Annotated in this window: 96 protein-coding genes, 1 other RNA gene and 1 other annotated feature (1 of these 98 running past the window's edge); of the genes, 13 read left to right on the forward strand and 84 right to left on the reverse strand. The window is 27.7% G+C overall.

All coding sequences use genetic code 11. The annotated features are described in order from the left end of the window. From CHF27_RS03180 to rnr, 15 genes are all read right to left on the reverse strand, one after another. Positions 1-376: the 5' portion of a response regulator transcription factor gene (locus CHF27_RS03180; RefSeq protein ID WP_095405589.1), read on the reverse strand. Its footprint begins 317 nt before the window's first position; 376 of the gene's 693 nt are visible here — the first part of the coding sequence; the start codon lies at positions 374-376; its stop codon lies beyond the left edge, outside the window. A gap of 79 nt (positions 377-455) precedes the next feature. Then, entirely contained in the window at positions 456-1,301 is an 846-nt protein-coding gene (locus tag CHF27_RS03185) for a C39 family peptidase (protein WP_243444933.1), read from the reverse strand. Positions 1,302-1,538: 237 nt separating this feature from the next. Next, a complete protein-coding gene (locus CHF27_RS03190) occupies positions 1,539-3,965 on the reverse strand; it encodes an ABC transporter permease (protein ID WP_095405590.1) in 2,427 nt (808 codons plus the stop codon). Between the two features lie 21 nt (positions 3,966-3,986). Beyond that, positions 3,987-4,670: an ABC transporter ATP-binding protein gene (locus CHF27_RS03195; RefSeq protein ID WP_095405591.1), complete on the reverse strand. Its 684-nt coding sequence runs from the start codon at positions 4,668-4,670 to the stop codon at positions 3,987-3,989. 12 nt (positions 4,671-4,682) lie between these two features. Continuing rightward, a complete protein-coding gene (locus CHF27_RS03200) occupies positions 4,683-5,402 on the reverse strand; it encodes a lipoprotein BA_5634 family protein (protein WP_095405592.1) in 720 nt (239 codons plus the stop codon). 182 nt (positions 5,403-5,584) lie between these two features. Then, positions 5,585-5,812, reverse strand: a complete 228-nt coding sequence (locus CHF27_RS03205; protein WP_095405593.1) for a hypothetical protein — start codon at positions 5,810-5,812, stop codon at positions 5,585-5,587. A gap of 101 nt (positions 5,813-5,913) precedes the next feature. Then, on the reverse strand, positions 5,914-6,129 hold the full coding sequence (locus tag CHF27_RS14105) for a hypothetical protein (RefSeq protein WP_147294068.1): 216 nt from the start codon (positions 6,127-6,129) through the stop codon (positions 5,914-5,916). Between the two features lie 27 nt (positions 6,130-6,156). Next, the gene (locus tag CHF27_RS14720) at positions 6,157-6,321 is read right to left on the reverse strand and encodes a transposase (protein ID WP_456300092.1); all 165 of its coding nucleotides are present in this window, start codon (positions 6,319-6,321) and stop codon (positions 6,157-6,159) included. A 47-nt stretch (positions 6,322-6,368) separates the two neighbouring features. Beyond that, the gene (locus tag CHF27_RS14565; protein WP_095405595.1) at positions 6,369-6,788 is read right to left on the reverse strand and encodes a transposase; all 420 of its coding nucleotides are present in this window, start codon (positions 6,786-6,788) and stop codon (positions 6,369-6,371) included. 45 nt (positions 6,789-6,833) lie between these two features. Then, positions 6,834-7,187 carry a transposase zinc-binding domain-containing protein gene (locus CHF27_RS03220; protein WP_095405596.1) on the reverse strand — a complete coding sequence of 118 codons (354 nt, stop codon included), beginning with the start codon at positions 7,185-7,187 and terminating at the stop codon, positions 6,834-6,836. A 250-nt stretch (positions 7,188-7,437) separates the two neighbouring features. Further along, positions 7,438-7,890, reverse strand: coding sequence for a hypothetical protein (locus tag CHF27_RS03225; RefSeq protein ID WP_095405597.1), 453 nt, complete (start codon positions 7,888-7,890; stop codon positions 7,438-7,440). A gap of 5 nt (positions 7,891-7,895) precedes the next feature. Continuing rightward, on the reverse strand, positions 7,896-8,336 hold the full coding sequence (locus tag CHF27_RS03230; RefSeq protein WP_095405598.1) for a LytTR family DNA-binding domain-containing protein: 441 nt from the start codon (positions 8,334-8,336) through the stop codon (positions 7,896-7,898). 198 nt (positions 8,337-8,534) lie between these two features. Further along, positions 8,535-8,882, reverse strand: a transfer-messenger RNA (tmRNA) gene (gene ssrA / locus CHF27_RS03235). 154 nt (positions 8,883-9,036) lie between these two features. Then, on the reverse strand, positions 9,037-9,492 hold the full coding sequence (gene smpB / locus CHF27_RS03240; RefSeq protein ID WP_095405599.1) for an SsrA-binding protein SmpB: 456 nt from the start codon (positions 9,490-9,492) through the stop codon (positions 9,037-9,039). 275 nt (positions 9,493-9,767) lie between these two features. Continuing rightward, positions 9,768-11,903, reverse strand: coding sequence for a ribonuclease R (gene rnr / locus CHF27_RS03245; protein ID WP_095405600.1), 2,136 nt, complete (start codon positions 11,901-11,903; stop codon positions 9,768-9,770). Between the two features lie 695 nt (positions 11,904-12,598). Here rnr and CHF27_RS03250 point away from each other — a divergent pair. Continuing rightward, positions 12,599-13,537, forward strand: coding sequence for an AEC family transporter (locus CHF27_RS03250; protein WP_095405601.1), 939 nt, complete (start codon positions 12,599-12,601; stop codon positions 13,535-13,537). Positions 13,538-13,719: 182 nt separating this feature from the next. Here the strand turns inward: CHF27_RS03250 and secG are convergent, their stop codons facing one another. From secG to CHF27_RS03315, 13 genes are all read right to left on the reverse strand, one after another. Continuing rightward, the gene (gene secG / locus CHF27_RS03255) at positions 13,720-13,938 is read right to left on the reverse strand and encodes a preprotein translocase subunit SecG (protein ID WP_095405602.1); all 219 of its coding nucleotides are present in this window, start codon (positions 13,936-13,938) and stop codon (positions 13,720-13,722) included. A 249-nt stretch (positions 13,939-14,187) separates the two neighbouring features. Then, positions 14,188-15,483, reverse strand: a complete 1,296-nt coding sequence (gene eno, locus CHF27_RS03260; RefSeq protein ID WP_095405603.1) for a phosphopyruvate hydratase — start codon at positions 15,481-15,483, stop codon at positions 14,188-14,190. A gap of 91 nt (positions 15,484-15,574) precedes the next feature. Further along, positions 15,575-17,104, reverse strand: coding sequence for a 2,3-bisphosphoglycerate-independent phosphoglycerate mutase (gpmI, locus tag CHF27_RS03265; protein WP_095405604.1), 1,530 nt, complete (start codon positions 17,102-17,104; stop codon positions 15,575-15,577). Positions 17,105-17,116: 12 nt separating this feature from the next. Further along, positions 17,117-17,863: a triose-phosphate isomerase gene (gene tpiA / locus CHF27_RS03270; protein ID WP_095405605.1), complete on the reverse strand. Its 747-nt coding sequence runs from the start codon at positions 17,861-17,863 to the stop codon at positions 17,117-17,119. Positions 17,864-17,925: 62 nt separating this feature from the next. Next, complete coding sequence (locus CHF27_RS03275) at positions 17,926-19,128, reverse strand: phosphoglycerate kinase (protein WP_095405606.1); 1,203 nt, start codon at positions 19,126-19,128, stop codon at positions 17,926-17,928. Between the two features lie 197 nt (positions 19,129-19,325). After that, complete coding sequence (gene gap / locus CHF27_RS03280; RefSeq protein ID WP_095405607.1) at positions 19,326-20,333, reverse strand: type I glyceraldehyde-3-phosphate dehydrogenase; 1,008 nt, start codon at positions 20,331-20,333, stop codon at positions 19,326-19,328. 68 nt (positions 20,334-20,401) lie between these two features. Continuing rightward, positions 20,402-21,424, reverse strand: a complete 1,023-nt coding sequence (locus tag CHF27_RS03285; protein ID WP_095405608.1) for a sugar-binding transcriptional regulator — start codon at positions 21,422-21,424, stop codon at positions 20,402-20,404. A gap of 137 nt (positions 21,425-21,561) precedes the next feature. Further along, positions 21,562-22,908: an RNA polymerase factor sigma-54 gene (gene rpoN / locus CHF27_RS03290; protein ID WP_095405609.1), complete on the reverse strand. Its 1,347-nt coding sequence runs from the start codon at positions 22,906-22,908 to the stop codon at positions 21,562-21,564. Positions 22,909-23,027: 119 nt separating this feature from the next. After that, a complete protein-coding gene (hslO, locus tag CHF27_RS03295; protein WP_095405610.1) occupies positions 23,028-23,903 on the reverse strand; it encodes an Hsp33 family molecular chaperone HslO in 876 nt (291 codons plus the stop codon). A gap of 23 nt (positions 23,904-23,926) precedes the next feature. Continuing rightward, entirely contained in the window at positions 23,927-24,673 is a 747-nt protein-coding gene (locus CHF27_RS03300; protein WP_095405611.1) for a class I SAM-dependent DNA methyltransferase, read from the reverse strand. Continuing rightward, positions 24,660-24,929 carry a small, acid-soluble spore protein, alpha/beta type gene (locus tag CHF27_RS03305; RefSeq protein ID WP_095405612.1) on the reverse strand — a complete coding sequence of 90 codons (270 nt, stop codon included), beginning with the start codon at positions 24,927-24,929 and terminating at the stop codon, positions 24,660-24,662. The genes CHF27_RS03300 and CHF27_RS03305 overlap by 14 nt, the downstream gene beginning before the upstream one ends. An 80-nt stretch (positions 24,930-25,009) precedes the next feature. Next, positions 25,010-26,128 (reverse strand): N-acetyldiaminopimelate deacetylase, encoded by a 1,119-nt coding sequence (locus CHF27_RS03310; RefSeq protein ID WP_095405678.1) that lies wholly within the window; start codon positions 26,126-26,128, stop codon positions 25,010-25,012. Positions 26,129-26,271: 143 nt separating this feature from the next. Beyond that, positions 26,272-27,465 carry an L-serine ammonia-lyase gene (locus CHF27_RS03315; protein WP_095405613.1) on the reverse strand — a complete coding sequence of 398 codons (1,194 nt, stop codon included), beginning with the start codon at positions 27,463-27,465 and terminating at the stop codon, positions 26,272-26,274. Positions 27,466-27,780: 315 nt separating this feature from the next. Here CHF27_RS03315 and CHF27_RS03320 point away from each other — a divergent pair, with 315 nt between their 5' ends. The 4 genes from CHF27_RS03320 (at position 27,781) to dapD (ending at position 31,242) form a co-directional block, all read left to right on the forward strand. Further along, entirely contained in the window at positions 27,781-28,779 is a 999-nt protein-coding gene (locus CHF27_RS03320; RefSeq protein ID WP_095405614.1) for an aspartate-semialdehyde dehydrogenase, read from the forward strand. Positions 28,780-28,875: 96 nt separating this feature from the next. Then, positions 28,876-29,754 (forward strand): 4-hydroxy-tetrahydrodipicolinate synthase, encoded by an 879-nt coding sequence (dapA, locus tag CHF27_RS03325; protein WP_095405615.1) that lies wholly within the window; start codon positions 28,876-28,878, stop codon positions 29,752-29,754. Between the two features lie 8 nt (positions 29,755-29,762). Beyond that, entirely contained in the window at positions 29,763-30,509 is a 747-nt protein-coding gene (gene dapB, locus CHF27_RS03330; protein ID WP_095405616.1) for a 4-hydroxy-tetrahydrodipicolinate reductase, read from the forward strand. A 16-nt stretch (positions 30,510-30,525) separates the two neighbouring features. Next, on the forward strand, positions 30,526-31,242 hold the full coding sequence (gene dapD, locus CHF27_RS03335) for a 2,3,4,5-tetrahydropyridine-2,6-dicarboxylate N-acetyltransferase (protein WP_095405617.1): 717 nt from the start codon (positions 30,526-30,528) through the stop codon (positions 31,240-31,242). 76 nt (positions 31,243-31,318) lie between these two features. Here the strand turns inward: dapD and CHF27_RS03340 are convergent, their stop codons facing one another. The 8 genes from CHF27_RS03340 to CHF27_RS03370 all read right to left on the reverse strand — a co-directional run bounded on the left by CHF27_RS03340 (position 31,319) and on the right by CHF27_RS03370 (position 38,265). Continuing rightward, on the reverse strand, positions 31,319-31,723 hold the full coding sequence (locus tag CHF27_RS03340; protein ID WP_095405618.1) for a VOC family protein: 405 nt from the start codon (positions 31,721-31,723) through the stop codon (positions 31,319-31,321). A 101-nt stretch (positions 31,724-31,824) separates the two neighbouring features. Then, a complete protein-coding gene (gene hpt, locus CHF27_RS03345) occupies positions 31,825-32,364 on the reverse strand; it encodes a hypoxanthine phosphoribosyltransferase (protein WP_095405619.1) in 540 nt (179 codons plus the stop codon). Between the two features lie 91 nt (positions 32,365-32,455). After that, a complete protein-coding gene (locus CHF27_RS03350) occupies positions 32,456-33,757 on the reverse strand; it encodes an L-cysteine desulfidase family protein (RefSeq protein WP_095405620.1) in 1,302 nt (433 codons plus the stop codon). A 215-nt stretch (positions 33,758-33,972) separates the two neighbouring features. Next, a complete protein-coding gene (locus CHF27_RS03355; protein ID WP_095405621.1) occupies positions 33,973-35,751 on the reverse strand; it encodes a sigma-54 interaction domain-containing protein in 1,779 nt (592 codons plus the stop codon). After that, complete coding sequence (locus tag CHF27_RS14360; RefSeq protein ID WP_199533601.1) at positions 35,748-35,885, reverse strand: hypothetical protein; 138 nt, start codon at positions 35,883-35,885, stop codon at positions 35,748-35,750. Before CHF27_RS14360 ends, CHF27_RS03355 begins: the two co-directional genes overlap by 4 nt. Before the next feature lie 80 nt (positions 35,886-35,965). Continuing rightward, complete coding sequence (locus CHF27_RS03360) at positions 35,966-36,535, reverse strand: class I SAM-dependent methyltransferase (RefSeq protein ID WP_095405622.1); 570 nt, start codon at positions 36,533-36,535, stop codon at positions 35,966-35,968. 114 nt (positions 36,536-36,649) lie between these two features. Beyond that, positions 36,650-37,285: a single-stranded DNA-binding protein gene (locus CHF27_RS03365; RefSeq protein WP_095405623.1), complete on the reverse strand. Its 636-nt coding sequence runs from the start codon at positions 37,283-37,285 to the stop codon at positions 36,650-36,652. Positions 37,286-37,497: 212 nt separating this feature from the next. Beyond that, positions 37,498-38,265 (reverse strand): polysaccharide deacetylase family protein, encoded by a 768-nt coding sequence (locus CHF27_RS03370; protein ID WP_095405624.1) that lies wholly within the window; start codon positions 38,263-38,265, stop codon positions 37,498-37,500. Positions 38,266-38,393: 128 nt separating this feature from the next. Between CHF27_RS03370 and CHF27_RS14160 the strand changes: the two genes are divergently transcribed. The 3 genes from CHF27_RS14160 (at position 38,394) to CHF27_RS03380 (ending at position 39,577) form a co-directional block, all read left to right on the forward strand. Then, positions 38,394-38,561, forward strand: a complete 168-nt coding sequence (locus CHF27_RS14160; RefSeq protein ID WP_158534722.1) for a hypothetical protein — start codon at positions 38,394-38,396, stop codon at positions 38,559-38,561. A 122-nt stretch (positions 38,562-38,683) separates the two neighbouring features. Beyond that, a complete protein-coding gene (locus tag CHF27_RS03375) occupies positions 38,684-38,887 on the forward strand; it encodes an alpha/beta-type small acid-soluble spore protein (protein WP_095405625.1) in 204 nt (67 codons plus the stop codon). Between the two features lie 153 nt (positions 38,888-39,040). After that, positions 39,041-39,577 (forward strand): DUF4364 family protein, encoded by a 537-nt coding sequence (locus CHF27_RS03380; protein ID WP_095405626.1) that lies wholly within the window; start codon positions 39,041-39,043, stop codon positions 39,575-39,577. Between the two features lie 2 nt (positions 39,578-39,579). Here the strand turns inward: CHF27_RS03380 and CHF27_RS03385 are convergent, their stop codons facing one another. Beyond that, positions 39,580-40,446, reverse strand: a complete 867-nt coding sequence (locus CHF27_RS03385) for a YncE family protein (RefSeq protein ID WP_095405627.1) — start codon at positions 40,444-40,446, stop codon at positions 39,580-39,582. Between the two features lie 152 nt (positions 40,447-40,598). Here CHF27_RS03385 and CHF27_RS03390 point away from each other — a divergent pair, with 152 nt between their 5' ends. Further along, the gene (locus CHF27_RS03390) at positions 40,599-40,844 is read left to right on the forward strand and encodes a TIGR03905 family TSCPD domain-containing protein (protein WP_095405628.1); all 246 of its coding nucleotides are present in this window, start codon (positions 40,599-40,601) and stop codon (positions 40,842-40,844) included. 100 nt (positions 40,845-40,944) lie between these two features. On the opposite strand, the gene CHF27_RS03395 is transcribed toward CHF27_RS03390, so the two are convergent. Further along, complete coding sequence (locus tag CHF27_RS03395; RefSeq protein ID WP_095405629.1) at positions 40,945-42,240, reverse strand: bifunctional folylpolyglutamate synthase/dihydrofolate synthase; 1,296 nt, start codon at positions 42,238-42,240, stop codon at positions 40,945-40,947. 241 nt (positions 42,241-42,481) lie between these two features. Between CHF27_RS03395 and CHF27_RS03400 the strand changes: the two genes are divergently transcribed. Further along, on the forward strand, positions 42,482-43,138 hold the full coding sequence (locus tag CHF27_RS03400; protein WP_095405630.1) for a YczE/YyaS/YitT family protein: 657 nt from the start codon (positions 42,482-42,484) through the stop codon (positions 43,136-43,138). A 63-nt stretch (positions 43,139-43,201) separates the two neighbouring features. On the opposite strand, the gene CHF27_RS03405 is transcribed toward CHF27_RS03400, so the two are convergent. The 16 genes from CHF27_RS03405 to CHF27_RS03480 form a co-directional block, all read right to left on the reverse strand. Further along, on the reverse strand, positions 43,202-45,868 hold the full coding sequence (locus CHF27_RS03405; protein WP_095405631.1) for a valine--tRNA ligase: 2,667 nt from the start codon (positions 45,866-45,868) through the stop codon (positions 43,202-43,204). 80 nt (positions 45,869-45,948) lie between these two features. Next, positions 45,949-46,173: a binding site (T-box leader), on the reverse strand. 81 nt (positions 46,174-46,254) lie between these two features. Further along, positions 46,255-47,079 carry a polysaccharide deacetylase family protein gene (locus CHF27_RS03410; RefSeq protein ID WP_095405632.1) on the reverse strand — a complete coding sequence of 275 codons (825 nt, stop codon included), beginning with the start codon at positions 47,077-47,079 and terminating at the stop codon, positions 46,255-46,257. Between the two features lie 384 nt (positions 47,080-47,463). After that, complete coding sequence (locus CHF27_RS03415) at positions 47,464-48,336, reverse strand: FUSC family protein (protein WP_095405633.1); 873 nt, start codon at positions 48,334-48,336, stop codon at positions 47,464-47,466. 76 nt (positions 48,337-48,412) lie between these two features. Beyond that, positions 48,413-48,754, reverse strand: a complete 342-nt coding sequence (locus tag CHF27_RS03420) for a hypothetical protein (RefSeq protein ID WP_095405634.1) — start codon at positions 48,752-48,754, stop codon at positions 48,413-48,415. A gap of 152 nt (positions 48,755-48,906) precedes the next feature. Continuing rightward, positions 48,907-50,259, reverse strand: coding sequence for an NADP-specific glutamate dehydrogenase (gdhA, locus tag CHF27_RS03425; RefSeq protein ID WP_095405635.1), 1,353 nt, complete (start codon positions 50,257-50,259; stop codon positions 48,907-48,909). Positions 50,260-50,445: 186 nt separating this feature from the next. After that, on the reverse strand, positions 50,446-51,099 hold the full coding sequence (phoU, locus tag CHF27_RS03430) for a phosphate signaling complex protein PhoU (RefSeq protein ID WP_095405636.1): 654 nt from the start codon (positions 51,097-51,099) through the stop codon (positions 50,446-50,448). A gap of 25 nt (positions 51,100-51,124) precedes the next feature. Beyond that, a complete protein-coding gene (pstB, locus tag CHF27_RS03435) occupies positions 51,125-51,889 on the reverse strand; it encodes a phosphate ABC transporter ATP-binding protein PstB (RefSeq protein ID WP_095405637.1) in 765 nt (254 codons plus the stop codon). A gap of 63 nt (positions 51,890-51,952) precedes the next feature. Then, on the reverse strand, positions 51,953-52,777 hold the full coding sequence (gene pstA, locus CHF27_RS03440) for a phosphate ABC transporter permease PstA (RefSeq protein ID WP_095405638.1): 825 nt from the start codon (positions 52,775-52,777) through the stop codon (positions 51,953-51,955). Position 52,778: 1 nt separating this feature from the next. Continuing rightward, positions 52,779-53,699, reverse strand: a complete 921-nt coding sequence (gene pstC, locus CHF27_RS03445; protein WP_095405639.1) for a phosphate ABC transporter permease subunit PstC — start codon at positions 53,697-53,699, stop codon at positions 52,779-52,781. A 330-nt stretch (positions 53,700-54,029) separates the two neighbouring features. After that, positions 54,030-54,860, reverse strand: coding sequence for a phosphate ABC transporter substrate-binding protein (locus CHF27_RS03450; RefSeq protein ID WP_095405640.1), 831 nt, complete (start codon positions 54,858-54,860; stop codon positions 54,030-54,032). Positions 54,861-55,078: 218 nt separating this feature from the next. Continuing rightward, positions 55,079-56,863, reverse strand: coding sequence for an oligoendopeptidase F (gene pepF / locus CHF27_RS03455; protein WP_095405641.1), 1,785 nt, complete (start codon positions 56,861-56,863; stop codon positions 55,079-55,081). A gap of 28 nt (positions 56,864-56,891) precedes the next feature. Next, positions 56,892-57,737, reverse strand: coding sequence for a DegV family protein (locus tag CHF27_RS03460; RefSeq protein ID WP_095405642.1), 846 nt, complete (start codon positions 57,735-57,737; stop codon positions 56,892-56,894). Between the two features lie 46 nt (positions 57,738-57,783). Continuing rightward, on the reverse strand, positions 57,784-58,455 hold the full coding sequence (locus tag CHF27_RS03465) for an MgtC/SapB family protein (RefSeq protein WP_095405643.1): 672 nt from the start codon (positions 58,453-58,455) through the stop codon (positions 57,784-57,786). A gap of 86 nt (positions 58,456-58,541) precedes the next feature. Further along, the gene (locus tag CHF27_RS03470; RefSeq protein ID WP_095405644.1) at positions 58,542-59,390 is read right to left on the reverse strand and encodes a mechanosensitive ion channel family protein; all 849 of its coding nucleotides are present in this window, start codon (positions 59,388-59,390) and stop codon (positions 58,542-58,544) included. 125 nt (positions 59,391-59,515) lie between these two features. Beyond that, complete coding sequence (locus CHF27_RS03475) at positions 59,516-59,677, reverse strand: aspartyl-phosphate phosphatase Spo0E family protein (protein ID WP_199533602.1); 162 nt, start codon at positions 59,675-59,677, stop codon at positions 59,516-59,518. Between the two features lie 59 nt (positions 59,678-59,736). Beyond that, complete coding sequence (locus CHF27_RS03480) at positions 59,737-60,252, reverse strand: Gx transporter family protein (protein ID WP_095405646.1); 516 nt, start codon at positions 60,250-60,252, stop codon at positions 59,737-59,739. A 186-nt stretch (positions 60,253-60,438) separates the two neighbouring features. On the opposite strand from CHF27_RS03480, the gene CHF27_RS03485 reads away from it, so the two are divergent. Further along, positions 60,439-60,657 carry a FeoA family protein gene (locus tag CHF27_RS03485; protein WP_095405647.1) on the forward strand — a complete coding sequence of 73 codons (219 nt, stop codon included), beginning with the start codon at positions 60,439-60,441 and terminating at the stop codon, positions 60,655-60,657. Positions 60,658-60,671: 14 nt separating this feature from the next. Next, positions 60,672-62,615 (forward strand): ferrous iron transport protein B, encoded by a 1,944-nt coding sequence (gene feoB / locus CHF27_RS03490; protein ID WP_095405648.1) that lies wholly within the window; start codon positions 60,672-60,674, stop codon positions 62,613-62,615. Positions 62,616-62,695: 80 nt separating this feature from the next. On the opposite strand, the gene htrA is transcribed toward feoB, so the two are convergent. From htrA to fdhF, 30 genes are all read right to left on the reverse strand, one after another. After that, a complete protein-coding gene (gene htrA, locus CHF27_RS03495; RefSeq protein WP_095405679.1) occupies positions 62,696-63,748 on the reverse strand; it encodes a serine protease HtrA in 1,053 nt (350 codons plus the stop codon). A 209-nt stretch (positions 63,749-63,957) separates the two neighbouring features. Then, positions 63,958-65,307, reverse strand: coding sequence for a glucose-6-phosphate isomerase (locus CHF27_RS03500; RefSeq protein ID WP_095405649.1), 1,350 nt, complete (start codon positions 65,305-65,307; stop codon positions 63,958-63,960). A 181-nt stretch (positions 65,308-65,488) separates the two neighbouring features. Beyond that, complete coding sequence (locus tag CHF27_RS03505) at positions 65,489-67,117, reverse strand: Na/Pi cotransporter family protein (RefSeq protein ID WP_095405650.1); 1,629 nt, start codon at positions 67,115-67,117, stop codon at positions 65,489-65,491. 143 nt (positions 67,118-67,260) lie between these two features. After that, positions 67,261-68,859, reverse strand: a complete 1,599-nt coding sequence (locus tag CHF27_RS03510; protein WP_095405651.1) for an NAD(P)/FAD-dependent oxidoreductase — start codon at positions 68,857-68,859, stop codon at positions 67,261-67,263. Between the two features lie 44 nt (positions 68,860-68,903). Continuing rightward, the gene (locus CHF27_RS03515) at positions 68,904-69,230 is read right to left on the reverse strand and encodes a hypothetical protein (protein ID WP_095405652.1); all 327 of its coding nucleotides are present in this window, start codon (positions 69,228-69,230) and stop codon (positions 68,904-68,906) included. A gap of 5 nt (positions 69,231-69,235) precedes the next feature. Continuing rightward, positions 69,236-69,613, reverse strand: coding sequence for a hypothetical protein (locus CHF27_RS03520; RefSeq protein WP_095405653.1), 378 nt, complete (start codon positions 69,611-69,613; stop codon positions 69,236-69,238). 224 nt (positions 69,614-69,837) lie between these two features. Continuing rightward, positions 69,838-70,872: a YecA family protein gene (locus CHF27_RS03525; protein ID WP_199533603.1), complete on the reverse strand. Its 1,035-nt coding sequence runs from the start codon at positions 70,870-70,872 to the stop codon at positions 69,838-69,840. A gap of 263 nt (positions 70,873-71,135) precedes the next feature. After that, positions 71,136-71,609, reverse strand: a complete 474-nt coding sequence (locus CHF27_RS03530; protein ID WP_095405655.1) for a hypothetical protein — start codon at positions 71,607-71,609, stop codon at positions 71,136-71,138. Position 71,610: 1 nt separating this feature from the next. Next, positions 71,611-72,045 carry a hypothetical protein gene (locus CHF27_RS03535; RefSeq protein ID WP_095405656.1) on the reverse strand — a complete coding sequence of 145 codons (435 nt, stop codon included), beginning with the start codon at positions 72,043-72,045 and terminating at the stop codon, positions 71,611-71,613. Beyond that, positions 72,046-72,777, reverse strand: coding sequence for a type IV pilus biogenesis protein PilM (locus CHF27_RS03540; RefSeq protein WP_095405657.1), 732 nt, complete (start codon positions 72,775-72,777; stop codon positions 72,046-72,048). 161 nt (positions 72,778-72,938) lie between these two features. After that, positions 72,939-73,352 (reverse strand): type II secretion system protein, encoded by a 414-nt coding sequence (locus CHF27_RS03545; RefSeq protein ID WP_095405658.1) that lies wholly within the window; start codon positions 73,350-73,352, stop codon positions 72,939-72,941. A 14-nt stretch (positions 73,353-73,366) separates the two neighbouring features. Then, positions 73,367-74,551, reverse strand: coding sequence for a type II secretion system F family protein (locus CHF27_RS03550; RefSeq protein WP_095405659.1), 1,185 nt, complete (start codon positions 74,549-74,551; stop codon positions 73,367-73,369). Further along, complete coding sequence (locus CHF27_RS03555; protein ID WP_095405660.1) at positions 74,538-75,920, reverse strand: GspE/PulE family protein; 1,383 nt, start codon at positions 75,918-75,920, stop codon at positions 74,538-74,540. Before CHF27_RS03555 ends, CHF27_RS03550 begins: the two co-directional genes overlap by 14 nt. Next, positions 75,892-76,593, reverse strand: a complete 702-nt coding sequence (locus CHF27_RS03560) for a DUF881 domain-containing protein (protein ID WP_095405661.1) — start codon at positions 76,591-76,593, stop codon at positions 75,892-75,894. The genes CHF27_RS03555 and CHF27_RS03560 overlap by 29 nt, the downstream gene beginning before the upstream one ends. Positions 76,594-76,761: 168 nt before the next feature. Then, a complete protein-coding gene (locus CHF27_RS03565; RefSeq protein ID WP_095405662.1) occupies positions 76,762-77,835 on the reverse strand; it encodes a PRK06851 family protein in 1,074 nt (357 codons plus the stop codon). Between the two features lie 231 nt (positions 77,836-78,066). Beyond that, positions 78,067-79,425 carry an APC family permease gene (locus CHF27_RS03570; RefSeq protein WP_095405663.1) on the reverse strand — a complete coding sequence of 453 codons (1,359 nt, stop codon included), beginning with the start codon at positions 79,423-79,425 and terminating at the stop codon, positions 78,067-78,069. Between the two features lie 169 nt (positions 79,426-79,594). Further along, on the reverse strand, positions 79,595-80,206 hold the full coding sequence (gene yihA, locus CHF27_RS03575) for a ribosome biogenesis GTP-binding protein YihA/YsxC (RefSeq protein ID WP_095405664.1): 612 nt from the start codon (positions 80,204-80,206) through the stop codon (positions 79,595-79,597). Then, positions 80,196-82,553: an endopeptidase La gene (gene lon / locus CHF27_RS03580; protein WP_095405665.1), complete on the reverse strand. Its 2,358-nt coding sequence runs from the start codon at positions 82,551-82,553 to the stop codon at positions 80,196-80,198. The genes yihA and lon overlap by 11 nt, the downstream gene beginning before the upstream one ends. A 250-nt stretch (positions 82,554-82,803) precedes the next feature. Next, entirely contained in the window at positions 82,804-84,051 is a 1,248-nt protein-coding gene (clpX, locus tag CHF27_RS03585; RefSeq protein ID WP_095405666.1) for an ATP-dependent Clp protease ATP-binding subunit ClpX, read from the reverse strand. A 19-nt stretch (positions 84,052-84,070) separates the two neighbouring features. After that, the gene (clpP, locus tag CHF27_RS03590) at positions 84,071-84,655 is read right to left on the reverse strand and encodes an ATP-dependent Clp endopeptidase proteolytic subunit ClpP (protein ID WP_095405667.1); all 585 of its coding nucleotides are present in this window, start codon (positions 84,653-84,655) and stop codon (positions 84,071-84,073) included. A gap of 73 nt (positions 84,656-84,728) precedes the next feature. Continuing rightward, entirely contained in the window at positions 84,729-86,015 is a 1,287-nt protein-coding gene (gene tig, locus CHF27_RS03595; protein ID WP_095405668.1) for a trigger factor, read from the reverse strand. 260 nt (positions 86,016-86,275) lie between these two features. Further along, positions 86,276-86,746: a metallophosphoesterase family protein gene (locus tag CHF27_RS03600; RefSeq protein ID WP_095405669.1), complete on the reverse strand. Its 471-nt coding sequence runs from the start codon at positions 86,744-86,746 to the stop codon at positions 86,276-86,278. Beyond that, positions 86,746-88,095, reverse strand: a complete 1,350-nt coding sequence (gene rph / locus CHF27_RS03605; RefSeq protein WP_095405670.1) for a ribonuclease PH — start codon at positions 88,093-88,095, stop codon at positions 86,746-86,748. The genes CHF27_RS03600 and rph overlap by 1 nt, the downstream gene beginning before the upstream one ends. A gap of 144 nt (positions 88,096-88,239) precedes the next feature. Next, positions 88,240-90,258 carry an NAD-dependent DNA ligase LigA gene (ligA, locus tag CHF27_RS03610; protein ID WP_095405671.1) on the reverse strand — a complete coding sequence of 673 codons (2,019 nt, stop codon included), beginning with the start codon at positions 90,256-90,258 and terminating at the stop codon, positions 88,240-88,242. Between the two features lie 315 nt (positions 90,259-90,573). Beyond that, the gene (locus CHF27_RS03615) at positions 90,574-90,996 is read right to left on the reverse strand and encodes a DUF3783 domain-containing protein (RefSeq protein WP_095405672.1); all 423 of its coding nucleotides are present in this window, start codon (positions 90,994-90,996) and stop codon (positions 90,574-90,576) included. 162 nt (positions 90,997-91,158) lie between these two features. Next, a complete protein-coding gene (locus tag CHF27_RS03620; protein WP_095405673.1) occupies positions 91,159-91,683 on the reverse strand; it encodes a 4Fe-4S dicluster domain-containing protein in 525 nt (174 codons plus the stop codon). Further along, positions 91,683-93,059 carry a [FeFe] hydrogenase, group A gene (locus CHF27_RS03625; RefSeq protein WP_095405674.1) on the reverse strand — a complete coding sequence of 459 codons (1,377 nt, stop codon included), beginning with the start codon at positions 93,057-93,059 and terminating at the stop codon, positions 91,683-91,685. The genes CHF27_RS03620 and CHF27_RS03625 overlap by 1 nt, the downstream gene beginning before the upstream one ends. A 24-nt stretch (positions 93,060-93,083) precedes the next feature. Then, a complete protein-coding gene (locus CHF27_RS03630; protein ID WP_095405675.1) occupies positions 93,084-93,635 on the reverse strand; it encodes a 4Fe-4S dicluster domain-containing protein in 552 nt (183 codons plus the stop codon). A gap of 38 nt (positions 93,636-93,673) precedes the next feature. Further along, on the reverse strand, positions 93,674-94,498 hold the full coding sequence (fdhD, locus tag CHF27_RS03635; RefSeq protein WP_199533604.1) for a formate dehydrogenase accessory sulfurtransferase FdhD: 825 nt from the start codon (positions 94,496-94,498) through the stop codon (positions 93,674-93,676). Positions 94,499-94,521: 23 nt separating this feature from the next. Continuing rightward, a complete protein-coding gene (fdhF, locus tag CHF27_RS03640; RefSeq protein WP_095405676.1) occupies positions 94,522-96,666 on the reverse strand; it encodes a formate dehydrogenase subunit alpha in 2,145 nt (714 codons plus the stop codon). A 435-nt stretch (positions 96,667-97,101) separates the two neighbouring features. Here fdhF and CHF27_RS03645 point away from each other — a divergent pair. After that, a partial coding sequence (locus tag CHF27_RS03645; RefSeq protein ID WP_115975894.1) for an HTH domain-containing protein occupies positions 97,102-98,044 on the forward strand: 943 nt, incomplete at its 3' end.

The raw sequence follows: 98,044 nt of genomic DNA on the forward strand, positions 1-98,044 counted from the left end.
TCTTTAATTCTTTAGCTTTATTTGAACGTAACTGCACTTTAATTCTAGCTAGTAATTCTCCTACTCCAAATGGCTTTGTTAAATAATCATTACCACCTAATTCTAGTCCTAAAACAATATTTACTTCATCATCTAGTGCTGTTAGAAATATAATTGGTATACTTGATGCTTCTCTAACATATTTACAAAAATCATATCCGTTTCCATCTGGTAGATTTACATCTAATAGTATTAAATTAAAGTCTTCTTTAGAAAAGTAGTTTTTAGCTTCACTAATAGTGCACGCTCTTGTTATATTGTATCCCTCATCAATTAAAGAAAATTCTAGAGCATAACCTAATGCAACATCATCTTCTACAAATAGTATTTTAACCATAAAAAATCATCCTCTCTTTTATTATATTACTCTGATAATCTCAATTATAAGTAAAGGTGTTATAGATTTGTATGTTTAACTATATTCTATCAAAAGCCCATAGATTTTTACTCTCTTTCATAAATACATCTATATCCCATGTTTTTTCACTTTTAATTTTACTATTAGAATCATTAACAATTATCTTTCCATCATTGCTAATACCTGATAACACAATAAAGTGACCTTCACTCGTAAATTCACCTGAGCCCATACTAGCTATTATAGGGTGTCCATTTTGTAGATTTGATATAATAATGCTTTCACTTAAGCTTATTTCTCTTCCCATTATACCAAAATGTTTTGCACCTTCAATCATAATACTCCATTTTGTTCCTACTTTATTTACTAAGTATCCATTTTTTCTGCTATAATTTGCGACAGCCTTAGGGTTAATATCTGTATTACCTGTAAGTCCCACAGCTACCATTGCTAAAGAAGTAGGTCCACATCCATTGACAGCAATAAATTCATCTCCATATTTATCATATCCCCATCTTTTATCCCATTGTAAAAATAAAGGAATTTCACCTTTTTTATAATCTTCTTTTACAGATATATCACCTCTGACTATTTTCTTAGTATATTTAGGATAATCTGCCACAAAATCTATTGCCTCTATGTTGTTAGATGCAAGATTTACTAATGATATTGGATATAAATTTATATTATTTAAGATTTGCTTAATTTTTGGATATTCTTTTGAATTTTCTACCAATATTTTTTTATTTATATCATTGGTGTTTAATATATTAGATTTTAATTTTTCATAATTGTATTCTACCAACATACTATATGCTATAAAAGCCATAACAGTTATCAATATAAATAATATTGCATATTTTAATTTATATTTATTTTGCATCGATCTTATTTTGTACGTCATTTTAGCCTCCTGCTGTATTTTATTGCAATCTAAATTTATATATTTTCTTAATTAATCATTACTACAATCTATATTTTATCTTATATTTATAATTAAAACCATAGCGCCAAACTTACAATATAGATATTAATCTTACTTGTTAGTAATATTTATATAAAGCGAAAAAGCCGTACTGATTACTTAATCAATACGGCTTTCATCTAAAGTTTTTGTAGACACTACCCTTAACTGTTGCTGTTAACCTTCCCTTATTGCTTCGATTACATTATCTTTTTCAATTTTTCTCATAGGTATTAAAGTTGATAAGAAACTTATTATTATTGACACAACAATAGTTATAATACATAGTTTTAAAGGTAATCTCCATGCAAGCCCTACTATATCTTCTAAAACATCATATATGATATAAGTAAACCCACATCCAGCTATAGAACCTATAATTCCACCAACTAAACCATAGAATACTCCTTCGTACATTATCATTTTCTTTAAGTCTTTTTGAGACATACCTATAGATTTTAGTACTGACGATTCTTTTCTTCTTAGTGTTATATTCATTGTGATTGTATTTATAATGTTTATACTACTTATTAAAGTAATTACAGTCATAAACCCATATACTAGTACTTGTATTAATAAAACACCACTTTTTTGAGTAGCATTAGCATCTACCCAGTCTACCATACTATAATCTTGATTATCTTCTATCATGTTATAAATTTCTTCATAATTTTTTAGATGTAATTCTGAGTCTTCTAAATCAATTGCTATATTAGCTATTTCAACCTCTTTATTTGTTAAATTCTTTCTAACTGTATCTGTTGTTATCAAAGATAAAGCATTTTTAGAAACTTCTCTTTCAAATATATTTTTTTCAATAATTCCCATTACTTTTACCTTATGTTCTTTACTATATTCATCAATTATAGTTATTTCATCATTTACTTTGTAGTTAGTTAATTTTCCTGTATATCTTTTCTTAGTAGTGTTATCTGTTGCAACTCCGTTAGATACTAGTATTACACCATTTTGAGAGTTTATATCATTAATATTAATGTCTCCACTTATTAAATATTTCTTTAAAGCATCTAGCGTCACTTTATTATACACATTAATCCTAGTATGCATAAATTCCTTCAGGCTACCATTAAGATTTTCTATTTCATATATATCTCCAGCTTCTTTAGCCTTTTTATCTGCACTAATTTCTAGGTCCCCAGATATTGTTGGATATTTTAAATAAACTTTATTAACATTATCTAAGTTACTAATTCTAGGTATTAAATCTTTATCAACTTTGCTGTTATCAAATTCTGAGTTAGTTCCAATTTCTAACTCTATATTTTGATACTCATAGTTTGTACCTTTTAGCATTATTGCATCCTGTACTAATGTTGTAAATGTAATAAATAAAGTTGCACTTACTACAACCGACAATATCATTACAGTACATCTTTTAGGATTACGTCCTATATTTTTAAGAGCCATTAATACCTTAAAATTAAGTATTTTATTTAGTGTTTTATTTTTTATCTTTTTTATAGACTCCTTTTTTATTGCCACTCTACTACTAATAGCAACTAATGGTGATATGTTACCTACATATCTAGCTGGTAAAAAACTCGATATATACACTGCTATTATAGTTATAATAGCACTAACAGCTAGTGTCTTTATATCAATACTTACAATTGAAATAGGAGTATTTTCCTTCATTAATAACTCTAAGACTCTCTGTAGTGCATATATAGTACCTATACTTATAACAATACCAATAGGAATTGCTATTATTAATAATATTGTGGCTTCTCTAAATACAATAGCTCTAATTTGTTTTTTAGTTGCCCCTATACTTCTAAGCAATCCGAATTTCTTCATTCTCTCTGCTACATTTATTTGGAAAGAATTATATATAACTATAATCGTTGCTATGACTACTATAGAAATTACAATTCCTGTAAGAGCTACCATAGACTTATTTGAGTCTTCTTGATATATCCTTGTTAAAGAATGGTTTTCTTCTATATTTTCTTTTTCACTCAAAGATTTTAATGTTTTAAGTGTTTGGTCAAATTCACCTTTAGGATTTATTTCTGCTATTAATTGACCATCTTTTTTATTTTGATCAAATATAATAGCTCTACTTGTTTTTTTGCGTTGCATAGATTCATACGTTTTTAAGAAACCTACAATTTTATATTCCTTTTTATCTATAGTTATTTTATCACCAAGTTTTAAATTAAAATTAATATGTGGCTTAGTCCATTCATCTATACATACTTCATCACTTTTAGTCGGCATCCTACCTTCTTTTAATACGTATTTTAATATTTCACTAGCTCCACTATCAACAAATTGTTCTTGTAGAGTAATATTTTTGTATTTTATTTCATCTCCCATCGATACATTTCCATAATGCAATATATTAGGATTGTTTTTTACTTTACTTAATATATCATCATTATATGTTTTATACATTAGGTGAAAGGATGTACCTTGCTCTTGTTTAGTTTGTTCAATTTGAGATTTTTCTGTCCCTTTCATAAATAGCCCCATTGTTGAAATAAGAGCTAAAGATAGTATAATTCCTATAAGTGTTAATATTGTACGTTTTTTATTTTGCTTAATATATCTATTACTCACTGTTTTATAATTTTTTATCAACTATGCACACCTCCTTGCGTCTTAGTTATCTATTTTCGTGTCTTTTATTATTTCACCATCATCTATAGTAATAACTCTATCTGCCATAGTAGCTATATTTGTATCATGAGTTATTAATATCAGTGTTTGATTAAACTTTTTAGCTGTAAACTTTAAAAGTTCAATAACTTCTCTAGTGTTCTTAGAATCTAAATTACCCGTTGGCTCATCTGCAAGTACTATACTTGGTTTATTTACAAGAGCTCGTCCTATTGATACTCTTTGTTGCTGTCCTCCTGATAGTTCTGATGGTAGATGGTTTCTTCTATCATTAAGATTCAGTATGTTTATTATTTCGTCTAAATAATTTTTATCTACCTTTTCATTGTCTAATACAACTGGTAACTCAATATTTTCTTCTACATCAAGTACTGGTATTAGGTTAAAGAACTGGAATACAAACCCTATTTTTCTTCTTCTAAATATTGATAATTCATCATCGTTGTAATCATATATGCTTTTTTCATCTATAACAACTTTTCCGCTGGTTGGTCTATCTAGTCCCCCAAGTAAGTGAAGTAATGTACTCTTCCCAGAACCCGATGCTCCTATTATAGCTACGAATTCACCTTCGTTTATTGATAAATTTATATTTTTTAGTGCTTCAACCTTATTATCGCCTTCACCATAAGTTTTTGTTAGGTTTTCAATTCTTAGAATTTCCATAGTTTATCTCCTCTACTTTTCTATATTTGCATAATTTATCTCTATAATTTGTGTGCTTATTAATTTCTTGTTGATTTCTTCTTTGTCTTTTGCATTTCTTAGGTCTTTTTTTCCTTTAGCAAATCTTATTAAGCTCATATCCTTTTCTTTATCTTCTATAGATTTATAAGTTTCATCATCTGTTACTATTAATCCACCTTGTTCTGACGGGTAATATCCTATCCATGAATAACTCCCATATTCTAATGATATATTTTTTCCATTTATCTCTAATTTCGCATCTTTATTTTCCATTCCAAAGTATATAGTTTTATCTGTCTCTATATTTGGTATACTTTCAAGAATCGTTGTCTGTATACTTCCATCCTCTGTGCCTTTCTTAACACGTAATACTTGATCTTTTAGCATTTCTTTCGCTGTATCTTTTGTTATTAATAAAAATTTACTTTCACCTGTTAATTCTTTTCCATCTTTACTAATAAACGGTTCTCCTTTTTCATCTAACATTTTCACTTTATTTGTAACTGTTTTATATTTATAATCTTTTGCATATTTTGTATTATCTTTATAGATTTCTTTTGCCTTGTCTACATTTTCTTTTTCTCCACTTACTAATAATGCATTAAATGGTCTAGCTGGACCTTGTAAATGATATTTAAGTCCTTGTTGTACTCCTACTCCTAATAACAAAATTGCTACAATTCCTATAATTAATTTACCTGTTTTTTTCATAAGTAAAATCTCCTTTTTTATTTTCTTATATATAATATACTCTATATATGCTTTGCATACCATGACGTTAAACTTACATTAACTATATAAATCTTACTTGTTAGTAAGATTTATATAGTTAATTCCTAAATTTTTATCTTAACTAAAAAAATGACCTATAAATAGGTCACCTTAACTGACACCTAACGGTTGTCAGTTTTTTTGTATTCAAACTTAGCTCTACAGTTAGGGCATACTAGTTCTGGCATAGATTCATCTTCTAGCGCAGCTATCACTCCTTCATTAAAGAATATATCTTGTCTAAACTCTTGTATTAGAAATTCTGGAACTCCTTTTTCAAATCCGCAGGATTTACATCCATAGTTATATAGTTTCTGTCCTATACTCATTTCATCTAATTCTTTTAACATTTTCATATCTCCTAAACACTATTTCATTATTAGTAATTATACACTATTTGTATATTTGAGTATAGCAAAGCTAGGCTATCGCCTATTTTTTAATAGCCATTTTAAAACAATTCTAATTGTTCAAATATATATTCTTCAATTTCTTTTTTTCCTATGCCATCATCTACTACTATTGCATAATTTGATTTATCTAATGTATCATATATAATTCCATATTTATGATGCCAAACTTCCCATAAAACCATATAATTTCCACAATTTGTACACTTAAACAGATTCGCTCCAAATGTTTCTATTAATCGTTCTTTAAAGCTCATTTTTCTTACGTTATTTTTTTCAATTATCTAATATATATTCCTTTGTTTAATGAAATTATATAATTTTATTATTTCTATACTTAGTTTCTTTTTAACTCTAGCATACAATCCATATCGCCTTACGACTCTAAATCCCTTCGCGTATATGTGTTGTGTTAATTTCCCTATAAATTCTAAAACATCTATTGTTATAGTTACTCTCTTTTTAGGTTTCTTATTTTCATACCAAAATGTAACTGTTAGTTAGTTATTCTATATTCAGCGATAGCTGGTCTTGCTAAATATCTTCCTATATACTTTGAAGCCTGTTTTATATTAATTATGTCTCTTTCTGCATTCACATAAAATCCTTCATTATGTGTTTTATATAGTTTATTAATTAATCTTTTAGTTCTTATATCTGTAAAATTCTTTTTTATTATATCTAAAAGTAATTTTTGCCAAGACTTCCTCAAATACTTATATGGTATATGAGATATTTTCTTAAACCACTTATTATTTTTATCTATTTCACCTTCAGTAAACAATGCATGTATATGTGGATTCCATTTCAAATCTGAGCCAAAAGTATGAACTACTGCAATTAATCCTACTTCATGATTTCCTTTCACTTTATTTTGATAGTAATTCGATACTACTCCATATACTGCATCTTGCAAATCCTTTAATAGCTCTCGCTTTTGATAGAAGTAATTCCTTAATTCTTAAGGTATTGTAAATACGGCATGTCTATAAGTTACACTTAACATATTATTCACTTGTTTATCTGACCATTTCAAAGAATACATCCTTCCACATTTACTACAAAATTTACTTTTACATGTGAATCCATGAATATACTCTTCATTACATTCAAGACATTTATGCTTAATATATCCCTTTTCTATATTTCCACAATTTAAAGTTCTTTCTACTATATCTATTATATGTTCACGCATTTCTTTTCTAACTCGATTCCACTTCCTTTTTCTAAATTCTTCGAAGTGATTTTTAAGTATTTTATTTATGATTTTGTCACTTTTATATTTTCTACACCTATTCATATCACTATTATACACAAGTTTTCCACATATTTTGAAGTATTATAATCCCCTTGTAATTAAAAAACTCATATCCAAATGGATATGAGTTTTCGTGGATTTCAATGATGGAGACGAATCACAGGAATCATACCCACAATTTCTCTAGCTAGCCTTTATTATTTATTATCTTACCTTCATTATTTGTATCCTCTATTCATTTTTCATTTATTATTAAATCATATGATATAGTTTCCCATTACCCTACTTCCAAATACTATTATATTTTCTACTTCTTAAAATTCTGATATTCCTTAAGATATTTGTTATACTTATTTGAAGTTATAGTCCCATATATATACCACGCTACTATTACACAGCCTACGATAAAGAAGTACCACACTGTACATACTATAAAACGCTCAATACTTCCCATTGGATTTATAGTATTATGGCTCAATGAATTCATAATTAAAATATAAAAAGCAATAATTGTTACTATTGATTTTATTCTTTGCGATATATTTATATGAATTATATCAGTAAAACATATAGTTATTGCTAAAGCAAAAAATGCTACATATACAATTACTTGCCTTAAGAATGCCATCTGCATAACATCAAATCCATGAGTATCCTTATAAATGTACGCAAGTACTACAATCACTCCTATAACTGAAAAAGCAAATAGTATTACATTCATTAATTCATTTAATTTACTTGAACTGTCATTATTATTCAACCATATCACTCCCAGCCAATTAACTTTCTAAAATCTTTTACATTTCGCCTTGATATTGTAATTTTCTCTTTATTTTCAAGTGTCACAAGTAAATTTCTATTTAACAGTATGTTTATATCTTTTATATACATTACATTAACTATAGTATTTTTACTTGCACGAAAAAAAGAAAATTCCTTAAATCTCTCTTCTATCTCATACAACCTTAGTGAACATTCCAAAACCTTATCTTTTACATATACAAAAGTTCTTTTATCTACACTTTCTATATAATAAATTTCATCAGGTGTAATCATTATTTTCTTAAAATCTAAGGATGCACATAGTTTCGTATTTATATTTTTTATAAATCCTTTTATACTTCTTATTTCTTGACTTTCTTCCCTACAATATATAACAACTTTATCTTCAATTAAATCTTCTTGTTTCTCAACTATAACATTCATTTTTCACCTCCTATTTATTTCATAATAATTAAATTTTTAGGATAACACAACCATTCTTAACTATCTGGTCATATATTAATACCATACGGACAAAATGTCATAGGCATAAACTATCATTTTTGTCGTAATGCTTCTTTTGATTCATTTATATAAAAAAACACATTGACAAAATTATCAATGTGTTTTCGTGGATTTCAATGGTGGAGACGAGGGGAGTCGAACCCCTGTCCGCAAGTCTTTTCCTTGTTGCATCTACGTGTGTAGCCAACTGATTTAGAATCTCATCAATCATATCGCCCAGTGGCAGGCTTTATGATTGACCAGCCCCAATTAATCCACTTTTAGTCGAGACACCCATAAAAGTAGTTCCCTGCATAAATGACGACCAGGCCTAACCGGCAGGAGGGCTCGGCGGGTCGAGCAGCATTAAGCTGCTAAAGCGTAATTATCGTTTGCGTTTATTGTTTTCCCCAGTTTTTACGTGACCCAGAGTAACACGACACGCAGCCTCAAGTGCCAAACCCACGTCGAAACCTTTACGCCCCCGTGGTAGTTTTATAGTCATGAGACTTTCTTACTTTCGCAAACTTTTTTTGTTTCACCATCAATATTAAGTTTTTACTGTATCTATAATATAATACTTTTGATTAGAAAAATCAATGTTAGTAAATAGATTGTAAGGAATTATTTACTACAAGTATTAGTATTTACCTGTCATTTCTCTTTCAATACGTCTTTGAGCATCTTTCTTAGCCAAATCTTGACGTTTATCATATAATTTTTTACCTTTAGCCAAAGCTATTTCCACCTTAACCTTACCATTTTTTAAATACATGCTAAGAGGTATCAAAGCATAACCCTTAATAGTAGTAGCACCGATAAGTTTTCTTATCTCATGCTTATGAAGTAATAACTTTCTAGTTCTTAAAGGATCAACATTGAAGATATTTCCTTGCTCATAAGGACTAATATGAACTTGTTTTAAATAAACCTCAGCATTATCAACAGAAGCAAAACCATCACTTAAATTAACTTTTCCCTGTCTAATAGACTTAACCTCAGTACCCTTTAACTCAACACCGCACTCATAAGTCTCTTCTATAAAGTACTCATGTCTAGCTTTTCTATTAGTTGCCAAAATCTTCTTACCTACCATCTACAAGTTCACCTTCTTAACAAAAAATTTTATCACTCAAAAATCATCTTTAAAACTAACTATTAATAAGTAAAAATATACCATATTAAACCTCAATAGTCAATATTTTAAACGCTCTTATTCTCTTTATTATTTCACCTTTCTCCACAAAGATATAGATGAAATCTAGACTAGCCAGCGAAATATCAAATCGCAATGCAGCATCCATTTTCAAGCCGAACTTTGACTTGATTGGATGCAAATGTGATTTGATATTTCGCGGCGTCCCAATTTACCTATTCTTCAATCTTACCTAGGAGTTCAAAATCTATTTCACGGAAATCAACATTCACATTATCAACTTTAATACGAACAGGATCTCCTATTTTATAAGTCTTTCTAGTTCTTTCACCAATTATAGTATAACTCATTTCATCATAAATATAATAATCATCATTTATATTAGCAAGTCTAATCAGACCTTCAACAGTATTATCTAACTCAACAAACATACCAAATGAAGTTACACTAGATATAATACCATCATATTCTTCACCTATCTTATCTTTCATATACATACATTTATAGAAGTCATGTACATCTCTTTCTGCAAGTTCTGCTGCTCTTTCTCTTTCTGAAGATTGAGTAGATGCATAATCAACGATATTAGTAAGTTGATCTTGTCTTTTCTTATTTATCTTATTATTTAAATGTTCTTTTATAATTCTATGAATTTGTAAGTCAGGATATCTTCTTATTGGAGAAGTAAAATGACTATAATATTGTGCCGCAAGACCAAAGTGACCTGCACAATCTGGTGAATATCTTGCTTGTTTTAATGAACGAAGCATTATTGTACTTATAGCTTCTTCTTCTCTTTTACCTTTTATTTGTGCAATTATTGCTTGTAATGCTTTTGGATGAACTTCTTCCATGTCACCTTTTATTGTATATCCAAATGTAGCTATAAACTTACTTAATGTTTCCATTTTTTCAGCTGACGGAGTCTCATGTATTCTATAAACAAAAGGAATTCCTAACCAGAAATAATGTTCTGCTATTGTTTCATTACTTACTAGCATAAATTCTTCTATCATCTTGTTAGATATTCTTCTTTCATAATGCTTAATATCTACAACTTCGCCTTCTTTATTTAAAATTATTTTAGCTTCTGGGAAATCAAAATCTAATGCCCCTCTTTTTGTTCTTCTATTCATAAGAATTCTAGCTAGAGTTTCTGCATCTTTAAATTCTTCTACTAAATTAGAGAATGTTTCTTTTAATTTTTCATCATCTTTTTCTAATATGTCAGATACTTCTGTATAAGTCATTCTAGCTTTTGAATTTATTATAGTTTCTTTTATATCGTATTTAACTACCTTACCATTATGATCTATTTCCATAAATACTGATAATGTAAGCTTATCTTCAAACGGATTTAAACTACATACTCCATTAGAAAGTTTTTTTGGTAACATCGGTATTACCTTATCAACTAAATAAACTGATGTTGCTCTTTTTAGAGCTTCTTTATCTAATTTACTTTTTTCTTTTACATAGTGAGTTACGTCAGCTATATGAACACCTAAATTGAAGTTTCCATTAGGTAACTTTTCTATTGATACAGCATCATCTAAGTCTTTAGCGTCGTCTCCATCTATTGTAAATGTTTTTAAATTCCTTATATCTAATCTTCTTTCTATTTCTTCTTCTGGAATAGGTTGAGCTACAAATTCTGCTTCATCTAGTACCTTTTTAGGGAATTCTTCTGGAAGTCCATGTGCTCTTATTATAGAGTCTATTTCAACTCCTCTTTCACCTTTTTGCCCTAATATTTCTATTATTTTACCTTCTGGCTTTCTATCTTCTTGAGGCCATACAGTTATTTCACAAACTACTTTATCATTTTCACTAGCTCCTGAGAAAAATTTCTTTGGTATATAAATATCTTTATTGAATTTTTTATCATCAGGAATTACAAATCCAAAACTCTTACTTGGTTTAAATAATCCAACTACTGTTGTAATTTCTCTAGTAATTACTTTTATAATGTTTCCTTCTGCTCTTTTATCTTCTGTTGCTGGTACTACTATTTCCGCCATAACTCTATCATTATGCATAGCACCATTTATACTATCTGATGGTATAAATAAGTCTTGAGTATATTCTTTATCTGACTCAACAAATCCAAATCCCTTTCTATGAGATATGAATTTACCTACATAATATCCCATTTGATTTGGTGATAATATTTTTCCTTTTTTTGTTCTACATATATATCCGTCTTCTTCTAGTTCATCTAAAAAATTATAAAACATTGGCATCTCACTTGAGTGTATGTCAAATATAACTGCCAACTCTTCTTTTTTTAGAGGATTATATGCATCTTCATTTATCAATCCTAATAAACTTTCTTTAAGTCCTGGTACCATTTAGAATCCTCCTTCTAAAATTTATATTTATATATTCAAAAATCACTTATAATAATTTTTTCATTATTTATTATGAATTTTATATAATTAAAATTAATTTCTACTATATATCTATGTTAAATTCAATTAAAAACTTACTATTTATTATTATCATTTTAACTCAATAAAAAATAGTGAGTTCTTTATTATTATTACCATTTTTACTATTATACACTATTAATATATTTTGGTAAAATTAGTTATTTATTGTAAATTCAATAATAAGAGAAGTTATCTTAAAATTTTATTAATTAATTTCATCAAATAGTATTGTATTTTTTGTAATTAATTAATATAATAGTAGATGTTGTTTTTTCCGACAAAATACGATAAAACTTTACAATTGAAACGTTATACACAGATATGGATTAATTCAGTATGAATTGTGTATAAGTTTTAAAATTTATTTTTATTTCTCTTCAACTTATCCACATAATCCAAAGATCTCTGTAGATTAAATACAGACAAACCTTAAAGATATACTTTTCATAATATTCTCTATACTATTTTTACGGTATTACTTTAACATTTTATATTATTACTTTATTGATTTTAACCTTATATTTTTCTATACTTAATACATGTTAATTTCAACAAAATAAGACGATATGAGTAAATCACTTGTATTTATAAGAAGGGCTTAAGGGTGAGCAGGTATGGAAAATCTAATTTTATCTTTTAATGTTGTCCTTCCATTGTTTTTTACAATGGCTTTAGGATATTTTATGAAAAGAATTGGCATGTATGATGATAAAGTTTTAAAAGTTATGAACAGTGTAACATTTAAAACATTCTTACCATTGCTATTATTTTATAATGTTTATAAAACCGATATGGATGGTTCATTTAATCCTAAATTAATGATTTTTGCTACACTTAGTATAATAATACTCTTCATTGTATTATGTTTTATAATTCCTTTTATCGAAAATGACAATAAAAAACGTGGTGTGTTAATCCAAGGAATTTTTCGTAGTAACTTTGTAATCTTCGGACTTCCTGTTACAGCTTCGATTTTTGGAGATGATAAAGTCGGAGTTGCTGCTATCTTAATCTCAGTTATAGTGCCTCTTTTCAATTTTTTATCTGTATTTGCACTTGAAATTTTCAGAGGTGGAAAAATAGATTTAAAAAAAATAATAAAAGGTGTTATCACAAATCCACTTATAATTGCATCTGCAATAGGTTTAACTTTTATATACTTAGGAATTAAACTACCTTATGTTATAGAAAAAACTGTTAGTGATATTTCTAAAGTAGCTACTCCACTTTCACTTATTTTATTAGGTGGGTCGTTTGAGTTTAGTGAAGTTAAAAATCACTTAAAACAAATGATAATAGGTGTATTTTCTAAATTAATATTAGTGCCATGTATTTTTATACCTATTAGTATTTATGTTGGTTTTAGAGGTATTGAGCTTTTATGCTTGATGATAATTTTTGCTGCACCTACTGCTGTTTCATCATTTACAATGGCTCAGCAAATGGATGCTGATAGCGAACTTGCAGGTCAGATAGTTGTATTCAGTTCAGCATTTTGTGTACTTACAGTATTTATATGGATATTTATTTTAAAGCAACTTGTACTTATTTAAAATAACTCTATAAAATAAGATAATAAAAACCAAAACTTGATTATATCAATTAATTAATATACAAAAGGAGCTATCTTTAAATAGAAAATTTTTCTATTCTCGATAGCTCCTTTACTTAAAAACTAAATTCAATTTTTAAACTTGATGCTTATACACTATGTTAAATAATGGCCAATTATTTACTACATCATAAGTAATGCTAGTGCGTTTAAGAAGAATAATACTGCTGTTATCTTTGTTACTCTACCAAGAAAGGCTTCTTTTCCTTTTGGTTTAAAATAACTTTGATTGCCTTCTCCACCATATTGTGAAGGAAGAGCACTTTTAGTATCTTGAGGCATTATACTAGCTACAAGTATTATAGATAATACCATTTGCAGTCCCATTAAAAAGTTATTCATGATAACCCTCCTAAATTTATATGCATATTAAAATTTTATCCATCCTTTAGTCTATCATAATCACCATTCAAATTCAAGTTTTCACCCTTTATTTGTATGTTTTATCATTTCCCCTAAATTTGTAAATTAACCTAGCCAAGGGATGAGATATAAGTTCCGCCGACATTTGCAGGTATGGTTTTGACCTGCATGGAGGAGAACTTATATTCATCCCTAAGGTTTTAGGTTAATCACAAAATCTTTATGTTTTTATTTGTTTTTTAAGTTGTAGAAAGATTTTAATCCACAGTATCTAGCTGGTTCTCCTACTACATCTTCTATTCTTAATAATTGGTTGTATTTAGCTACTCTATCTGTTCTTGATGGAGCACCTGTTTTTATTTGCCCTGCATTTACTGCTACTGCTAAATCTGCTATTGTTGAATCTTCAGATTCTCCTGATCTATGAGATATTACTGCTGTGTATCCAGCTCTCTTAGCCATTTCTATAGCATCTAAAGTTTCTGTTAATGTTCCTATTTGGTTAACTTTTATTAATATAGAGTTAGCTACGCCTTCTTCTATTCCTCTTTCTAATCTTTCAGTATTAGTTACAAATAAGTCATCTCCAACTAATTGTAATTTTTCACCTAATCTTTCAGTTAATATCTTCCAACCTTCCCAGTCTTCTTCATCTAATCCATCTTCTATAGTTATTATTGGGAAGTTGTTTGACCAATCTTCATATAATTCAACCATTTCTACAGCTGTTAATTCTTTTCCTTCTCCAGCTAAAACGTATTTTTTAGTTTCTTTATTGTACATTTCTGATGCAGCAACGTCTAATCCTAATCTTACATCTTGTCCTGGTTCATATCCAGCTTTTTGTATTGCTTCAACTATTAATTCTAAAGCTTCTCTATTTGATCCTAGGTTTGGAGCAAACCCACCTTCATCACCTACACCACAAGCTAATCCTTTTGATCCTAAAACAGCTTTTAATGCATGGAATACTTCTGCTCCCATTCTTAATGCTTCTTTGAATGATTTAGCTCCTACTGGTAATATCATGAACTCTTGAACGTCTACATTGTTATCAGCATGTTCTCCACCGTTTATTATGTTCATCATTGGAACTGGTAATTGTTTTGCATTTATTCCACCTATGTATTGGAATAATGGTAAACCAACTTCGTCAGCTGCAGCTTTTGCTACTGCTATAGAAACTGCAAGTATTGCATTAGCTCCTAATTTTCCTTTGTTTGGTGTTCCATCTAATTCTATCATTAATTCATCTATTCCTGGTTGATCAAAAGCATCCATTCCTTCTAATTCAGGTGCTATTATATCATTAACATTGTTAACTGCATTTTCTACACCTTTACCTAAGTATCTTTCTTTAACTCCATCTCTTAATTCAACTGCTTCAAAAGCCCCTGTAGATGCCCCTGATGGTACTATTGCACTTCCCATTGATCCACTTTCTAATGTAACTTCAACTTCAACAGTTGGATTTCCTCTTGAATCTAAAACTTCTCTTGCATATACGAATTCTATAGCTGACATTTGTATATCTCCCTTCAAATTTATATATAGTGTATTTTTATTATATTACATACAGATTTATATTAAATATAAATTTGTAAATTTTGGCATATTATTTTCTTATTAATGAATGACCAGTCATTTCTTCTGGTTTATCTAAATTCATCATGTCAAGTACTGTTGGTGCTATATCAGATAATTTCCCATCATCTAATAAAGTTGAATTTTTATATTCTTCTCCAACAACTATAAATGGTACTGGATTAGTAGAATGTGCTGTTATAGTTTTTCCTGTCTCAAGATTCTGCATATATTCAGCATTTCCATGGTCCGCAGTTATTATTGTACTTCCGCCCACTTCTAATAGTTTATCTACTAACTTTCCTACACAATTATCTACAGTCTCAACTGCCTTAGTTGCAGCTTCTATGTTTCCTGTATGACCTACCATATCAGGATTTGCAAAGTTTACAACTATAAAGTCATATTTATCTTCATCTATTTTAGATATTATTTTATCTAACAATTCTGGAGCAGACATTTCTGGCTGTAAATCATAAGTAGCAACCTTTGGTGACGGTATTAATAACCTATCTTCACCTTTATTTGGTTCTTCTACCCCTCCATTAAAGAAGAAAGTAACATGAGCATATTTTTCTGTTTCAGCTGCTCTTAATTGAGATTTTCCATTTTTAGCTAAATATTCTCCTAATGTATTAGTTAATGATTGAGGTTTAAACGCTATATGAACATTTTTTATGGTTATATCATATTCTGTTAAACCTACAAAGAATGTCTTAATACAAGGTCTCTCAAATCCAACAAATTCATCACATATTAATGCTCTAGTTATTTGTCTTGCCCTATCTGGTCTAAAGTTACCAAATACTATAGTGCAATTTTCCTTTATAGTAGCTATAGGTTTTCCATCTTTAACTATAACAGTAGGTAATACAAACTCATCATTTTTTCCATTATCATAAGATTTTTGAACAGCTTCAATTGCTGAAGACGCAATTTCGCCTTTTCCTTGCGCTATTGCATTATATGCTAATTCTATTCTGTCCCATCTTTTATCTCTATCCATAGCATAGTATCTACCAGAAATACTAGCAAATTCACCTACACCAAATTCATCCATAGTTTTTTGAATGTCTTTAATATATGTTATTGCACTTTGAGGATCTGTATCTCTACCATCTGTAAATGCATGAACATAAACATTTTGAACATCCTTTTCTTTTGCCATCTTAATTAATGCTTTAAGATGTTCTATATGGGAGTGTACTCCACCATCAGACAATAACCCCATTAAGTGAAGTTCATGTTTTTTTGCATTATCCATAGCTTGGCATAATACTTCATTTTCAAAAAATTCTCCATCTTTTATTGCTTTTGAAACTCTAGTTAAATCTTGATATACTATTCTTCCTGCCCCTATATTAGTATGTCCTACTTCTGAGTTTCCCATTTGTCCTTCAGGTAAACCTACATCAAGTCCACTAGCTTTTATTAAAGTATTTGGATATTCCTTAGTTATCTTATCTAAGTTGGGAGTTTTTGCATTAGCAATTGCATTGCCTTTTTTCTCCTTAGTGTATCCAAAACCGTCCATGATGATTAAAGAAACTGGTTTTTTCATATACTTCACTCCTTAGAAATTAACAAGCTCTATAAAGTCACTAGATTTTAGACTAGCTCCTCCAACTAAAGCTCCATCTATATCACTTTGATTCATTATTTCTGATACGTTTGAAGGCTTAACACTTCCACCGTATTGTATTCTAACTTTATCAGCTAACTCTTTACCATATACTCCAGTTACAACTTCTCTTATGTATGATATAACTTCATTTGCTTGTTGTGCCGTTGCAGTTTTTCCAGTTCCTATAGCCCAGATTGGTTCATAAGCTATAACAACCTTATGTAAATCTTCATTAGCTACATTTTTTAATCCTTCTTCAACTTGAACTTTGCAAATATCCTTAGTTTGATTTGCTTCTCTTTGCTCTAAAGTTTCACCAACACAAACTATTGGGTCTATTTTTACTTCTAAAGCTTTTAAAACTTTTTTATTTACAGCTTCATTAGTTTCATTGAAGTATTGTCTTCTTTCTGAGTGACCTATTACAACATAGTCCATATCTAATTCTTTTAACATAAGAGGTGATATTTCTCCTGTAAATGCCCCTTTTTCTTCAAAATGCATATTTTGAGCGCCTATTTTTATATTAGTTCCTTGAGTTGCTTCTTTTAAGTCTTTTAATAATGTAAAAGGTGCACATATAACTGCTTCTACATCAGTATTATTAACTTTTCCTTTAACATCATTCACAAATTCTAAAGCTTCTTTTATTGTTTTATGCATTTTCCAATTTCCTGCTATTATAGGTTTTCTCATCTTATATTCCTCCACCAACAATATTTTCTATCTATATATATTGATTCTGTTTTATTTTTAAATTATTTATTATCTAAAGCTACTATTCCTGGTAATTCTTTACCTTCTAAAAATTCTAATGATGCTCCTCCACCTGTAGATACATGAGTCATCTTATCTCCAAATCCTAATTGGTTAACAGCTGCAGCACTGTCTCCTCCACCGATTACAGTAGTTGCATCATTTAAATTAGCCATAGCTTTTGCTACTGCTAATGTACCTTTTGCAAAGTTTTCAAATTCAAATACTCCCATTGGTCCGTTCCACACTATTGTTTTTGAATTATTTACTGTATTTACATATCTTTCAGTAGTCTTTGGTCCTATATCAAGTCCCATATATCCATCTTGTATATTTTCATCTTCAGTTATCACTGGAGTTGCCTCAGCTGAAAATTTATCACTAACAATATTATCTATTGGTAATAGTAAATTAACACCTTTAGATTTTGCTTTTTGAATCATTTCTTTAGCATATTCTACTTTATCTTCTTCTACTAATGAAGTTCCTATGCTATATCCCTGTGCTTTTAAAAATGTATATGCCATTCCTCCACCTATTATTAAGTTATCAACTTTTTCTAATAATTCATTTATAACTGCTATTTTATCAGAAACTTTAGCTCCTCCTAATATTGCAGTGAAAGGTCTAACTGGTTTTGCAACTGCTTCTCCTAAAAATTTTAATTCTTTTTGAATTAAGTATCCACAAGCTCTTTCTTCTAAAAACTGTCCCGCACCTACTGTTGAACAATGTGCTCTATGAGCAGTTCCAAACGCATCATTTACAAATATATCTGCTAAAGAAGCTAATTCTTTAGAATAATTTTCTTCATTTTTAGTTTCTTCTTTTCTATATCTAGTATTTTGTAATAATACTACGTCTTTATTTTTCATGTTATCAACTGCAGCTTTTGCATTTTCACCAACAACGTTATCATCAGATGCAAATACAACTTCTTTATTTAGCATTTCAGATAATCTTTTAGCTACTGGAGCTAATGATAATTCTGCTTTTGCTTCTCCTTTTGGTTTTCCTAAATGAGAACATAATATAACTTTTGCTCCATTTTCAATTAAATATTTTATAGTTGGAAGTGCTCCGTTTAATCTATTTTCATCAGTTATAATTCCATCTTTTAATGGAACATTAAAATCGCATCTTAATAATACTTTTTTCCCACATACATTTATATCTTCTATAGTTTTTTTATTAAGCATTGACATGGTTATATCTCCTTTATAAAAAATAACTTTAATCTTTTTTATTAATAGTATAACATATTTCTTTATTTGTACATATTTCGTATGTTATTTTTTTTATTTTTTTATATTTAGTGTATCACATTGTTGATTTTAAGATTTTATTATGCAAAAAAGTCCGAGCCCGTAGTATAAAACTACAAACCCGGACTGGTATCAAATTACTTAGCTAAACTAGCAAAGTATCCTAATGTTCTTATTAATTGAGATGTATAAGACATTTCATTATCATACCAAGAAACAACCTTAACTAATTGCTCTTTATTTACTTCCATAACTTTTGTTTGTGTAGCATCAAATAATGATCCATAGTTTATTCCTATTATATCAGAAGATACTAATGGTTCTTCAGTATATCCAAACGATTCATTTGAAGCAGCTTTCATAGCTTCATTTATTTCTTCTACTGTAACTTTTTTATCTAAAGTACAAACTAACTCAGTTAAAGAGCCAGTTATAACAGGAACCCTTTGAGCTCCACCATCTAATTTACCTTTTAATTCAGGTATTACTAATCCTATAGCTTTTGCTGCACCAGTAGTATTAGGAACTATATTAGAAGCAGCTGCTCTAGCTCTTCTTAAATCTCCTTTAGCATGAGGTCCATCTAATGTATTTTGGTCATTAGTATAAGCATGTATAGTAGTCATAAATCCTTTTTGTAATCCAAATTTATCATTTAATACTTTAGCCATTGGTGCTAAACAGTTAGTTGTACAAGAAGCTCCTGATATAACCGTCTCACTTCCATCTAATATATCATTATTTACATTAAATACTACAGTTTTTATATCTCCTGTTGCAGGTGCAGATATAACAACTTTTTTAGCTCCAGCTTCTAAGTGAAGTCCTGCTTTTTCTTGAGAAGTAAAGAATCCAGTACATTCTAATACTATATCTACCTCTAATTCTTTCCAAGGTAAATCTGCTGGATTTCTTTCTGCTGTTACTTTTATTTCGTTTTTGTTAACAACAAAAGCTCCTTCTTTAACTTCTATTTCTCCATTAAATCTTCCTTGAGCTGAATCATATTTAAATAAATGTGCTAATGTTTTAGCATCTGTTAAATCATTTATTGCTACTACTTCAAATTTATCAGTTTGCTCCATTAATTTTCTTAAAGCTAATCTTCCTATTCTACCGAAACCATTTATCGCTACTTTAACCATGTTGCTACCTCCTATAAAGTAAAAAATGTGTGTGTTTATGTTATTACTAGCCTAGCTAGTTAGTTACTCTATAATAGTTCTAATATCCTATAAGCACTTTCTTCATCTGTTACAAGTGCTATATTTTTATTTATTTTTGATATGGCAATAAAAGCTTCTGCCTTTCTAGCTCCTGCAAATATGGCAATAGTTTCTCTTCCATTTCTAAAAGCATCTAAGTCAATACCTACTGTATTTAACTTATAAACTATATCTCCATTTTTATTGAAGTAATAACCAAAGGCTTCTCCTACTGCTCCTTTTGAATTTATCTCTTTTATTCTTTCACTAGGAAGTTTTCTTCTTTTAGCCATTTCATCTGCTCTACCTATTCCAAAAACTAATACATTTGTTTTTTCTATATAATCTAATGTTCTCTTAATTTCTGGCTCTTGAATTAAGGTTTTCATTGCTTTTTCACCTAATTCGTCTGGTATATTTAATAATTTATATTGTGAATTTAGTTTATTGCTAACTATAGATACTATATTATTGGATTGCATTTGAACATCTTTTCCCATACTTCCTCTCGCTGGAACTACTGTAATTGAATTATACTTTTTATCAGATTTGATACAATTTGCAAATTCTAGCATTGTACTTCCACCTGTTAAAGAAACTGTATCTCCATCTTTTAGTGTATTTAAAAAATATTCTGCTCCATATTTAGCTACATCCGTTAGCAGACTATTATTTTTTTCAAAACTTCCAGGTACTAAGATAACTTTTTTTATACCTAGCTTTTCTTTAACTTTATCTTGTAATTGAGATAATCCCATAAGATCTTTCATAATGTCTTTAAGTTCATCTAATAGTAGCTCTCCTTCATCAGTTATTGTCATACCTGATATAGCTACATATATAAGCCCTTGTTCTTTTAGAAACTCCGTTTCAGACCTTACTATTCGTTCACTTATTTCTAATATACTTGATAGTGTTCTTCTTCCTATTGGCTCACTTAAAGATATTTGTCTTAAAATAGAGTATCTTCTTTCCATAAGTTCAATTGCTTGTGGAATCAATTTTTTTTGAATTTTTAATAAGTTCTCCATTGCCTAACTCCTTATTATCATTTACTACGGGTCATTTATTGTCCCTTGTATGTTTTTTAGTCCCACAAGATAATTTTATTTTAAATCATATATAGATATATTTCAATACTTTTTCCAATTTTTACAAATACTTAAATTTAATATTCCTTTCGTCTACTAGAAGATAATATACCTAATTCCTCACGATATTTTGCTACTGTCCTTCTAGCAATATTAAAACCTTCTTCTTTTAAAATCTTTGAAATTTGTTCGTCACTTAAAGGTTTCTTTTTATTTTCGTCTTTTATTATTTCCTTAATTATCTTTTTTATGCTTGTACTAGATGCCATCCCCGAATCTTGAGTTTCAATGGCACTGCTGAAAAAGTATCTAAATTCATATAATCCAAAAGGTGTTAACATATATTTTCCATTTACTCCTCTACTTATAGTAGATTCATGAAATTCTAACTTTTCTGCTATATCTTTCATTTTTAATGGTTTTATATACATAGTTCCTCTTCTAAAGAAATCATCTTGTGTATTTACTATCTCTTGTGCAATTTTTAAAACTGTACTTTTTCTACTTTCTATGTTCTTTACTAGCTCTGCTGCTGAATTCAATTTTTCTTTTATAAATTCTTTAGCATTCTTATCAGATTGTGAATTTTTTAATATTTCTTTATAAAAATTATTTATTTTTATATTACACCCATCTTTTTCATTTATATATGTAATAAACTCATTATCAAATTTTTCTACAATTACATCTGGCTGTATATATACACTTTTTTCTGTTGAACATAATCTTCCTGGCTTTGGATTTAGATTTTTTATTATATTTATCAAGCTTACACATCTTTGCAAAGGTATATTATATTTTTTAGTTATCTCCTTGTACTTATTTTTAGCAATTAAATTTAAATCATTGACAACGATTTCCCCTAATATTTCATTATATATTCCTAAGTTTTTCATCTGTATTATTAAACATTCCGAGATATCTCTAGCTCCTACACCTATTGGTTCTAATTGTTGTATATTTTCTAGACATTCAGTAAAAGTTTTCTTATCAGTACTTAACTCTTTTATTAACTCATTTTCATCTATTCTCAAATATCCATCTTCATCAAGACTATCAATTATATAGTCACATACACGCTTTTTTTCATTGCTCATCTTATATAAGCTTATTTGAAACTTTAAATCTTCATATAAATTTGATGAATACTTTATCATATTCTCTAAATTAAAATCACTATCAGGATTATAATTCGTTTTATTTTGATATGTATATTTTAGATTTTCAATATCCTTTATGTAATCTTCCCAATTTATCTCACTTCTTTTTTCTACTTCTATAAGTGGATTATCTTCTGCTTCTTTTTTTATTTCTTCATCTAATTCTAACTTACTCATATTTAATATAGTTAATGATTGTTTAAGTTGTGTAGTAATTATTAATTTTTGAGACTGAGTTAGTTCTAAGCTCTGATTGAAATTCATAATCCCTCACCTCATATCTTTATATAAATTTTCTAAATTTTAAAACCCTTTTGTATAATATATTCTACCATTTAGAATACTATTTGTACAAAAGGGTTTATTGTAAATCACTTATTTTTCTACATTTCTTTTAAAATATCAACTAATTCATCTTCTGTATATTTATACTTTCTATTGCAGAATTGACATCCAACTTCGGCTTCTTTATCTTCTTCTATTATTTCCGATAAAGAGTTTTTACCTATCGCTATTAAAACTTTCTTAACTTTTTCTTTTGAACATTCACATTCAAATTTAATTTCACATTTATCCAGTATCTTTGGACTTAATCCTTCTAGAACTATGTCTAATATTTCTTCTGGAGTGTTTCCCTCTTTTAACATAGTTGTAACTGATTGTAATTTTCCTACGTTTTCTTCTAACTTATCTATAGTTTCTTCTGTTGCATCTGGCATAAGTTGAACTATAAATCCTCCAGCATACTCTACTTCAGTTTCTTTTGTAAGTACTCCTAATGCCACTACTGAAGGTGTTTGTTCTGATAATGCAAAATAATGAGTAAAATCTTGTGCTATTTCTCCACTTACTAATGGATATGCTCCATTATAAGGTTCTCTAAGCCCTAAATCTTTTATAACCTTAACTGCACCATTAGTTCCTACAGCTGCAGCTACGTTTAATTTTCCATTCTCATAGTCAGGAACTTGTACATTTGGATTCGATACATATCCCTTCACAGTTCCTTTTGAATCTGATGTTGTAAGAATAGTCCCAATAGGACCTCCACCTTTTATTATAACTGTTAATTTATCATTTTCATTTTTCATCATTAGCCCCATCATAGATGTTGCTGTTAGTGTTCTTCCTAAAGCAGCAGTTGCTACCTTTGTAGTTTCATGTACTGCTCTCGCTTCTTCTACTATATTTTTAGTTGTTGATACAAATGCTCTTATTTGTCCATCACCAGCAGTTGCTCTTACTACATAATCTTTCATTGCATTCCTCCAATAAATCTATCTTATTTTTTGCATACAAAGAATATTCTTTGGCTTTCTTCTTTTGGACTTTCAAATGTAAAATCACCATATGTTTTTATATAATTAAATCCTGATTTTTTTAACATGCTAACTATTTCTTCTTCTGTATATGCTCTTTGTTGATGAACTTCTTCAAATCTATCAAACCTACCATCTTCATCTTTAATAAAGAAAGCAAGTTCCATTTCTACTAAGTTTTCTTCTTCATCAAAATAATTTTGCCACATATATGATATATCTTCTCTATTTTCTCCATACATATTATTTCCTAATATATTAGATAATTTATAAAATGAGCTTATATCAAATATAAAAATTCCATCTTCTTTTAATAATTCATGTGTCTTAGTAAATACATTTTCTAAATCATCATCATATGTTATATAATTAAATCCATCGCAAGCACATAAAACACAGTCTAAATTAGTTATTTCAAAATCTAATTCTGCTATATCTTGTTGAAGTAATACTAATTCTACACCTTCTTTTTCTGCTTTCTCTCTAGCTACACTAAGCATTTCATCTGATATGTCAATTCCAGCTATATCATAATTTTTTTTAGTAAGTGGTATCGTCATATTTCCTGTACCACACGCTAATTCTAATATATTTTGTACTTTTACATTTTCATTTTTTATTATATCTTCTATATATTTAACCCATCCGTCATAGTCAACTTCGTCCATAAGTTCGTCATAAACAAATGCAAAATCTTTATATTGATCCATCCTCTTTATTTTGCTCCTCTATCATTTTTTTCTTTTTCTTTTTACGTGATGTCAGTATTCCACCAATTCTTCCAGCTTCTTTAGCTGTAAGTCCTGCCCATCCAGTTTCACTCACTTTATCTAATAGCCCTAATTCTGAGGCTATCTCATATTTCATTATATCATTATCTGTCAATATTTTAGGCTTCTTGCTATTACCTTTCTTAGTAGCCTCACATTTATTTATAAGTTCTTTATTTAAAGTTTCTTTATTCATTAAAAACACCCCTTCTTCTTTGTATTTTTGTCATCTACTTAGAATTTATACAAAGATTTAAGGGGTAAAATAATTTCACCTTAATTTATAGATTTTTTTTGTTTTAATAGATTTATATAAGTTTCTAATCCATTCATTAATATTTCTTCATTAAAATTAAAATTTATATTATGAAGACTATGCACAAATCCTTTATCTTCATTTCTAGCTCCTAGCATAAAAAATAATCCTGGAACTTCCTTTTGATAATATGAAAAATCTTCTGCTATCATTAAGGGTTCTAATTCTATTAATTTTTCTTCTTTTATAGTTTTGATAAACTCTTTATACAATTTTTTATCATTATTTACTGCTGGATAACAGTCTTTTATGTTAATTTTAATTTTACAATCATATGCTAACTCAAATCCTCGCGCTATTTCTTTTATTCTTTTTTTCATATTAATATATGTTGTTGGTTTAAAAGTTCTCATAGTTCCTTCTAATCTTACATTATCAGCTACAATGTTCCTAATTGTTCCACCTTCAATTTTTCCTATTGTTATTACTGCGTTATCTATTGGACTTATATTTCTAGATACTATTGTTTGTAAGTTATTTATAAAATTAGATGCTATTACCACACTATCTATAGTATTTTGTGGCATAGCTCCATGACCGCTTTTTCCTATAATATCGATATCAATTTCTCCTGATTGTGCTAAAAAATAACCTTCTCTTATTCCTATATATCCTTCTAGAATTTCTGGATATATATGAAGCCCATATATTTCATTTATATTATATTTTTCTATTATTCCTTCATTTATTAAATCTTGTGCTCCTCCAGGACCTTCTTCTGCTGGTTGAAATATGAAAACTATATTATCATTTAAGTTTGATTTATTATTTATTAAGAACTCAATTAATCCAAGTAATATAGATGTATGACCATCATGACCGCATAAATGTTTCACTCCATTATCTGTACTTAAGCCATCTATATCTGCTCTAAATGCTATATTTTTTTTAGGATTTTTTCCTTTTATCATTCCAACTACACCTGTTTCTAAATATATTTCATATTCTACTCCTATATTTTTTAAATATGTTCTTATATATTTTGATGTTTTATATTCCATCCTTCCTAATTCAGCTATAGGATTCAATATTTTTCTATGATTATAAATTTTTTCTTTTAAATATGATACTTCACTAATTGTAATCACCCCTAATTTATATTTCATAAGTAATTTAATATTATATTCCTAAGCTACTTGTTATATGAATAAATTGGTACATAAAAAGGTGGCATTATATTTTATTAATAATGCCACCTTACTACATATTTATATATACATTTTTAGCACGAGAAGAAGTGTTTTGCTAATCCTCCTTTAGCAGTTTCTTTATATTTATCCATCATATCTATGCCAGTCTCTTTCATAGTTTCAATGACCTGATCTAATGTTATAAAATGTGTTCCATCTGTTAATAGTGCATAATTAGCAGAGTCCATTGCTCTTTGTGCTGCCATTGCATTTCTTTCTATACAAGGTATTTGTACATAGCCATGTACTGGGTCACAAGTCATTCCTAAATGATGTTCTAAGCCTATCTCTGCTGCATATTCTATCTGCTCTATTGTTCCATCTTTTAAATATGCTACAGCTGCTGCTGCCATTGCACAAGCAGCTCCAACCTCACCTTGACATCCAACTTCTGCACCTGAAATTGATGCATTATTTTTTATGATATTTCCTATGATACCAGCTACTAGTAATGACTTTTCAATTTGTTCATCTTTATATCCATAATAATCCTGCAAACTAAACAATATACCAGGTAACACACCTGCTGATCCACAAGTTGGTGCTGTAACAATTTTATTTCCTGATGCATTTTGTTCCGATACAGCAAGCGCATATGCATATACAAGAGTTGATAGTTTTTTAGTTTCTAAATAATTTTCATAGAAATTTGATGCTCTTCTCTTTAATTTTAATTTTCCTGGTATTATCTCTGTTGTATTAAGCCCTTCTTCAACAGATTTTCTCATAGCATCTTTTATAACTTTTATGTATTCTAGTATATCTTCATCTTCATGGTATAATACATACTCTACCAATGTTTTATTATTTTCTTTGCACCATTTTATTATATCGTCCATAGTACTTAATTTATATGTACCTTTATTTTTTTTATTTTTTTCATTTTCCTGTGCTATTGTCCCTCCACCTATGGAATACACAGTCCAATTATCTATTACATTTTTAGATTTATCTAATGCTTCAAAACACATTCCGTTGGGATGAAATTCTTTTATTATATCAGCTTTCCATATAATTTCTACATTTTTGGGTGATAGCGTTTTCTCTATTATATAATCAGTTAAATGACCTTTGCCTGTGGCTGCTAAACTTCCATATAATGTTACTCTGTAACTATCAGCATTATTATTTTTACTTTTAAAACATTCTGCAGCTCTTTGAGGTCCCATAGTATGAGAACTTGAAGGCCCACTTCCTGCTTTAAATAATTCTTTTAATGTATCCATCATATTTCCCCCTTAATTTAGATATTCATTATCTTAATTATGCATCTACTATTTATTATAACTATTAACGTTACGTAATGTGTAGATTTTTATGCAAAATAAATCAAATAATAAGCAAAGTCTTTTAATTTGAAATCTTATTATTTTTCAAATTCTTATAAATTTTCTTAATTCTATCCTTAATCTATATATAACTCAACTTACTACCTATTCCTTTGTACCTTTTTGGGAATATATTCATATATATAAATATATTTTTAATAACACATTAATATATTTATTTAGAAAGATATTTTATTAATTGGGGGGATTTTAATGAAATCAGTAAATGTGGCCATAGTTGGCGCTACAGGTATGGTTGGAAGAACTTTCTTAAAAATACTAGAGGAACGAAAATTTCCAATAAAAAATTTATACTTATTCTCGTCTCCTAAATCAGCAGGTACTACTGTTATCTTTAACGGTCGTGAATATACTGTTGAAGAATTAAATAAAAATGTATTTGATAGAGATATTCAAATTGCACTCTTTTCTGCTGGAGGAGAAATCAGTAAAGAATATGCTCCTATTGCAGCTGCAAAAGGTGTGTTAGTCGTTGATAATTCTAGTTATTGGAGAATGGATCCTGATGTTCCTCTTGTAGTACCTGAAGTTAATCCTGATGATGTAAAAAAACATAAAGGTATAATATCTAATCCTAACTGCTCTACTATTCAAGCAATGTTACCTCTTAAGCCACTTAATGACAACTATAAAATAAAAAGGGTAATTTATTCTACTTACCAAGCTGTTTCTGGTTCTGGAGTAAGAGGAATACAAGATTTAGAAAATGGAATAAAAGGTAACCCTAATAAATTTTATCCTCATCCTATAGCTTATAATTGCCTTCCTCATATTGATGATTTTACTGATAATGGATATACAAAAGAAGAACTAAAAATGATAAATGAAACTATGAAAATATTTAATAACTATGATATGAAAGTCACTGCTACAACTGTAAGAGTACCTGTAAAAAATGGTCATAGTGAATCTATAAATATTGAGTTTGAAAAACCTTTTGAGTTAGATGAGTTAGTAAACCACCTTAAAAATATGCCTGGCATAGTCGTAATAGATGACCCTAATAATTTACAATATCCTACTGCATTTGAATTGAGTGGTAGAGATGAAGTTTTTTTAGGAAGAATTAGAAGAGATTTTAGTATTGAAAATGGGGTTAATATCTGGGTTGTAGCTGATAATATCAGAAAAGGTGCTGCTACAAATACTGTTCAAATAGCAGAATTATTATTAAAATATAATTTAGTATAAATTTATATTAAACATACACTATCTAAAATGCTAATCATAAAATAAAACTATATGGACACTTAATTTAAAGTGATTTTAAAAAGGGGGATTAATTTTATGTTATTTAAAGGTTCTGGGGTTGCTTTAGTTACACCTTTCAATGAAAGTGGTGTTGATTTTGAAACTTTAGGTAAATTGGTTGAGTATCATATTACTAATAATACTGATGCTTTAATTGTATGTGGAACTACAGGGGAATCAACTACAATGAGTGATGATGAGCAATTATCCGTTATAAAATATGTTGTTGATAAAGTAAATAAAAGAATACCAGTTATTGCAGGTACTGGCTCTAATGATACAATGCACTCTGTTCATTTAAGCCAACAAGCTGAGAGACTTGGAGCTGATGGTCTTTTAGTTATTACTCCTTATTATAACAAAGCAAATCAAAGAGGTCTAAAACTTCATTTTGAAACAATTGCTAAAAGTGTCAATTTACCTATCATAATGTACAACGTACCAGGAAGAACTTGTATGAATATGAAGCCTAGTCTTGTTGCTGAACTTGCTAAAATAGATAATATTGTTGCTGTAAAAGAAGCTAGTGGAGATTTAGCTCAAGTTGCTGAAGTAGCTAGATTAGTTCCTGATGATTTTGCTATCTATTCTGGAAATGATGATTCTATTCTTCAATTATTGTCAGTCGGTGGAAGTGGAGTTATATCGGTGCTTGCTAATGTTTGTCCTAAAGAGACTCATGAATTAGTTTATAAATTTTTTGAAGGAGATTTAAAAGGTGCAAAGAAATTACAACTTGGTATGAAACCTTTAATAGATGCTTTATTTATAGAAGTTAATCCAATTCCAGTTAAAACTGCAATGAATTTATTAGGATTTAATGTTGGAAAATTAAGACTTCCTTTAGCTGAAATGGATAATAATAATCTTCAAGTACTAAAGCAAGAATTAATTAATTTTGGTTTTAAATTATAGGAGGAGTTATGTTAAAAATTATAGTAAATGGATGTAACGGTAAAATGGGATCGGTTTTGACTAAATGTATTTTGTCTGAAGATGATTTAGAATTAGTTTGCGGAGTATCACCTGATGATAAAATTAATGTAAAATATAAAACTTATCAAAAAATGAATTATATAAATGAAAATGCAGATGTGATAATAGACTTTTCTCATCACTCCACTTTAGATGATGTATTATCTTTTGCCTTGAAAACAAAAACTCCTTTAGTTATTGCTACGACTGGATATAATCAAGATGAATTAAATAAAATATATGATGCTTCTAAAAAAATCCCTATATTCCACTCTTCTAATATGTCATTGGGTGTAAATGTTCTTGTTAAATTGGTTAAAGAAGCCGCTAATATGTTAGATGGATTTGATATAGAAATTATAGAAAAACATCATAATAAAAAAGTTGACGCTCCTAGTGGTACTGCTGTAATGATTGCAAACTCTATAAAAGAAATTCTTCCTAAGATAGAAAATAACTATGGAAGATATGGTCGTGAAGCTAAAAGAACAGAAAATGAAGTTGGCATACATGCTATAAGAGGCGGAACTATCGTTGGGGAACATAATGTTATATTTGCTGGACATGATGAAGTTATTGAAATAAAACATAGTGCTCAATCAAAAGATATATTTGCAAAAGGTTCTATAGCTGCTGCTAAGTATTTAGTTAATCAAATTGAGGGATACTATAATATGAATAACATGTTAAGCTAATATAGGAGGTCGACTAATGATAAATTTAAATGATGCTTATGAAATCGCTAAATATATAAAAGAATCTGAAAAGATGACACCCGTAAAGGTATACGTATCTGGTACAAATTTGCATTTTAAAAAAAATAATAAATTTAAAGTATTCGGAAGTAATGAATCTTATATTTTAATCGGAGACTACGAAGAAATAAAAAAAACATTAGATGCTAATAAATCTAATATTTGTGATTTTCATATAGAATACGATCGTAGGAACTCAGCTATACCTATTTATAACTATCTACACGAACATGCAAGAATAGAGCCTGGTGCTATTATAAGAGATCTAGTCTCAATAGGAAAAAACTCTATTATAATGATGGGAGCAGTTATAAATATAGGTGCTATTATAGACGAAAATTCTATGATAGATATGAACGCAGTCATCGGTGCTCGTGGTATTATCGGAAAAAATGTTCATGTCGGCGCTGGGGCTGTTATAGCAGGCGTATTAGAACCCCCCTCTGCTACTCCAGTAATAATTGAAGATGATGTTTTAATAGGTGCTAATTCAGTTATATTAGAAGGAGTTAAGGTAGGAAAAGGTTCTATTGTTGCTGCCGGTTCTGTTGTGACAAAGGATGTTGAACCAAATAGTGTTGTTGCAGGTTCTCCTGCTAAACTTATTAAATATAAAGATGAAAAAACATCAGATAAAACTAAACTTATGAATGATTTAAGAGATTTAGATTAACTCAATAAAATCAACTAAAAATCCTATGAAGTTAGAATTCAAATATCTAATTTCATAGGATTTTTTGCAATAAATTTTATATATTACTATCCCTCATCTCAATTTCTGTACCTTCAGGAGCTTTAACTTTAAATAAACTCCCACCTTCAACATCATAAATTACTTTTCCATTTTTTGTTTTAAAATTATTGTATCCTAATTCTTTTATCCTTCTATACTCTTCATTAACATCTTCAATTAAGAAACACATATGAACTATTCCTTCATTCAAGGAACTCCAATTATTAAGTTTATCACCTTTTTTAGCTGTTTGAAGTTCAATCATAAAATCACATAACTTTAACCATGTATTAAACTCTCTGCCATGAAAATTAGGTGTTTCACTAACTAATTCAAATCCTAATATTTCTTTATAAAACTTAATTGATTCCTCATACTTTTCAGTTTGAATACAAACATGATGGATACTTCTATTAATCATATCTTTTCTCCTTATTTTAATACAACAATTTAACTTCGAATTATATCTTATTATTTATAATTTAATAATAAAAAAGCTGCCCTTTAAAGGACAACTTTTTGTTATCTGTCTTCATTTGTTACATTAAATACATATGGTATATTTCTATAATAATCTCCGAAGTTTAATCCATATCCAACAACAAATTTATCTTCTATAGTGAATCCGCAATAATCAGGAACTAATTCAACTTTTCTTCTACTTGGTTTATCAAGTAATACACAACATTTTATGCTAGATGGATTTTTTCCTTTTAAGTGACTCATAACATGACTCATAGTAAGTGCTGTATCTGTTATATCATCTACTATTAAAACGTCGTATCCTTCTAAATCAGTATTTATGTCTGCTACTACGTTTATTTTTCCAGTACTTTCTTCTCCATGACCATAGCTTGAAGTAGTCATAAATTCAATTTTAACTGGTACAGTTATGTTTCTTACTAAATCCGCACAGAATATAAAACTTCCTTTTAATAAAGATACAACCATAAGATTTTTATCTTTATAGTCTTCAGAAATCTTTGCTCCTAATTCTTTTAATCTTTCAGATATTTGTTCCTCTGAACATAGTACTTCCCATTTTTTAGTTTCTATATCCATAATATAACCTCCACTATATAATGATGATACTTTCCATTTTATAAGAGATTAGACTGTTTTGCAAGGTTATTGATTTAAATTAGTATTCTAATTAATCTACCTTATTCATTCCATCCATTACATTTATTATAACCTCATCAGTTACGGACATACCCTTATCACTTATTTTGCCTAAATTTTGTATACTTTGCTCAACTTTAGATCCAACTATACCGTTCATTGGTGGTACATAACACTCTTGTTTAGCTATTATTGCACTTTGAACTGCTGCTGATGCTGCTGATGCTAATTTTAAAGCACATCCAGCTTTTGCTCCATCACATATCATTCCACTTAAATTTGCCACCATGTTTTCTATTGAACCTTCTATTTGTCTTATATCTCCACTCATTAACCAAGATAAACCTGCTGTTGCCCCTGTTGATGCTGCCACACCGCATCCACATACAGCCGATAATCTACCAGTAAAGTTTTTAATATACGCTGTTACTAAATGAGATATCGCTAATGCTTTAGCTAATTTTTCATCAGTTTGTGGGAATTTTCTGTTGTAAGCAACAATTGGAAGTATTGCTGTTAAACCATGATTTCCACTTCCATTAGAACTCATAACAGGTAATTTTACTCCTGCCATTCTAGCATCTGATGCTGCTGCTGTTATCATCATTGCTTGATTCATTAAATCGTCACCTAAAAGACCGTCTTCCATAGATTTTTTAATACCGTATCCAACACCTATACCTGTTTTTTGGCTTAAACCGTAATTAGCCATTTCTTCATTCATTTTTATTCCTTCTAATAAAAATTCAATATCCTTAAAGTCTATCTTTTCTACATTCTCAACTAATTCTTTTATAGTTACATTATCCATTATATTTTCTTCTTTTATCGCTTCATTATTTTGATCTTGAGGTTCCTCATCTAATAAAACTTCTCCATCTTTTTCTAAGTAAACAAAGTTATCATGTTTAGTTCTTATAACTGCTTTTGATTTATGATTAATACCTTCTAAAACTACTTCTATATAAACTTTTTCTTTTGTATTTGCTGGCGATATATCTAATGGGGAATTATCCATGTATCTCTCTGATTCTTTAACTTGAGCTTCATCTAAAGTTTCTAAAACTCTTAAGCCATTTTCTGAATGTCCACCTACAAACCCCATCGCAGCTGCTATTTTTAAACCTAATCTTTCTGTCCCTGGTATTCCTACGCACATACCATTTTTATAAACATTAGGGCTTACTAATATTTTATTTTTAACAATATCTTCTCCTAATAATTCTTTTGCCTTTGCACAAGCTAATGCTAGTGCTACTGGTTCAGTACATCCTAATGCTGGTTTAACTTCTGCTTTTAGTATCTCTACTAAATTATTTCTTATATCTCTCATGTTGAAAACCTCCCAATGAATTTAATACTTTTTATTTTTAGCAATAACCATGCCAAATTTTTAGTTATTAATTATATTTGTTAAAAAAGCTTAAATTCCTTAGCTATAGTATGTTAATTTTTTATTATTTATATATGTATAAAATAGATTATCTTCTAAATACTTTCTCTATAATCTCATTTTGACATAAAAAAATCTCAAAATGAGATTCCGTTTCATTTTGAGATTATATTATACTTTTCTAATTTTCTATATAAAGTAGCTCTAGATATTCCTAGTGCTTTGGCTGCTAACTCTTTGTCTTTCTTATACTCTTTATATTTATTTAAAGCTTTTAAAATTTCTTTTTTCTCTAATTGTTCTAGCGTACTTATGATTCCATCATTTGATATAATTTCTTCACACTCTATATTTTTTAATTTGTTTGGTATTAAATTTAAAGTAATTACTGAAGATGGAGCCATATTTATACTATATTCAATAATATTTTGTAACTCCCTTATATTGCCTGGCCATTTGTAATCGACCATAGTTTTTACAACCTTATCATCTATACTTACTACTTTCTTACCAAGCTTTTCAGAGTATTCTTTCATCATATAATTTATTAATAATGAAATATCATCTTTTCTTTCTCTTAAACTTGGCAATCGTAAAGGTATAACATTTAATCTATAATATAAATCTTCTCTAAATGTTCCCTTACATACCATATCTTCTAAATTTTTATTAGTTGCTGCAACAATCCTAACATCAATAAGTATATTTGACTTACTTCCTATTTTATTTAATTCTCGTTCTTGAAGTACTCTCAGTAATTTCGCTTGCAAGTGCAAACTCATATCTCCTATTTCGTCTAAGAAAATAGTTCCCTTATGAGCTAATTCAAACTTACCTAATTTTCCTCCTTTTTTGGCCCCAGTAAATGCACCTTCTTCATATCCAAATAATTCACTCTCTAACAAATTATCTGGTATAGCTGCACAATTCACTGTTACAAAAGGATTTTCTGACCTATCACTATGATTATGTATCGCTCTTGCAAATAGCTCTTTTCCTGTTCCACTTTCACCTGTTATTAATACAGTCGAATTTGATTTCGATGCCATAAGAGCATCTCTCTTAGAATTATTTATAGCATTACTTTCGCCAATTATATTATCTAAAGTTATAATATAATCTTTATTTATCTTATTATAGTTTTTTATGGTCTCTCTTTTATCAATAAAATCTATTACATATCCTTTTAAATCATTATTTAATATTATTTTATTAATATTATATACACCCTTTAATGTATAATTTCCTTTTCTATAAATAAAGCTTGAAGATTTATATTTATTAAATTCTTCATAAAACGGTTTATTTATAAATTCTAATATACTAAATATATTTTTATCTACTACGTTATCTTCTATGTTAAATATATCTTTAAATTTACAATTATATTTATCTATATGTCCATTTATATCTATTGAAACTATTGCCTTATCCATACTATTTACAAGTATTTCTAATTTCTTTTTTTCTAATTCAAGTTCATAAGTTTTTATTTGAGCTTTTAATTTACTAGAAATTAAATCTGCCATCTTACCTAAAAAATTCATTAAACCTTCTATATTATTATTTATTATATTTGCTTGTTCTTTTGTAAATGCAATAAGACCTACTACTCCATATGAACGCTCATCACAAATAATTGGACAACATACCTCAGCAAATTCTTTACACTTTTTTTTACTAAAACATTCACTACATATATCATTACAGCTAGGATCATCAATAAATATAACTATTTTTTCTGTAAGAGATTTTTTAAATGCTGAATAACCTTCAACCTTATACCCTACCTTATCTACATAAGTGCCTGTTCCTGCTATTCTAATCATGTTCTCATCTACTATAGTTACATCTATATTAAGTACAGCTCTTATTGCTTCTGCTATGTTCTGTATATCTGATTTTATATATTCTAGACTTATCATCTTTATCATTCCTTAGTTTTTCTTAAATTCAATATGTTTTTTATATCTTTTAAAACCATATATATTTTATTCAATGTTAATTGAATTGACATTAATATTACAAATAACATTACCACTACGACTACGCTATAATTTATATTCATAAATATCTTCTCCCTACAATAAAAGACTAGGCATAACCTAGTCTAATATATTTTATCTTTACAATTATATTTTAGCGTATTTATTTTCTTTTTCCTATATAAATGTATCGTTCATTTTGTAATTCTTTTAGAGATCCCTCAAAATTAAGTTTTGAAAATATGTTAACTATTTCTTGAGGATATTTATAACTTACATTTTCTCCACAAAGTTTATATTTTAAGCATTTTAGTTTAACTTTTAAATTTTTTAAATTTAAGTCTTCTAATACAAGTTCTCCTCTTTTTTTTAGAACTCTGTTTATTTCCGATGAAGCTTTATCACAATTATTTGTATGATTAAAATGATCTAATATTATTACTTTGTCAAAATAACTATCTTCAAATGGTAGATACTCTAATGACCCTTTTACAACTGTACAATTTTCATTATATATTAAAGAATAACATACATCTTGGTAACTACTATTTTCTAGTATTGTCACGTAAACTCCAAGCATTCTCAGTCTCTTACCTAAATTTCCTATATTACCTACAAGTAATATTTTATTCCCTATATCATACTTAATAGTATCTAAAAAACATCTTACATCATTAGATGTATCTATTAAATCTGCATTAGGTTCATATTCATGATATAATACGCTTTTCACAGTGCGCCCCCTCTTTATTTATTACATTCTAAAATTGCATCATAGAATAGATTATAATAAATCGTGAGCAACTATTCAATACATAAATTTAATATATTATATATTAACGATTTCCTATTCATTATTGTTCTCTGGCAACTTTTTTATTTTGGATATAGATACCTCATATGCGACTTTTTTCATGGCTTCTCCGTTTTCAAGTTTTTTCTCATACTCTCTACTTTGAACCCTACCCCACATTTGTATTCTATCTCCTATTTTAAGACTTTTAGCAAATTTCGCATTTCTCCCCCATACAATAGATGGTATATAGTCTGATTTATTATATGGTCTATTTATAGCTACTAATAAGTCTGTTATTTCCCTTCCTAGAGGTGTCTTCCTATAAATAGGGTCTTTACATATATATCCGTCTAAAAAGATGTTATTTGGATCTTTATTATCTTCTTCTACAGATTTTATTTCTCTAACAAATACAGTTAATACTAATTTGTTTTTATTATCAACATTCTTGTTATAAGATCTAAGTTGTCCTGTAACACTTACATTTTTATTTTCTTGTATGTCTATTTCTTGTAATAATCTTTCTGATATAGTCATTGGTAATATATCATAAGAGTTACTTAATCTATTTATTTTTATTCTAGTATTAAAAAACTTTTCTCCAAATATTTCATGACTTAATTCTAAATTATCGTCAATTTCTCCTCTTAAGTTTACTACATTAGTATCATCCCTCATAGCAATCATTACTTTATCCCTCCACAATTGTTAATTCTTATGTTTTTATCTTTTCTTATACAATAATATATATTTATGGAAGGAATACTTTATTACAATTAATTGTTTGTATTATAAATAAATCAGTTAAATTTAATATTTCTTGAACATAGTTTTTATATATAATAAGACAAAAAGGGACTGTCACAAAATTATTATAGTTTTGAGACACCCCTTTTTACTTAATTTTCTTTAAGTTTTTGAACACCAGATGAATTTATCATATAGTTATCTTTATAAATTAAATCTGAAACTTTAACCATTTTATATCCATCTTTTTCAAATTGACTTATTATAGATTCTAAATAATTTTTCACATTACTTACATTTGCATGAAATAAAATTATAGAACCTGGTTGAGTATTTTTTACAACTCTCTCAATAACATGATTTGGCCCTATATCTTTCCAATCTAGTGAGTCTACATCCCATTTAATTACCTTATAATCTAATGCTTGACATATTTCCATAGACGTATTGTCTATCTCTCCAAAAGGTGGTCTATATAGATTAATTTTTTCGCCTATTATATTTGATATCTTTTCTGATGTTGTTTGTATTTCATTTGTTATATCTTCATCTGAAAGCTTTGTCATATTAGCGTGGGTATTTGAATGATTTCCTATCTCATGTCCTGCATCATGTATCTTTTTGACTAATTCTTTATTATCATCTACCCAACTCCCTACTAAAAAGAATGTAGCTTTTATATTATGCTTTTCTAAAATCCCCATTATATCATTTATATTTTCAGTCCCCCAAGCAACATCAAACGTAAGTGCTATTTTTTTCTCATCGGTATCTACCTTGTGTATAGGCATTTTAGTATCATCTTGTATAGAGCATATGTACTTTATTCCATAAACTAATCCAAATACTAAAACTAATGTTAGCATAAAAAACAATATGCTAGAAATTAATGCCTTAGTATTTTTTATCTTTCTATTCATATTAAACCTCCTAACTATAAATAGTCATATATTAAAAACTTATTTTTTTTAATTTCAAAAAATTACTATAAAAATAAATTATTTATTTGGGTAACTTAAAATTAATACTAATAAAAGGTGGTGTAATTATGTCAGACATAAAAAATAATTTTGAAAATATCAAAGGCGATCAAATTAATCACAACAAAATAGTTATGAAAGCTGATGCTAGATTTTATCAAAGAGAACCACATGGTATTCAGGAAGGAATACGTAAAGATAAAAAAATCAAAATGAACAGAAAACTTTATAACTAGATTTTTTCTTACATTTCTTCCTATTTTTTTCTGTATATAATCTTTTTAATTTGGTTACATTAATAGTAACAACACAAACAGTAGTGTTGTAAAAGACATCAACTTTAGAGGAGGAATTTACTATGGCAAGTTCAAACAAGCAAGTCGTTCCAGCAGCTAAGGCTGCATTAAACCAAATGAAGTTAGAAATAGCTAACGAAATAGGTTTAGCTAATTACGACAATGTTGACAAAGGTAACTTAACAGCTAGACAAAATGGTTATGTTGGTGGATATATGACTAAAAAATTAGTTGAAATGGCCGAAAACCAAATGGCTGGCAAATAAATAGTAAATTTTGACACCTAGGTAAGAAAGGGCTACCATTTTGGTAGCCTTTTTCTGTCTTATTCTATTTTAATATTAATTAAATTGTACTTTTATTTTTATATGTTTTGGTTTAATATAATATATAGAAATAGTTTTACGGAGGATGATATCATGTTTGAAAACTCATATGAAGAATTAGCTTATCATAAACTTTTGATTTTATATATTTTAAATAAAATTAATATGGATTTAACTAATTCTCAAATAACTCAAGTTGTTTTAGAAACTGAAATGATGAATTATTTTTCACTTCAACAACTTCTATCTCAACTTATGGAATCTAAGTTTTTAACTACATATAAAAACTCTGACAGAGAATATTGTTCTCTTACTCAAAAAGGTCTCGAAACTTTAGAATATTTTCTATCTAGGATACCTGTAGGTGTAACTAAAAAAATTGATGAGTACATAGTTTTAAATAAAGAAAATTTACTAGCTGATACTCAAGTTAAGTCTAGTTTTGTAAAGCAAAGCGATACTGAATTTATAGTTAACTTAAGAGTCATTGAAAATCAATCTAACTTAATAGATTTGAATTTAAATGTTTCATCAGAGAAACAAGCTAAGCTTATTTGTAATAACTGGAAAAATAACGCATCCTATATGTATGCAGAAGTTATAGATTTACTAATACGCGATAGCCATTAAGCCTACATACAGATTATAGTTGTAGGCTCTTTTCCTACTCTAATTTCTTTTATTAGTTTATTACTTTTAACATCATATACTTTAAAAGAATTTCTTTGAGTATCAGATACAAATAACAAATCTTCATTTTTAGAAATTTCTAATCCTTGCGGAATTCCATCTACTTCAATATTTCCTAAATATTTAAGTGTATTATAATCTAGTATCCTTATATTTTTATATCCCAAGTCTGTTATATAGATTTTCCTATACTTGTAGTTAAAACAAATTTCTACAGGTAATAAAAACTCCTCTATTATCCTTTTAATATCCATCGTTTCTTCGTCTAGTATAACTAATTTTCCATCTAAGGTTGATGTATATATTTCTTTTTTCATCTTATCAATTTTTATATGCCATGCTTTAAAGTTTGTATCTATTTTTTTATCTATACATTTACTTATCACGTCTATACATACTATTGAATTTATGCACGGTACATACAACTTATTGACATTTTCATCAAAATCAAATCCATGTGGCATATTATCTACGCTTATAATTCCAATTGGACATAAATTAATCTTATCTAATATATATATACTATTTGAATCTTCATTAGATATGAATAACTCATTATTACATAATACTATTTGACTTAAATTTCCACCTATAGATACATTATCAATTATTTTATTCTTTTCTAAATCTAACACATAAAGAATTCCATTGCTCGAGCTAGGTATGTAAATCATTTTACTTTCTTTGTCTATACAAAAGTGATGTGGATATATATTATCACCTAGCTGAATTTCTTTTTCTAGTTTAAAAGTTGAATAATCTACTATACTAATACTTTTAGATAAATAATTAGAAATATATACCTTCAAACATTAGCCTCCTTTCTATAAATCATATACCTTAAAAATATATTCTATCTTTAGCTTGTACTATTCATTTTGTTTGATTATTGCATTCTTAGTTTTATATTGATATTATTAATATAATGTTTTAATACAAATTATTATAGGAGCTGACATTTATGAAAATAACATTTAAACCTAGTGGTGTTTGTTGTAGAGAAATGAATTTTGAAGTAGATGATAATAATATCATTACTAATATTGACTTTATAGGTGGATGTCCTGGAAATTTAATAGGGATAAAAACTTTAGTAGTAGGTCAAAATGCTTTTGACGTTGCTCAAAAACTAGAAAATATAACTTGTGGTGGGAAAAATACATCTTGTCCAGATCAGTTATCTAAAGCTATAAAAAACTCTTTATAATTGATATAAAATATAACTTAACTTTAATCAAAAAGAGAACTAAAAAATAATTTTAGTTCTCTTTTTGATTGCTTATATTAATTATGTATAAAAATTTTAACTATTTATTTTTCATTAAAGTTCTTACTTTTCCTATCATATATAAAGATCCAGCACTTATTATAATATCATTTTTGTTTGATGTTTCTAATGTATAATTAAGTGCTTCTTTTATATCTGGTTTAGATGTTACATCTCCTATATACTTAGATATCTTTTCTTTTAATTTATCTGCATTCATCGCTCTATCACTGTCTGGTGTAGTTGTTATTACCTTATTAAATCTTGGCATAAGTATTTCTAATACAGAGTTAATGTCTTTATCTTCTAACATTCCTATTAAAAGAGTTAATTTTTCACCTTTAAAGTTCTTATCTAATGCTTTTGCTAATGATCTTGCTCCATCTTCATTATGTGCTCCATCTATTATAAATAAAGGGTTATCTTTTATTTTTTCAATTCTACCTGGCCATTTTGTATTTATAAGACCTTTTCTGATTGATTCTTCACTTATTTTTAAATTTTTATTATCTCTTAAAAATTGAATTACATTTAATGCTAAAATTGAATTGTTTACTTGATGATCTCCTATTAATTTAATTTGTAAATCTTCATATTTTTTTCCCATTACACTGCAATCATATACTTGAGATTGTATATCTGACTTTTTAATGTTTACATCATCAAAATTCACTTCTATATACTCTGATTTTTTTTCTTTGCATACCTCTTTAATAACTTCTTCTGCTTCTTTAAGTTGCTTGTACACAATTGTAGTTGAATTTTCTTTTATTATTCCTGCTTTTTCATATGCTATTTTTCCAATTGTATCTCCAAGTACGCCTATATGATCTAGACTTATTGAAACTAACACACTTACTAATGGATTTTTTATTATGTTTGTAGAGTCATATCTTCCACCTAAACCTACTTCTAAAACTAAGTAATCCACTTTTTGTTGATGATAATAGTAAAATGCCATCGCAGTAACTATCTCAAACTCGGTAGGATATGAATAGCCCTCTTTAACCATTATTTCAATTTTTTCTTTTATAATACTAACTATTTTAGCTACTTCTTCTTCTGGAATATTTTTTCCATCTATTCTTATTCTCTCTGTAAATGTTTCTAAAAATGGCGATGTATAAAGTCCGACTCTATATCCTTCTTCTTGTAATATTTTAGCTATAAACGAACAAACTGAACCCTTTCCATTTGTCCCTGCTACATGAACTATATTTAAATTTTCTTGGGGATTACCTAATAGTTCTAATAATTTAGATGTATTATCTAACCCTAATCTAATTCCAAATTTATGAGTTTCTGCTATATATTTTAATGATTCTTTATAATTCATAATCTTTTCCTCCCTTGTCAAAATTGCTTTCTCAATGAATTAAATTTTTGTTTAATTTTTAGGTTTATTTTATATACATTAATTATAGTATATTTTATAGCCCTTAACAAAAACTTTAAGTTTCTAAATTTAATTTTTTTAATTATATATATATTCCTTTTAGTTTATGGTATAATTTTTAACTTAAACTGATTTTAATTTATAATTATAAATATAGACAATATAATTTAAGGAGGTCTTTATGGTCAATAGTTTAAATTTTAATAAAAAAGATACTTTCATCAGAATTATTTTCTTTTTAGTAGGTTTACTTATTATGGGTCTTGGAATTTCTCTGCTTATTGTATCTAATTTCGGATCAGGACCTTGGGATGCTGTAAATATAGGATTGAGTAACATATTAGATATATCAATAGGAGCTTGTATGAATTTAGTTGCAGTTATTCAACTAATTATAGGTGGTATTCTTAACAAAAAAATACCTAATTTTTATACACTAATAACTTCCGTATTTTTAGGACTATTTATTGATTTTTGGATGTTATTTCTTGGGTCTATAATTGTTACTACGCTTATCTATAAATTTTTAATGTTCATGTTGGCATTAGTTGTTGTTAGTTTAGGTATTTCAATTTACTTAGTATCTAATTTACCTAATACCCCTCTTGATTACTTCATGTTAGCAATAAAATCTAAATTAAATCTTTCTTTAATGATTGGTAAAATAACATCTGAATCTATTGGTTTTTTATTAGCTATACTTTTAGGTGGAAATGTTGGAGTTGGAAGCATAATAGTTATATTAGCCATCGGACCTATGATGCAAGTACTTCAAAAACCTTGTATTAATCTTTATGATAAGATTTTAAATTTTGATATAAAAGAAAACCTTGCATAAAACTTAAATTTTAATATAATTAGTAAAGGTGTGATAGATCACGATCTATCACACCTTTATTTATTATTTTAGTTTAGACTCTAAATTTTCTAATCTTTCTAATACTGATTTCATCATTTCTTCAAATTTTTCTTTTTTAGCTTCTTCTTCTTTAACTAAGCTTTCTGGAGCTTTAGCTAAAAATCCTTGGTTAGATAACTTTCCATTAACTCTCTTTATTTCGCCTTCTAATTTAGCTTTTTCCTTGCTTAATCTTTCTATTTCTTTAGCAAAGTCTACTAATTCATCAAGTGGTATAAATATTTTAACTCCATCTATAACAACACTCACTGCATCTTCTGGTACATTAGTTTCATCTTCAACTATTTCAACTATAGATGCAGATGCTAAAGTTACAAAATAATCTTGTCCAGCTTCCATAGCTTCTCTTTTTTCAGCTGTTGGAACTATTATAACTTTTGCTTTCTTTGAAGGTGGTACATTCATTTCTGCTCTTACATTTCTTATATTTCTTATACCATCCATTGTTAAGTTCATCATTTCTTCATCACTAGCCATATTATCAACTTCTGTATAATGAGGCCACTGAGCTATTACTATACTTCCTTCTACTGTTGGAAGATGTGTATATATTTCTTCTGTTATAAATGGCATATATGGATGAAGAAGTTTTAATATCTTTTCTAAAACATATGTTAATGTATATAAAGCTGTTTGCTTAGCTTCTTTGTCATCAGAGTATAATCTTGGTTTAACTATTTCTATATACCAGTCACAATACTCAGACCATGCAAAGTCATATATCTTTTGAGCTGCTATACCTAAATCAAATTTATCCATATTTTCTGTAACATCTTTAACTACATTATTCGCTCTTGAAATTATCCATTTATCTGCTAAAGTAAAGTTCTTTTCAACAGATTCTCTAGTAACTCCATTCATTATTTCTTCATCTATATTCATGAAAACAAATCTTGAAGCATTCCATAATTTATTAGCGAAGTTTCTTGATGCTTCAACTCTTTCCATGTAGAATCTCATGTCATTTCCTGGGGAATTTCCAGTAGCTAACATGAATCTTAATGCATCTGCACCATATTGGTCTATTACTTCTAATGGGTCTATTCCATTCCCTAATGATTTACTCATTTTTCTACCTTCTGAATCTCTAACAAGACCATGTATTAATACATGTTCAAAAGGTTTTTCATCCATACAGAACATACCTGCAAATGCCATTCTTACTACCCAGAAGAATATTATATCGTATCCTGTAACAAGTACATTAGTTGGATAGTAGTAATTTAATTCTTCTGTATTATGTGGCCATCCTAATGTTGAGAAAGGCCATAATGCAGAACTGAACCAAGTATCTAATACATCTTCATCTTGTTTAAAATGAGTTGCTCCACACTTAGGACATTTTTCTGGCATTGATTTTGCTACCACTACTTCATCACATTCTTGACAGTAGTAAGCTGGTATTTGGTGACCCCACCATAATTGTCTTGATATACACCAATCTCTTATGTTTTCTAACCATTGTAAATAAGTTTTATCAAACTTATCTGGAACAAATTTAAGATCTTGTTTTTTAAGTATATCAATCGCTGGTTTAGCTAATTCGTCCATCTTAACAAACCATTGATCTGATAATCTTGGCTCTATTACTGTATGACATCTATAACAAGAACCTACATTATGATTATGATCTTTTATTGCTATTAAGTAACCTTCTTTATCTAAATCAGCTAAAAGTTGCTTTCTGCATTCATATCTATCCATACCTTCGTATTTTCCAGCTAACTTATTCATAGTTCCGTCTTCATTCATAACATTTATCTTCTCAAGATTATGTCTTAAACCTACTTCGAAATCATTAGGGTCATGTGCTGGAGTCATCTTAACTGCACCTGTTCCGAACTCTAAATCTACATAGTCATCAGCAACTATTATAAGTTCTCTTCCTATCATTGGAAGTATAGCATGCTTTCCTACTAAGTGTTTATATCTTTCATCTTCTGGATTTACTGCTATCCCTGTATCTCCTAACATAGTTTCAGGTCTAGTTGTTGCTATTTCTAAAAATTCATCACTATCTTTTATTTGATATTTTATATGATAGAATTTTCCATCATGTTCTTCATGTTCTACTTCTGCATCAGATAGCGTCGTCTTACAATCTGGACACCAGTTTATTATTCTGTTTCCTCTATATATTTGACCCTTTTCATGTAATTTTACAAAGAATTCAGTAACTGATTCGTTACAACCTTCATCCATTGTAAATCTTTCTCTATCCCAATCACAAGAATCTCCTAACTGTTGCATTTGGTGTACTATCTTTCTACCAAATTCATTTCTCCAGTCCATAGCTCTCTTTAAGAATTCTTCTCTTCCTAATTCGTACTTAGTCTTTCCTTCTTGTTCTTTTATTCTTTCAACTACTTTAACCTCAGTTGCTATAGATGCATGGTCAGTTCCTGGTTGCCATAGTGCTTCGTAACCATCCATACGCTTCCATCTTATAAGTATATCTTGTAATGTATGGTCTAGGGCATGTCCCATATGTAATTGACCTGTTATATTAGGTGGTGGCAGCATTATTGTAAATGGCTTTTTATTTGGATCTGGCTTAGACTTAAAGTATCCATTTTCTAACCACTCTGAATAAAGTCTTGATTCGAAATCTTTAGGATTGTACGTTTTTGATAAATTTGTATTTTCCATTTTTATTTCCTCCTTTGTAGATAAGATTATTTTATTGTTAATTATCTTAAATTTAAAATAAAAAGAGCCTTTCGTCCTATACAAAGGACGAAAAGCTCGCGTTACCACCTTAATTCCAAGATAATTAAATATGCTCTCTTGGCTCTTATATAATTTAACGATTCTCACCGTCTAAACTTACTCTTATTTCAGTTTAGAAACTCCAAAGCTACCTTCTGTAAACCTATACTTAGAAAATTTTTCAGCCAATGAATTTTCTTCTCTGCTAGTAGTATTTACATACTCCTCTTTATCATAGTCTTTTATTATTAACTTATCAATTAATTATATCCAATTAATATTATTATTGTCAATTGTTTATAATTTTATATATAATTTTTATAATTTTATTTTGAAGCTAAATTTTGTTCCCAGAAATTTTTTGGTTTATTAGTATTTGTTATTGGTAAAATTGTATATCCTCTTTCTTTTAAAATTTTTATAATGTTATTTAATGCATTTACACTCTGTTCCTTTTCATGCATTAATACAACTACTTCATCTCTATCTCTTGCATAATACAATATATTGCTTAAAATCTGATCTGTAGATGATTTCCAATCTAATGTATCTAAGTTCCAATCCCATATAAGATATCCATTTGTTGTTAATTTATCATAAGATCCTTCTGGCATATACGGTTTACTTCCATATGGAAGTCTTATTAATTTTGAGTTTTCTCCTGATACCTTGTACAACGTCTGATTACAAGTATCAAATTCCTTTAAAGTAACATCTGGACTAACATATAATTTATGTATATCATGACTTACACTATGAAATCCTAATCCATGTTTACCACTTGCAACTCTTTTAACTTCATCTTTATGAGATTTCATATTGCCATCTATCATAAAAAAAGTAGCCTTAACTCCATTATTATCAAGTATATCTAAAATTTGATTAGTATATTTAGATGGTCCATCATCGATAGTTATATAAGCTATTTTTTCTGGACTAACATCTGGTCCTTTATAAATTTCAGCAGATGCTTTATTTATTAACCCAGTTAAAGTTTCACCACTTACTATTTGTTTTTCTTTATTTATATGTTCATTTTTATAAACCTCATCTGTACGGTTATTTATAAATTTGCCAATACTCACTATAGATGATACTAAAAGTAAAACCAAAGTTACTCCTAAAATACTTTTCTTATACTTATTGTTCATTCCCAAATCCCCTTTTAATATAAATACTACATTTAATAGTTATAACCCCTGATTATTTACTATCTTTTATGTCCCTACTAAATATTTTAGTTATTTTTTATATATGCACTACAAATATTCTTCACATTACAATTGATATGTTTGTCTCTTATCAAACATTCCTTATCTTTTTTATTATCTTTATCACAGCATTTACAAGTATCATTGTATTATAGAAATTAACGGCGGTTGAATTTACTATCGTTTGTTCATCAAATTTATTTTGAATATTTTTACTTAGGATTTTTTGTACTACGGTTTAATGATTTAATACAGTACCTCCAATATTATCCTTAATTCATATTATTAATATTTATAAAGGTACTGCATTTTATTTATGATTTGTTAATTTGACTTAATTATCTTATTTAATTCAATTATTTCTTGTACTACTTTATTTAGGTGATAATTAAATACCGGGCTTTCATCTTCATTAATGTCCCAACCCACTATATCACATTTATATAAACTTCTTATATTTTTATGGTTTTCTTTATTTAAGTATAGTTTTTTTTCTAGTAGTTCTATAGATTGTACATGAAAATATATTTCTCTACATATATCCATACTTCTTTCTATATTTTCTGTATCTATTTCACTTCTAGTATAATGTAATTCTTCTACAAGTCTTGAATAAATATTTTCTAGTTTTTGAATTTGTTTACTAAGTTTATCTATATTTACTTTTTCTTTATTTACTATTTTTAATTTCATTATATTTTTAACTATTTTTTCTACTTTTTCAATCTCTATAACAGTACTTTCTAAATAATCAGGTCTGACTAATATGTAGTTTATTAACACGCCCACAACGACTCCTACAGATGTATCTATTACTCTATTTATAGAATAAAGCATTGGATTACCTGCATGATCACCTAAATGTATTGCTAAAAATGTCACTGCCGATACTACTACGGAAGCCTTTGTGTTAAATATATTACACAAGTATATAGTAGTCATTACTCCTATCCCACATAAAAATGGATCTCCAGGTTTAATAAGAGCAATTAAAAAGCCTATCACTCCTCCTATTATAGTTCCCTTTACACGATTAAATCCTGCCTTCATAGATCCTTTTACAGTATTTTGCATAGATACTATACATGCTATAGCAGAGAAAAATACATTTTCTACTAAATATTTTGCTATTAAAACACATGTTGTCACAGCTATTCCTGTTTTAATAGTTCTCATACCCATTTTTTCTAGCTTCAAAGTCATACCTCCTAGTGTAATATACGGATATTAAAAATTAAATTATATTTAACGTCTTATTATAGCACAATGTATATTAGTAATAATATGGATGATTTTTGAAAGTTTCTCTATTTTCTATAATTTTTTGAATTAATAATATACTTATAAGATCTTTTATTATTTTTATTACATTATTATCACTATAATTGGCACAAGAAATTCTTCCATCTACAACTTCTTCATAAATTAATTTTTTATAACTACAAAATATATCATTTACTAAATCTTGAAAATCATTTGGGTATGGAAACGGATATAATTTTTCTTTATCTACTTTACTAATTACTTTTTCAATACTTATATTTATATCTGTATATATTCTAGGATAATAAGGTTTAGATATAGCCTTGCAATACTCATAAAAATTATAGTTCATATTATCACCTCTAATAGTTCTTTTAGCTAATATATATGATTCATTTATATGATTTAATACAAAATTAGCTGCTTATAAGGTTATAGTTTTTCTAACTAATTTATACCTTAAAGCAGCTTAAGTTTAAATATTATACTTTATTTAATATATTTTTAAATTATACCTTGGCTAATCATAGCATCTGCTACCTTTAAAAATCCCGCTATATTTGCTCCTACTACATAATTTCCTTCATGTCCATATTCTTTTGCAGCTTCTTTTGACATATTAAATATATTCTTCATTATCTTATTTAATTTTTCATCTACTTCTTCAAACGTCCATGAAAGCCTCATGCTATTTTGAGACATTTCAAGTGCTGAAGTTGCTACACCTCCTGCATTTGCTGCCTTAGCTGGCGCTACTAATATTTTATTTTCTATAAAATAATTTAGAGCTTCATTTGTACAAGGCATATTTGCACCTTCGCCAATAGCTATAACTCCATTTTCAACTAATATCTTTGCTTGTTCTATATCTATATCATTTTGGGTTGCACAAGGAAGTGCTATATCACATTTTATAGTCCAAATTCCCTTTTGTCCTTCAAAATATTTTGCATTTTGCTTTCTATTTACATACTCAACTATTCTCTTTCTTTCAACAACCTTTATTTGTGTCATTATATCTATATCTATTCCATCTTCATCTAATACATATCCATTAGAATCGCACATAGCAACTACATTAGCTCCTAGTTCTTTAGCTTTTTGAGCTGCATATATAGCAACGTTACCTGCTCCAGATACTATAGTCCTCTTGCCTTTTAAATCCATCCCATGATATGCCAACATTTCATTAATAAAATATATAAGTCCAAATCCTGTAGCCTCTGTTCTTGCTAAAGATCCTCCATAAGTTAAACCTTTACCTGTTAATACCCCTGGTTCATTAGCATTTTTAATTCTCTTATATTGCCCAAACATATATCCTATTTCCCTTGATCCTACACCAATATCTCCAGCTGGAACATCTATGTCCATGCCTATGTGTTTACTTAATTCTGTCATAAAACTTTGGCAGAAATTCATTATCTCTCTGTCTGATTTTCCCTTAGGGTCAAAATCAGAACCTCCTTTTCCTCCACCTATCGGTAATCCAGTTAATGAATTTTTAAATATCTGTTCAAATCCTAAAAATTTTATTATGCCTATGTTAACTGATGGATGAAATCTTAGACCACCTTTATATGGGCCTATTGCACTGTTAAATTGAACTCTAAAACCTCTATTAACATTTACATTTCCCTTATCATCAATCCATGGTACTCTAAATATTATCTGTCTTTCTGGCTCTACAAGTCTTTCTATTATACTTTGCTCAATATACTCTGGGTGTTTAACTAATACAGGTTCTAAAGAATATAAAACTTCCTCTACTGCTTGATGAAATTCTTTGTCCCCATTGTTTCTAATTTTTAAATCACTTATAATCTTATTTGTTATATTTTTAACATTATTTTCCATTTGATGTCCTCCTTAATAATGAAAATTACTATTTTTTTTTATAAATATATGTTCTTACAATTCTTTTTGTGATTTTTATATAATATTATACTTATATTATTTAAGATAATATACATTTATACTTAATTTTTATAATTTTTTTCTTATTCTTTAATAAAATTTAAATAAAACTGCTTTTAAGCAGTTTTATCCTATCTCTATCATTTCCCCATTAATTGCATATATTATTTTTTCACATACATTAGTTATATGATCTCCTATTCTTTCAAGATATCTACCTACAGATAAAAGTCTAACACCTTGATTAATAGTTTTTGGTTTTTCATTCATTATTTTTAAACAATCATCATGAACCATTACATATAACTCATCAATTTTTTTATCTCTTAATGCTATATTGTATGCTAATTTTTCATCTTCTTCTAATAATGCTATTTTTACATCACAAAGCATTTCTACACATTCCTTTGACATTTTAGGAACATCTATAAGTTCTTTTATATATTCATCTTCACCTATTTTAATAGTCTCTTTTGATATATTAACTGCATAGTCTCCTATTCTTTCTAACTCTATAGCTATATTTCCTAAAGCATATATATATCTTAAATCTTTTGCCATTGGTTGTTTGAGTGCTATAAGTTCTATGCTTCTATCTCTTATATATTCTCGTAGAACATCAATTTCATCATCTTTTTCTATTACTTTCATTGCTCCATCTAAGTCTTTTTTAATCATACAACTTATTGATTCTTTAACTGCATCTTCACATTTTTCAATCATTCTAATTGTATATTGTTTGAGAGTGTCTATACTTAATTCTAAATCATTACTACCCATAGTTAATCTCCTTTATAGCTATTTTTTATCCAAATCTACCTGTAATATAATCCTCTGTACGTTTATCTTCTGGATTAGTAAACATTATTTTTGTTTCTTTATATTCTACTAACTCTCCATTTAAGAAAAACGCAGTATCATCTGATACACGAGCGGCTTGTTGCATATTATGAGTTACTATGACTATAGTATAATCATCTTTTAATTCTTGAATTAACTCTTCAACTTTCAAAGTTGATATTGGGTCTAATGCTGATGTTGGTTCATCCATAAGTATCACTTCTGGTTTCATAGCAATAGCTCTAGCTATACATATACGTTGTTGCTGACCTCCTGATAAACCAAGAGCTGATGATTTAAGTCTATCTTTAACTTCCTCCCATATAGCTGCTCCCTTTAAACTTTCTTCTACAATTTTATCTAGTTCTTTTTTATCTTTTGTTCCATGTGTACGAGGTCCATATGCTACATTATCATATATACTCATTGGGAATAGATTCGGTTTTTGAAATACCATACCAACCTTTGTACGTAATTTTATAACGTCTTCAGTATTATATATATTTTCTCCATCAACTTCTATTTGTCCTTTTATTTTAACATTCTCTATAAGATCATTCATTCTATTTAAAGTTCTTAAGAAAGTTGATTTTCCACAACCTGATGGCCCAATTAATGCTGTCACCTTATTTCTTTTTATATTCATATTTATGTTTTTTAGTGCTTGATTATCTCCGTAAAACAAGTCTAGATTACTAACACATAATTTAGCTTTATTATTTTGACTCATATTTTACACCTCTTAGTATTCATCTAAATTTTTATCATAAATTTCATTTATTATAATTATTAATTAACAGTTAGCTTTGTTTAATTTCTTAGCAACTAATCTTGCCATTGTATTTAATAATAAAACTATAACTATCAATACTATTCCTATACTTGCTGCTCCCTGTATATCACCATTTTCCTTAGTTAATAGATATGCATGAACTGTAAGTGTTCTTGCACTATCAAATATTCCTCCAGGCATTTGTGCTACAGTACCTGCTGTTAATAATATTGCTGCTGATTCACCTATAACACGACCTACTGACAATATTATTCCTGATAATATTCCTGGTATTGCACTTGGAAGTGTTACTTTATAAAGAGTTTGAAATTTAGTTGAACCTAATGCTAAAGACGCTTCTCTATAAGCTTGAGGTACAGTTTTTAAAGCCTCCTCTGTAGTACGTATTATAACTGGTAATATTATAATCGCTACTGTAAGAGATCCTGATAATATAGAATATTTCATCCCTAATGTAACTACAAAGAATATCCCTCCAAACAATCCATATATAATAGATGGTATTCCTGCTAAACTTTCAGTTGCAAATCTTATACAAGTTACTATTTTTCCTTTTTTAGCATACTCTTGAAGATAAATTGCAGATAACACACCTATCGGTGTAGCTATTAAAATAGAAAGTGCAACTGTGTATAATGTTGTAATTATCATCGGTAATATACCCCCATCACCTGATGCTGAGTAATCACTGAATAAAAATGATAAATTAATTCCTTTAATTCCTTTTATAAATATATATCCTACTATAAGTACCAATGTTGATATTGTAAATAGTACTGATAAATAAACTAGCAATTTTAATATGTTTTCTTTTAACTTTCTCATCTTAATCTACCGCCTTGCTTGAAAGTTTATTTAATACTAAATTTAAAATTAGTATAAATGTAAATAATACAACTCCTGTTGTGAATAACATTTCTTGATGTGTACCAAATGCATATCCCATTTCAATTGCTATATTTGTAGTAAGAGGTCTTACACTATCCGTTAACGAAGTAGGCATAATTGGTGAATTTCCTGCAACAAGTATCACTGCCATAGTTTCTCCTAAAGCTCTTCCTACTCCTAATATTACTGCTGCTAATATACCTGATTTAGCTGATGGTAATACCACTTTAAATATTGTTTCTATTTTTGAAGCACCTAGTGCTAATGATCCTTCTTTATAAGCATTCGGAACTGCTCTTATAGCTGTTTCTGCTACAGATATTATTGTCGGTAACATCATAATTGCTAGAACTATTATTATAGTAATTAAACTTTGACCTTTTGGAAGATTAAATATTTTTTGTATATTTGGTACTAAAAATGATAATCCAAATACTCCATATAAAACCGATGGAATTCCTGCTAATAATTCAACTGCTGGAGACATTATTTTAGCCACCTGTTTTGGTGCTATTTCAGATATAAATGCAGCTGTAAGTATTCCTACTGGCACTCCTATAATTAAAGCTCCTAATGTTGATATTATTGATGCCGTTATCATAGATAATATTCCAAATTTATCTGCAGAAGGAACCCATTCTGTTCCAGCTAAAAAATCAATAAATGAATATCCTTTTAAGACGAAAGGTGTTAAACCTTTATAAAATACAAAACCTATTATTAGTAATAAACTTATAACTGATATAAATGCACTAATCATAAATATGTTTTTAGCTAATTTTTCTATTACATATTTATTCTTATTATTGTTATTATTATCTCTATGCTTAGTCCCTACTAATCGAGATTTAACTAACATATATTCTCCTCCTAAAATAACCTTTTTATTATAAAAATTAAACTTAATTATTTCTTGTATAATTTTAATTTATTTTTTAATCATATACTTATATTGTCTGATTATTTTTAATTTATATACTTATATAATATTGCCTATACGTTAAATATAGATTATATACAAGTTAAGTAATAGTAAAATATATCCCTATAATTTAATAACAACTTTACAAATTGTTTATTTATATAAAAATTTATCTTTTTTAATAATTTTTATAATTTCATAGGAATTAAAAAAATTGCTTTAAAATAATTTTATATTAACTTTAAAGCAATTTTTTTATTAAATATATTATTTTATACTTATAAACCCTTTAGACTTTACAATTTTTTGACCTTCATCACTTAGTATAAAATCTATAAATGATTTTCCTTGTTTTGATAATGTACCTTCTTTATTTACTAATATAAATGGTCTTGCTATTACGTATTTACCTGCTTTAACATTTTCAGCTGTCGGTTCTACATTGTCTATTGCAAGGCTATTAACTGATTTATCTACATATCCAAAAGATATATATCCCATTGCATTTTCATTTCCTTCTACTATTGTTTTTATATTACCTGAGCCATCGCTTATTTGAGCTTCTTTAACTAATTCTTCTGATTTAAATCCAACTTTTTCTTGGAACCCATCTCTAGTACCTGAACCGTCTTCTCTTGATACAACTACTATCGGAGTGTCTTTTCCTCCAACTTCCTTCCAATTAGTTATTTTTCCTTTATATATATCTTTTACTTGATTTATAGTTAAATTTTTCACTTTATTGCTTTTATTTGTTATCAAAGCTATTCCGTCTAAAGCTACTTCAGTTTCTTTTAAACCTGCTTTTTTTTCTTCATCTTTTAAGTCTCTTGATGCCATCCCTATTTCAGATGTTCCTTCTATAGTATTCTTTATTCCTGCTGAAGAACCAACTTGTTGTACTTCAATGCTTATATCTTTATTAGCTTCTTTAAACTTTTCTGCGCAAATTTCTATAACTGGTCCTACTGATGTAGATCCTGATACTGTAACTTTTCCACCGTTCGATGAATCTGATGAATTTGATCCACATCCTACAGCCAAGCTTCCTATTAAAACTGTACTCGCCAAAAGTACTGCTATTTTTTTCTTAAACAATTTATTACCCCCTCATCTATATTTAAACATTAGTATTATTATTATCTTATTTACTCTTTAATAATACCTAATTTTTGTTAACTGAGTATTATAAACAAGTTAAGCGGTTGTAAACTTTGTTAAGAATAAATTTACGACTTTTATTTATAAAAAAAAGGATATCTCAATGTATTTATTATTTTTATAAAAAATTAAATACTTGGATATCCTTTTTTATTTTATAATTCTTGTTCTAATTTATCGACTAAATTGATAAATACTTCTAAAGCTTGATCTACAGCTTCTTTCTTTTCCATATCTACGCCTGCAGCTCTTAGCTGATTTAATGGATATTCTGAACCACCACTCTTTAAAAATTCTATATATCTGTCTACTGCACTTTGGCCTTCTTTCAAAATCTGTTGACTTAGTGCACTAGCAGCTGAAAATCCTGTGGCATATTTGTATACATAGAAATTAGAATAAAAATGAGGTATTCTTGCCCACTCTAATCCAATTTGTTTATCTACTACTGCTGATTTACCATAGTATTTTTCATTTAATTTGTAGTATATATCATAGAAACCATCTGCTGTTAATGGTTCACCATTTTCAACACTTTCATGAGCTATTTTTTCAAATTCACCAAACATAGTTTGTCTATAAACTGTAGTTCTAAATTGTTCTAAATAATAATTCAATAAATATATTCTTTCCTCTTTAGAAGAGGCATTTTCTAATAAATAATTTATAAGTAATAATTCATTTAAAGTTGAAGCAACTTCAGCTACAAATATTTTATAATTTGAATATAAATATGGCTGAGTAGTTCTTGAGTAATAACTATGAACTGAATGACCTAATTCATGAATTAATGTAAATAAAGAATTAAGATCGTCTTTATAACTCATTAATATATATGGATGAGAATCATAACTACCCCAAGAATAAGCTCCACCTTGCTTTCCTTCATTTTCATATACATCTATCCATCTATCTTTAAATGCAGTTTTAATTATATTTAAATAATCTTCACCTAAAGGTTCTAGTGCTTTTAATATAATATCTTGCGCTTTTTCATACGGTATTTTCATATCAAATTTATCTGTTAATGCAACATATAAATCGTACATATGTATTTCTTCTAATCCCAAGAATTTTTTCTTTAAATTAATGTACTTATTAAGAGAAGTTAAATTCTCATCTACTGCTAATATAAGATTATTATAAACATCTATACTTACATCATCTTGAAATAAAGATGATTCTAATGCAGATTTATATTTTCTTATTTTAGAATAAAAAATTTCTCCTTTTATTCCTCCATAAAGTGTAGATGCAAAAGTGTTTTTATACTTATCATATACAGAATACATTGCTTCAAAAGCATCTTTTCTTACTCTAGAATTTTTACTTTTTAAGAATAATGAAAAATTAGAGTGTGTAATTCTAACTTTTTCTCCATTTTCACCTTCTATTTCTGGAAACTCTAAATCAGCAAACGATAACATGTCGTATACGTTTTCAGGAACACCAGATAAATCTGCTGTCGCTGCTAAAATTTCCTCTTCTCTTTCATTTAATGTATGTGGTTTTTCTCTTAAAATTTCTTTTATATATTTATCATAAAATGATAATTTTTCACATTTCAAATACTCATTTAATGTATTTTCATCTATGGCTATTATTTCTGGAACCATATATGATGTTGCCATAGACAACTCAGTAGATAACATTTCTGTTTTAGTAGCTAATGCTTGATTTTCATTTATTCTAGTATCTTCATGTTGTTTCATATGAGTATAAACATATAAATTTTGTAATATCTTAGATGCATTTTCAGATATATTAAGTGCTTCATATAAATTTTCTTTGCTTTTTGCAAGTTTGCCTTTATATTCTTTTACTTTAGATATATACTCTTTTACATTTGAAATATCTTTTTCTATAGCTTCTTTGCTGGAGTACATTTTATCTATCTGCCATTTGTACTGTTCCTTAATTGTACTTCTGTCGATTGCCATGCTTATCACTCCTTTTATCTTTGTATTATTATAAAACTGATACTAATATAGCACCTTCAGACGTAAATGTTCCCATTATAGGACCAATACTAGCTATTAGTATTTCTTCAAATTTATAATGTTGCTCTACATAATCTTTTATTTTCAAAGCCTTTTCTAGAGAGTTAGAATGTGCAATAGTAACTATCTTGTTATTAGCATCAGTCACATTATTTCTTACATACTCAAATAATTTTTTTAAACTATTACTTTCTCCTCTAGCTTTATCTATAGGTTTAACTATACCTTCATCTATTCTTATTATTACTTTGAAGTTTAAAGCATTTATTAATTTTCCAGCTAATGCATTAACTCTTCCACCTTTTATTGCGTTTTCTAAAGTGTTTAGTGTTCCAAAGAATATCATTTCTTTCTTTAATTTCTCTATACTCTCTAATATTTCATCCATACTTTTTCCTTGTTGAGCAAGCTGATGGCATCTTAATATAAGAGATGCAGTACAGATAGAACCTGTTTCGCTATCTACAATCTCTATCCTTTTTTCTGGATTTTCCTCTAAATACATATTTTTAGCTAAAACTGCATTACTATACGTACTTGATAATTTTGATGTTAACGTAATTACTAATATTTCATCTTCTTCACAATCAAATACTTCCATAAATCTGTCTGGTGAAGGACTTGATGTTTTTGGAAGCTCTTTGCATCCTCTCATTTTTTCATAAAATGTCTTATCATCAATTTCTACCCCACCGATATAACTTTCTTCACCAAAACAAACATTTATCCCAACTACTCCAGGATTTACTCTATCTAAGATTTCTTTTGGAAAATCACACGAGCCATCTGTTATTATTTTTATGCTTTTCTTCAATTCATACACCTCAACTTTAATTCTATATACTCTATTTTATATTATTTTAATGTAAATAATCTACACTTATTATATTTTTAGACTCATTTAATTCTTTTATGAGTTCTTCTAATATAAGCCGTCTATCATATATTATGAAGAAACTAATTTTCCAACATTGATTTTCTTCTGATTCTATCCCTATATTTTTTACCGTTATTTGTGATTTTTCAAACTTACTGTAAATCATAGATATTATATTTATATTGTTTACTCTTACATTAAATATAGTTTGTTTTTTCTTGAAAAATATTTTATCTATATTTTTTAAAATATAAAGTGTTATCATTACAAATAGCCATGCTGAAAGACTCAATACATAATATCCATATCCTATAGCAATACCTATACATGCAGTTGCCCATATTCCTGCAGCCGTAGTCAAACCTCTAATTCCATTAGATGTCTTTAAAATTGCACCTGCACCTAAAAAACCAATTCCTGATAATACTTGTGCTGGTAATCTTGCTGGATCAACATTACTATATGCACTATACTCATTAAACAAAGATAGTGCAGTTATTGATGTAATACAAGAACCAACTGCAACTAATATATGAGTTCTAAATCCAGCAAATTGATGTGACCTTTCTCTTTCTAATCCAGTTAATCCACCTACAGTTAATGCTAATAATAATTTTATTACAATTTCCCTAGTTTCTATAAAATCTCCCCCCAAAACAAATACTAAATTACCCTCAATTAAAATTCAAAAATCACCTTTAATATCTATATATATATTTTATGTATTTTTTAATTATATGATTATAATTCATTTTTATAATCATTATCATAGTGTAACACATTTATATGTGTAGGATATGCAATCTTTATATCATTCTTTTTAAATACAATTAGTATTTGCAATTTGACTTCTTTAGATGCTGAAAAATATCTATATGACTCTACCACTCCTGTTATAGTATATTGTGCACCAACTGGATTTTTTTCTATATCTGTTACACCATATACCTTAAATTCACTAATTGACTTGCCTTCTGAGTTTTTAAGTAAATACTCATCAAATTTATCATTCATAATTGAACAAACTTCTTCTAATGATTCTATAACCTTCATAGGGTCTTCTTCATAAGATACTCTTACATGAGATACTACTCTCATTTTATTTTTGCTAAAATTTCTTATACTAGTGATATTTCCATTAGAAATTGTTATCCTTTTTAAATCCCAATCTCTTAAACTAGTACTTCTAATACCTATTTCCTCTACCGAGCCTCTAAATTCTTCATTTATAACAATAAAATCTCCAACTTGTATTTGCTTTTCAAAAAGTATGAAAAAACCATTAAATATATCCTTTAATATACTTTGTGATGCAACACCAGCAATTAATCCTACTATACTTGCTCCCGTTACTAATGTTCCAAAAGTTGTTACATCAACAATATTGAATTCACGCAATATTAATATTAAACTTACTACAAATATAATATAATAAGAAATTGAAGATAGTACGCTGCATAATGTTTTTTCATATCTAGTATCAAATTTAGTAAATTCAAATAACTTTTTTAAGAGATATTGTATTATTTTCAATAATATACATGAAAATATAATGATTACAATAGACTTTATAATCCTAGCTAACAACATAATTTTCACCCTTTATAACTAAAATTATTAATTATTATCTTAGTTACTTAATATTTACTTTTTTTAACCAACATATGCAAGCATGTAATTTTAATTTTTTGTACAAAAAAACCCACTATCGTGGGCTACTTACTCAAATATATATATTTATTAATTAAAATATCTATTTTGTTGCTCGTATTAACTAACTCTTCCTTGAATATTTCTGGATATTCTATATATGTGTTTATCTCTTCTCTTAGAGCTTCTATTTCTTTCTTTATTGCCTCTAATTCTCTATTCGCCATAATAATCACCACTATTACAAAATTAAGTACTTTTATGTACATATTATCAAATAATCTAACTATTTGTCAATAAAACTTTTAGAAATTTTTTCCACACTAGGTAAACAATAATTTACTACTAGACCTACAAATATTCCTGTTAATAAAGATGTCATTAGCATAAATGGTAAATATCCTATGGTAAGTATATTTTCTACTATTAAACTTGCAACTATTAATTGGCCTATATTATGACTTATTGCTCCTATTATACTAATTCCTACTACGGATAATCCCTTTATCTTTTTTGCTAAATTCATCAATACTAAACTAAGATATGCACCCCCCATACTAAATAGTAAGTAAGACAATGGCCCTGCAAATATTGATGATAGAATTACTCTTACAGTAATTATTATAAATGTATCTTTTATACCTAATGTTATCAAAGAAATCAATGTTATAACATTAGTTAATCCTAATTTTGCACCAGGCGAAAAAGCTATTAATGGATTTGGTATATATGATTCTATTATATATAAAATTAAACTGTATCCTATCATTAGACCTAAAAATGTCATTTTCCTTACTTTCATACACTCCATCCCCTAATTATACGTCTATATGTTCATTATAATACAAAATTTATCAAAAAAGGATACTAAGGCTAAATATATATTTATTATCAATTGAAAATTTTCTTAATCATCACCATTTCTTGACTTTTTTAATTTATGTGATATAATTTTAATGATAATGAATTTCATTAGGAGGTATTAATGATGACTGTTTACGATTTGAATATAGGGCAAAAAGGAAATATTCGTAATATAGATGGAAATGTTAAATTAGCTAAAAGATTACTTGCTTTAGGATGTATAGACAATACAGAAATTGAAGTAAAAAAAATTGCTCCATTTGGAGATCCAATTATAGTAAGATTTAGAGGATTCGATTTAGCAATTAGAAAACAAGACGCAAAAAACATATACTTAAAATAAAGAGGTGATTACTTTTGATTAATGTGGCATTACTTGGTAATCCAAATGTCGGAAAAACAACTGTTTTTAATTTACTTACAGGTTCTAACCAATATGTAGGTAACTGGCCCGGGGTTACAATAGAAAAAAAAGAAGGTTTTATTGGTAAAGAAATAAAAATAGTAGACTTACCTGGAATATACGCTATGGATACATTTTCTAATGAAGAAAAAGTATCTAAAGAATATCTAGAAAATGATGACGTTGACGTAATTGTAAATGTTGTTGATGCATCAAATTTATCAAGGAATCTTTATCTAACAACTCAGCTTATGCAATTTAATAAGCCTATTGTTATTTTACTTAATATGCTTGATATAGCACAAACAAAAGGTATTGAAATAGATTACAAGATTTTAGGTGAAAAACTCGGTGTTACTATAATTCCAATAATAGCTAAAAAGAAAAATGGAGTTGAGAAAATAGCTGATACAATAAAATATTCTAATAAAAAAGTTGTTAATTATGTAAATGACTTTGGTTCTGAAACTGAAACATATAAAAAACTTGAAAATATATTATCTGAATGTACAAAAACTAAATATAATAATAAGAAGAAAAATTTAAGTGAAAAAATTGATGATATAGTTTTAAACCCTATATTAGCTTATCCTATATTCTTAGGAGTTTTATATCTTTTATTTAAATTCACCTTTGAATGGGTTGGTGGCCCTCTACAAGAAGGTTTAGGTTTACTTATAGAAACATATATACAAACTCCTATAGATGGTATGTTAATTGATGCGAGTCCTTGGTTTAAATCACTTATAGTTAATGGTTTACTTGGCGGTATTGGTGGTACATTGCCATTCTTCCCTTTAATTTTTACTTTATTCCTAGGAATATCTTTGTTTGAAGATAGTGGATATATGTCTAGAACAGCATTCTTAATGGATAAAATAATGAGCAAAGTTGGATTATCTGGTAAAGCATTTATACCAATGGTAATGGGTATGGGATGTTCTTCTCCAGCAATTATGGCTACTAGAACTTTAGAAAGTGAAAAAGATAGAAAAATAACTGCACTTATATCTCCTCTTATGACTTGTGGAGCTAAATTACCAGTTTACGCATTATTTGTTTCTATATTTTTCCCTAAGAATGCAGCTTTAGTTACTACTTCATTATATTTAGCAGGAATTTTAGTTGCTATATTGTTAGCATCAATTTTAACTAAAACTGCTTTTAAATCTCAAGTAGAACCATTTATATTAGAACTTCCTGAATATAAAATTCCTACTATAGATGCCTTACTAAAAAATACTTGGAATAAATCAAAAGGGTTTTTAGTAAAAGTCGTTACTATAATGTTTGCAATGTCTGTTGTTATTTGGGGACTTTCTTCATTTAACTTAAATGGATTTACTGAAAATATAAACGAAAGTTTCTTAGCTTCAATTGGAGCATTTATATCTCCTATATTTAAACCTCTTGGTTTTGGTGATTGGAGAGCATCTGTTTCTATTTTAACTGGACTTGGTGCTAAGGAAGTTGTTTTAAATACATTAAGTATTCTTTATGGAGATTTAAAAACTGCTCTTCCAAGTGTATTTACTGGAGTTACTGCTTATTCATTTTTAATATTTACAGCTTTATATACACCTTGTATAGCTGCTCTTGCAACAATGAGAAAAGAATATGGCAATAAGATGATGTTTATATCATTTTCATATCAGTTTATAGTTGCTTGGATAGCTGCATTTATAGTTAATATAATAGGTAATACATTATTTATGAATGGATTTTCATCTCATATTTTTGAAATTTTAATAGCTGGGATAATAGTGTTTTTATCTGCTGTTATATTGTATAAAAAATTCACTCGTAAATCATCTTATGGATGCAGTAGTTGTTCAAGTTGTTCTTCTTGTTGCAGCTCATCTAATTGTTCAAATGATGAAACTCAAGTTATTAAATAAACTTCATAATATTTTTTAACAAAAAGGCGAACTCAATTGAGTTCGCCTTTTCAATTTTACTTAACTATATTTTTATGTTACTAAAACTGTGCTTCTACTGTCATTTCTTTTCCATCTCTATTTATAATTATTTTAACTTTATCTTTAGATGAATAATTATATAAAGCTTTATTTAAATCAGACATCGTTGCTAAATCTCTATCTCCTACTTTTACTATAACATCTCCAGATTTTATGCCTGCTTTACTTGCTGCTGTATTATTTATAACCTCTGCTACATAAACTCCTTGTTTTGCTGGTAAATCAGTTCCAGTTGAAGATTCAAAAGTCGCTAAATCTACACCTTTTATACCTAATGTAACTTTTTCAAAGCTTCCTGATTTTATTATTGATTCTACTATTGGCTTAGCTGTATTTATAGGTATTGCAAATCCTAATCCTTCAGCTTGAGAAGCTTTTGCTGTATTTATACCTATAACCTGACCGTTTTGATTTAATAATGGACCACCACTGTTTCCTGAGTTTATACTTGCATCAGTCTGCATAAGTCCTGACATATTTGCTTGCTCTGTTGTTATTGTTCTATCTAACCCACTTATTATACCTTGAGTAACACTTCTTTGGAAGTCTAATCCTAATGGGTTTCCTATTGCTATAGATATATCACCAGTTCTAACTTTATCACTATCACCAAATTCTGCTGGTGTTAAACCTTTCTTATCTACTTTTACTATTGCTAAATCTAATTGAGAATCATACCAAAATACTTTTCCTTGTGTCGAAGTCCCATCATTAAATAAGACATTAACACTTGTTGCTTGCCCATCAGAAACTACATGTGAGTTAGTAAGTATATATCCATTTGAATCTACTATAACCCCTGTCCCTACTCCTTGTGCTTGTGTTGGTATTGCAAATATATTATTTCTATCTATAGTTGTTGTAGTTATCCCAACTACCGACGGCATTGCTTTCTCCGTTACCGCATGATAAATATTTTGAGTCTTTCCATCATCATCTATAACTATTTTTTTAGATTCTTGTTGTGACTTTTCTCCTAATAAATTATTATTAACAACTACTATAGTTAACAAACTACTTAAAATTGAACTAATTATAGCAATTACTACCATTAGTCCTATGCCCTTTTTCTTTGACACCCTAATCCCTCCTAATTAATAACTTACAAATTTTTGTAAACTTGCCTTATTATTTATTATTTACAATTTTTATCTTTTAATAACCCTAAAATGGTTTTGAAATTAAAAAGAAATCATTATAGTTTACTAAACATCTCCTATAATGATTTCATTATAATATTTTAAACTTAATTAAACCTTAACTATTTAAGCCTTTTTTCTAGTTCTTCTTTTTGAATTTCATAACCTGGTTTACCTAATAATGCAAACATATTCTTTTTATACGCTTCTACTCCTGGTTGATCAAACGGATTAACTCCTAATAAATAACCACTTATTGCACATGATTTTTCAAAGAAATAAACAAGATATCCAAAATTATACTCATCTAATCTTGGTATGTTTATTATTAAATTAGGTACTTCCCCATCTGTATGAGCAAGCAATGTTCCTTCAAAAGCTTTTTTATTTACAAAATCCATAGTTTTTCCAGATAAATAGTTTAAACCGTCTAAGTTTGCTTTATCATCTTGTATTGTCATATTTCTTTTAGGCTTTTCTACATTTAAAACTGTTTCAAATAAAATTCTCCTACCTGATTGAACATATTGACCCATAGAGTGTAAATCTGTTGAAAAATCTAAAGATGCTGGAAAAATTCCTTTATTATCCTTACCTTCACTTTCTCCAAATAGTTGTTTCCACCATTCTCCTACATAGTGAAGTTGAGGCTCATAATTTACTAATAATTCTATTTCTTTTCCTTTTCTATCAAGAATATTTCTTACTGTTGCATACTGATAACTATAATTTTTATTTATATCTTTAGTTTTAAGGTCTTCAGAGGCATCATATGCGCCTTTTATCATTTCATCTATATCTAATCCTGCCACAGCTATAGGTAACAATCCAACAGGCGTTAAAACGGAGTAACGTCCTCCTACATCATCTGGTATTATAAAAGTTTCATACCCTTGTTCATCTGCTAATTGTCTAAGTGCTCCTTTTTTAGAATCTGTTGTTGCATAAATTCTTTTAGACGCTTCTTCTTTTCCATATTTATTTTCTATATATTCTTTAAATATTCTAAATGCTATTGCTGGTTCTGTTGTTGTACCTGATTTAGAAATAACATTTATAGATATATCTTTGCCTTCTATTACATCTAATAAATCCATTATATATGTAGAACTTATATTATTACCAACAAAATATATTTCTGGTGATTTTCTATCTTCTTTTGATATATTATTTCTAAAAGAATGTCCTGTCATCTCTATAGCTGCTCTTGCTCCTAAATAAGATCCTCCTATACCTATTACTAATAACACTTCAGAATCAGATTTTATTTTTTGTGCAACTAACTTGATTTTTTTTAATTCTTCTTTATTATAATTTTTAGGAAGATCAACCCATCCTAAAAAATCATTTCCTAGTCCTGTTTTATTATGTATCATGTCATGGGCTACATTTATATAAGGCTGCATAGCATCAACTTCATACTCATTAATAAATCCAACTGCTTTACTATAGTCGAATTTTATTTTTTCCATAAATTTACCTCTTTTCCTTGATAAGTGTATTTAAATTATACCATAAAATCCTAATATATCATCTGTATTATTGTTCAAGATAAACTTACTATATACATTAAAAATTCATTTATATAGTATTATTTCAACTTACTTTAACACAAAACAAAAACTGCCCTTATGTAAGGACAGTTTTTATTTATTAATTGCTTATTAATCTTTGAGATATAACCTGTTGAGCTATATTAACAGCATGATCAGAGATTCTCTCTAAATTAGTTATTATATCTAAATAAATAACTCCGTTATCTATACTACATAAATTATTATTTAATCTATGCATATGATTTGCTCTACAAGATTTTTCCATTATATCAACTTGTTCTTCCATTTTTATTACTTTACAAGCTAAATCTACATTTGAAGTTCTCATAGATTCTAAAGCATATGTATAAGTAGATATAACTTTGTTATACATATCTTTAAGTTCTGTTTTTCCATCTACAGAGAAATCTACATTTGTTTCAATAGCAATCTTAGCTAATTCAGCTATATTCTCAGCATGATCTCCTACTCTTTCAATATCATTTACTGTATTAAATAAAACATCTAAAATTTCTCTTGAATCTTCATTTAAAGGAGCTTTTGAAAGTTTTAATAAGTAATTTAATATTATTTTTTGTAGTGCATTTATATGTTTTTCTCTTTTTAGTGATTTTTCTATCTTTTCATTTGAACTTTCTAGAACACCTTCCATTGCTAAGTTTAAACTATCTTTAGCCTTTTCACCCATTCTTAATGTTTCTTTTATGGTATTAGCTAATGCTATTGAAGGCGTTTCTATCATTCTATCATCTATATACTTAACAGTCTTAGACTCATCATCATCTTCGTCTGTTGATTTATCTGGAACTAATTTAATAGCAAGTTTTATTACAAATTTAGTAAATGGTAATAATATTAAAACTGATATTATATTAAATAATGTATGTGTATTTGCTATTTGTCTAGCTACATTACCTGGGTCTCTGCTAGTAACAAACGAAACTACTGGCCCATTTAAGAATACTAAGAATATGATTGTTCCTATTATATTAAACAGTAAATGCATCATAGCTGCTCTTTTAGCATTCTTATTTGTACCTATACTAGATAATAAAGATGTAACACAAGTACCTATATTTTGTCCATATAGTATTGGTAACGCTGAACTTAAAGGTATAATACCTTCTGATGCTAAAGCTATCAACATCCCCATTGATGCACTTGAACTTTGTACTATAGCTGTTATACCTAATCCTAATAATAGCCCTAGTAATGGATATGTACCAAATGTAACTAATAAATCAGTAAATCCTTGAAAATCCTTTAAAGGTTCTACTGCATCTTTCATAAATTCCATTCCTGTAAATAATATACCGAAACCTATAAGTATTTCTGCTATATGTTTTATTTTAGGTTTATTTCCAAATAAGTATAAAACTATACCTATTCCTAATGCTACCGGAGCTAAACCATCTAAATTAAAAGATACCAACTGAGCAGTTACTGTAGTACCTATATTAGCACCCATTATAACTCCTGCTGCTTGTGGCAAACTCATTATTCCAGCATTTACGAATCCTACAACCATAACTGTAGTTGCACTTGAACTTTGTATTATTGCTGTTACTAACATACCTACTAATACACCCATTATTATATTACTAGTAAGCAACTCTATTATTTTCTTTAATTTTGTCCCTGCTGATTTTTCTAAGGCTTCTCCCATAAGGTTCATACCATATAAGAACAGACCTAGTCCTCCCATAAGACTAATTGCAATTTCCAAATTAACTTCCTCCTTAAGAGATAATATCATGTTCGTCTAAAATTTACGCCTATTGTATTTTATCAAACATAAATAAAATTTAGTGTTAAATGTATGTTAAATATTATAAATACGTTAAGATTTAGTTAATTTTTAAAAATCACTTATTTTTTATTTGAATATTTTTGAATTATCTTTTCTGCACATTTTATACCATCAACAGCAGCAGTTACTATTCCACCTGCATATCCTGCACCTTCACCACAAGGATATAAATTCTTTGTATTAATAGATTCTAAAGTGTTTTCATCTCTAACAATTCTTATTGGTGCAGAAGATCTAGTTTCAACGCCAGTTAAAACTGCATCATGCATAGCAAACCCATGTAATTTTTTATCAAGAGAAACTAATGCTTCTTTCATTGTTCTTGTTACAAAATCAGGTAAGCATTCTCTTAAATCAACAAATTCATATCCTGGTTTATAAGAAGGTTCTACACTTCCTAAGCTTGTACTTATTTTATCATTTAAAAAATCCCCTACTAATTGAACTGGAGCGTTATAATTTTTACCACCTAGTTCAAAAGCTAATTTTTCATATTTTTCTTGGAAGTAAACTCCTGCTAAAGGGTCGTTCCCTTCAAAATCTTCTGGAGTTACGTTAACTAAAAATGCACTATTTGCATTAACTTGATCTCTTGCATGTTCACTCATTCCATTAGTTACTACCTCAAATTCATTAGATGCTGAAGCAATTACAGAACCTCCTGGACACATACAGAAACTATATGCAGTTCTTGAATTTGATGTATGCTCAATCAATCTATAATCTGCAGCACCTAATCGTGGATGATTATAAAATTCCTTATATTGAACTTTATTTATCAACTCTTGAGGATGCTCTATTCTAGCTCCTATTGCAAAAGGTTTTTGTATTATTCTAACCCCTCTACTATTAAGCATTTTATAAGTATCGCGAGCACTATGTCCTATAGCTAAAATAACTGTATCTGCACATATTACTTCTTCTTCATTTATCACTACTGATTTAATTTCATTATTTTCAATTACTACATCTGTAACCTTAGAATCAAATTTAACTTCTCCTCCAAGTCTTACTATCTCTTTTCTAATATTTTTAACTACATTTTTTAATATATCTGTTCCTACATGTGGTTTATATGAATATAAAATTTCATCTGGAGATCCAAAGTTTACAAGTTCTTCTAATACCTTTCTGCATCTTATATCTTTTATTCTAGTTGTAAGTTTTCCGTCTGAAAAAGTACCCGCTCCACCTTCTCCGAATTGAACGTTTGAATTGTTTTTAAATTTTCTATTGTCCCAAAAATTATTTATATCTTTAGTTCTATTGTCTACATCTAATCCTCTTTCTAATAAAAGCGGATTATATCCTCTTTGAGCTAAAAGTAATGCAGCAAACAATCCTGCTGGACCACTTCCTATTATAACTGGTCTATGATTTAAGTTTTCTGTTCCTAATTCTACACCTATATATCTAGTTTCTTTTACCTTAACCACATCTTTTAAGTTCTTATTTAATACAGTTTCCTCATTTTTAATTTGTACATCAACAGTATATACAAATTCTATTTTTCCTTTTTTTCTTGCATCTATAGATTCTTTATAAATATAGTATTTAACTAATTCACTCTCTTTAACTTTTAATTTTTTTAATATAAGTTTTTTTATTACTAATAAATCCTCATCTATTCCTAATTTTATATTAGATATTCTTATCATTAAATTTTCCTTTCTAAAACAAATAATAATTATAAAAGCTAGGATTAAGACCTAGCTTTTATAAACATAACCTCTATATTTTGTTTTTTCAAATCTAGGTCTTCTTCCCAAATCTCTTGTAATATAAATTCTTTAATTTCTTCTTCCGACACACACTGAAGTTTTAAATTTAAATTTCTAACTAAAGCTAATATTTCTACTTGTTTATCAACTTTATTTATATATATAGATTCCAATTTATTTATAACTACTTTTAAGTCGCATACAAATAAATTTTCATCACTTAAATTTATTTCATCATCATACTTATATACTTTAAATTCATATACTCCCTCGTAAGGGTTTATTATCTCTAATCCTACTAAATCCATAATACCTAGTCCTTTTTAGTTATAAGACCTCTTATAACCTTCATATTATTAAACACTTTTTCTAAAAAGTTTTCAGCTTCTTCATTATCTAAAAGAGCTATTTCTAATTGATCATCTTCTGGTATTGACTTAGATTTACAATACTCTTTAGCTACTTCTATTAATTCATTTTTTCCATCTATAGATAAATCAAATTCTTTGTAATCTATTATTATATATTGTTTAGTTTTTTCAGAAATTTTTTCATTGTACCCTATTTCTATATGATAAATAACTGCATATAAGTTATTTGGATTTTCTTCTCCATTGTATACAGGTACAGCTGGATTTGATTTTATAAAATTTGTTGATACCGCTATTGCGCTTCCTAAACTAAGATTCATAGTTATACCTCTTTCTGTATATTATATATTTACTATTTTATACATTATTCGTATATATTAAAACCTTTTTTTATAATTTATATAAAATTTGATTAGAATTTAATTATCTATACTTAATTTTATTATTTTTCTACAAAAATTAAGGAACTATACGCTAATATAATCCCTCAAATTTTATCTTAATATTTTATTTTTATTTATAAATAATTTTAGTTCATAAATTTTTAAGATATTTTTAATTCTTTATATCTTTTTCCTAAAGTACTTGGACTTATTTCGTACTTCTTAGATATTTGAGCTTGAGTTATAGATTGTCCAGCTTCTTTCTTGATATGATACTCAATAGCTGCTGCCCATCCATTTTCAGACCCTTTTACTTCTCCATGAACACTTTTATACTCATTCCAAAATTCTAGACTAGCACCTACATACTCATCATCTACATTTTGCTTAAGCATAGTAGTTACCTTACAATCACCTTCTGTTATTTCAACATTATTAGATTTTTGTATTTTGTCTTCTTTTTGTTTCTTTAAATATTCAGCAACACTTGGATCTAGCAATTGTTGCATATATTTATATAGTATATGTGTATGATGTATTAAGAATGTATTCATATCTTTATATAAATCTTCATACTGATTAAATAAATTCATTATATCATTTACAATAACATCTTTAACCGCATCAGAAATACTTATAGTTATATCGATTAAAATACTTATTCCTTCAATTTCAACCACTCTTGCTATCATACTGCTTCCAACTTTGAAACTCTTAAGTAAGTTTACATCTTCTGTATAAACTTCTTTATCAGTTAAACAATCTTTTAATAATACATTACCCGGTGTAATTTCTTTAACTTGGTAAACACTTACATAAGATTCAAATAAACTTCTTAATATATTTATTTCAAATGTATTTAAAGCATCTTTATTTTCTTCGAAAAATTCAACTGTCATAACTTTTTTGTTTTCCATTATATGGTCTTGCATAAAATAAGTATTAAAGAATCTTTCAAAGTTTTTATTTATTTCTTCATTGTCTACTATATAAAACATTTCTTGAGCTTTTTTATATTCTTCTTTAAATTTCTCTTGTCTTGAATATTCATATATTTTTGTGTATAATTCTGAATATTGTTTTTGTGAAAGATCAACTTTTCTACTTGCTCTTTCTGAAATAACATCTTTATTTAAACAACATCTTTTATATTTTTTACCACTTCCACATGGACATAATTCGTTTCTTCCTAACAATATGAAGTTCACTCCTTTATTTCTAAATTAAAGTACAATTTGTAATTATACCATTTTTTAGCCAATCATTCTATATTTATAATATTATTTTATTAATTTTCTGTATAGTGTTAAGTTTTGGCATAGAATTCAGAGTACTTTAATATAGAACTTCTATAAATTTATTCCATATTCCTTTGAAATTTTCGTATTAACGTCCTACTATTTCTTCTATTATTTTATCTTAATCGATAATTGTTGTTTAATTTATATACACTTTTTATTTATACGACTTTAAGTGTCATTATACATTCCACTATATTATCCTCTTCATTGTTAATTGATGCTTTCCTTATTTCTAAATTTTCAACAAACTTGTCTAAATTTAAATTTTTCAGTTTATCTCCTATTTTAAATACCTCATCTATATTTCCTATAACTTTTAATTCTATATTTGATATATTATTATCTTCTCCTAAATTTATATTTTTACTTATATAGTTTATCTTAACTATATCTCTTAAAGATTTTTCTATTTTCAAAACAATATCATCTTTACTTTTAGGTTTATCTGTATTTACATTTTTCTGTTTTTTATCATTATCATCATTTAATTTATTTACTACTTCTTGTTTTTTAATTTGTAAATTTAATTTTTTATTTTCTATAGGATTAATTACAATTAAATTAATTATAAAACCTACTATTAAAACAAGTACAATTTTAATAAATTGCTTTTCTGATTTGTTAATATTCATATTATACTCCCATCTGAAAATCTACAGTAAAAATATAATTATCAACATTATTTTTCAATGTATTTATAGAAAAATTTTTTATGTTTTTTTCATGCTTAATTCTATTTATCTCTTCTAAACTTTGACATATTCCTTCTATCTCTACAACTGATTTTTTAACAATAAATCTATTAATATTAGATTCTCCTATTAAATCATATATAGACTTAATTTTATTAAAGTCTATATATGATTTATGTATTACTGGTTCTTCATTATTTATTTTAGATTCATTATTATTTAAATAATTTTCTAATTTTTTAATAGATTGAATACCCAGAATAAGCTTAAATATTAATACTAAGATCAAAAAAAATATTAATATCTTAGTTGTTTTACTATATTTATTTAATTGATTATACCCAGTAAAAAAATCTATAGTTTTTTCTTTTACCACTTAAATTATCATCCCTATACTATTTATATATTTTATACTTTCATCATAAACACTTTCATTTTCTCTCAATAAATTCATTTTCATATTTAATTTTAATGGCTCAATTTTAAATAAATCACTGCAATGATTTTCAATAAATTGATATCCTTCTCCATAATAATATCCATTTTCAAAATCACTAATAATCTTATTTAGTGATTCAAATGACTCAATATTTTTAGGCATTACATATGATTCATATACCTTATAATTTTTAACTATGCTCATTATCAATTCATCATATTTAGATTCTATAAATACTCCATTTCCATCAAAATTATTTACTAAATTTAAATTTATTAACTTTTGCAAAATGTTAAAATTTATGTTTAATGTTTGTTGTTTCATGTTTAACATTTTTGAAATATCACAGCATATATCTAAGATATATTTTGGTACTAAAATAACCTGCACATTTAATTCATTATTGTCTATATCTAAAACTATATACTTCAATATATAATCTTCTATATTTATAGGTATATATTGACTAATTTCAAATTTTATCAAACCTATAATGTCTTTTCTTTTTTTTGGTTTAATAATTTTTAAATTTCTAATAATCACTTTATTATTTTGTAAGTTATAATGTATTTTTTTATAAAATTTCCCACATGAATCAATTTCATTTTTTAAAAATTTAGCAACTGTATTTAAATATGTTTTTTTATTTACCTCATCTACTGAAAACATTTGATGTTCTAGAACATCAAACTTTATTTGTTGAATATTAAATTTTTCTATGTAAATATTATTAGTAGTTTTTCTTAAAACAGTTGACTTTATAAAATCATCATTTATTTCTATATTAACTATTCTTTTTATAATAATACCTCCTAAAAAAACTTAAATTATTAATTTTTATTCTTTTCGATAACTTTTGGATAAAATGATTTTTCATCCAACGTTACCTTTACCAAATCCTCTTTTTTCCCATTTTCATCTGTTTTATCTACTTTAACTACAAAATCATTTTTACTACTTTGTGCTTTTGGTACAATTGACAAATATCCATTCTTTTCAAGATCGTTTAAATCTATATTCCCACCATCTCCTGGAGTAATAGCTTCTTCATTTAAAGCCATTATTGTTGCTGTTGCAATATTTGAAGCAGTAATATAGTCTGCATTTAATTGTGCATTTTTTTGAGCCTTTTCATACTTAACTAATGCTACACTTGATAATATTCCTAATATAGTTACTACCATAACCATTTCAACTAAAGTAAAACCTCTTCTTTTTTTATCTTTTTCGTTTATTTTTTTCATAATTTACCTCCTATTTATACAGCCATTACCGCATCAAACATAGGCATAACCATTGCTATAATACATGCACCTATGATTACCCCTATAATTATAGTAATTACAGGTTCTACTAATTTCATGCTTTGCTGTATTTTTATATCTAACTCATTCTCATAAAATTCATTTATTGTATTTAAACTCTCTTCTAGTCTTCCACTTTCTTCACCTATATTTATCATAGATATAAATAATTCAGGAAATACATTTGCCAAGTTTAAAGACTCTCCAATTTTATGACCTTTTTTTATAGAATCACTTGCTTTCATAATTCTTTCATATATAAAATTATTATCTATAACACCTGCAGATATATTAATTGCATCTATAATTTGTATTCCACTACTCGTGAGTATTGATAAAGTTCTAGCAAATCTAGTTGTAGTCACAAGTTGTGTTATGTCTTTTATAAATGGTACTTTTATTTTTAATTTATTAACTAAATATGTTAATTTTTTATTTGTTTTTAAAGTATAAAAAATAAATATATTTAGCATTAAGATTGAAATTATTACATATCTTAAGTTATTCTTTAAGAATATAGATATGTTTATTAATATTTTGGTGAATAACGGTGGTGATATATTGTTATTTGTAAATATAGTTTGAAAGCTTGGTATTATTGATGTCAATACAAATAACATAGATATTATAGAAATTATTATCAGTATTATAGGATATATTAATATTGTTTTTATTTTAGATTTTAGTGTATGTTCTTTACTATAATAATAAGATAGATTGTCCATAACTTTATCTAAGTTACCACTAACCTCTCCTACTTTAATTATGCTCATAAAGAATTTAGAAAATATGTTTGTTCTTTGAAATGATTCTGTTATAGAATTTCCTATTTGAATATAACTAGATATATTGCTTAATAAATTACTAATTTTTCTTTTTGATTGCTTTTTTAATATATATAATAGCTTTGTGAATTCACATCCTGATCTGAGTAATATACTCATTTCTTTACAAAGTATTTTTATTTCCTTATCTTTTAATTTATTACCTTTTTTTATTATTTGATTTTCTTTTATAGATACAATTTTTAAATTATTATTATTTGCATACTCAACTATGTCATTTTTTGATTCTAAATTAAATTTAATAACCTTTCGAATATTATAAGTATCATAAACTACACATTTATAAGATTTCATTTAACATCATACACTCTTCTAATGTAGTTATGTTTTTATTTATTATTTTTTTACAGCTTTCTTCGAAAGTTATCATTCCATTACTTATTCCAATTTCTTTTATAGTTTTAGAATCATTCATGTTTCTTATGCAACTTCTTATTTCATCATTTATTTCTAATATTTCATATATTGCTGTTCTTCCATAGTATCCCTTTCCATTACATTTTTTACATCCTACAGCTACTTTTGTACTAACCTCTCCATCAAAATCATCTTTTATTATTAAGTCATGGCTACAACTATTGCACACTTTCCTTACTAATCTTTGAGATATTACACCTATTAAAGATGCATTTATTAAATATGGAGGTATCTGCATGTCTATTAGTCTTGCTATAGATGATATTGAATCATTTGTATGCATTGTACTTATCACTAAATGACCTGTTATAGCTGCTCTTACAGCTATTTGAGCGGTTTCTATGTCTCTTATTTCTCCTACCATAATTATATCTGGATCTTGTCTTAATATAGATCTAAGACCTGTTTCAAAGGTTAATCCGATTTTATTATTTACTTGAATTTGATTTATTCCATCCATCTTATATTCTACAGGATTTTCTATAGTCATTATATTTTTACTTATATTTTTCAAATCATTTAATATAGAATATACAGTGGTTGTTTTTCCACTTCCTGTTGGACCTGTAACTAACAATATACCTGATCTCTTGTTTATTATTCTTTTTATTAAATTTACTGCTTCTTTAGAAAAACCTAATTCTTCTTTATTCTTTAAAAATTTTTCTCTATTAAGTATTCTTAATACAATTTTTTCTCCGTAAACAGTTGGTATAGATGAAGCTCTAATATCTATAAATCTATCATCCAGTTTAATATCAACTCTTCCATCTTGAGGTAATCTTTTTTCAGTAATATCCATAGATACTGCTAATTTTATTACATAAGATAGTGGAGAATATAATTCTATTAAAAATCTTGAAATTTCTTTTAATTCTCCATCTATTCTCATTCTTATCTTTAAATAGTCTTTAAATGGTTCTATATGTATGTCGCTTGAGTTCTCTTCTACTGCTTTTTTTAAAATTTTTTCAAATAATTTTCTTGCATAATCCTCATCTAATTTAATAGTATTATTATAATAAGTTTCTATTTTTTCGTTTATAGTCTGTTCACTTTGAGTATTAAATATAATATTCATACCTGTAGCTAATTTTAAATCCTGCATAGCATATATGTTTTCTTTTTCTATTCCAACTATTAAATTATCATCTTTTATCTCTATAGGAAATACACTATATTTTCTTGCTAATTTTTCCGGAATTAACATAGTCAAGTTATTTTCCTCTAATATTATCTTCCTCATCCTCCATATATTTAAGTTTATTAGATATAGCTAATTTATTTATTACTATGTCATCATTAATTTTTAAGTCTACCTTTATAGGATAATTACTTTGTATGTTTTTTAAATAACCACTTCCTTTATTCATATAATTAGTTAATTTTTCAATATCACCTATACACTTAATTTCATATGGTGGTGCTATTGGTGTAGAATTTATGTTAATATGACTTCCTGCTAACACTACCTCAGAATACTGATTTATTCTTTGTTCATTTATAGATATGTATTTACTTCCATTTATTTTTAATTCATTTATTATATTAATTAGTATTTTGTTGTAATCTATAAAATTTGATATATTGCCTGTTTTCTCATCTATAGCATCTATTTTCAATGTCAATCCTTTACCCTTTACATCTGTATAAGATAAAATTTCCTTTAACTTTTGTACCTTTTTTACTTTATCTAAGTCATTATATTCTTTATTTAAATTTTCTATTTGCGAATCTAAATTTTCTTTTTCCTTTCTTAATTTTTTTATAGATTTACTTGTAACTTTTTTTTCTTTTTTTATTAAATCATCTTTACTTATATAGTCATTTTTATTAGCTTTATAATCTCTAAATACTATCCCTATCAGTATCCCTAATATTAGGCTCACTAGTATTATCAACATATACTTTTTTTTCATACATCTTACTCCCTATATTTTCCTTTTTTATAATTAATTTTTTAGATCATTTTATATTCATTTTAATCTTATTTGCAATAAATATCTATATAAAGGTTATTTTTATATACAAGTAAAGAGTTATCTAAAATATAAATAATTTAGATAACTCTCTTACTTAGTAATTATTTACTTTTCATATTTTAAAATTCTCTTAATTAATTGATTTTTTAATTCTTCTATTTCATCAAATTTCATATTTGGAATATAGTAATTTTCTATTACATCATGCTGAGCTTTAGCTCTTTTTAAATTTAAAATAGCATAGCTTATAAGTTCATCAAAAATATTTTTGTCAAAATTTATATCTTTTTCATAGTTTATTAATTTACTATTATTTATACACTCTTTTAAATTAATTTCATTATTTCCTTCAAATATTTTACTAGTTGTAATTCCTAAATTTAAATCCTTAATTAATATAGTTTCTATTTTTTCAGGTATAAGTGGATAGTGGTAAACTTCTACACACATGCCTTTTTCAACTGCTTTCTCATATACTTTCTTTAAAAAAGTAGTTCGCCCAGTTCCAATTTCTCCATTTAAATAGTGTACTTTATCTACTTGACTTAAAATACTGTCTGTATAATCTATACATCCAATAGGAGTTATAGCGGTTCCAAATAAATGTCTTTCTTTTATATATTCTCCTGTACTATTTATATTTCTAAATAACTCGTCTATAATTTTTTCAGTTAATTCATTTATTTTGCCAAAATCCATACAATCTTTATATTTTTCTTCTATATCACAATATATAGGTTCTGAAGCTTTTAAAAATCTATACGCCCTTTTAAAACTATCTCCTATTTCTTTATTGCACTTTACTATTTCATTTTTACTTTTTACTAGTTCCTCTAAATCCCAATAATTGCCCAAGTTTACTATTTCATCAATAGCTCCAGGATTTTTAGGATCGACAATATGAGGAGCTGTTGCATCCAATAACACTACTCCTAATTTTTTTATTAAGACTCCATCTAATGAACTTGGATCTGATGTACAATAAAATAATTCAACATCATAACCTTTTTCTATAAATTCTTTTCCTATTTTTTTCATCAACGATGATTTACCTACTCCAGGACCTCCTTTTAAACAAAAAATTCTATTAACATTTTTAGGTATTATGTTGTCAAAAAGTGGATAAGAACCCTTTGAGGAATTTGCTCCCGGAAATATTTTCCTTTTTTTACCTTCCATTTTGTTGCCCCCTTACATTTTTTCTATATTAATAAGATATTAATTAATCGATAAATTTGTTACTCCTTACTTTTTTAATTACTACATATTAATTAAGTATTTCCATTAATATTTTATTAATTCTTGCTAAAAATATAAGCTATTATGTTATTTTTTATTATAAACTTTTTACATTAATAAAGAATCAAAAAGAGTATCGATTAAAATCGATACTCTTTTTGATTCTTTATATTAAGCTGATTTTTCACCATCTAGTTTTTTCGCAGATTTTTTTCTCATATACTCATATATAGGCAATCCTAATAAAGTTATCACTACTCCTACGATTGCATTCTGTGTTTGTGTTATAAGTGTACTTATAACTATAAATACACCTCCTATAATTGCTATCATTGGAATTATTGGGTATAAAGGCACCTTATATGGTCTTTCCATTTCTGGTCTTGTCTTTCTAAGTTTTATAACTCCTATAAATAACATAGTATAGAATATCCATATCGTAAATATTGCTAAATCAGATAATAAGTTAAATTGACCTGATATCGAATACAATATCGCTAATATTACAATTAACCAAGTTCCATTTAAAGGAACAGCATTATTATTTAACTTAGAGAATGCTCTAGAGAAAGGTATTCTATTTTGGCATCCCATTATATAAGGTATTCTTCCACCTGTTAAGATAAATCCATTTAATGTTCCAAATACAGATATTAAAATTCCTACACTTATTATTTTAGATCCTGAACTTCCAAACATTTGTTTTGCAGCTAATGTAGCTGGAGCACTTACTGATGCCATTTCTGATGCAGGTACTACCATTAAATATGCAACATTTATAATTAAATAAACAGACATAACTATAGAAATACCTCCAACTATAGCCATAGGTAAATGTTTAGATGGATTTTTCATCTCTCCTGATAATGCTCCTACATATATCCATCCATCATATGCAAATAAAGTAGCTATTAATACTTGAGAAATTGATTCTACTAAATTTGTTCCCTCTCCTACAAACGGCGTTATGATTCCAGTTGATGAATCACCTTTTATAAACCCAAAAACAATTATTATAGCTAATGGGAATAATTTACACACAGTAGAAATTGTTTGTATACTTCCTCCAAATTTTGCTCCTAGTGAATTTAATAAAGCTATAAATACTATAATTGCTATAGCAATTAATTTTATATATATATTATTTTGTATTCCTAGTAAATTTACTACTTCTTGTGCAAATATTATTCCTAATGCTGCTGAAATAGCTGGTATAAATAATATACTTTGCATCCATCCTGTTAAAAAACCTATTCTTTCATCATAAATTTCTTCTAAGTATACCATCATCCCACCTGGTTTAACTATACTAGCTGATACCTCTGCTGCTGTTAGACCTGCAGCAATAGTTACTAGACCTCCTATTAGCCATGCTAATAATCCTAATCCTGGACCTCCATTTGTCGAAGTATATATCGCTTGAGGCTTAAAGAAAACACCTGATCCTATTAACATTCCTACTACTGTAGATAAAGCTGCACTTAAACCTATTGACTTTCTTAAAGTTTGTTTATTATTATTTTGACTCATTTTTGCACCGCCCCTATAATATTCATTATTTATATATATTTCACTAAATTTTTAGTAAGATTTAAGTAAATTCCCAAAATATTCTGTCTTTATCTCATAAGTAAAATAGCTGAAATTAGATTTTTTTCTAATTTCAGCTATTCTTGTAAAATTATAATACTTTTTATTATTAATCAACCGTTATTTCATATCCATGTTGATTATACTGGCTTATAATTTCATTCCAAACTTCTTCTACCCCTGTCTTTTTTAATGAGGAAATAGGAATTACTTTTTCTTCTTTTTCCATTTGTAATTTTTTTCTAATTATACTTATATGCTTTTGATATTGCCCTCTAGATATCTTATCTGCTTTAGTTGCTATAACTACACAATTATATCCAAAGTGTTTTATCCATTCATACATCAGTTTGTCATCAGCTGTAGGTTCATGTCTAATATCTACAAGTAAGAAAATAGCACATAGCTCTTCTCTATCTTGTAAATATCTCTCCATTATTCCTCCCCATTTTTCTTTTTCAGATTTAGATATTTTGGCATACCCATATCCTGGAAGGTCTACGAAGTAAAATTCTTTATTTATAAGATAAAAATTTATAGTTCTAGTCTTTCCTGGTGTTTGACTTGTTCTAGCAAAATTTCTCCTATTTAATAACGTATTTACTGTAGAAGATTTTCCTACATTTGATCTTCCAACTAATGCTATTTCTGGTATTCCATCAACTGGATACTGAGATTTATTTACAGCACTAGTGATTATTTCCGAACTTCTAATTTTCATTATCTTCACCATTCCTTATTAATGCATGTTCTAGTACTTGGTCCATATGTTCAACAAGAACAAACTCCATTTTTTCTTTTACATTTTCAGGTATTTCATCTAAATCAGCTTCACATTCTTTAGGAAGTAATACTTTATTTATTCCTGCTCTATGAGCAGCTAATAATTTTTCTTTTACTCCACCAACAGCTAAAACTCTACCTCTAAGTGTTATTTCACCAGTCATGGCAACATTACTTCTTACAGGTCTCTTTGTTAATGCTGATATTACTGCTAAAGCCATAGTTATACCTGCAGATGGACCATCTTTTGGCACTGCACCTTCTGGAATATGTATGTGAATATCTGTATTTTGATAAAAATCTGCATCTATATCAAATTGATCCGCTATAGATCTTATATAAGATATTGCTGTTCTAGCAGATTCTTTCATTACATCTCCTAATTGTCCTGTTAATACAATTTGTCCTTTACCTTTTAACACATTTACTTCTACAGTAAGAGTTACTCCACCTACTGCAGTCCATGCTAGTCCATTTACTAACCCTATTTCCGGTTTGTCTCCTACTAATTCATATCTATATTTATCTTTTCCAAGATATTTTTCTAAATTTTCTTTAGTTATTACTATTTCTTTTATTGAAGAATCTTCTACATATTTCTTAGCTACTTTTCTACATATCTTTCCAATAGTTCTTTCTAATGTTCTAACTCCAGCTTCTCTAGTATAATAATTTATTATATCTCTTATAACTGAATCATCCATCTTTATAAAATCTTCTTTTAAAGAATGTTCTTTTAATTGTTTTGGCAATAGATAATTCTTAGCTATATTTAGCTTTTCTTCTTCTATGTATCCACTTACTTCTATAACTTCCATTCTATCTAATAATGGTCTTGGTATTGTACTTAAGCTATTTGCTGTTGTAACGAATAATATTTTTGATAAATCAAAAGGAACTTCTAAGTAATGATCCACAAAATCTTTGTTTTGCTCTGGATCTAAAACTTCTAACATAGCTGAAGAAGGATCTCCTTTATAATCAGCTGCCATCTTATCAATTTCATCTAATAAGAAAACAGGATTTTTTGTTTGAGCTTCTTTTATTCCATTTATTATTCTACCTGGTATAGACCCTACATATGTTCTTCTATGCCCTCTTATTTCAGCTTCATCTCTAACTCCACCTAAAGATATTCTAACAAATTTTTTACCTAGTGCATTAGATATTGATTTAGCTATAGAGGTTTTACCTACACCTGGAGGGCCAACTAAACAAATTATAGGTCCTTTAAGAGATTTAGATAATTTTCTTATTGCTAAATATTCTAATATTCTCTCTTTAACTTTTTCTAATCCATAATGATCATTATCTAATATTTCCTCTGCTTTAGCTATATCTAACTTCTCTTTTGTTTCTTTATTCCATGGTAATGAGAATATCATATCTAAATATGATCTTATAACTGAAACATCTGGAGACATCGGTGAAATTCTAGAGAATTTATCTATTTCTTTTCCTATTTTTTCTTTAGTTTCTTTAGGCGCTTTTATTTTTTTTAGTTTCTCTCTATATTCCTCTGCTTCTGAGTTTATATCTTCTTCATCGCCTAATTCTTTTTGAATAGCTTTTAGCTGTTCTCTTAGATAATATTCTTTTTGGACTTTATTCATTTGCTTTTTTACTCTAAGTGTAATTTTCTTTTCTATTTTTAATATATCTATTTCTTCTAATAAAATAGTATATATTAACTCTAATCTTTTTTTAATATCAAATTCTTCTAATACTTCTTGCTTTTGATTAGATTTTAAGTATATGTTTGATGCTATAGTATCTATAAATCTATCTACATTATCTATGTCTGATAATGATATTAGTATTTCTGGAGATACTCTATTTCCAATATTTATGTATTCTTCGAATGCATCAAAAACATTTCTAACAAATGCTTCAATTTCAGCATCTTTTTCTGCATTTTCTTCATCAAAAACTATTTCTTCTATTACAGCCTTAAAGTAACCATCTTCTTGCTCTATATTTTTGACTTTTCCTCTTGAGATACCCTCAACTAACACACGTACTGTATCTCCTGGTAATTTTATCATTTGCTTAACTTTACATATAGTTCCAACATGATAAAAATCTTCTTCTGTAGGCTCATCTACTTCTGCTTCTTTTTGAGATGTTAAGAATATTAACTCTTCTCCTAACATAGCTTCATCTAAAGCTTTCAGTGATATGTCTCTTCCTATATCAAAGTTTAGTATCATATATGGAAATATCGCTAATCCTCTAAGTGGAATTAGCGGTAATTCATGCTCTATTTTAGTATAATTCTGTTCCACTATTATCACTCCTTAAAGTGCTAGATTTTATCACTTTATATATTATATATTTACAAAACCTAATTTTCAACATTAATACATACTTATTATTATATTTTAACCTCATTTTATCATCTTATAATATTAATGTCACTTTTAATACTATTTTCGTTATATTATTAAACCAGGTTCATAAATAAAAATATATTAAAGATATAGTTTTTGTTTTAGACTAAAAAAGGAGCTTTTAAAGCTCCTTTTTTTCATTATGTTATGCACTTTCTTCTTGATCCTTAAGTACTATAACAGGCTCTGAATCTCCATCTACACATTTTGCTGTTACTATAACTTTTTTTACGTCATCTCTAGAAGGAACTTCGTACATACTTTCCAACATAATGTTCTCAACAATACTTCTAAGTCCTCTAGCTCCTGTATTTCTTTCTATAGCCTTTTTAGCTATAGCACGAAGAGCATCTTCTTCAAATTCTAATTCGACTTCATCTATTTCAAGTAATTTTTTGTATTGTTTTACTAAAGCATTCTTAGGCTCTTTTAATATTCTCATTAATGCATCTTCATCTAATAATTCTAATGTCGCTAATACAGGTATTCTACCTATAAACTCTGGTATTATACCAAATTTCAATAAGTCTTCAGGAAGAACTTGAGCATATATTTTACCTAAATCCATTTCCTTCTTACTTTCTATCTTAGCTCCAAAACCTAGTGTTTTTTCTCCACCACGTTTTTGAATTATTTTTTCTATTCCATCGAAAGCCCCTCCTAATATAAATAATACATTAGTAGTGTCTATTTTTAAGAACTCTTGATGAGGATGTTTTCTTCCTCCTTGTGGTGGAACGTTAGCAACAGTACCTTCTAATATTTTTAAAAGTGCTTGTTGAACTCCTTCTCCACTAACATCTCTAGTTATAGATGGATTTTCAGACTTTCTAGCTATTTTGTCTATCTCATCTATATATATTATCCCTCTCTCAGCTTTTTCTATATCAAAATCGGCTGCTTGAATAAGTTTTAGAAGTATATTTTCAACATCTTCTCCTACATATCCTGCTTCTGTTAAAGATGTAGCATCAGCCATTGCAAAAGGTACATTTAATGTTTTTGCTAGAGTTTGAGCTAATAATGTCTTTCCTGAACCTGTCGGTCCTAATAAAAGTATATTACTTTTTTGTATTTCTATATCTTTACTATTTACTTTTTTACTATAGATTCTTTTATAATGATTATAAACAGCTACAGATAAAGATTTTTTTGCTTTTTCTTGACCTATTACATAATCATTTAATATATTCATCATTTCCTTAGGTTTAGGTAATGATGTAGTATCTTCTTCTATAGTATCTTCTATTTCTTCTTGAATAATTTCATCGCAAAGTTCAACACATTCATCACATATATAAACATTTGGACCTGCAATTAATCTTCTAACTTGTTCTTGGGTTTTGCCGCAGAATGAACATTTTAACTGTCTTTTATCTTCATATTTTGACATATTAAGCACCTCTTCCTCTCTACGGTCTCTTTGTAATTACTTCATCTATTAAGCCGTATTCTTTAGCCTCTTGTGCACTCATGAAGTTATCACGTTCAGTATCCATTTGAATTTTTTCTAATGGTTGACCTGTTCTCTCTGATAATATTTCATTTAAAGTTTGTTTTATTTTAACTATTCTCTTAGCATGTATTTCTATATCTGTTGCTTGACCTTTAGTTCCTCCTAAAGGTTGATGTATCATTATTTCACTATTAGGCAACGCAAATCTCTTTCCTTTAGCTCCTGCATTTAATAAAAATGCTCCCATTGAAGCAGCCATTCCTATGCATATAGTACTTACATCTGGTTTAATATATTGCATTGTATCATAAATAGCCATACCTGATGTTATACTACCGCCTGGTGAATTTATATATAAATATATATCTTTATCTGGGTCATCAGCTTCTAAAAATAATAGCTGAGCTACAACAAGACCTGCTGTGGCATCATTTACTTCATCTCCTAAAAATATTATTCTGTCTTTTAATAATCTAGAATATATATCGTAAGATCTTTCTCCTCTTCCTGTCTGCTCTACAACTACAGGTACTAATGCCATGAATCATGCCCCCCTTTATATCTTTCTATTTCTATATATAATTTACAGTAGCCTTAATAGGCTACTGTAAAAATTAAGCTATATTTGCACTCTCAACTAATAAGTCTATTGTTTTTCTTATTTTTATTTGACCTTTTATATCTTCCATATCAGAATCTCTTAAAGAAGATTTTAATTTATCCATTTCCATTTTATACATAGTAGCTAAATTTTCTAATTCTGCATTGAATTCTTCATCGCTTACTTCAACATTTTCAGCTTTAGCTACAGCTTCTATTACTAAAGATGACTTAACTAATCTTTCAGCATCTTCTCTTCTTTCTTCTCTTAACTCTTCTATAGTTCTACCAGTCATTTGTAATAATTGTTGTAAATTTAATCCTTGGTATTGTAATTGGTAGTTAAGTTCCATTAACATATTGTCTATTTGACTTTCTACCATAGCTTTAGGTATTTCTATTTCTGTATTTGCAGCAACTTTTTCAACTATAGCGTTTCTCATTTCAGCTTCAGCTTTTTTTACAGCTTCTTCTTCAGCCTTAGCTCTTACGTCAGCTCTTAATTGTGCTAAAGTATCAAATTCGCTAGTATCTTTTGCGAATTCATCATCTAATTCTGGTAATTCTTTAACTTTTACATCATTTATCTTAACTTTAAATACAACTGGTTTTCCAGCTAAATTTTCTGCATGATATTCTTCTGGGAAAGTAACGTTAACTTCTAATTCTTCTCCAGCTTTTTTACCTACTAATTGCTCTTCAAATCCTGGTATAAATGTATTTGATCCTATAACTAAACTATAGTTTTCACCTTTTCCACCTTCAAAAGCTTCTCCACTTTCGAACCCTTCAAAGTCTATAACAGCTGTATCATTATTTGCTAAAGCTTTATCTTCAACGCTTAATACTCTAGCATTTTTATTTCTCATTTCTTCTAATCTTAATGTTATTTCATCTTCACTTACAGTATTGTCAACTTTAGCTACTTCTATACCTTTGTAAGAACCTAATTCAAATTCTGGTTTAACTTCAACAGTTCCTAATATAACTAATCCATTGTCTTTGCTTATTTCTTCTATGTCTAATTCTGGTCTATCTATTGGGTCTATATTTAATTCTTTTATAGCTTCTGGATAAACTTCTGGGAATAACATATCTATAGCATCATTATAGAATACCCCTTTTCCGTATTGAGTTTCTATTACAACTCTTGGAGCTTTCCCTTTTCTAAACCCTGGTATGTTGTATTTCCCCTTAGTTTTATTGTAAGCCTTATTTACTGCTGATTCAAATTTATTATTATCTACAGTTAACTTAAAAGTCACTTTGTTGCCTTCTTTTTTTATTAATTCTGCTTTCATTAACTTATTCCTCCTCATATCGTTATGTAATGATTTGCAAATGGAATTAAAATCCATTTTACGTATAGTTTAACTACTTAATTATATCACATAAGTTTTTTTATTTACAAGTCTTGCCTCAATTTCAATACTTACTGCTAATTATAGCTATTTAATCATGTACAATGCAATATATCTTTTAAAATATTTATATTTTTTAATGTATATTTTAATCTTTCTCTTTATCTAATTAATTAATACCACTTTTTACTTTAATTAATCTATATTCTAACTTCTTCTAAATTTATTTTTTCTTTTTCAATATTAAGTATTAGAAAGCTCCTATAATCCACTCCTCTAGGAAGTGCTAAACTACCTGGGTTTATATATAGTATTCCATCTTTTTCTATATTCGTAGGCATATGAGTATGACCAAATACAACTATATCTGCTCCAATTTTTTTTGCTCTACTTTCTATTGTTCCCATACCATATTTAATATCATATGTATCTCCATGACATAAAAATATATTTTTTCCTTCAACTTCAAAAAATAATTCTTCCTCTACATTATCAAAATCACAATTACCTTTTACTGCCATTATGTCTATATTCGTCATATTGTGTATGTATTTAGAATCTGAAAAATTATCTCCAGCATGAATTATTAAATCACATTCTTCTAAGTATGGTATTACTTTATCTATATATACTTTTGCGTTATGTGTATCACTTAAAACTCCAATTTTCATTATCTTATTACCCTTTTTTTGAACTCTTCTTTCATTAGTTTTAAAGAATTTGCTCTATGGCTTATAGAATTTTTAACTGAACTAGGTATCTCTCCAAAAGTTTTATCATACTCGTTAACTATAAATAAGCTATCATATCCAAATCCATTTTTTCCTTTTTCTTCAAATCCTATAAAACCTTCACAAGTTCCTCTTACAACAAATTCTTTCCCATCAGGGAATACAACAGCTATAGCAGAAACAAATCTTGCACTTCTCTGACTCATAGGTATATTTTTCATCATTTTAAGTAACTTTTCTCTATTTTCTTCATCTGTTGCATTTTCCCCTGCAAATCTAGCTGAATAAACTCCAGGTTTTTTACCTATAGCATCTACTTCTAAACCTGAGTCATCTGAAATTGCTATTAAATTTGTTTTCTTTGCTATCGTTCTAGCCTTTATAAGAGCATTATGTTCAAATGTTTTTCCATCTTCAACTATTTCTATTCCACCTAAATCTACATCTTTTAATGAATATATCGTATAATCAAAATCTTTAAGTATAGCTCCTATTTCTTCTAATTTATGAGCATTATTAGTAGCTATAACAACTTCATCACCATATTCCATGCCTAGTATTTCGTCAGCAATTTCCCCTAATGCTCTTCTTTGTTCTTTTATAAGTTGTTTATTTCCTATTTCTCCAAGTTCTAAAAGTAAATTTAAATCTTCCTTTGAAAATGGTCTTTCTTCTCCTGTCCCCTGAACTTCAACAAATTCTCCTGCATCAGTCATTATTATATTCATATCAACTTGTGCATTAGAATCCTCTTCATAGCATAAATCTAGCATATGAGTTTTATTTACAATACCTACACTAATTGCTGATACAAAGTTTCTTATAGGTATTTCTTTTATAACTTTAGATTTATATAATTTGTAAATTGCATCTACTACTGCTACAAATGCACCTGTTATAGAAGCTGTTCTTGTTCCTCCATCAGCTTGAATTACATCACAATCAACCCAAATAGTTCTTTCTCCTATTTTACCTAAATCTACAACAGATCTTATCGCTCTTCCTATTAATCTTTGTATTTCTTGAGTTCTTCCATCAATTTTTCCTCTAGATGATTCCCTTATTTTTCTTTGATGAGTTGCTCTAGGTAGCATAGAATATTCTGCATTTATCCAACCTGTACCTGTATTTCTTAAAAATGGAGGTACTCTATCTTCTATTGAAGCTGTACATATTACTTTTGTTTCTCCCATTTCTATAAGTACTGATCCTTCAGCATATCTCGTATAATTTCTAGTAATTTTTACTTCTCTTATTTGATTATTTTTTCTTTTATTAATTCTCTCCATACTTCTACCTCTCTTAATGTTTTACTTTTAAATTTATATTAAGGCAACTCTACTATTGTACCCTATCATTTAAATTTTTTTAACATATATATTTTTAATTCATCAGATAATTTTAACATATATTTCAAATTATTTTCTACATAATTACAACTTGCTTTGAACTTCTTCCTTTGAATCTAAATTTGATAGTTGTAAAAAAGTTTCTTCATCAATAACTTTAACTCCTAATTCATTTGCTTTTGTAAGCTTTGAACCTGCCTCTTCTCCAGCTAAGACAAACGTAGTAGATTTACTAACACTAGAAGTAGATTTTCCACCTCTCGATTCTATAATTTCTTTAGCATCATTTCTCTTTAAAGTAGGAAGAGTACCTGTTAAAACAATCTTCATACCTTCAAATATCTTAGGCACATCTGAATTTTTTTCTTTTAGAGATTTAGTGTTAACGCCTACATTTCTCAGCTTATTTATTACATTTAAGTTTTTTTCTTCTTTAAAGAATTCAAAAACGCTGTTTGCCATTATATCTCCAAATTCTTCTAAATTAATTAAATCTTCTACTTTTGAATTAATGATACTATCTAATTCATCAAAATTACTTGCCAATATTTTAGCACCTTTTACTCCAACATATTTAATTCCTAATCCATTTATAAGTCTCCATAAATCATTTTTTTTCGATTTTTCTATTGATTTCATTAAGTTTTGAGCGGATTTTTCACCCATTCTTTCTAAATTTATTACATCTTCCTTGTTTATATAATATAAATCAGCTACATCCTGTATTATTTTTTGATTTAATAATAAAGTTATTATAGATTCCCCTAATCCATCTATATTCATTGCATCTCTCGATACAAAGTGAATCATGCCTCTCCTTATTTGTGCCGGACATGACATATTTATGCATTTAACAGCAGCTTCCCCTTCTATTCTTAGTGTAGGTTCTAAGCAAACTGGGCATCTATTAGGCATATTAAATTCTGATTCTTCACCACTACGTTCTTCTTTTATAACTTCTAAAACTTGAGGAATAATATCTCCTGCTTTTTGAACTAAGACAATATCATTGATTCTTATATCTTTTTGTTTTATGTAGTCTTCATTATGTAAAGTTGCCCTACTTACAGTAGTACCTGCAAGTCTAACTGGTTCAAGTATGGCAGTAGGAGTTATTGTACCTGTTCTTCCTACTTCTACAACTATATCTAAAATTTTTGTTTTTTTCTTTTCTGCTGGGAATTTGTATGCAATTGCCCATCTTGGACTTTTTGCAGTAAATCCCATTTCATCTCTTTGACTTAAATTATTAACCTTAATAACCATTCCATCTATCTCAAATCCTAGATTTCCTCTATTTTCAGTCCAATATTCAATATGCTCTATTACACCTTCTATATCCTTACATATTTTATAATTTGGGCTTACTTCAAATCCTAATTCTTTTAAAAACTCTAATGATTCACTATGACTTTTAAAATTATTATCTTCCATATGCTCTAAGTTAAATATAAATATATCTAGTGGTCTTTTTGCTGTTAACTTTGAATCTAATTGTCTAAGCGATCCTGCTGCTAAATTTCTTGGGTTTGCAAATAATTGAAGATCCATTTCTTCTTGTTGTTCATTTACTTTTTTGAAATTTTCCTTTGATATATATACTTCCCCTCTTACAACTAATTCATTATCTTCTTTTATCTTTAACGGAATACTTTTTACAGTCATAAGATTTTTTGAAATATCTTCTCCTATGATACCATTCCCTCTTGTAGCTCCTTTTTCAAATACTCCATTTTCATATGTAAGACCTACTGATAATCCATCTATTTTAAATTCGACTACATACTCAACGTGTCCGCTAACTGCACCTCTAACCCTCTTATCAAAATCCTTTAAATCTTGAGAAGAATACGCATTCGATAAGCTTAACATTGGTATTTTATGAACTATTTGTTCAAATTTATCTAATGGCTTTCCTCCCACTCTATTTGTTGGAGAATTTACCTTTTTTAAATTTGGATTTTCTTCTTCTAATTTCATTAGTTCTTTCATTAAATCATCGTATTCCATATCTGTTATTTCTGGTTCATCTTGATTATAATACTTTTCATTATGATAATTTATTAAATCTATAAGTTCGTTTATTCTATTTTCAATACTCATATTTTCTCACCTCATGTATGTAAATCCAAAATTTATGTAATATTATTATAATACAATTAAATATATGTAATTCACATTTTTTAAATAAAAAATAAAAAGTCCTTCAAATATACAATTGTATTTGAAGGACTAAATCTATATTAAAATAAATGTAAGATGCTATGATGTTAATACTATGAGGTGCTACATACATTTATTTAATATTATTTTATCCAATTTTCATAAGTTTATTGATGTTATATTTTTCATTAATTTAAATAATTTTATAATTATTTAAATGTTACAAATAAATACATAGTGATATGATATTAGTGCTTACTTATGTTCAACAAATTTACCTTTTTTAATAGCATTACGTTCTTCTACTAAATTTTTAATTAAGTTATCTAATGTCCAATCTATAGAAGTTTCTGTAACCACCGCTGTAAGGGGTCTGTTAACTCTCATTTTTTTCAAGCTTTCTAAAAAAGAATTTATTCTAGCGTGCTCTATATTATTAAATATTATGGCTTTATTTTTCATACCATCTTCATAATCATCTAAAACTTCATTACTCAATATATCTTTTATTAAACTTTTTCCATTATTAGATTGTAAAAATATATGGTCTTTTATTCCTATAAGATTACTTATATTTTTTATTAAAACTGATTCTTTCTTATTAAAGTTCACTATCATTATACAATTTCTATCATATACTTTATTTTCATTTATATTTTTAATTTTTTCAAACGACATATATTTATCCCCTATCCTTTTGCATTTTTATACTTTAACTTTTACCACATTTTCAGATGTTTAAAACTAAACATCACAAATATTTTTATTTTATAAATTAAAATATAATTAATTAAAGGGACTGTCTCAAAAATATAATAATTTCGAGACAATCCCTTTGTTTTATTCCATCTTTACTGCTGCTAATTTTCTTCTTTCTTTTACAGATATATCAATATCATCTTCCTTAACTATTTTAAACGCTTGAGTAGGACATACTTTTACACAAGCTGGACCTTCCTCAGATGATATACAAAAATCGCATTTATTTGCTACCATTTTTTCTGAAAAGTAAAATTTATTTTCATCTGATATGCCTAAAGTTGCTAAATCTATCGCTCCTATTGGGCATGCCATCATACAAGTTTTACATCCTATGCATTTTTTTTCATCTACTTTAATAACATTATCTATTTTACTTATAGCTTTATTAGGACATACCTTTGCACATGGTGCATCTTCACAATGTCTGCATTGTATAGGCGCACTTACTTTATTAGTTTTTATAACATCTAACTTAGGATTAAAATTTATAGTATCTGGTGCTTTATAAAATATATTTTCTTCTGAGTGAGCCACAACACAAGCTATCATGCAAGTTCTACAACCTATACACTTATCTGGATTCGCAATAACAAAGTAATTCATTATTTTACCACTTCCTTTGTTATAGCATATTTAGTGTGAAGTAAATGATGAGATTTTTCACCTAAAGGTTCTCCTAAAAATTCATCATAAATTTTTTGTATATCAGGATTTTCATGTGATTTTCTTATTTCCAAGTTTGAATCATGAGCATAAGTTGCTTTTATTCTATTTTCATATGCAGTTTTTTTATATTCTTCTAATAAAAGTTTTGGCTGGCCTCCGCCACTTACACAACCAACTGGACATGTCATAACTTCTATAAAATCTAATTCTAATTCTTTACAATTAAGTTTTTCTAATAACGGTATTACATTCTTAAGTCCACTAACTACTCCTACTCTTAAATTCAACTTTCCTACTTTTATTATAGATTGTCTAAATCCATCTTCTCCTCTAACTTGAACTACCTCTACATTAGGTATACTTTCTTTTGTTATTAGCTCATACCCTGTTCTTATAGCTGCTTCCATAACTCCACCGGTCACACCAAATATAGTTCCTGCTCCTGAATAAGTACCTAAAGGACTATCAAATTTTTCTTCTTTCAAATTTGAAAAATCTATTTTCATATCTTTTATTAAGTACCCAAGTTCTCTTGTTGTTAAAACTACATCTACATCTTTATATCCACTCGAATTCATTTCTTCTCTGTCACATTCAAATTTTTTGCATGTACAAGGCATTATAGACACACTATAAATTTTACTCGCATCTATATTATTTATTTGCGCTCCATAAGTTTTAATCATTGCCCCTTCCATTTGCTGAGGTGATTTACAAGAAGATAAATGATCGGTCAACTTTGGATAATTTTCTTCAAGGAATTTAACCCATGCAGGACAACAAGATGTAAACATAGGTAATTTTCCACCCTCTGTAACTCTTTTTATTAATTCACTGCCTTCTTCCATTATAGTTAAATCTGCTGCAAAGTTTGTATCATAAACTTTATCAAAATTTAATTTTCTTAAAGCTGCAGCCATCTTTCCAGGTGTTAAGTATCCTAAATCATATCCAAATTCTTCTGCAATAGCTACTCTTACAGCAGGTGCACATTGAACCATTGTAATTAAATTTGGATTACTTATAGCCTTTTTAACTCTTTCTACATCGCAAACATTGAAAGCTGCAAATATAGGTTCTTTTACTGATTTTGGTAAATTTCTCTCATCTCTTTTATTTTCAATAAATTCAAATCCCTCATCTATTATAGATGCATATGATTTGCATGTTTGAATACACTGTCCACATAATATACATTTGTCCGTGTTAATTTGTTGAGGTTTCCCTTGATCTCCTTCAATAGCATCCACTGGACAGACCTTACTACACTCTCTACATCCAGTACATAAATCTTTATCTATACTTATTATCATTTTTTTATTTTCCCCCCTTTATCTTTATTTATTGGTCATTAATAGACTAAGTGCAGCCTGTTTGTTCTTAGACTTTTTATCATCCATAGGGGTAACAAGTTTTAATGCTTCTTGAGGACATGCTTCTACACAAGCTAATTTATTATTTTGTTTACATAAGTCACATTTGTATGCCATTTTATTACTATCATCTATTCCTATTTGTTCAACTTCTTTTCCATCTTTATATTGTGGTAATAAATCTATAGCTCCAAAAGGACATGCTAGTAAACAAGTTTTACATCCTATGCACCTTTCTTCAACAACAGAAATAATATTATTCTCTCTTTTAATAGCCTTTACTGGGCAAGTATTTAAACACGGTGCATCTTCGCAATGTCTACATTGTACTGGCATACAAAATTTATCATCCTTAACTAAATAAAGTCTAGGAATTACTGGAATTTCTACTGTTCCAACTGTATAAGCTACTTTGTTTTCCTTGTTATGCATTGTGAAACATGCTACTTCACATGATCTACATCCAGTACATTTATTAGGGTCTGCAATTACAAATGATCCTAATTTATCTTTCATAGTCCCCCCACCTTTCTATATCTCATATATTTATAGATTTACTTTGTTTCTACTCTATAAGAATTTGTATAAATATTCATCCTTCTTCCACGTACAAACCCTATAAGCGTTATATTTAATTTCTTAGAAATTTCTATTGATAAATTTGTTGGAGCTGATTTTGATATGACTATTGGTACTCCTACCTGAGATGATTTTAATATCATTTCTAAAGATATTCTTCCACTAACAACAACTACTTTATCTTCTAAATTAATATCATTTAATATACAATAACCTATAGCTTTATCCATAGCATTATGTCTTGCTACATCTTCACAAATTATAATTTCTTTATCTTTGTCAAAGATAGCTACACTGTGTACTCCACCAGTATCTTTAAACAACTTTGATGATGTTAGATTTTTTTGCATTATTTCATATATTGTTTCTATATCTATACTATTTTTATCTGTTATAGGCTTATAAGATATATAATCTAAAGAATTTAAAAATAGAATCTCTTCATCTTTTACATCTATTTCTTTTTGTGTCTTAACATATGAAACCCTATTTTCTTTATCTATTTCAATACTCATAATATCTTCTTTTTTTGTTATATATCTTTTAGTAACCAAGAATCCAACTATAAGTTCTTCTAGATTTGATGGAGTACATAAAAATGTATTTATATGTTTATCATTTAAAATAAAACTTAAAGGATATTCAGATATTATAAATTCTTCTACATTATTTATATTATTTTCTTCTATTTTTACTATTGGAACTTTAAAATAATTTTTATATTTATAATCAATCAACTGACTTTGTTTATATATTTCATCTATTTTTTCTTTATTTTTTGAGGAATATATATTTTTCATTTGTTTTATGCCTTTCTTACTTTCTATACATTTTTTACTAACATCTTTTCTTTTATTTTTTTATATTCCTCTTTTATAAATTTTTCTGCCCATTCTTGATTTTCTATTTTTTCAACTTTAACTGCACAATACTTATATTCAGGTGTTTTTGATATTGGGTCTAAATTTGCAATAGTAAGTTCATTGCATGCTCCTATCCACCATTGATAAGTCATGTATGTTGCTCCTTTTTTTACCCTATCTGTAATTAAAACCCTAGTTAATACACTTCCTCTTCTTGAGCTTACTCTTATTAATTCATCATCCTCAATGCCTAAGTTACATGCATCTTCAGAATTAAGTTGTAAGTATCCCGGCTCATCTTCTAGTGCGCTAAGCGCTCTACAGTTACCTGTCATAGTTCTTACTGAATAATGACCAACTTCTCTAACTGTACATAAACTGAAAGGATACTCTTCATCTTCTAATTCCATTGGTGGTCTCCACTTTGTTGCAAATAAATTTCCTTTTCCATTCGGAGTTGAGAATTTTTCTCCCTCGTATAAATACATTGTTCCTTTATCTTCTTTTCCTTCATCTCTACAAGGCCATTGAACACTACCTTGCTCTGCTATCTTTTCATATGTCGCTCCTTTGAAGCTAGGACATAAAATTCTCAATTCATCCCATATTTCTTTTGTGTTATTGTATTTCATAGGATATCCCATAGCAGTAGATATTTCACTTATTATTTGCCAGTCAGGTTTTACATCCCCTGTTGGTTCGATAGCTTTTCTCATTCGTTGGAAACCTCTATCTGCTGATGAATATACTCCATCATGTTCTCCCCAAGATGTAGCTGGAAGTATTACATCTGCATGAAGAGCAGTTTTGTTCATAAATATATCTTGAACTATTACAAACTCAAGTTCATCTAATGCCTCTCTTACTTCTTTAGCATCTGGATCACTTTGTACTGGATCTTCTCCAAATATATAATACGCTTTAAGTTTTTTCTCTTTCAATACTAATCTCGGTACTTCAGTTAAAGAATACCCTTTATTAGGTGATAATTTAACTCCCCACGATTTTTCAAATTTTTCTCTTATTTCATTATTTTCTACACTCTGATATCCTGGGTATACATTTGGAAGAGCACCCATATCACAAGCTCCTTGAACATTATTTTGCCCACGAACTGGTCCTATTCCAACACTTTCTCTACCAAAGTTTCCTGTTAATAATGCAAGCGATGCTAATCCCTTAACAACATCAACAGCCTGACCAAATTGACATACACCCATTCCATAAAGTATCATTGCATCTTTTACTCCTGCATATTCTCTCATTGCTTTTCTTATCATATCTGCAGGAATATTTGTATACTTCTCAGCATATTCTGGTGTATATTCTTTTACTATTTCTTTATATTCATCAAATCCTTGAGTATGTTTTTCAACAAACTCTTTATCATACAATTCTTCTTCAATTAAAACATTTCCAAAAGCATTAACTAATATCATATTAGTCCCACCTTTTATAGGTAAATGCATATCAGAAATTCTTGCTGTTTCAGTTACTCTAGGGTCTATTGCTATTATTTTTGCTCCCTTTTCCTTTGCCCTTATAATTCTTCTTGCTACTATCGGATGTGAATCTGCTCCATTATACCCAAATACAAATAATAAATCTGAATTTTCTATTTCTGGTATAGAGTTAGACATCGCTCCGCTACCTAATGAGTAAGCCAGACCGGCTACTGATGGGGCATGTCAAACACGAGCACAATGGTCAACATTATTTGTTCCTATTGTAGCTCTCATAAATTTTTGCATTACATAATTAGCTTCATTTCCAGGTCCTCTGGCTGAACCTGTACCCATAATAGAATCTGGTCCATATTTTTCTTTAATTTCGTTTAATCTTTGTGCTGTGTAACTTATAGCTTCTTCCCATTCTACTTCTTCTAAAACTCCCTTTTTTCTTATCATAGGTTTTTTTAATCTTGATGTTAAAATTTGAGGATCATTTAAAAAATCCCATCCATAATGTCCTTTTAAACATAAATTACCTTCATTAGTCCTACCGTTAGCAGGCTCTGATTTTATAATCTTATTATCTTTTACTACTAAATATAATTGACACCCTGCTCCACAATAAGGACAGACAGTTAGAACTTTATCTTCCATTTCTTTCCCCCTTAACTTAATTTTGATTACTAAAACTAAATTTAGTAATTATATTTATTCAAAAAATTACTTATTAAAAATATAATAATTTTTATGAATTACATTATTAGATTTTAAGAATTAATTTTAATTATATGATTTTTTGCTTATGCAAATAACTTAATGAATAGCGTTGTATGAATATAATTTTTACTTAATTTGACTTTTATTTATATTTTAATCTAATTTAATACTTAAAAAATTCAATAAATTCTTTAATAAACCCTTTCATATATGTAAATTTGTAAACTATTATTTTTTATTTATTCTTTGAAAATTTAATTAAAAAGAGCTATCCCAAAATAAAATGGATCCTATATAGTGGACACGAGAAAAAACGTGTCTATCTATATAGGGTCTTTTTTTGTAAAATATTAATTGAGGAGTGATTGAAATATGAGTAAAAAGATATTTACAGAGCAAGAAATACTAGAATTATCTAAAAATAAATATATAAAAAATGTGTCCTCTAAGGGGATAACTTATACTAATGAATTTAAACTACAGTTTATTGCAGAATATGAAAATGGAAAAACTTCGAGAAAAATTTTTAAAGATGCTGGATTTAATATTGATATAATTGGAATTAAGCGTATAGATTCAGCTAGTCGAAGATGGAGGAATGCATATAAGGATAAAGGCGTTTTAGGTTTAGAAGATACTAGAACTTTAAATTCAGGAAGAACACTTAATAGAGATTTAACGATTGAAGAAGTTCTTGCTAAAAAAGATGCTGAAATAAGGTATCTTAAAGCGGAGCTTGAATTGATAAAAAAGCTCGAGCTGCAAGAAAGGCAGGTGATAAATAAGAAATTACCATCATCTATGATATTTAGGCTAATACAAAACTTAATTAAGGACTTTAAACTTTATAATATGACGAGACATTTATGCAAAATTGCTAATGTCTCTACTTCAGGTTATTATAATTTTTTAAGAAACTTTAAAGCTAGAGATATGATGGAAAATGAAGATCTTAAATCAAAAGAAATTATTCTAAAAGCATTTAATTACCGTGGATATAAGAAAGGTTCTAGAACCATAAAGATGATATTAAAGAATAAATTCAATGTCATAATGAATAGAAAGAAAATCCAAAGAATAATGAGAAAGTATAATATTATTTGTCCAATACGTAAATCTAATCCATACAAACGCATGGCTAAGGCTACGAAAGAACATAGAGTTGTTCCAAATAAGTTAAATAGGGAATTTAAACAAAATATACCTGGTAAAATAATGTTAACTGATATTACATATATGCCGTACGGCAATGGCAAAATGGCTTATCTATCTACGATAAAAGATTCATCAACTAATGAAATATTAGCATATAATC

Origin of the sequence: Romboutsia maritimum (genome assembly GCF_002251085.2) — a bacterium.
GTDB classification, from domain to species: Bacteria; Bacillota; Clostridia; order Peptostreptococcales; family Peptostreptococcaceae; genus Romboutsia_B; species Romboutsia_B maritimum.

Coding starts and splice junctions, on each gene's coding strand:
- CHF27_RS03185 (WP_243444933.1), bottom strand. CDS start 1,301: ATGACGTACAAAATAAGATCGATGCAAAATAAATATAAATTAAAATAT.
- CHF27_RS03195 (WP_095405591.1), bottom strand. CDS start 4,670: ATGGAAATTCTAAGAATTGAAAACCTAACAAAAACTTATGGTGAAGGC.
- CHF27_RS03200 (WP_095405592.1), bottom strand. CDS start 5,402: ATGAAAAAAACAGGTAAATTAATTATAGGAATTGTAGCAATTTTGTTA.
- CHF27_RS03205 (WP_095405593.1), bottom strand. CDS start 5,812: ATGTTAAAAGAATTAGATGAAATGAGTATAGGACAGAAACTATATAAC.
- CHF27_RS14105 (WP_147294068.1), bottom strand. CDS start 6,129: ATGAGCTTTAAAGAACGATTAATAGAAACATTTGGAGCGAATCTGTTT.
- CHF27_RS03230 (WP_095405598.1), bottom strand. CDS start 8,336: ATGAATGTTATAGTTGAGAAACAAGAAGATTTAATTGAAGATAAAGTT.
- smpB (WP_095405599.1), bottom strand. CDS start 9,492: ATGGTAGGTAAGAAGATTTTGGCAACTAATAGAAAAGCTAGACATGAG.
- rnr (WP_095405600.1), bottom strand. CDS start 11,903: ATGGTACCAGGACTTAAAGAAAGTTTATTAGGATTGATAAATGAAGAT.
- CHF27_RS03250 (WP_095405601.1), top strand. CDS start 12,599: ATGGAAAATCTAATTTTATCTTTTAATGTTGTCCTTCCATTGTTTTTT.
- secG (WP_095405602.1), bottom strand. CDS start 13,938: ATGAATAACTTTTTAATGGGACTGCAAATGGTATTATCTATAATACTT.
- eno (WP_095405603.1), bottom strand. CDS start 15,483: ATGTCAGCTATAGAATTCGTATATGCAAGAGAAGTTTTAGATTCAAGA.
- gpmI (WP_095405604.1), bottom strand. CDS start 17,104: ATGAAAAAACCAGTTTCTTTAATCATCATGGACGGTTTTGGATACACT.
- tpiA (WP_095405605.1), bottom strand. CDS start 17,863: ATGAGAAAACCTATAATAGCAGGAAATTGGAAAATGCATAAAACAATA.
- CHF27_RS03275 (WP_095405606.1), bottom strand. CDS start 19,128: ATGTCAATGCTTAATAAAAAAACTATAGAAGATATAAATGTATGTGGG.
- gap (WP_095405607.1), bottom strand. CDS start 20,333: ATGGTTAAAGTAGCGATAAATGGTTTCGGTAGAATAGGAAGATTAGCT.
- CHF27_RS03285 (WP_095405608.1), bottom strand. CDS start 21,424: ATGGAGAACTTATTAAAAATTCAAAAAAAATTGATTCCACAAGCAATT.
- rpoN (WP_095405609.1), bottom strand. CDS start 22,908: ATGAATTTCAATCAGAGCTTAGAACTAACTCAGTCTCAAAAATTAATA.
- hslO (WP_095405610.1), bottom strand. CDS start 23,903: ATGAAAGATTATGTAGTAAGAGCAACTGCTGGTGATGGACAAATAAGA.
- CHF27_RS03300 (WP_095405611.1), bottom strand. CDS start 24,673: ATGGATCAATATAAAGATTTTGCATTTGTTTATGACGAACTTATGGAC.
- CHF27_RS03305 (WP_095405612.1), bottom strand. CDS start 24,929: ATGAATAAAGAAACTTTAAATAAAGAACTTATAAATAAATGTGAGGCT.
- CHF27_RS03315 (WP_095405613.1), bottom strand. CDS start 27,465: ATGGATACATTAAAAGAATTATTTAAAGCAGGAAGTGGGCCTTCAAGT.
- CHF27_RS03320 (WP_095405614.1), top strand. CDS start 27,781: ATGAAATCAGTAAATGTGGCCATAGTTGGCGCTACAGGTATGGTTGGA.
- dapA (WP_095405615.1), top strand. CDS start 28,876: ATGTTATTTAAAGGTTCTGGGGTTGCTTTAGTTACACCTTTCAATGAA.
- dapB (WP_095405616.1), top strand. CDS start 29,763: ATGTTAAAAATTATAGTAAATGGATGTAACGGTAAAATGGGATCGGTT.
- dapD (WP_095405617.1), top strand. CDS start 30,526: ATGATAAATTTAAATGATGCTTATGAAATCGCTAAATATATAAAAGAA.
- CHF27_RS03340 (WP_095405618.1), bottom strand. CDS start 31,723: ATGATTAATAGAAGTATCCATCATGTTTGTATTCAAACTGAAAAGTAT.
- hpt (WP_095405619.1), bottom strand. CDS start 32,364: ATGGATATAGAAACTAAAAAATGGGAAGTACTATGTTCAGAGGAACAA.
- CHF27_RS03350 (WP_095405620.1), bottom strand. CDS start 33,757: ATGAGAGATATAAGAAATAATTTAGTAGAGATACTAAAAGCAGAAGTT.
- CHF27_RS03355 (WP_095405621.1), bottom strand. CDS start 35,751: ATGATAAAGATGATAAGTCTAGAATATATAAAATCAGATATACAGAAC.
- CHF27_RS14360 (WP_199533601.1), bottom strand. CDS start 35,885: ATGAATATAAATTATAGCGTAGTCGTAGTGGTAATGTTATTTGTAATA.
- CHF27_RS03365 (WP_095405623.1), bottom strand. CDS start 37,285: ATGATTGCTATGAGGGATGATACTAATGTAGTAAACTTAAGAGGAGAA.
- CHF27_RS03370 (WP_095405624.1), bottom strand. CDS start 38,265: ATGAATAGAAAGATAAAAAATACTAAGGCATTAATTTCTAGCATATTG.
- CHF27_RS14160 (WP_158534722.1), top strand. CDS start 38,394: ATGTCAGACATAAAAAATAATTTTGAAAATATCAAAGGCGATCAAATT.
- CHF27_RS03375 (WP_095405625.1), top strand. CDS start 38,684: ATGGCAAGTTCAAACAAGCAAGTCGTTCCAGCAGCTAAGGCTGCATTA.
- CHF27_RS03380 (WP_095405626.1), top strand. CDS start 39,041: ATGTTTGAAAACTCATATGAAGAATTAGCTTATCATAAACTTTTGATT.
- CHF27_RS03390 (WP_095405628.1), top strand. CDS start 40,599: ATGAAAATAACATTTAAACCTAGTGGTGTTTGTTGTAGAGAAATGAAT.
- CHF27_RS03395 (WP_095405629.1), bottom strand. CDS start 42,240: ATGAATTATAAAGAATCATTAAAATATATAGCAGAAACTCATAAATTT.
- CHF27_RS03400 (WP_095405630.1), top strand. CDS start 42,482: ATGGTCAATAGTTTAAATTTTAATAAAAAAGATACTTTCATCAGAATT.
- CHF27_RS03405 (WP_095405631.1), bottom strand. CDS start 45,868: ATGGAAAATACAAATTTATCAAAAACGTACAATCCTAAAGATTTCGAA.
- CHF27_RS03410 (WP_095405632.1), bottom strand. CDS start 47,079: ATGAACAATAAGTATAAGAAAAGTATTTTAGGAGTAACTTTGGTTTTA.
- CHF27_RS03420 (WP_095405634.1), bottom strand. CDS start 48,754: ATGAACTATAATTTTTATGAGTATTGCAAGGCTATATCTAAACCTTAT.
- gdhA (WP_095405635.1), bottom strand. CDS start 50,259: ATGGAAAATAATGTTAAAAATATAACAAATAAGATTATAAGTGATTTA.
- phoU (WP_095405636.1), bottom strand. CDS start 51,099: ATGGGTAGTAATGATTTAGAATTAAGTATAGACACTCTCAAACAATAT.
- pstB (WP_095405637.1), bottom strand. CDS start 51,889: ATGAGTCAAAATAATAAAGCTAAATTATGTGTTAGTAATCTAGACTTG.
- pstA (WP_095405638.1), bottom strand. CDS start 52,777: ATGAGAAAGTTAAAAGAAAACATATTAAAATTGCTAGTTTATTTATCA.
- pstC (WP_095405639.1), bottom strand. CDS start 53,699: ATGTTAGTTAAATCTCGATTAGTAGGGACTAAGCATAGAGATAATAAT.
- pepF (WP_095405641.1), bottom strand. CDS start 56,863: ATGGCAATCGACAGAAGTACAATTAAGGAACAGTACAAATGGCAGATA.
- CHF27_RS03470 (WP_095405644.1), bottom strand. CDS start 59,390: ATGTTGTTAGCTAGGATTATAAAGTCTATTGTAATCATTATATTTTCA.
- CHF27_RS03475 (WP_199533602.1), bottom strand. CDS start 59,677: ATGGCGAATAGAGAATTAGAGGCAATAAAGAAAGAAATAGAAGCTCTA.
- CHF27_RS03480 (WP_095405646.1), bottom strand. CDS start 60,252: ATGAAAGTAAGGAAAATGACATTTTTAGGTCTAATGATAGGATACAGT.
- CHF27_RS03485 (WP_095405647.1), top strand. CDS start 60,439: ATGACTGTTTACGATTTGAATATAGGGCAAAAAGGAAATATTCGTAAT.
- htrA (WP_095405679.1), bottom strand. CDS start 63,748: ATGGTAGTAATTGCTATAATTAGTTCAATTTTAAGTAGTTTGTTAACT.
- CHF27_RS03500 (WP_095405649.1), bottom strand. CDS start 65,307: ATGGAAAAAATAAAATTCGACTATAGTAAAGCAGTTGGATTTATTAAT.
- CHF27_RS03510 (WP_095405651.1), bottom strand. CDS start 68,859: ATGATAAGAATATCTAATATAAAATTAGGAATAGATGAGGATTTATTA.
- CHF27_RS03515 (WP_095405652.1), bottom strand. CDS start 69,230: ATGGATTTAGTAGGATTAGAGATAATAAACCCTTACGAGGGAGTATAT.
- CHF27_RS03520 (WP_095405653.1), bottom strand. CDS start 69,613: ATGAATCTTAGTTTAGGAAGCGCAATAGCGGTATCAACAAATTTTATA.
- CHF27_RS03530 (WP_095405655.1), bottom strand. CDS start 71,609: ATGAATATTAACAAATCAGAAAAGCAATTTATTAAAATTGTACTTGTT.
- CHF27_RS03540 (WP_095405657.1), bottom strand. CDS start 72,777: ATGTTTTCAGTAGATGAGGTAAATAAAAAAACATATTTAAATACAGTT.
- CHF27_RS03545 (WP_095405658.1), bottom strand. CDS start 73,352: ATGAAAAAAATAAACGAAAAAGATAAAAAAAGAAGAGGTTTTACTTTA.
- CHF27_RS03550 (WP_095405659.1), bottom strand. CDS start 74,551: ATGAAATCTTATAAATGTGTAGTTTATGATACTTATAATATTCGAAAG.
- CHF27_RS03555 (WP_095405660.1), bottom strand. CDS start 75,920: ATGAGGAAGATAATATTAGAGGAAAATAACTTGACTATGTTAATTCCG.
- CHF27_RS03560 (WP_095405661.1), bottom strand. CDS start 76,593: ATGAAAAAAAAGTATATGTTGATAATACTAGTGAGCCTAATATTAGGG.
- CHF27_RS03565 (WP_095405662.1), bottom strand. CDS start 77,835: ATGGAAGGTAAAAAAAGGAAAATATTTCCGGGAGCAAATTCCTCAAAG.
- CHF27_RS03570 (WP_095405663.1), bottom strand. CDS start 79,425: ATGAGTCAAAATAATAATAAACAAACTTTAAGAAAGTCAATAGGTTTA.
- yihA (WP_095405664.1), bottom strand. CDS start 80,206: ATGAAAATTAGAAGTTCGGAAATAATCACTAGTGCTGTAAATAAATCT.
- clpX (WP_095405666.1), bottom strand. CDS start 84,051: ATGTCAAAATATGAAGATAAAAGACAGTTAAAATGTTCATTCTGCGGC.
- clpP (WP_095405667.1), bottom strand. CDS start 84,655: ATGGCATTAGTACCTGTAGTTGTAGAGCAGACAGGAAGAGGAGAAAGA.
- tig (WP_095405668.1), bottom strand. CDS start 86,015: ATGAAAGCAGAATTAATAAAAAAAGAAGGCAACAAAGTGACTTTTAAG.
- CHF27_RS03600 (WP_095405669.1), bottom strand. CDS start 86,746: ATGAAAATTGGAGTTTTAAGTGATACACATAACGCAAAAGTATATATA.
- rph (WP_095405670.1), bottom strand. CDS start 88,095: ATGGAGAGAATTAATAAAAGAAAAAATAATCAAATAAGAGAAGTAAAA.
- ligA (WP_095405671.1), bottom strand. CDS start 90,258: ATGAGTATTGAAAATAGAATAAACGAACTTATAGATTTAATAAATTAT.
- CHF27_RS03615 (WP_095405672.1), bottom strand. CDS start 90,996: ATGTCGTTTGAAAAAATTAAAAATATAAATGAAAATAAAGTATATGAT.
- CHF27_RS03620 (WP_095405673.1), bottom strand. CDS start 91,683: ATGAATTACTTTGTTATTGCGAATCCAGATAAGTGTATAGGTTGTAGA.
- CHF27_RS03625 (WP_095405674.1), bottom strand. CDS start 93,059: ATGATAATAAGTATAGATAAAGATTTATGTACTGGATGTAGAGAGTGT.
- CHF27_RS03630 (WP_095405675.1), bottom strand. CDS start 93,635: ATGAAAGATAAATTAGGATCATTTGTAATTGCAGACCCTAATAAATGT.
- fdhD (WP_199533604.1), bottom strand. CDS start 94,498: ATGAAAAATATATATTCCTCAAAAAATAAAGAAAAAATAGATGAAATA.